Source organism: Nocardioides terrae, from assembly GCF_900112345.1.
GTDB classification, from domain to species: Bacteria; Actinomycetota; Actinomycetes; order Propionibacteriales; family Nocardioidaceae; genus Nocardioides; species Nocardioides terrae.
Genome location: NZ_FOLB01000008.1, coordinates 1 through 115343 on the forward strand (window position 1 = coordinate 1; position 115343 = coordinate 115343).

Consider the following 115343-nt stretch of genomic DNA (forward strand, 5'->3'; position numbering starts at 1 on the left):
AGCGGCTGCTGGCGAACAACGGCCTGATCGGCTCGATGGGCCGCTCCTACGGCGCCGGAGACAACGCCAGCATGGAGAGCTTCTTCAGCCTTCTGCAGAAGAACGTCCTCAACACCAGGCGCTGGGAGAACCGCGAAGACCTCCGGCTCGCGATCGTCACCTGGATCGAGACCAAGTACAACCGACGCCGTCGCCAACGCGCCCTCGGCAAGCTCACCCCGGTCGAGTTTGAGATGATCTACGCCGCCGCAAACGCGGCCTGATTACTGCAAACCCCGAGTGTCAACCAAAGCGGGGGCAGACCCTCGTGAAGCACACCGCGGCGCTGTTGTTCCGGATCTTGTGCGGCTTCACCGCGACCGAGACGCAGAACGTGCCCAAGCACGGGCCAGTTGTCATCGTGCCAAACCACAAGTCCTTCTGGGACCCGTTCTTCGTCGCGATCGCGCTGCGTCGACCCGTGCACTTCATGGGCAAGGCGGAGCACTTCGACGGGCCGCTCGCCAAGGTATTTCTGCGGCTCGGTGCATTCCCTGTCCGTCGCGGCGAGTCCGACGCCGAGGCCCTCGAGACCGCCCGCGCCATCCTGCGACGAGGCGATGCGCTCGCCCTCTTCCCGGAGGGCACCCGCGTCCGAGACGAGGGCCTGGGTACGCCGAAGCGCGGCGCTGCCCGACTCGCGATCGAGGCCGGCGCACCGCTGGTGCCGGCGACGATCACCGGCACCGAGAAGCGCCGTTGGCCGCTCCCGCGCCGCGTCCGCCTGGTGTTCGGCACGCCGGTGTCCGTCGCGGGCCTGTCGGCGACACCGGAGGATGCCGGCACCGCAATCAGGGCAGCCTGGCCGCAGGTCACCGAGGAGTACAACCGCTGGCAGAACCGGCCCACCCTCGTCGCCGCCGGGCTCGCCGCCGTCGGCCTGGGTGCATGGGTAGTCAAGAAGAGGATGAGGAAGTAACGCTTCCTTGACGTCGGAGGAGTCACACTCGACCACGTGTCCCATGTGCGTCCAGATCGGCGCCGGTGCGCCTGAAGGTGCGGATCACGCACCCGCTGGTCTGAGAGTCCGTTCGTCAGCGTGCATGTGTCGCCGCACGGCACGTCAATCGCGCTCCGAAAAGCCGAGACGCTGAGACGCCTTGAGCGCGCGCTCGCGAACTACAAGGAGGCTCTATGCGCGTCCAAACGCTTGATCCCAACGCATACGCCCCCGAACCGATAGGCCGGCTCGGGGGCGCTTCTGTGCGTTTGGCTCAGATGGGGCTCATCGGACCACCCAGTCGTGACCGCACGACTGGCACAGCGCGACCTTCTGGTTCTTGAACCTGGTCTTCTCGGTGCCCTTCGACTTCTTCCAGACCAGGTTCGACATGCCGAAGGTGGAGACAGCTGTCAGGCCACGGGCTGCGTTGTTCGTCTTGCCGCCAAGTCCGGTCCCGTGCCTGGCCGTGCGCCCACCCGCCTCGGACCCGCCTCGACATCCTGCTGAGCCGCACCCTGGAGGACGGCACTGTCCAACGGCTCTTCATCGAGGTGAAGAACGGCGCGACCGCCGGACTCGCACGCACCAACAGATTCCCAACCCTGAACGTCTTCGGCCTGATCGCGCGAGGTGCCAACGCGGTTGAGGCTGGGCTGACGGCCGGGGAGAACTACTTGGTCCCCGGCTTCGTCGTGTGGCTGTAGGGTCCGGCCGTGGCTGACAACCCGCTGATGGTGCCAGTGCGCCAAGTCCTCGACGCGCGAGGCTTCAAGAAGAAGGGGCCGTACGGCATCTATCGCAAGCCGTTGTCGCCCGGCGTTCATGCGTGGGTGGGGATGAACGCGCGTTCAGATCCCGGATCCCTGACGCTCAGCCCGACCGTCGGCGTGCGGCACGAAGAAGTGGAGCGGTGGGTGTCGCTGCTCCGCGATCGCAATCCCAAGGACTCGACCGCGCCGACCGTGTCGACGGGGTTGATGAACCTCCTTCCTGAGGGCCGGGCTTGGCCGCACTGGGTCCTGGCGCGTGGCGAGGACCAGCAGAATGCCCAGACCTGGGAGCTGTTCGGTCAGGACATCGACCAGTACGCGATGCCGTGGATGCAAGAGCGCGACACCGGTGAGCGTCTCGTGGAGCCGTTGCGGCGCAACGAGGGGTTGGACACCTCCCGCCTCGCGCTGCCGGTGCTGTTGTGGATCCTCGGCGACCCGGCCGGAGCACGGGAGGCGGTCGAGCGCGGGCGCTCGGCGAAGATCGTGGGCGGCATGGTGGTGGACTACGGCGCCTACGCGGAGCGCCTGCTGGCCGAGATCGACGCGCACCCTGACGGCCCGGTCGAGTAGGGAGCAGCCTTGGCGAGTGCATCTGCCGGACGGATCGCCGAGCTGCTGTGGCGCTACCGCGAGGATGAGACCGCCTCCTAGGCACAGGGGTCGGAGGCACGGCGGAGGCCGCTCGATTACTACTTCGACGCGGACTCGCAGAGCCGCAGCGACGCAGGTGTCCAGCAATTGAGGCGGCTCCAGCGGCTCACGCCTTGAGATAGGCGTCTCATGTCCGGCCCGTGTCCGAGCGCACGCGTGTTCGCCCAGATCGCGGAATTCCTTTACTTGCCTATAGATCCGTCGCGAAACTTCGAAGGTTCGAATCCTTCACCCGCCACACGGGACCTCCGGGCCCTGGGCGTCAATTACCCCCGGTCAGGGTTCTGTGTCTTTCGTCAGGCGGTTTCGCCTCGCTGGTCGACGAGCCGGAGCCGCATCGCTGTGACCGGGCTCGCAGACCGCGGACCAATAGAGGAAGTTCTATAACTCCGAGTCAGCCCGGCTCGCCGCTCTGCCAGCATGGGCCACGAGTTCAACCACCACCGGCCCCACTCAGCGATGGGGGAAGGCCGCACCCGTCACCAAGCTGAACAATTCGGCTGCACATCACACGTGGTTGTTCTGGTTCATGGGTGCTGCCCCCGGCCGCCGGTCCGGTTCATGACCCAGCGGGCGGACGCGCACGGTCGACTCGGCGCCGATGCGTCGCATCAACACCACCGCCTTCCTCAGGCTCGGTTCCGCCCGACCGATGAGGGGGTGACAGGGGAGGCGCATGTACGGGAGATTCTTCGTCTTCACCTGCGCCTACGCCGTGGCTATCGTCGTCGGACGGATGACCGTTCCGGACGGAGCCACGCTGGCCATCTTCTGGCCCGCGTCGGGTGTCGGCGCGCTGTGGGCGATCACGTGCACGCGGACGGGTGAGCGGCGGGCGGCTGCGGCTGCCATCGCTGGTATCTCAGTCGGGGGGAACAGCGTACTCCACGGCTCGCTTGGGGCGGCGGTACTGCTGGGCGCTGCGAACGTGCTCATCAGCTTCGGCACCGCCCGAGTGCTCGGTGCCGCCGAGGGCGACGGACGGGCGTGGCGGCTGCACGGGCTCAGCGACTTCTACCGCCTGCTCGGCGCCGCGGTGATCGCCTCGCTCGTGAGCCTGGGTCCCGGCATGGCGGCGATCCTGGCGGCAGGTGATGTTCCGGGCTGGGGCGACGCGCTCGCATGGGTCATGCGGCACTCCGCCTCGGTCGTCGTCGTCGTCGGGACGGTGTTCGCCCTCACTCGTCCACCGCGCCACTCACGCCGGAGCTCCGGTGCGGAGATCTTCGCCCTCTTCGGCCTCACTGTGCTCGCCGAATGGGCGGTGTTCGGCCCCGGACACCGACTGCCGCTGTCCTTCGTTCCGTTCGTGTTGCTGTTCTGGAGCGGCGTGCGGACCTCGGTCAGGGTGGCCGTCGGCCACAGTGGGCTCGTCGGCGTGCTCACGCTGGTCCTGGTCTGCGGCTTCCAAGGGGGATCGTTCGCCGCGATCGACGACCCTGCGATGCAGGCCGTCACCCTCCAAGTCTTCGTCTTCCTCACGACGAGCCTCAGCATCGTCCTGGCCATGGCGTGGGAGGAACGCGGTCGGTTGGCGCGCGATCTGGCTGCCTTGGAGGCCGCCGCGCGGCTGCGTGCCGAGGACCTGACGGCGGTCACCCAGACGATCCCGGACGGGCTGTTGGTCGTGGACCGCGACGGACGCATCCTGCTGCACAACGAGGCAGCGAAGGCGCTGTTCGACGACGCGAGCACCGATAGCACCGCCGCAGCCACGGGCGACGCCCCGGTGCCCCGAGTGGAGGTGCTCGCGCGCCACCACCTCGACGGTCGGGAGTTCACCCGTGATGAGCGTCCCTCTGTGCGTGCGCTCGCCGGTGAGCACGTGCGCGGACTGCTGGTCCGCAGCGGCGTCGGCGCCGGCCGCGAGGGGCGGATCTACTCCGTGAGCGCAAGCCCGCTCCACGACGCGACCGACGCGACCGACGCGGCCGACACGACCGACGCGGCCGCCAGTGCCGGTCCCGCGGACCGAGCCGTCCTGTTGTTGCGGGACGTCACCGCAGAGCACGCGCGGAGTGCGGAGCTCGATGTGTCACGGCGTCGGGCGGAGCGACTCTTCTCGGACGCGCCCACCGGCGTCGTCGTCCTCGACCTGAGTGGGACGATCCTCCGGGTGAACTCGGCGGCCGCCGCCCTGCTGCTGCGCGATCCCGCCGACCTCGTCGGGCGGCCGCTCGCCGATCTCGCCACCAGGCCCGAGCAAGTCGCCCGCCACCTGGCCCAGACCGTGGAGCAGCCCGCCCGCCGACACTCGTTCGACTGGACGGTCGCTCCCGGCACCGATGACGCGATGCAGGTGACCGCCTCCACGGGGGTGCTCGCCGGCTCCGAGGACTCGGAGGACGTAGTGCTCGCCCACCTGCTGGACGTCACGGAGCGGCGCACGTACGAGCGCAGGCTGGCGCACCTGGCGGAGCACGACGCTCTGACCGGGCTGCCCAACCGGCGACGCTTCGACCGCCTGCTGTCCGAGCACCTGTCACCCGACGGCGCCGAGCATCCGAGTGGAGCGATGCTGCTGCTGGACCTCGACAACTTCAAGGAGGTCAACGACACCCTCGGCCACGGCGCGGGTGACGAGCTCTTGGTCTCGCTGTCGTCGGAGCTGCGCCACGTGGTGGGCGATGCCGGGGTGGTGGCACGTCTGGGCGGCGACGAGTTCGCTGTGCTGCTGCCAGACGCCGATCACGCCGGTGCGCGGAGCCTCGCCGAGGACCTCGTGGCGGTCGTGCGGCAGCACACCGCAGCGCTCCCGGGCGTCCACCACCGGGTCACGGTCAGCGTGGGAGCCATCACCTTCGCCGCGGCCGCTCAGCACGACGCCGACCCGCTCGCTCTGGCCGACATGCTTCTCTACGACTCGAAGGACTCGGGGCGCGACTGCTTCACGCTCCTTGCAGGCGACGGCTCGCTGGCGCCGCGCTCCGGTGCGCGACTGGCGTGGCGCGCTCGCCTGGAGGCGGCGCTCGACGCCGACGACTTCGAGCTCTACCTGCAGCCCATCATGAACCTCCGCACCGGAGACGTGGACAGCGCAGAGGCGCTGCTGCGTCTCACCGACGTGCCGGGTGAGGCGGTGTCGCCGTATCAGTTCATGGAGATCGCCGAGCAGGCCGGGCTGGCACCGAGGATCGACGCCTGGGTGCTGGGCCGAGCGGCCCGTCTCATCGCAGACCTGCGCCGGCGGGAGCCGGAGTTCCGACTGGAGGTGAACCTGTCAGGCCGCTCGGTCGGGGACCCGGCGATCGAGGCGACCCTCGAGGAAGCGCTCCGCCGTCACCGCGTGGATCCCGGCGCGCTCATCCTGGAGATCACCGAGACGGCCGTCGTCGCTGACCTCCGGTTGGCCCGGCACTTCGCCGAACGGGTCCGGGCCCTGGGTGCGAGGTTCGCGCTCGACGACTTCGGCGCAGGCTACGGGTCGTTCGCCTACCTCAAGCACCTCCCCTTCGACTACATCAAGATCGACGGCGAGTTCGTCGCGCAGGTCGACACGTCGCCGATCGACCGCGCCATCGTCCGGTCGATCGCCGGCATCGCCCGCGAGCTCGGGAAGAAGACGGTCGCCGAGTTCGTCGCGACCGATGACGTCCTCGACGTCGTTCGCGAGGAAGGGATCGACTTCGCGCAGGGCTACGCCGTCGGAAAGCCAGTGCCGGCCCGCGAGTTCGTGGCAACCTGGCTGCAGGACCGGCTTCCCGATGTGGCCATCGACGTCGCGGACGTCCCAGCCCGCTGAACGTCGGTCACCACCAGGCCCGTCGTGGTCGGCAAGACCCTGAAGATCAGTGGGCCGCAGCTCCTGCCGTGGTGCTCATGCATCCACGACGATGGTGATGATCAGAGGGCTCCTGCGGAACTTCTTGTACGTCCAGCGGCCGATCTCGCGAGTGATCATCTGCTCGAGCTGGTGCGGCTCGCCGATGCCCTCCGCCGCTGCCCGGGCCAGGGTCTTCTCCACGACGGGGACGGCCGCCCGGAACGTGTCCGGCTCGTGGACGAAGCCTCGGACCATGAAGTCGGGCGCCTCCGCCAGCTTTCCGGTGTCGGAGTCGACGAGGGCGAGGACGGTGACGACACCCTCCTGGGCGAGCGTCCGCCGGTCCTTGAGCGAGGTCTCGGTCGCGCCGCCCACGGTCTGCGCATCGACGTACACGTTGCCTGCCGGAACCTTGCCGGTGATCTTGGCGCGGCCCTTCACCAGGTCGACGACGACGCCGTCCTCGGCAATGACGACCCGCTCGGGATCGACCCCCGTCCTGATCGCCAGGTCGGCGTTCGCCCGGAGGTGCCGCGCCTCACCGTGCACCGGCATCACGTTGGCCGGGCGGACGATGTTGTAGCAGTAGACGAGCTCCCCGGCGCTGGCGTGACCGGAGACGTGCACCTTCGCGTTGCCCTTGTGCACGACGTTGGCGCCCCACCGGGTGAGCCCGTTGATGACGGACGAGATGGCGTTCTCGTTGCCGGGGATGACCGAGCTGGCCATCAGCACCGTGTCACCTTCGCCGACCCTGATCTGGTGTTCGCGATTGGCCATCCGGGAGAGCGCCGCCATGGGCTCGCCCTGCGATCCCGTGCAGACGATCGCCACCTTCGTCGGAGCCATCCGGTCCAGCTGGTCGAACGGGACGACGAGGTTCTCGGGGTAGCGGAGGTAGCCGAGGTCGCGGGCCACGCCCATGTTGCGCACCATCGACCGGCCGACGAAGGCCACCTTGCGGCCGTGCGCCTGGGCGGCATCGAGGACCTGCTGGATCCGGTGGACGTGGCTGGCGAAGCTGGAGACGATGATGCGTCGGGGCGCTGTCCGGAAGACGGTCTCGATCGCCGGTGCGAGCTCACGCTCCGACATCGTGAATCCCGGGACCTCGGCGTTGGTCGAGTCCGTCATGAACAGGTCGACGCCCTCCTCGCCGAGCCGTGCGAAGCCGCGCAGGTCGGTGATGCGGTCGTCGAGCGGGAACTGGTCCATCTTGAAGTCCCCGGTGTGCAGGACCAGACCGGCCCTCGTGCGGATCGCCACCGCCAGCCCGTCCGGGATCGAGTGGTTGACGGCGAGGAACTCCAGATCGAACGGTCCGAACGTGACTCGGTCGCCCTCCTTGACCCGGTTCAGCTTGGGCTTGATCTGGTGCTCCTTGAGCTTGGCCTCGATCAGCGCGAGCGTGAGGTTGGAGCCGACGACCGGGATGTCCCTGCGTTCCCGCAGCAGGTACGGGACGCCGCCGATGTGGTCCTCGTGCCCGTGGGTCAGGACGACCGCGACGACGGCGTCGAGCCGGTCCCGGATCCAGGTGAAGTCGGGCAGGATCACATCGATCCCCGGCTGGTGCTCCTCGGGGAAGAGCACGCCACAGTCGACGATGAGCAGCTTCCCGCGATGCTCGAACACCGTCATGTTCCGACCGATCTCGCTCAGGCCGCCGAGCCCGACGACGCGCAGGCCGTCTGCTGGGAGCTTCGCAGGAGGCCGGAGTTCGGGATGGGGATGGCTCACGCCCTCACGCTAACCGAGTGGACCTGTGTCGGGGACGGCGGCATCACCCGCATCCCTGGATCACGAGGGATCAGTGGTAGCGCGAGACCTCAGTTCGGCGACAGCTGCCAACCGGTGGATGCGAAGGCGCTGTCAGCGACCGGCTCGCGGTCGACGCGCACGTCGTCGACGTACACCCCACGACCCTGGTAGAGCGAGTCGGAGGCGTAGCGCCAGCGCACCAGCACGCCGTTGCCCGACGGGCCGGCCGTCGGAAGCGCGGCGGTGGCGCGGTGCCAGCGCCGACCGCCGAACCCGGAGATCGTGCCGTCGGTGCGCGTCTCGACGGGCCCCGCCCGCATCGAGAAAGGCACCGGGGACCAGGTCGCGCCGCCGTCGGCGGAGGCTTCGAGGCTCAAGATGTCGGAGCCGCCCTCGGTGTCGTACCACAGGCCGAAGGACAGCGCGCCGCCCGAGGCCGCCGGCATGGACAGGGTGACGGTCCGTGCGTCGCCGACGCCGGAGAACCAGGCCTCGTCGCCCTCGATCGGGTGCACCGCGAGCGCCCGGGCCAGGTCCCGAGCGACCGCGCGCCGCGCCGGGTTGTTGCTGCCCCAGTCGCGGGTCGGGTGCACCCGGTTGGTCAGCAGGATGACGAACGAGTCAGACATCGGGTCGACCACCAGCGAGGTGCCGGTGAAGCCGGTGTGCCCGAAGGTGACCGGGGTGGACAGGCCGTCCATGTACCACCGCTGGTCGAGCTCGAAGCCGAGGCCGTGGGAGTCGCCGGGGAACTGGGCGTTCCGGTTGACCAGCATCTCCCGGACGGTGTCCGCCCGAAGGATCCGGGCGTGGCCGTAGCGGCCGCCGTTGAGCAGGGTCCGGGCCAGGATCGCCAGGTCGTGGGCGGTGGAGAACAGCCCCGCGTGGCCGGCGACGCCGCCGAGGGACCAGGCGTTCTCGTCGTGCACCTCGCCGCGGATCATCGGCCGCCCCGCCCACGGCTCCGCTTCGGTGGCCGCGATCCGGTCCTTCAGCCTCGCCGGCGGGTTGAACATCGTGTCCGTCATCCCGAGGGGACCGGTGATGCCGCCGGCGATCACCGTGTCCAACGCCTGACCGGTGACCTTCTCGATCACCATGCCCAGCGTGATCAGGCTGAGGTCGGAGTAGAGGTAGGCCTCGCCGGGCGCCGCGATCGGCTCGACAGCCAGGACCGCGGCGAGCCGCTGCTCGGGCGTCGGATAGTCGCTGTAGAGCGGCAGCCAGGCCGGCAGGCCGGCGGTATGCGTGAGCAGGTTCGTGATCGTCACGTCGCCCTTGCCGTTCTGGGCGAATGCGGGCAGGTACGTCGCCACCGGGGCATCGAGATCGATCCGGCCGGCCTCTGCCTGCTGCAGCACCGCGATGGTGGTGAACGTCTTGGTCACCGACGCCAGGTCGAACATCGTGTCCGGGCGCACCGGCACCTGCTGGTCGGCGGGTAGCTCGGTGTCGGCGTCGGCGTACCGCAGCGCCTTGCCGGCCGCGTCGTGGACCGGGACCACACCATGGCGTGAGGCCAGCACCACACCGCCGGCGTACTCCGGGTGCGTGGGTGAGGGGACGAGGAAGGAGCGCAGGTCGGTCGACATCTGCTCCAGCGGTCCCGGCAGCAGCTGCGCCCGCGCGGGCGTGCCGGACCGGAGCCGGTGGTGCTGGAAGTGCAGGTTCTCCGCCGTCACCTCGAACGGCCTCGGGACGTCGGTGACCGGCTTGTCCTGCTGTCCGACGGCGGCACCGCTCCGGCTCGGCGCGCTCCCGTCTGGTACGTAGCCGGATTTCGAGTGGGCCGCAGGGCCGGCGGACATGGCGATCATGCCGAGCGCCACCGCCTGCGCCGCGACCAGTGCCCGCCTCACGACCGACGCCGCCCGGGATAGAGCAGGTACCGCTCCCGTACGGCGCGGAACGCGGCCAGCTCCTCCTGCCAGCCGGCGACGACCTCATCCGCGTCCGCGCCGCCGTCGATCGCCCGCCGGACCTGGTCGGAGCCGGTGAGCCGGTCGATCCAGAACGGTGCCGTGGTCTCCCGCCACGCGAAGTCGTCGGGGTAGAGGTCGCGGGCCGTGACGATCATCGTGATCGCGGTCCGGATCGCTTCGAACCGATCCCGGTCGCCCACGTGCAGCTGCACTCCGCCACAGGTCGTGCCGACGTGCTTGGACGACGTCGGTGCGAAGTAGGCCTCGCGGAAGGCCACGCCGGACAGCCCGCGTTCGTTGAGCGCCTCGGCCCAGCGGTAGTCGACGTACGGCGCGCCGATGAGCTCGAACGGCCGCGTCGTGCCCCGGCCCTCGGAGAGGTTGGTGGCCTCGAAGAGGCAGGTGCCCGGGTAGACGACCGCGCTCTCGATCCGCGGCATATTGGGCGAGGGCATCACCCACGGCTGCCCGGTCTCCTCGCCGTACATGGAGCGCTGCCAGCGCTTCACCCGCGAGACGGCCAGGTCGACGGGGCCGTTCGCGTTCGGGTCCTCGGGCAGGAACTCACCGTTGAACAGGCCGGCCAGCTCGCCGACGGTCATGCCGTGCTGCTGGGAGATCGCCTTGAGGCCGACGAAGCTGGCGTACTCCGGGTGCATGACCGGGCCGTACGCCGCCGTAGCACTGATCGGGTTCGGCCGGTCGAGCACGAGGAACCGCACGCCGGCCAGGGAGGCGGCCACCATGCAGTCGTACAAGGTCCAGATGTAGGTGTAGAACCGGGCGCCGACGTCCTGGATGTCGAACATCACCGTCTCGAGGTCCGCCGCGCGGAAGTAGTCGGCGATCTGAGCCGCGGTCTTGCCATAGGTGTCGTAGACCGGGATGCCGGCCCGCGGGTCGACGTAGCTGCCCTCAGAGCCGCCGGCCTGGGCGCTGCCCCGGAACCCGTGCTCGGGCCCGAATGCGGCCACCAGGTCGACGCGGTGGTCGCCGGCCATCACGTCGACCTCGTGCCGCAGGTCCTTGACGATGCCCGTGGGGTTGGAGATCAGTCCCACCCGCTGTCCGGCCACCAACCGGTAGCCGTCGAGGGCGAGGTTGTCGAAGCCGGTGAGCACGCCGCCACCGGCCCGGCGACCGGCCGCGACTGCGGTCTCCCCGGCGGCGAAGGACGGTGGGGCGGTCGCGACGAGAGCACCCGCCCCGGCCGTGGTGAGAGCGGTGCGCAGCAGGCTGCGACGCTGGATCGAGCGGGCCATGCCAGTACCTCCGAGCAGGTCTGGGAGCGGCGGATGTCGTTGATCGACCAATCGGTGCCAACAGCGGCGAGTTTCCTACGACCCCGGTCGAGGGTCAATGGGCGCAGCAGGCGCCGAGTCCGCTCGGACCCTGTACGAGGGCCGCACGAAACAGGCGTAGTCCGCCACCGACCTCGTCGAGCGCCTGTCGCCGGCTCCGTCGCCCGGGCGATGACCCGCGCTCGGCTGTCCCTCAGCGCAACCAGACTGCGGTGTCCGGCGGCAGCAGGTCTTCGGACACCGCACCCGAGGCGATGAGGATCCGCCCACGAGGCAGCCGAACGGGTACGTCGCCGCAGTTGACCACGACCCGGAGCGAGCCTCGCTCGAAGCTGAACACCTCCCCGCCTCCATGTGCCACCCGGATCGCCTCGCCCTCCGGAGTGGCGAATCGGCGGCGCGCCGCCAACGCGGACCGGTAGAACTCGAGCGTCGATCCGGCGACACCGGACTGCGCCTCGACCGTGAGCGATGACCAGTCCGTCGGCTGCGGGATCCACGGGGTGCTTCCGGCCGGGCCGAACCCGAACGGGGGTTCCGCGCCCGACCAGGGGAGCGGCACCCGGGACCCGTCGCGTCCTTGGCGGCCACCGCGCAGCCACGCAGGGTCCTGCCGGTGCTCGGGCGGCACGTCGACCTCCTCCAGCCCGAGCTCCTCGCCCTGGTAGAGGTAGGACGAGCCCGGCAGGGCGAGCATCGCCAGGGTTGCGGCGCGGCCACGCGCAAGCCCCCGGGCGCCGCCGCCGTAGCGCGTGGGGTGACGGACGACGTCGTGGTTGGAGAGCACCCAGGTGGGGGCGGCGCCGACCGGCTGCATGGCGGCGATCGTGCCGTCGACGACGTCCCGGAAGGAGCCGGCCGACCACTCTGCGACCGTCCAGGCGAAGTTGAAGACCTGGTCGAGCTCGTCGCCGCGGACGTACGCCGCGCTCGCCTCCGCGGTCTGGGTCCAGGCCTCGCCCACCGTCATCCGGTCGGGCCCGGCCTTGTCCAGGATCCGGTGCCAGCGCCGGAAGACCTCGTGAACGCCCGGCTGGTCCCACATCGGGGTGTCGGCGACGTCCAGCTCGACCATCGACCTCTCGCCGCGGACGCGCCGAGAGCTCGGCCGGCCGTCGGCGTCGACCAGCTGGTCGCGCAGGTCGGGGTCCTTGACCAGCCCGTGAGCCACGTCGACGCGGAACCCGTCGACACCGCGGTCGAGCCAGAAGCCGAGGATCTCGTCGAACAGCTCGACGACCTCTGGGTCGGCCCAGTTGAGGTCCGGCTGGGTCGGGTCGAAGAGGTGGAGGTACCACTCGCCGTCGGGCACCCGGGTCCAGGCCGGCCCGCCGAACAGGGACTGCCAGTTGTTCGGCGGCTCGGCGCCGTCCGGGCCGCGGCCGGAGCGGAAGTGGTAGCGCTCGCGCTCCGGGGAGCCGGGCTCGGCCCGCAGAGCCGAGCGGAACCACGAGTGCTCGCTCGAGGTGTGGTTGGGCACCAGATCGACGACGACGCGGAGGCCGAGGCCGTGGGCGGTCGCCAGAAGGCGGTCGAAGTCGTCGAGCGTGCCGAACAGCGGGTCGACATCGCAGTAGTCGGCGACGTCGTACCCGTGGTCGTGCTGCGGTGAGGGGTAGAAGGGAGTGAGCCAGACGGCGTCGACGCCGAGGTCGCGCAGGTAAGGGAGCCGGGCGGTGATCCCGGGCAGGTCGCCGACACCGTCACCGTCACCGTCGGCGAAGCTGCGGACGTAGATCTGGTAGACGACGGCGTCGCGCCACCAGTCGGAGGGGTCGGGCACGGGAGCATCCTTCGGTCGGAGGTCGGGTCGAGTCGGTCACCGGGTCGGCCGCAAACAGGCTCTTGCCAGGGTGTGACCGTCGCCATAGTGTATGCGTATGCAACTCACTTCCGACGACAAGAAGCGGATCCGCAGCGGCTCGGTCACCGTGGTCAAGGAGCCCGTCAACGCCGACCAGCTCGACGAGCTTCGCGACCCGGCCGTCGCCGCCAAGGTCTCCGAGATGCTCAGCTCGATCGAGCGCGACGGGATGGACGCCGTCCTCCGCTACGCGCGAGAGCTCGACAACTACACCGGCCACGGCCTGGAGATCCCCGAGGCGGAGCTGGAGAAGTCCGGCGAGCGGATCCCTGCGGCCGTGCGCGAGGCGCTCGAGACGGGCGCCGACCGCACCCGCCGGTTCGCCGCCATGCAGCGCGCCCGACTGCAGGACTTCGAGGAGGAGATCGTCCCCGGCCTGGTGTGTGGCCAGCGCTTCGTGCCGGTGCAGAACGTCGGGGCCTACCTCCCCGCCGGCCGGTTCCCGCTGCTGGCCAGCGCCTTCATGACGGTCGGCGTCGCCGACGTGGCTGGTGTCCCCAACATCGTGAGCTGCACGCCGCCCTCGCTCGACGGCGAGCCCCACCCCGCCGTGCTCTACGCCGCATGGGTCTCCGGCGCGCGCAAGGTCCACCCCCTCGGCGGGGTGCAGGCGCTCGCTGCGATGGCGTTCGGCCTGCTCGACAGCGAGCCGGCCGACATGATCGTCGGCGCCGGCAACGCGTTCGTCGCCGAGGCGAAGCGGCAGCTCTACGGGCGCGTCGGTATCGACGTCCTGGCCGGCCCCTCCGAGGTCGCCGTGCTCGCGGACGACACCGCCGATGCCGAGATGGTGGCCGCGGACCTCCTGGGCCAGGCCGAGCACGGCCCCACGTCGCCCGCCAACCTCACCACCACCTCCGAGCGGCTGGCCCGCGAGGTCCTCACCGAGGTGGACCGGCAGCTGGCGCGACTCTCCACCCGCGACATCGCCGGCGCCGCCTGGCGCGACTACGGCTCGATCTACGTCACAGACTCCCGCGAGACCGCGGTGGAGGTCATGGACACCCTCGCCCCCGAGCACCTGGAGGTGCTGGCCGACGACCTCGACTGGTGGCTGGGCGCACTCCACAACTACGGGTCGCTGTTCCTCGGACCGTGGTCGACGGTCGCGTACGCCGACAAGGGCATGTCGGGCACCAACCACGTGCTCCCCACCGTCAGGGGCGCTCGCTACACCGGTGGCCTGAGCGTCGCCGCGTTCCTCAAGCAGCTCACCTACCAGCGCGCGACGCAGGACGCGACGGAGGCGCAGGCCGTGCCGACCGTCACCGTCTCGGACTTCGAGCGCCTCGACGCCCATCGCGACACAGCCCAGCTCCGCCTGGACCGGATCGCGTCCCGCTGAGACTAAGCGCTGCATACGTATAGCAGTCCGGACTCGGCCGGCATAGACCCCGAGCGGCACGCACCGAGGCGTGTCGTCCGCCGCCGCAACGACAGCACCACTTGGGAGAACACATGAGCCTGTCCCGTTCCCGCGTCTCGGCCCTGGCGGCCGTCGCCGCGAGCCTGACCCTGGTAGCCACCGGGTGTGGCGCTGGGTCCAAGACCTCAGCGGACACCGCCGCAAGCGTCGAGTGCGACTACAAGGCGCCCAGCGGCAAGACGGACGTCAACGTCCTCGCCTACAACTCCTCGTCCGTCGACCCGTACACGAACACGATGGTCAAGAGCTGCACCAAGGGCGACGTCACCGTCAACCACCAGCCGATCGACTTCGCCGGTCAGGTGCAGAAGACGACCGCGACGCTGGCCGGCGACACCGGGACCTACGACATCATCGAGACCTACTCGTTCGTCATCCCCCAGCTCGCCGCCGAGGGCAAGCTCGAGCCCCTCGACGACCTCGTCGACGAGTACGGCGACGAGTACGGCCTGGATGCGATCAACAAGAACATGTCGGGCGCGATGACCTACGACGGCAAGCTCTACGGCCTCCCGATGCAGGCCCAGATGCTGATCATGGCCTACCGCAAGGACATCTTCGACAAGCTCGGCCTGAAGCCGCCGACGACGTTCGCCGAGATGATCGACGACGCCAAGAAGATCCAGGCCGCGGGGGAGGTCAAGTACCCGATCGCGCTGCCGCTGCTGGCCAGCGCCGACATCGTGACGGCGTACGACGCGGCCCTCGGGTCGCTCGGCCAGAACCTCACGGACCCGAAGACGATGACCGCGAACCTCGACTCGCCGCAGTCCAAGCAGGCGCTGGAGGCCCTGCTCTCCCTCAAGCCCTACATGGACCCGCAGGTGACGACCTTCGACCAGCCGGCCGTGCAGCAGCAGATGTACAACGGGTCGGCGGCGATCTCGATCATGTTCTCCGGGCGCATGAACGACCTCACCCTCCCCGCGAACAGCCAGTACGCCGACAAGATGGCGTTCGCGGCGCCGCCGTCGGTCAACGGGGGCGACGTCCTCTACGACACCGTGTCGGTCGACGGCTGGTCCATCCCGGCCAACGCCAAGAACGACAAGGACATGCTGTTCGAGATGCTCTCCTCCTCGGTGAGCGAGAAGGCGTCCAAGGCGTCGCTCCCTGCCGCCTACCCCGCCCGTGACGGGATGGTCACCGATGACAGCATGCCGTTCGCTGCGGCGGCCAACGAGTCGATCGCCAAGGTGCCGCCGTCGGAGCCCTACCCGTGGACGGCCGAGATCAGCAACGCGATCACGCCGATCGTGGCCAACGTGGTGCTCGGCAAGACCTCGGTGCAGGACGGGATGGGCAAGATGCAGTCCGAGGCGAACAAGATCCTCACCGAGTACAAGTGACGCACGACCAGCGGGAGGCACCAGACCATGCGTAGACGTGAGTTCGCGGTTCTGGCGGGGCCGAGCATCCTGGTGATGGTGGGCCTCCTGGTCCTCCCGCTGGTCCGCACCATCGAGTGGAGCTTCCAGAAGGTCGACTACGGGTCACCCGGCTCCTTCGTCGGCCTGGACAACTACCAGGAGGCGTTCAGCGACCCGCGGTTCGGGAAGGCGGTGATCTTCACCGTCATCCTCACCCTGATCGTGACCGCCGTGCTGCTCGTCGCGGGCTACGTCCTCGCCGTCCTGGTGAACGGGCTGCACCGGGCCAAGCCGTACGTGCTCGGACTGCTCCTCGTGCCCTACGTCATCCCGCAGATCGTGGGAGCGACGATGTTCTCGTGGCTGTTCAACCCGAACTACGGGGGAGTGCTCAGCTACCTCATCGAGAAGCTGACCGGCGCCCACATCCTGTGGATGAGCGAGACCTGGCCGAACCGGGTGGTCGTCTCCCTCGACGTCATCTGGGCGATGCTGCCCTTCGCGATGCTCATCATCGTGGCCGGGTTGCAGGGCGTCTCCGACGAGATGATCGAGGCCGCACGGATCGACGGGGCGAGCACGCTCCGGCTCCACCTCAGCGTGATCGTGCCCAGCATCCGCGGCGTGCTCGGCTTCGTCGCCCTCATCTCGATCATGGACGTGGTCCGCACCTTCGACGCCTTGGTGCCGCTCTCGCCCCAGGCGGTCCAGATCGGGAACGAGTCGATCATGCTCTACATCTACAACGTCGCCTTCCAGAACGGCGGTCAGAACCTCGGTCTCGGTAGTGCCATCGACGTCCTGCTGATCCTTCTGATCGTGGTGTTGTTGTTGCCCTTCATCCGAGGCGTTGCGAAGGAGACCCGCGCAGGATGAGCACTCTCACTGGCGCCACCGAGTCCGCAGGCGAGGCCGTCCCCCTGGCCGATGACGTGCTGCAGCCACGCCCCCGTCGCCGGCGCGCTGGAGGCGAGGGCGCTGCCGGTCGCCGGTTCATGGTCGGCGGGCTGCTGCTCCTGGTCTGCTGGGCGATGCTCAGCCCGGTCCTGTGGACCGCCATGGTGGTCACGAAGCCGACCAGCATCGCCTTCATCAACCCGCCGCAGTTCACCTACCACCCGTCGCTCGACGCGTTCGTGAACCTCTGGCAGACGACTGACTTCTACAGCTACCTGAGCAACACCGTGGTCGTCGCGGTGGTCAGCACCCTCTTCGCGCTGCTGCTCGGCGTCCCCGCGGCGTACGCGCTCTCGCGCTTCCCCAGCTGGATCTCGGTGGTGCTGCTCGTCGCGGCCCTCGTCTTCCGTGCGCTGCCGCGCTTCGCGGTGGTGCTGCCGATGTACGACATCTCGCGCAGCCTGGGGATCTACGACACCAAGATCGCGGTGGTCGCGGCGCTGGTGGCGATCAACCAGCCGTTCAGCATCTGGCTGTTGCGCAACTTCTTCGCCGAGATCCCGCAGCAGCTCGACGAGGCGGCGATGCTCGACGGCTGCTCGCGGGTGCAGGTGCTGTGGCGGGTCATGGTCCCGCTGATGGGGCCGGGCATCCTCACGGCGGGGATCTTCATGTTCCTGTTCGCCTTCCAGGAGTACCTGACCGCGCTCATCCTCACCGACGTGCACTCCCCGACGGTTCCGGTCTTCATCGCCACCCAGCTCGGGCAGACCTTGCCGTTGCTGCAGCAGGCCGGTGCCGCGTCGATGCTCCTGACCCTGCCGGTCATCGCCTTCGCCTTCATCGCGCAGCGGTACCTGGTGGCCGGCCTCAGTGCCGGCTCCGTGAAGGGATGACCCCGCCGGACGAGCCGCTGGTCCTGCTGCCCGGGATGGGCTGCTCGTCGCGGATGTGGGACCAGGTGTTGGCGGCACCCGACCTGGACGGCTCGGTCTCCGAGGTACGCCGCCCGGCGCTGCGCGGTCGCTCGCTCGGCGAGTGCGTCGACGCTCTGCTCGACCAGCTGCCGCAACGGTTCGCGCTGGCCGGGCTGAGCCTCGGCGCCATCGTCGCACTGGCGCTCACCCGCCGTGCGCCCGATCGGGTCGTCCGCCTGGCGCTGCTGGCCGTGAACCCGCGGCCGCCGCGGCCGGACCAGCTGGAGGCGTGGGCCGCCCAGCGGCGGGCGTTGGCCGATGGCGCGTCGGCTCGGCAGCTGCAGGAGCAGCTGCTCCCCGTGCTCGTCACCCCGCGCCACCGGGCCGAGCTCGAGCCGCTCGTGCTCCGGATGGCCGACGAGGTCGGCGAGGAGGACCTCGACGACCAGCTGGCCATCCAGCAGACGCGCATCGACGAACGGCCCGCACTCCGGAGGATCGGCGTCCCCACTCTCGTGCTGGCCGGGGCCCAGGACGCCCTCGTCCCGGTGGCGCGTCATGAGGAGGTCCGTGCGTCGGTGCCGGGCGCGCGCCTGGCGGTGCTGCCGCACTCGGGCCATCTCAGCACCTGCGAGGCGCCGGCCGAGGTCGCCGCAGAGCTGCGCCGGTGGTTGCGGGGGTCAGACGCGTAGCTCGCGCAGGAGCGCCATCATCGACAGGGTGAGGTTGTGCACGACCACCCGAGCCCCGTCCGCGAGGGCGGCCCGGGCCGCCTCGGCCGATCCGGCCAGGTCGCAGCGGACGACGTCCGCCGCCGATGCGTGCGTGGTGGCCACGAGCTCGCTCAGCGAGGGATCGTCCCCGGCGCGCGACGCACCGAGGTCGGACGTGCCGATCAGGTATCCGTCGATGCCGGGCACGCCCGTGATCTCCGCTGCCGCACGCACCGCGGCCGGTGACTCGATCATGGCCACGACGAGGACGTCCTCCGCCCGCCTGAGGTGCTCCTCGACGCCGAGCGCGCCGTAACGGCCTGCCCGCGAGTAGGTCGCGTAGCCGCGGTCTCCCCGAGGGGGATAGCGGACCGCCCGGAGCAGGCGCTCGGCATCGTCGGCGCTGTCGACGTGCGGTGCCACGACGCCCTGGACACCGAGGTCCAGGGCGCGGAGCAGGAACGGGGTGTCCCCGGCGCCGTACCTCACCATCACCGGCAGGCCGAACGACTCGGCGGCGGTGACGTGGTGGCGCAACGCGCCGAGGTCGGCCGACCCGTGCTCGCAGTCGACGAGCACGAAGTCGTGACCGGCCACGGCCAGCATCTCGACGATCTCCTCGGACGGCATGCGCACGAGAGCGCCGACGAGGTCGTCCCCGGCTGCCAGCCGGGCGCGCAGGGTGGGCACGTGCCCGCGGCTGCTCACGCGATCATCCCTCCGGAGAAGTCCAGGTCCGTGCCGGTGAGGCCCGGCATCGCCAGGAGCGAGACGAGGGCGTCCGCGACCTCGGCCGGCGTGACCATCCTCCCGAGCGCCGCGCGCTCGACGAACGTCCGCCGGGCCTCGTCCACGCTGGTGCCGGTCCGTTCGGCCTCCAGGCGGAAGTTGCGCTCCATGCGCTCGCTCTCGACGGGCCCGGGGGACAGGGTGTTGACCCGTACGCCGTGCGGGCCGGCCTCGTGCGCCAGCGTCGTGCTCAGGCCGATGACGGCCATCTTCGACGCGCAGTACGGTGTGCGCCGCGCGAGCGGACGCTTGCCCGAGACCGAGGCGACGTTCACCACGTCGCCCGATCCGCGGGCGTACATCGCCGGCAGGAACGCTCGGGACATGAGGAAGGTTCCGCGCACGTTGACCGCGAAGACCTCGTCCCACTCCTCGGGTGAGACGTCCTCCAGCGGTGCGACCGGTCCGGCGATCCCGGCGTTGTTGACCAGCACCGACACCTCCTCACCGCCCAGCCGCGCGGCCAGGTCGGCGACCTGCTCGCAGGACGCGACGTCACACGTCTCGGCCCGGGCGGCGGCGCCGAGGTCGGCGGCCACCGCTCGGACCGCCTCGGGACGACGGCCGACGAGCACGACCTTGAGCCCCTCCTCGACCAGACGCGCCGCCATCACCGCACCCAGGCCGCTGCCTCCGCCGGTGACGACGGCGACGCGCCCCGCGAGTCGGTTCACCGCTTCTCCGACGCGACGACGTCGTCGATCCACGCGAACCGGTCGCCCCCGTGGCGCCACGCCCGCACGTCGCCCGACCTGGCGTGGCCCTCGAAGAGCTCCACCCGTGCGGCACGCCCGCAGACCCGGCCCAGGTCGGCGCTGCTCGCGGGGTCGGTGATCTCCTGGTAGGTGACGGTCTTGAGGTACTTGCCGACCCAGAGGCCACCGGTGTAGCGGGCGCTGCCCAGCGTGGGCAGCACGTGGTTGGTGCCGATCACCTTGTCGCCGTAGGACACGCAGGTGTTCTCACCGAGGAAGAGAGCGCCGTAGTTCCGCATCCGCTCGAGCGCCTGACGTGGGTCGGCGGTCAGCACCTGGACGTGCTCGGAGGCGAACGAGTCACCGACCGCCCACAGCTCGTCCATGTCGTCGACCACGACGACCTGGCCGTGGTCGCGCCACGCCGGCTCGGCGAAGTCCTTGGTCGGCATGCCCGGCAGGATCTCGTCGACCAGCCGGATGACCTCCTCGGCGAGCGCGCGCGAGGTGGTGACGAGCACCGCGGGGGAGTCTGGGCCGTGCTCCGCCTGGGAGAGCAGGTCGACCGCGCACGTGAACGGGTCGGCGTCGTCGTCGGCGAGGACGAGGATCTCGGTCGGTCCGGCGAACAGGTCGATGCCGACCTCGCCGAACAGCTGGCGCTTGGCCTCGGCGACAAAGGCGTTGCCGGGGCCGGCCAGGAAGTCGACGCGGTCGATCGACTCGGTGCCGACGGCCAGGGCGGCGACGGCCTGGACGCCGCCGAGGACGTAGATCTCGTCGGCGCCGGCCCGGCTCATCGCTGCGATCGTGGCGGCCGGGATCTCGCCGCGGATCGGGGGAGTGCACGCCGCCACCCGCTCCACGCCTGCGACCTTGGCGGTCACGACCGTCATGTGCGCGGAGGCCGTGAGCGGGTAGCGGCCGCCGGGCACGTAGGCGCCGGCCGCCGACACGGGGACGTGCCGGTGCCCGAGGCGGACGCCGGGCAGCGTCTCGATCTCGATGTCCCGCATCGAGTCGCGCTGGGCCTGGGCGAACCGGCGTACCTGGCTCTGGACGAAGTCGATGTCCTCGATGACCTGGTCCGGCAGGGAGTCGACCAACCGCTGGACCTCGTCCTGGTCGAGGCGGAAGCTGTCCGGCGTCCACGAGTCGAAGACGCCGGAGTACTCCCGGACCGCCGCGTCACCACGCGTGCGTACGTCGGCGATGATCTGCGCGACGCGCTGGGCGACGTCCTCGCGGGCGCGGTCGGCGAACGTCGTGGTGGGCGCGCTCTTGAGGTACTCGGCCATGGGGACTCCTACGGGGTCAGCGGGTCGCGTTCGGGTGCGACATACGTATGTCTTACATGACACTGGCGCGCCGGCCGGTTTGTCAAGGGTCCTGCGAGTGCAAACGTATAGAGTTATGCTGCCGCCAGGATCGGGCGGAGGACGAAGTGATCACCAGCAAGGACGTGGCGAGGCTCGCCGGCGTGTCCCAGCCCACCGTGTCGCGCGCCCTGAACGACCATCCCAAGGTCTCGGCGGCCACCAAGCAGAAGGTGCGCGAGGCCGCTCGCGCCCTGGGCTACGCGCCGAGCGCCGTCGGGCGGGCGCTCTCGACGGGACGGACCACACGCGTCGGCCTGGTCGTGACCGACCTCGACAACCAGTTCTACTCCTACGTCATCGCGCCGATGCACGACGAGCTCGGCCGGTTGGGTCACGAGCTCGTCCTGGTCACCGAGGCCGACGAGACCGGTCCCATCGCCGAGCGGCTGATCAGCCTCGGCCTGGCCGGCGTCGTGCTCGCGACGACGACGGTCGACTCGATCCTCCCCGCTCGGCTGCAGGACCGTGGGATGCCCTTCGTCTACTTCAACCGGGTCGCCGGCGTGGAGGCGGACGCGGTGGTGGTCGATCCCTCCGCCGGGGTGGAGGCCCTCGCCCGCGCGGTCGCTGACGCGGGACACAAGCGCGCAGCCGCCATCTTCGGTCCGCACAACACCAGCACCGGCGAGGAGCGCGAGCGCGCGATGCGCGCGGCCCTGGAGGAGGTCGGGATCTCGCTGTCACAACGCGACGTGGTGCACGGGCCGTTCGACTTCGAGAGCGGACGTCGTGGTGCGCACGAGCTGTTGGGTCGTGACGGCGCGCCCTCGCTGCTGATCTGTGCCAACGACCTCGTGGCCCTGGGAGCCCTCAACGCCGCGGCGGAGCTCGACATCGACGTGCCGGGCCGGGTGTCGATCATCGGGTTCGACGACCTGCCCCCGTCGCGCTGGGCACTGGTCCAGCTGAGCACCGTGGCCTACGACCTCGAAGCGATGTCGCGTGAGGCGGCCCGGCTGATCGTGAGCCGAGTCCAGGGCGACCGCGGTGCGCCGGCGCGCCGCGTGGCCTTCGGGACCACGTGGGTCCCGCGGGCTACCGTCGGACCGTCCCCGCGCTGACGGCGCCGCACAGGCTCGGTCGGGCAGCGACGGAGCAGGGCGCTTGCGCATCGGTAATGCATACGCATACAGTTGCCTCATGGCTCTAGACCCGATCGCCTACCGCCCCTACGCGGACCCGGACGAGTTCATCCGTGAGGTCACCGACCTCATCTGGGTGCAGCGCGACGTGAACCACATCGTGGAGAACTACGAGCCGGACTCCATCGTCCACGGCGGTCTGGGAACGACGACCGACCGCGCGGGCGTCATCGAGGGCAGCCTCATGCGGATCGCCGAGTCCCCCCACCACGTCGGGCAGGCCGAGGACGTCGTCTGGGAGGCCCGCGGGGACGACGCCTTCCTGTCCTCGCACCTCGTCTTCTCCAGCGACGAGTACCTCGTCGCCGGGCAGATCCGCCGGGTGCGGTCACGGACGATCGCCAACTGCCTCTACCGCCGAGGGCGGATGGTCGAGGAGTGGGTGGTCCGCGACACGCTGGCCCAGGCCCTCCAGCACGGGCTCGACCCGGACGAGGCGGCGCGGAGCATGACGTTCCGCGGCTTCCGGGGCTCCTGGCTCGACCCGGCTCCGAAGGACCCGCTGGCCGAGGGGGACAGCGGCCCGCGGCCCGACGACCACCGGGCGGAGTGCGAGATGGTGCTCGAGATGATCGAGGAGGTCTGGAACGGGCGGCACCTCAACCAGGTGGGACGGTTCTTCCACCGCGACCTGTTCCTCGACACCGTGGGCGACGTCACCATCACCCGTCCGGACGGCTACCAACGCGACCTCCTCACCCTGCTGTCCGCGTTCCCCACCGCGCAGTTCGAGGTCCGCGACATCCAGACGAACCACGCCGAGCGGTACGCCGGCCTCCGGATCGCCGTGCTCTGGAAGCTCGTCGGGGGCTACGACGGTCGAGCCCTCTTCGGCCCCCTCACCGGAAAGCCGGTCGACCTCATGGGCGTCTCGCAGTTCCTGGTCCACGACGGCCGGATCGTGCGGGAGAAACGCATCTACGACGACCTCGCCCTGCGCGCCCAGATCAACAGCACGCGCGGCGACGAGCCCGTCGCCAACACCAACATCTACTGACCCACGCCCGGCCGATGTCTGCCGGGCAGCCGTCTACCGACCGCGGGGCCGTCCGGCTCCGGAGGGGAGTCCGTCATGACCGAAACAGGGAGCGCCACCCCCGTCAGCTCCGACGAGGTCGCCCGCCGCACCATCCTGCGCAAGGACTGGGTCCCGTGCAAGGCGGCGTTCATCGACTGCCGTACACCGGGGTCGGACCGCAAGGACAACTACTCGTTCATCGGGATGGGCGTCTCGCAGAGCTCCGACCAGTTCGTCAATCTGGTGGAGCCGCACGGGTTCAACGTGGGTGCGGCGGGCATGCCGAACGGCACGGTGAACAGCCTGCACATGCACTTCACCGCCGAGGTCTTCATCAACTTCGGCGGCGACTACCAGCTGCGCTGGGGCGCTGACGGCACCCAGGGCGAGTACCGCTCCGTCGACGGTGACGTGATCTCGGTGCCGACCTGGGTCTTCCGTGGCTTCACCAACGTCGGTGCCGACGACGGGATCCTGCTCACGGTTCTCGGGCAGGACGACAACGGCGGCATCATCTGGGGCCCGCAGGTGCTCGAAGAGGCCGCTCGGCACGGGCTCTACCTCACCGCCGACAACCGCCTGGTCGACACGGTCTCCGGTGACACCGTGACCGAGGACGTCGCGCTGATCCGACCCATGCCGCAGGAGGAGATCGACGAGCTCGGTGTCGTCACGCTCGAGCAGTTCCGCCAGCGGGTGATCACCGCCGCCGAGCGCGTGTGGGTGGACAAGCCGTTCCTCTGCTCGGACCTGCCCGGCGGGGGCGCCCAGGCCAGCCTGGTCATCGGCTACGGCATGGTGGAGGACCGTCGTGCGGCCCCGCGCCTCACCAACCCGCACAGCTTCGACCTGGCCTGGCTGCGCGCCACACCAGGGGAGGGCGTGCTCACCCACCGCACCGCGGAGCCAGTGGTGCTCATCGTCAAGGCGGGCCGCTGGGTGGTCCGGGTCGGAGACCCTGCCGACCCGCACGTCGTGGAGCTGGGCCCCCAGGACGTGTTCTCGGTCCCGCCCGGCGCCTGGCGCTCGTTCACGCTGCTCGATCACGAGGGTGGCGTCGCCGGGGCGGCTGGCACGGGCGAGCTCATCGCCGTGACGGGCGGCGACGCCCGGACCCGGTTGGTCTGGGCGCCCGACGTCGTGGGCGCCGCCCGCGAGGCAGGCGTGGTCATCGACCCCGACGGCTATCGCGCCCCCGCCGCGGTCATGGTCACCGCCACCGAGGATGACTGAGTCCGACCGCGTCGTCGTCGCGGTCTGCCAGCTCGACGGCGTCGCGGCCCGCGACGACCGCGAGGTGATCCGTCGCGCCGTGACCGCGGCAGCGGACCGCGGCGCACGACTGATGGTGCTCCCCGAGCTCGCCGCGTGCGGCGGGGTCGTCACGAGCCGCGAGCAGTCCCGAGCGGTCGCCGAACCGCTGGACGGAGCCACCGTGGCGCTGGCCGCCGAGCTCTCGGCCGAGCACGGTTGCGTGGTCGTTCTCGGCCTCGCGGAGGCGGGCACCGGTGGCAAGGTGCACAACACGGCAGTCGTCCTCGACCGCGGAGAGCTCAGGGCGACGTACCGCAAGGTGCACCTCTGGGGTGCCGAGAAGAACGCCTTCGATCCGGGCGACCAGCCGCCGGCGGTCGTCGACACCAGTGCCGGCCGCGTCGGCGTCATGGTCTGCTACGACCTGGAGTTCCCCGAGTGGGTGCGGATGGCCGCCGAAGCGGGCGCCGAGGTGCTCGCCGTTCCGGCCAACTGGCCCGTGCGCCCCGGCGGCGATCCGCAGCGGCCCTTCGAGGTCGTCAAGGCGCGGGCGGCTGCCGTCACCTACCGCGTGAACGTCGCCGTCGCCGACCGGTGCGGCGTCGAGGACAGCGTGGACTGGTACGGCGGCTCGCTCGTGTGCGACGTCAACGGTGAGCTGCTCGCCGGACCCGCCTGTGCCGGGCCTCAGGACGGGCGCGGGGCACAGCCCGCGATCCTCACCGCGCAGGTCGATCTCGGCGCGGCGCGCGACAAGCGGCTCGGCCGCTTCAACGACGCCTTCGCGGACCGGCGACCGGATCTCTACACCCGGTGACCGGCGGCAGACCGGGCGTCGGATGTCCGGCCGGTGAGACTCTGCGCGACGTTCGAAGCTCGAGACGGCCGTCTCATGTCCAAGCGCATGTCCAAGCCCATGTCCGAGCCCATGTCCGAGCGCACCGTCCGTTCGCCTGACGTCGATCGATCTTGCGTGCACGACGCGGGGTCGGCTCTCCGACGAGGTCGAGACTCACCGGCCCCGAGTCCGGGTACCGGTTCCTACGGGAGTTCTCTTCCCGGGAGTCAGGAGGCTCCTGATGGACTCCGACGCTGTTTGGACGGAGGGGCCGGCACTGTCGGCGTGGATCTACGACTCGCCGAGGGGCGCGGCGGCCGGCAAGGTGCGCCTCGAGCGGCTCAGTCAGCGGGGCGCGGTCGTCGTGGTGGACGCCGCGACGGTGACGTGGGTCAAGGGGGCGCATCGCCCCCGCATCGGACGTCCCCATGTCGCCACGATGATGCGTGCGAACCGAACCTCACCGCTCGAGGTGCTCCTCGGTCACCTCGTGTTTCCGAGCGCAGGGAGCCTCGACGGCCCGGCCGGCCTCGACTCTGCGCTCCATGGCACCCAACTCACCGAGGACTTCCTCCTCGCGCTGCGGGCCGGTTTCGCTCCCGATACCTCCACCCTGCTGGTCCTGTCGAGCGACGCTGCTTTCGACGAGGTCCAGGTCGTCATCGAGAGAGGGCGAGCCCGCGGGGATGTCCGCCTTCTCCACACACCTCTGGGTGTCGGCGGGATGGCGGCGCTCGACGCGTTCGCTCACACGAGCGCTCGTCCGGATAGGTGACGCAGCAATCGATCATCGCCGACTCCTATCACCCACAGACTCGCAGGTGTTTCGGTCCCTGACCGAGGGCTCGACCGGTCCAGTGTGCGCCCGGAGTTCCGCGTACAGCTCCAGCTCCGGACGCGGAGTCCGTGTCAGGACAGGGTCAGGCCGGCAGACCAGTAGCCGTTGAGGGTCGTCGCCGTGTCGAGGCCCGCGACCACGTCCGAGCGTACGACGAGGATGGCGCGGGTCTGATCGGTCAGAGGGATGGCCAGGCCGGCGCTCGCGCAGTCAGCGACGTTTCCGATCGCGAGGACGCCGGTGAACGAGGGTGCCAATGTGCACACTGCTCCGGGCACCGGGGTGAAGACGTTGTCCCCGGTCGAGGACGTCCAGACCTGAGCCTGGAGGGCGAGGGTGGAGCCGACCAGTGACATCGCGTTGGTGTTGGTGAAGTAGGCATCGATGCCGGTGAGGGTGTGGGAGCCCGTGATCGGCTGGGCCAGACCGGCGACCGCGCTGTTCGTCGCGTCGATCGCCCCACCGGCGATGGCGACGCCACTGACCGAGCCGGTGCCGTTGATGGGCAACACGGCCACGGTGTTGTTGGCCCCACCAAGGACGGTCGTGGTGGTCGCCACCTGGCCGCTGCTGCTCGACAGCATGGCTCCGGAGCCTGCCGGGCCGGTGGCACCGGTCGGGCCCGAGGCACCCGCGGGGCCCGTCGCGCCGGTCGGGCCCGTGGCACCGGTCGGGCCGGTGGCGCCGGTCGGCCCGGCGGGGCCTGTCGCGCCGGTCGGTCCGATGTCACCGGCCGTGCCCGTCGCGCCGGCCGCACCCGTGGCTCCAGTGGCGCCGGTCGGGCCGGCGGGGCCGGCGGGGCCGATGTCACCGGTTGCGCCCGTCGCCCCAGCGGGACCGGCCGCACCGGGCGTGCCCGTGGGGTGCTTCACGCCGCGGACCCAGTTGATGTGGTCCTCGCGCGGCCGGCACTGCGTGACCTTGCGGACGATGCGGATCTTGCCGGTCTTGACGCTGAAGCAGGCGCGGATGACCCGGACGTCCTGCTTCGACCTGTTGGCAGCATCGGCAGCATCGGCCGCCCCGCCAGTGCCCACGGCGGTGGCTAGGGCCAAAGTGGCGAGGGACAAGGAGGCGAGGGCGCGGGGCCGAGAGGTGGGCACCGGATGACCGTAGTGGACCAGCGGAGGAGCTGTGGCGCATTCGGAGAGATGGAGCCCGCGCAGAGGTCGCCTGCTCGGGTCGTACGACGGCGCCGCGACGCCCGCCATCGAGGGGTTCAGCGCGACGCCGGCGCCGAGAAGCTCCTCGGCCTCGTCGGTCCTGCCGAGGTGCAGGAGGGCGAAGCCGAGACGCATGGGGGTGGCCGGGAGGCACCCCGGTCAGGGTAGGGCGGTGCGCTCGCGCGCGAAGGCGAGGTTCTGTTCCACGCGAGGTCGCTCCTGTGGCGGCAGCTGCGGGTCCGCGAGCACGGCCTGGGCGAGGGCAGCGGACTCGGCGTACCTGCCCACCCAGTAGCTCGAGATCGACAGCTCGTCGCGGGCCCGCCAGCCGTAGCAGTCAGGGGACACGAAGAGGATGTCGTCCGTCGGCGCGAGCTGGACCGCTCTGGTTGCGAAGACGTGGCCGAGTTCGTGTCGTCCGAGCTCGCGGAGATAGCGGGCCAGCTGGACCAGGGTCTCGGCCCGTCCGGGTCGGCGTTCGAACGCCGCCAGGTAGGCTGCCAGCACGTCCCGGTCGCTGTCCGCCAGTCGCTCGCGCAGCAGTGCCACCTGCAGCAGCGAGTACCACACCTCCTCCTCCCAGCCGCCCAGGGAAGCCCGGTGCTCGTAGGCGGACAGGGCCTCCCGCTCCCGGCCGAGGTCGCGCAGCGTCTGGGCTCGGTAGAAGGCATAGCGCGCGTTGTCGGGCTCGACCGTGAGGCCGCCCTCCAACAGCGCGAGATCGCGCTCGAACTTCCCCCGGCGGTTGGCCCCCTCCGCATGGTCGTGGAACCAGACCCCGCCCAGGGTCGGCCGGGCGGCCGAGCCGATGTCGAGATATTCGTGGGTGACGCCCACGTAGCGCGCCGGTGCGTCGACTCTCAAGAGTCTGACGTTGGCGTAGTGGAGTCCGCTGGCCCGCTGGCCGAGGAGGTAGGCGTCAGCGGCCAGCGAGTCCCGGAAGCCGGGGTCGTCGACCACGAGCTCCATGTCGGCGTCGCACAGCAGGAGGTAGTCGACCCCGTAGGCCGCGGCGGAGTCACGCGCCAGGGCCAGGGATTCGTTGCGGGCCTGGGCGAAGTCGTCGAAGCGGCCGTGGGTGACGCGGCCCGGCACACCGCGTCGCTCGAGGAATGACCGGACGATCTCTGCCGTGCCGTCGGACGAGCCGGTGTCGTGGATCGCGTAAGCGTCGATCCAGGGAGCCGCGGCCGCCAGGCAGCGTGCGATGATGGCCGCCTCGTCCCTGACGATCATGGTCAGGCAGAGCCTGGCTCGGGTATCGGCCACGGCCAGGAAGTCTAGGTTGTCGCCTCCGACCAGCCAGGGGGACCGACTTGGTGCAGTGCGACAAGGCACCGAGAGGCGCGATCCGCCTAGCATCGACTTCCATGACAGGTGCGGCGTCCCTCGCGCCGGCGTCGAGCGGGGGGATGCGCCCTCGCGCGAGCCTGGGTCGGGTGCTCGACGACCTCGGGGACACCCTCCTCGAGGTGCTGGTGGGCACCCCCGACCCCGACGTCGTGATCGACGGGATCGTGATCCACGACCCGCTCGACGAGCCGGTGTACCCCTCCGGCGCTCTTGTCCTGGCCGTCGGGCTCACCGGTGACGACCTGATCCCGTTGTTCCGATCGCTCGGGGGCGAGCCGGTAGCCGGGGTCGTCGCGCGCCTTCCGGTCACCGTCACGCCCGAGCTGGTCGAGGCGGCGGATGCGAACGGGATCGCCCTGCTGGGCCTCCGGCGCGGAGCCACCTGGGCGCAGCTGAGTGCCCTCCTCCGCTCTCTGCTCGCCGAGGGGGACGTGGGTGTTGTGCCGCAGGAGTCGCTCGGCGGACTGCCGTCCGGCGACCTCTTCGCCGTCGCCAACGCGGTCGCGGCCCTCCTGGACGCACCCGTGACGATCGAGGACCGCAGCTCGCGCGTGTTGGCGTTCTCGGGACGGCAGGACGAGGGCGACCCATCGCGGGTCGAGGCGATCATCGGGCGCCAGGTCCCCGAGCGGCTGGCCCGCGTCCTCAACGAGCGCGGGATCTTCGGCGAGCTCTACCGAGCCCAACGGCCCGTCGTCATCGAGCCATGGGGCGACGGCGTCTTCAGGCAGCGCGTGGCGATCGCGGTCCGCGCGGGCGACGAGGTGCTGGGCTCGATCTGGGCCGTCATGGACGGGGAGCTGAGCGCCGAGCGTGAGGCGGCGCTCCAGGACGCCGCCAAGCTGACCGCCCTCCACCTCCTCCAGGTGCGTGCCGGCGCCGACGCGCAGCGACGGATCCGGTCCGACCTGGTCGCGACCGCCCTCGAAGGCGGCTCGGACGCCCGCAGTGCCCTCGACCGGCTCGGGTTGACCAACCGCATGGTCGTCGTCCTGGGCGCCGGCCTCCGCGGCCGCCCGGGCGAGGGTGCCGACGAGCAGGCGGCCGCCTCCGACTGGCAGAGGCTGAACGACGCGTTCGCGGTGCACATGTCGACGTCGGTGCCGCGGGCGGCCGTCGCGCACATCGGCGCCGCCGTCTACGCGCTGATGCCGGTCGCGGACGAGGCCGGGGCGGCGCGCGCCGTACGGCTCGCCGAGGAGTTCCGCGACCGGCTCGGAAAGGGGCTGCCGGTCGTCGTCGCGGTGGGGCCCGCCGTACGCGGTATCAACGAGATGGTCGAGGGCCGGGCGGTGGTCGACCGGGTGCTCCGCGTCCTTCGCGACGGCCACGCCACGCGGCGCGTGGCCAGCCTGCCCGACGTCTACACCCAGTCGCTCCTGCTGGAGCTCCGCGACCTCGCCATCGTGCGCGGCGACGGGCCGATCGGGCCGATCGCTGAGCTCCTGGCGTACGACGAGCGACACGACTCCGGCCTCCTGGAGAGCCTGGAGGCATGGCTGGACGCCTTCGGGGACTACACGGTCGCGGCCGCGGCCCTGTTCATCCACCCGAACACCCTCCGCTACCGGATCAGGCGCGTCGCCGAGCTCAGCGGCCTCGACCTCGCCGACCCGGACCAGCGGTTCGCCGCCCTGCTGCAGCTCCGCATCCTCGCGCGCCGATGACGACCACTGGAGATCCCGTGACGCACACCTCGACCGCACGCCTCTTCTGGGAGCAGCACGCCTGCCTGCCGCTCACCCGCCAGGCGGATGTCGGCGACATCCTGCGCTACCGCCGCGACGGCGGAGCGTTCGTGTGCGTCAACGTCGGCTACGCGCCGCACACCCGAGAGGACTCCCTGGGATTCCTGGACGACTTCCGTCGCCAGATCGAGGAGCATCCGGAGCTCGGCCTGGTGGGGGGCGTCGACGAGATCGACGACGCCCACGACGCGGGCCGGATCGTCGTGGCCTTCGACCTCGAGGACTCGCGTCCGCTCGCCGGCGACCTGGACATGGTGGACACGTTCTACGACCTCGGCGTGAGGTCGCTCCTCCCCACCTACAACACGGCGAACGCCGCGGGCTGCGGCTGCCTCGACACCGAGGACACCGGGCTGACCGCCTGGGGTCGCTCGCTGGTCAAGCGGATGAACGAGGTCGGGATGCTCGCCGACGGCTCCCACTGCAGCGTGCGGACCGGGCTCGACATCTCGGAGATGAGCGAGCGGCCGATGATCTACTCCCACTCAGGGATGAAGGGCGTGTGGGACCACGCCCGCAACGTCACCGACGAGCAGGCCCGCGAGTGCGCCGCGACCGGCGGTGTCATCGGGATCCCCGGCATCGGCATCTTCCTCGGGCCCAACGTGGCGACGCTCGACGCCTACATCGCGCACATCGACTACGCCGTCGACCTGGTCGGATGGGAGCACGTGGGCATCGGGAGCGACTTCTCCTTCGACGCCGAGGACGTGCAGGGCGAGCTCGTGGAGAACCCCGACCTCTTCCCCGAGGAGTACAACCGGTGGGGCGTCATCGAGTTCATCGACCCGGAGACGACGGTCAGCGTCGAGGGTGCGCTCGCGGAGCGCGGATATCCCGCGGAGGCGATCGACGGGATCCTGGGCGGGAACTTCCGCCGCGTCGCCGCCCAGGTGTGGCGCTGAGGGCTTTGTAGCGGTCCACCAACCAGCCCTGGGTTTGTTGTCGGTCGCCACGAGGCACGGCGGTCGGCGTGGACCTACGGTGAGCGAAGAGAGCCGTGCCCCACTCGGCCGAAGCCCTTCGCGGAAGGAAGAACCATGTCACTCCTGCTGACCGGTGCGACCGTCATCGACGGCGTCACCGACGACGGCGTCGATGGTCTGGCGATCCTGGTGCGAGACGGCCGCATCGTCGCCATCGGCCGACCTGACGAGCTCGACGTACCGGAGGACACGGAGGTCGTCGACGTCAGTGGGAAGTTCATCATCCCGGGCCTGATGAACGCCAACGTCCACCTCCTCATCAACATCTTCCTCGAGACGCTCGTCCGGTACGACGGCCGCTACGAGGACCTGATCGCCGAGGCCGCCCAGGTCGCCCTGAAGAGCGGCATGACGACCGTGTTCGACACGTGGGGGCCGCGGCGCGCGCTCCAGGCGGTCCGCGACCGGATCGACCGCGGCGAGCTGGTCGGCAGCCGCATCCGTTGCGCCGGCAACATCATCGGGTTCGACGGCCCGTTCTCCCCGGACTTCGACGGGCGGATTCCCGGCGTGGGGACCGGGCACTTCGTCGACCGCGTCAACGCGACGTGGGTCGAGAACACCGGACGGCACCTGATGTGGCTCACCCCCGAGGGAGTCGGCGACGAGGTCCGTGACTATCTCGGGCGCGGCATCGACTTCGTCAAGTACGGGTCCAACGAGCACGGCGGGACCTCCGCCGGTGCCTTCCTCCAGTTCTCGGAGCGCGCGCAGCGCGTCATCGTCGAGGAGGCCCACCGTGCAGGGGTGACCGCCCAGGCGCACACCGGGACCGTGGAGGGCCTGAGGATCGCGGTCGAGGCAGGTTGTGACCTCGTGCAGCACGCCAACATGACCGGTCCGACCGAGATCCCCCAGGAGACGCTCGAGCAGTTCGCGCCGAAGGGCTGCGCCGCCACCGTGTTCCCGCTGACCGACCACGGGCGCGACATCCTGAAGAAGTCCATCACCGACTTCGAGTGGACGATCTGGGCGGCGTCGGACACCAACTGCCGCAACCTCGTCGATGCCGGCGCCAAGATCCTCCTCGCCAACGACGGCGGCATCTTCGCCCGGGAGGTGATGCAAGAGCCGATGATCGCGGCCACCTGGAACGGACTGCCCGAGGACGAGGCCCTCAACCGCCTGGCGACCGGTCACTTCGTCTGGCTCCGGGCCATGGAGGAGAAGGGCATGGCGCCCATCGAGCTCCTGCGCGCCGCGACCCGCAACATCGCCGAGGCCTACCAGGTCGACGACGACCTCGGCACGCTCGAGGCGGGCAAGATCGCCGACATGGTGGTCCTCGACGCGAATCCCCTGCAGGGCGCGAAGAACTACCAGAGCATCCATGCCGTCATCAAGGGCGGCGTGATGGTCGACCTCGACGCGCTCCCGGAGCAGCCCCTGCTCACCGCCGAGCTTCCTGCCGCGCTCGAGGAGGAGGCCCGCTACAAGCGACCCCTCCACCACGGAGAGCGCCTGCCCGGATGCCCGGGACACCACTGAGCTCCGCGACGGATCCGAGACACCCGTGAACTCCGGAGCTCGTGTCGTCATCGTCGGTGGCGGCGCCGTCGGGCTCGCGGCGGCGTACTACCTGCAGCGGGAAGGGGCGGAGGTCGTCGTCCTCGATCGTGGGTACGTCGGCGACGAGGCCTCGCGCGGCAACGCGGGATGGATCACGCCCATGCTGTCGGCGCCCATCCCGGCCCCCGGGGTGCGGCGGTACGCCGTCCAGGCGATCGGCAGACCGGACTCGCCCGTCTTCATCCCGCCCCGCGCGGACCTCGGCCTGGCCCGGTGGCTGTGGCGGTTCTGGAAGGCCTGCAACCCCCGGGACTACCACGCCGGCCTCGCCGCGCTGGCCGCCCTCAACGCGCGGACCATGCCCCTCTTCGACGAGCTGGTCCGGGACGACGTGCAGTTCTCGATGTGGAAGAAGGGCCTGCTGTTCGCCTTCACGAGCGAGAGCAGCGCGCAGCACGAGCTCGAGACCCTGCAGCAGCTGGCCCCGTTCGGCTACGACGTGCCCACCGACCTCCTCGACGCGGCCGGCATGAGCCGGCTCGAGCCGACGCTGTCGTCGCGGGTAGCCGCCGGCTTCCTGCTCGCCGACGAACGGCACGTGGACCCGCAGACGCTCACCCGAGGGCTCGCGGAGCGCCTGCTCGAGGGGAAGGCGACCATCCGTGAGGGCCTGGAGGTCACCGACCTCGAGATCAGGGGTGGCCGGGTCGTCGCCGCCCTCGCGGGCGGAGAGCGGATCGAAGCCGATCAGGTGCTGCTCGCGGCCGGCGCCTGGACGGAGCCGCTGGCGCGGAAGCTGGGCGTGGACGTCCCGGTCCAGGGTGCCAAGGGCTACAGCTTCAGCCTGCGACTGGAGCACCCGCCGAGCCATCCGCTCTACCTCGGCGACTCCAAGATCGGCGTCAGCGCCTTCGACGACGGCCGGACCCGCGTCGCCGGCACGCTCGAGCTCAGCGGGCTGAACACCCGGATCGACCAGCGTCGCGTCGAGTCGATCCACCGGCAGGCCCAGGAGTTCCTCGGCGCCCCGGCCGCCGGCCCGATCGAGGACGTCTGGGCCGGCATGCGGCCGCTGACCTACGACGGCCTGCCCGTCGTCGGCAGGTCGAACCACTACGAGAACGTCTTCGTGTCGACGGGCCACTCGATGCTCGGCATCACGCTGGCGCCGGCCACCGGCGAGGCGGTCGCGGAGCTCATGCTCACCGGCAGGACGCCAGAGGTCCTGCAGCCGTTCTCGCCGGCACGCTTCCAGCGATCTCGAAGGAGCAGGACATGAACGTCGAGCTCATCCGCGTCGGGAACGCCCTGGACTTCAAAGACCTGCCGTTGTCGGCCGCCTGCCGGATGGGCGACGTCGTACACACGGCCGGCATCCTCCCGATCGACCCGGACAGCGGGAAGCTCGTGGGCGGGAGCATCGAGGAGCAGGCCCGGCTCACGCTGACCAACCTCGTCGCCATCCTGGAGCGCGCCGGCTCGTGCCTCGCGCAGGTGGGGATCGTGCGCATCTTCCTGGCCGACATCGCTCGGGACCTCGCCGGGTTCAACACGGTGTACCAGGAGTTCTTCGCCGACCATCACCCCGCGCGCTACGCGCTCGGGGTCCAGCTGGCGTTCCCCGAGCTGAAGGTGGAGATCCAGGTCGTCGCCGGCTGCCCGGTAGGGGAGCGGACCGCATGACCGCACTCGAGTCGTTGCGCGCACCGCTCGCCGACCTCCTCGACCGACAGTCGGAGGCGACCGGCGTCGCCGGAGCCGTGGTCGGGATCTCGGTGGGCCGCGAGCAGCTCGCGCTCGCCCACGGCTGCGCCAACCTCAACACCGGCCAGGCGTTCACGACGGACACCGGCTGGCTGCTGGGCTCGGTGACCAAGGTGCTCACGACCACCGCGTTGCTCCGACTGGTGGAGCGGGGCGCGGTCGACCTGGACGCCCCCGCGCATCACTACATCCCTGACCTCAGGCTCGCGGACACCGCGGCCGCAGACGCCATCACGGTGAGGATGCTCCTCAACCACACCAACGGCATCGACGCGGACGACCTGATGCCCGACGGCGTGCGCGGCCGCGACGCCAGCAGGTCCTACGTCGCGCACCTGCACCAGGTCGGCTGCCTCTTCGAGCCGGGCGCGGGGGTGCACTACTCCAACCCCGGGTTCGTGCTCGCCGCGCGCATCCTCGAGGAGCAGACCGGGCTGCCGTACGAGCTGGCCCTCGAGGCCGAGGTGTTCGGCCCGTGCGGGATGACCGATGCGACAGCGGTCCAGACGCAGGCGTTTCTGCGGCGTACGGCGATCGGCGCCTTCGCGGCCGAGGAGCCCGGGCGGCTGCGGGCCACCGAGCTGTTCACGCTGCCCGAGTCCTGCGCGGGGGCCGGTGCGACGCCGATCGTCACCGTCGCGGACATGATCGCCTTCGGGCGGATGCACCTCTGCGGCGGTCGGGCGGTCGACGGCCGTCGCGTCCTGTCCGAGGAGCTCGTCGCAGCGATGCGGACGCCGACGGTCGACCTGGGCATCCCGCAGGCACCGCCGATCGGGCTCGGCTGGTGGCTGATCCCCATCAGCGGAACGACGGCGGCATGGCACGGCGGCGGCTCCCTCGGCGGCAGCTCGAGCTTCTGCATCATCCCCGAGCTCGACGCCGTCATCGTCAGCTTCGTCGCCGGACCGAACGTGCTGCTCAACGACAGCCTCCACACGACCGTCATCGAGCACCTCACCGGACAGCCGGCGGCGCCGCCGGTCGTCCCCGTACCGACCACACCCGACCCCGGCGTGAGCGGCGAGTACGCCAGCTTCCAGAAGCGGCAGACCGTGACGACGCACGGCGAGAAGCTCCTCGTCGAGACCGCGACGACGTTCGTCGACGACGACCATCGACGCGTGCTGGAGGCCTACGGCGGCTTCGGCACGACGACCCGGGAGTACGTCGGGATAGCGCCCGGTCAGTACATGCTCGACGGGACGGACCCGGAGAAGCTGACCGGCTTCTACGGGCGACTGACCCTCCTCGCCGAGCTGCCCGCGGCGCCTGGTCGCCCGCGCGGTCTGCACACCGCGCTGCGCTTCATGCCCCGGGAGGGATAGGCGGGGAGGCGTCGGTTCTGCCACGATCGGGTCCAGGACCCCGGGACATCCGGCCACCCTGACCGGTTCGCCTGACCGAGGTCCGCGGAAGGAACGCGATGAGCCGGCCGCTGGCAATCACCCATGCGACGGTGGTCACCGGTGACGCGCGAGGCACCCTCCTCGAGGACCGGACGATCACCGTCGACGACAGCGGCCTCATCACCACGGTCGCCCCGACCGCCCAGGTCGAGGTGCCGGTCGGGGCTCGCGTCATCGATGCGACCGGCAGGTTCGTCCAGCCCGGTCTCATCAACGCGCACGCCCACCTCTTCTCCGACGGGAAGCCGCTGAAGCCGGTGCTCGCGGACCCGCGGGTGGGGACGCTCGTCGCCCGCTTCCTCCGCGGCCCGATCGGCCAGCGCTGGCTGCTCGGGAAGACGAGGAACGCCGTCGAGACGCAGCTCAACACCGGGGTCACCACGATCCGCAGCGTGGGCGACCCCGGCTACGAGGTGGTCCAGGTCGACAGGGAGATCCGGGAGGGGCGACTGCTGGGTCCGCGCCTGATCCCGTCCGGTCCGCTGCTGGCCATCCCGGGCGGACACGGGGCGCCACAGATCGCGCTCATCGGTGCCGACGCGGACACGGTGCGCAAGCACGTCCGCAGGAGCCTCAGCAGGGGCGTCAGGGCCATCAAGATCTCCGCCACGGCCGGTGTCACCGACGCCAAGGAGGTCGGGTACGCCGGACGCCCGGAGATGACCGAGGCGAACATGCGCGTCATCTGCGAGGAGGCACACCAGGCAGGCGTCCTGGTCGCCGCCCATGCCCAGGGCGCCGACGGCATCCGTGCCGCCCTGCGGGCCGGCGTGGACACCATCGAGCACGGCGCGAACCTGACCGACGACATCATCGACCTGTTCAAGAACAACCCGAGCTCGCTGCGTGGCTTCTCGGCGCTCATCCCGACGCTGATGGCGTGCCTCCCGCTGGTCAAGCTCGACCGGGCGATCACCGGTGCCAACGAGGTGGCCAAGGTCAACGCGGAGATGATCTTCGAGGAGATGCTCGGAGGCATCCGCATCGCCTTGGAGTGCGACATCCTGCTCGGCATGGGCACCGACTCGGCCCTCACCTTCGTCACCCACTACAACACCTGGCGCGAGCTCGACTTCCTCATCCGGTACGCCGGCCTCACCCCGGCGCAGGCGCTGCACGCCGCCACCCAGGCCAACGCCCGCATCCTCGGTGTGGAGGACGTCACCGGCGCCGTCGAGCCGGGCCGCGCGGCCGACCTCGTCGTCACCTCCGCGAACCCGCTCACCGACATCCGCACCCTCGACCACCCCATCAGCGTGGTCGTCCGCGGGCACGTCATCGACCACCCGAAGGTCGAGCGGTTCGCCGAGCTCGACCAGCTGATCGACCAGTTCTGACGCTCCCACGCGCGCGCGGGGTCAGCTCGGTCGAAGGAGGCGCTCGTCGGGGATGACCGCGACGCCGAGGATCTCGATCATCGCCTCGGGCTGCCACAGGCAGGTGGTGCCGATCCCGGCCATCGCCGGGTAGACCGGGCCGGCGAGCTCGCGCCAGACCCTGCCGATCTCGCGCCCGTGCGCCTGGTAGTCGGGGATGTCGGTCAGGTAGATCGTGATCGAGACCAGGTCCTCGGGGACGCCGCCCGCCTCGCGCAGCGTCGCGAGCACGTTGGAGAAGGCCTGCCGGAACTGCTCGACGATCCCGCCCGGGACGATCCGCATGTCCTTGTCGAGCGCCGTCTGGCCGGCGAGGTGGAGCGTGTTGCCGCTCAGCGTGCCGTGGGAGAAGCCGCTCGGCTCGGCGAGCGTCGCGGGGTTGATCGCCACGGGGGTGAGGTCGGTCGTCATGCGGCAACGGTACGACGCCTATTGACAGTTGCACAACGTTCGTGCAGAAATTGAAATATGCGACTGGCGACCGTCCGAACCGACTCCGGGCCCCGTGCCGCCGTCTGGCGCGAGGACGGCTGGCACGCGCTGCCGGCCCCCGACCTCAGTGCCTACCTGGCCGCCCACACGACCGCCGAGGCCGACGGCCTCGCCGGCGACGCGCTGCCCGGCGCCGTACCGCTGCTGCCGTTGCCGGCGCCCGGCAAGGTGATCTGCTGCGGGCTCAACTACGCCGACCACATCACCGAGATGGGCCGCGAGCTGCCGAGCCACCCCACCCTCTTCGCCAAGTACGCCGACACCCTGGTCGGCCCCGACGCCGAGATCCGGCTGCCCGACGGCCTCGACGTCGACTGGGAGGCCGAGCTGGCCGTGGTCGTCGGCACCGATATCCGCAACGCCGGTCGCGAGCAGGCCGGGGCGGCGATCGCCGGCTACACCGTCGCCAACGACATCTCGATCCGGGACTGGCAGAACCGCACGCTGCAGTGGTTCCAGGGCAAGGCCTGGGACGCGAGCACGCCGCTGGGCCCCGTCGTCGTCACGCCCGACGAGATCGACCCGGTCGCCGGCGTCGAGGTGACCTGCCGGGTCAACGGCGTCGAGCGCCAGCGCGGCAACACCAAGACGCTGGTGTTCGACAGCGCCGCGCTGCTCGCCTACGTGTCCACCTTCACCGTGCTGCGACCCGGGGACGTCGTCCTGACCGGGACGCCGGGCGGCGTCGGGATGGGCATGACGCCCCCGACCTACCTGGCCGACGGTGACCTCGTCGAGGCCGAGGTCACCGGCATCGGCTCGATCGCCGCCACCATCCGCTTCAGCCGCTGACCAACCGCCCGGCTCCGCGCAGCTGAGCCGGCCCGACAGACAGGACACCGCCCATGGATCCCGACCTCAGCAACTACGTGCTCGAGGGCGACCCCTCGTCGTACGCCAACGAGAGCGGGCTGGTCGTCCCGGTCGTCACCCGCGGCGGCCACGAGCCCGACCTGACCGGTCAGAGCGAGGGCGCGACCCGGATCAGCGGCGTCAGCATCCAGCACACCCCGGCGACGAAGCTGTGGTTCGGCAAGGTGCACAACCTGGCCGGATACCGCTCCGTCCCGCATCACCACGGCGAGGCCGAGACCGGCGGCTACGTGCTGTCCGGCCGCGCTCGGATCTACTTCGGCGAGCGGTTCGAGGACTACATCGACATGTCCGAGGGTGACTGGGTGTTCGTGCCGCCGTTCATGCCGCACGTCGAGTGCAACCTCGACCGCAACAACCCGCTCACCTGGATGACCGCCCGCACCCCCGAGAACATCGTCGTCAACCTGCCGCAGGTCGGCGACGAGGACCTGAAGGACTGGGTGAGCCGGCCGTGACCGCCACCTCCGCGATCTTCACCGACGCCATCACGCTCAAACCCGCCGAGGCTGAGGTCTTCGACGTCGCCTTCACGGCGACCACCCAGCCGTGCCCGTGGCCCAAGGCCTACGGCGGCGACATGGTCGCGCAGGCGCTCGTCGCCGCGATGCGGACCGTCGGCGACAAGGAGGTCCACTCGATGCACTCCTACTTCATGCGCCCCGTCGACATCGGCGCCGAGGTCAGCTACGAGGTGGAGGTCCTGCGCGACGGCCGCGGCTACGCGACCCGGCAGGTGCGCGCCTACCAGAACGGCAAGCCGGCCTACGTCAGCCTGGTCGGCTTCGCGGCGGGCGAGCCCGGCGGCAGCTTCTCCGCCGAGATGCCGGCCGGGCTCCCGGACCCGGAGACGCTGCCGACCTCGGCCGACTACCTCGCCGACCGCTCCGGCGCCACGATGACCGAGACGTCCAAGGCCTACTGGTCGGGCGGGCGCAGCTTCGACATGCGCCACGTCCCCGGCCCCGTCTACGTCAGCGTCGACGGCGGCACCGCGCCGCACCAGGCCGTGTGGGTCAAGCCGTACGACGCCCTGCGCGACGTGGACCCGCTGACGACCGCGCAGCGCGACACCGCGGCCCTGGCCTACGTCTGTGACTACACGATCCTCGAGCCGGCGCTGCGGGCGCTCGGCGTGGCCTGGGCCGACCCGGGCCTGGTGACTGCCAGCCTCGACCACGCGATGTGGTTCCACCGCCCGGTCCGGATGGACGACTGGCTGCTCTACGCCCAGGAGGCGATCTCGGTGGAGTCCGGCCGCGGCTCGGCGGTGGGCAGGTTCTTCGCCCGCGACGGCGCCCACGTCGCGACCGTCGTCCAGGAGGGCATGATCCGGACGGGGGCGGCCTCGTGAGCGAGCTGGCCCCCACCGGCTACGTCGACACCTTCGCCCGGGACCACCTGCCGGCACCGGAGCTGTGGCCGACCCTCGAGTTCACCACCGAGCTGCTCGACTACCCCGAGCGCCTCAACGCCGGCGCCGAGCTGATCGACGCCGCCGTGGCGACGTACGGCCCCGACCGGCCGGCGCTGCGCACGCCCGACGGCACCGTGTGGACCTACGGCGAGCTGTGCGCCCGGGCCAACCAGGTCGCGCACGTGCTGGTCGACGACCTCGGCCTGGTCCCCGGCAACCGCGTGCTGCTGCGCTCGCCCAACAACCCGTGGACGGTCGCCGCGTGGCTCGGCGTGCTGAAGGCCGGCGGCATCGTGGTGACCACGATGGCGGCCCTGCGGACCGCCGAGCTCACCCCCATCGTCGCCAAGACGCGACCCGCCGTCGCGCTCGTCGACCACCGGTTCGTCGACGACGTCCTGGCGGTCCGCGACGACAGCGCGCCCGATCTCACGGTGGTGACGTACGGCGGCCCGGCGGCCGACGACCTGGCCCGACGCATCGAGGGGAAGCCGACCGGGTTCGCGGCCGTCGACACCGCCGCCGATGACGTGGCGCTGTTCGGGCCCACCTCGGGCACGACCGGGATCCCGAAGATCACCACGCACTTCCACCGCGACATCCTCTCGATCGACAACACCTTCGGGCGCACGACGCTGCGGCTCGAGCCCGACGACGTGGTGGCGTGCACGGCGCCGTTCGCGTTCACCTTCGGCCTCGGCATGCTGGTGGTCTTCACGCTGCGCGCCGGCGCGTCAGCGCTCCTGACCGAGGCCGCCGCCCCGGCGGAGCTCGCCGACCTCGTCGACGAGCACGGTGTCACGGTCCTGGCGACCGCCCCGACGGCGTACAAGCAGATCCTCAAGGCGGGCAAGGTCGGCCGGCTCGCCGGGCTGCGCGCCGCGGTGACCGCCGGCGAGCACATGCCCCAATCCACCTGGGAGCAGCTGCACAGCGAGCTCGGCATCAAGCCGATCGACGGCATCGGCGCCACCGAGATGCTGCACATCTTCATCTCCGCGGCCGGCGACGACATCAGGCCCGGCGCCACCGGCCGGCCGGTGCCCGGCTACCGCGCCACGATCCTGGACGCCGACGGCAACGAGGTCGGCCCGGGGGTCGAGGGCAGGCTCGCGGTGATCGGCCCGGTCGGGTGCCGCTACCTCGACGACGACCGCCAGCGCGGCTACGTGGTCAACGGCTGGAACGTCACCGGCGACACCTTCCTTCGCGACCCCGACGGCTACTTCTGGTACTGCTCGCGCACCGACGACATGATCGTCTCCTCCGGCTACAACATCGGCGGCGCTGAGGTGGAGGCGGCGCTCGACCTGCACGAGGACGTCGTCGAGTCGGCCGTGGTCGGCGCACCCGACCCCGACCGCGGCGCGATCGTCTGCGCGTTCGTGGTGCTGCGCGACGGCGTCGAGCCGAGCGCGGCCAAGGCCACCGAGCTCCAGGACCACGTCAAGGGCCACCTGGCGCCCTACAAGTACCCCCGCGACGTGCGGTTCGTGTCAGCGCTGCCCCGCAACATCAGCGGGAAGCTGCAGCACTTCAAGCTGCGCCAGATCATCGAGGCGGAGGCCGGAGCATGAGGATCGCGATCGTCGGCGGCGGGCCCGGCGGGCTCTACTTCGCCGCCCTGATGAAGACGCTCGACCCGAGCCACGACATCACCGTGTGGGAGCGCAACGCGCCCGACGACACCTTCGGCTTCGGCGTGGTGTTCTCCGACGAGACCCTCGGCAGCATCGAGGGCGCCGACCCGGTCATCCACCAGCGGATGGAGAGCCGGTTCGCGCGCTGGACCGACATCGACGTGGAGTTCAACGGCACGCCGTTCACCGTCGGCGGCCAGGGCTTCGCCGCGATGAGCCGCAAGGAGCTGCTGCAGATCATGCAGGAGCGGGTCGCCGAGCTCGGCGTCACCGTGCGCTACCGGACGCAGGCGCCCGACCCGGACGAGCTGCGGGCGTCGTACGACCTGGTGCTGGCGGCGGACGGGCTCAACTCCGCGGTGCGGACGAAGTACGCCGACGTGTTCCGGCCGACGCTGGACCGGCGGCACAACAAGTACATCTGGTTCGGCACCGACCTGGTCTTCGAGGCGTTCCAGTTCTTCGTCAAGCAGACGGAGTGGGGCACCATGCAGATCCACGGCTACCCCTACTCCGACCAGGGCTCGACGTTCATCGTCGAGATGCACGAGGACGTGTGGCGTCGCGCGGGTCTGGACCGGACCGAGGGCGAGGTCTTCGCGCCGGGCGTCTCGGACGACTACGCGGTGGAGCGGATCAAGGAGATCTTCGCCGGCGAGCTGCAGGGGCACGAGATCCTCACCAACAACTCCAAGTGGATCAACTTCAACACCGTGCGCAACGAGCGCTGGCACGACGGCAACGTCGTGCTCCTCGGCGACGCCGCCCACACCGCGCACTTCTCGATCGGCTCCGGCACCAAGCTGGCGATGGAGGACGCGCTCGCCCTCGCCGCCTGCCTGCACGAGCACCCTGACGTCGAGACGGCGCTGGCGGCCTACCAGGCCGAGCGCAAGCCGGTGGTCGAGTCGACCCAGCGCGCCGCCCAGGCGTCGCTGGAGTGGTTCGAGAACATCGGGATGTACGCCGACCAGGACCCCGCGCAGTTCGTCTTCAACCTGCTCACCCGCTCGCGGCGCATCACCCAGGAGAACCTGCGCGATCGCGACGCCGAGTTCGCGGCGCTGATGGAGGCCGAGTTCGCGCGCCACCAGGGCTCGGCGGACGAGACCGCGCCGGCGATGTTCCAGCCGGTGCGGATCGGCGAGCTGGAGCTGAAGAACCGCGTCGTGCTTTCGCCGATGGACATGTACGTCGCCACCGACGGCGTGCCCACCGACTTCCACCTCGTGCACCTCGGCTCCAAGGCGCTCGGCGGGGCCGGCCTGGTGATGACCGAGATGACCTGCGTCTCACCCGAGGGCCGGATCACCCTTGGCTGTCCCGGGCTGTGGAACGACGAGCAGCTGGCGGCGTGGAGCCGCGTCACCGCCTTCGTCCACTCGCAGTCGACCGCGAAGATCGGCATGCAGCTGGGCCACTCCGGTCGTAAGGGCTCCACGAAGCTGATGTGGGAGGGCATGGACGAGCCGCTCGAGGAGGGCAACTGGGAGGTCATCGGGCCGTCCGCCCTGCCGTACGGCGCGGACTGCCACGTGCCGCGCGAGGCGACCCGGGCCGACCTCGACGCGGTCGTGGCGGACTTCGTCGCGTCCGCCGAGCGGGCGGTGGCGGCGGGCTTCGACCTGGTCGAGGTGCACGCCGCGCACGGCTACCTGCTCAGCTCGTTCCTCTCGCCCGTGGCCAACCACCGCACCGACGAGTACGGCGGCTCGCTGGAGAACCGGCTGCGCTTCCCGATCAAGGTCTTCGCCGCCGTACGCGCGGCCGTGCCGGCCCGGATCCCGGTCACCGTCCGCATCTCGGCGACGGACTGGCTGCCGGACGGCAACACCGACGAGGACGCCGTCGAGATCGCCCGCGCCTTCGTCGCCGCGGGCGCCGCGGCGATCGACGTCTCGTCGGGGCAGGTCAGCAAGGACGAGAAGCCGGCGTTCGGCCGTTCCTACCAGACGCCGTTCGCCGACAAGATCCGTCACCGCGTCGCCGAGCCGGCCGGGGTGAAGGTCATCGCGGTGGGGGCGATCTCGTCGTACGACGACGTGAACTCGATCCTGCTGGCCGGCCGTGCCGACCTGTGCGCGCTGGGCCGCACCCACCTCTACGACCCGAGCTGGACGCTGCACGCGGCGGCCGAGCAGGACTACCGAGGGCCCGGCGCGCAGTGGCCGGTCCCGTGGGAGGCGGGACGGCGCAGGCCGCCGACCTCGCGCACCGACAAGGTCCCGCCGCGGCTGCAGCTCCTGCGGGACGGAGCGTCCGAGTCGGTCCATCTCCGCTGGGTGCCGTCCGCGGCGCGTGACCGGGTCTGAGACCCTTGCCGACCGTGAGCGTGCCTGAGCCGACGACCGGGGCCACGACCGAGCACGGCCGGCCGCGCGCCGTCCTCCGCACCCGCGTGGAGTGGATCGACACCGACGCCGCCGGCATCTACCACAACAGCACGGTGATGCGGTTCGTCGAGGCCGCCGAGGCCAGCCTCATGCGCGAGCGCGGCCTCGACGGCTACTTCCCGGTCGCGCCCCGCGTCCGCTTCGAGGTGGACTTCGAGGCGCCGCTGTTCTTCGGCCAGGACGTCACCACCGTCGTCGAGCTGGCGCGGCTGGGCACCTCGTCGATGCGTTTCGAGTTCGAGGTGTGGGGCGAGGAGCACGACGGCCGGCCGCGCGGGCGGGCGGCCCGGGGCGCCTACGTCACCGTGCACATCGGCACGAACCACGCAGGCGCCGGGCACCGGGACGGCGCCGGCAGCGTGCCGTGGCCGGTCGAGTGGGTCGCGGCGCTGGGCGGGACTGGCGAGGCCGACGGATCGGCAGAGGCTTCGCGCGCATGAGCGAGGCGCCCGAAGGCGCGGTCCGCGGGCCGCAGCCGCGTACGACGATCGTCACGTTCCTCGGCGCCGTGGTGCGCCCGCTCGGCGGTTGGATGCCGATCGCGGCCGCGGTCGACCTCCTGGGGGAGGTCGGCATCGACGCGCCCAGCGTGCGCACGGCCGTCTTCCGGCTGAAGAAGAACGGCTGGCTCGATCCCGCATCCCGCTCGGGAGCTCGGGGTTACCTCCTGACCGAGGAGGCGGACGCCACGCTCGCCGCCGGCGACGAGGTGATCTGGCACGCCCGCAAGCCCGCCGACCTCTCCGACGGCTGGTGCATCGTCCACTTCGGGGTGCCGGAGTCGATGCGGGCCAAGCGTCACCAGCTGCGCTCCCACCTGACCAGCCTCGGCTTCGGCAACATCGGGACCGCGCTGTGGATCGCGCCGGCGCGGATGCGGCAGGCGGCCGAGCGCGCCATCGAGGACCTCGGGCTGGGCGGCTATGCCGCCATCTTCGTCGGCGACTACTTCGGCCCGCAGGACCTCACCCGGGTGCTGTACGACTCCTGGGACCTCGCGGCGATCGACCGGGGCTACCGCGACTTCATCGACGCCTACCGCTCGCAGTTCCGGCAGCTCTCCGAGCTGGCCGGGGCCGAGGCGTTCGCGGCGTACCTCACGATGCTGGACCGGTGGCGCAAGCTTCCCTTCCGCGATCCCGGCCTCCCGCGCGAGGTGCTCGCCGCCGACTGGCCGGCCGGCGCGGCGGTGGCGCTCTTCGAGGAGCTGGTCGCGGTGCTCGAGGGGCCGGCCCTCGACCACGCCCGGGCCTCCTGGGGCGGCTGATCTCGTCGCGCGGCGGCTGCGCCGAAGGGTCACCCGTGCCTCTTGGATCTCGACGGGTGAGTCCGGCGATATTCCGCAACCACTGGTTGCACATCGACGCCAGCGCGCCTACAGTGATGTGCAACCAATCGTTGCAGGAGGCAGTCATGGAGCTGGGATCCATCGAGCGTGAGCTCTTCATCGAGGCGTCACCGGAGACGGTCTTCCAGGTGGTGAGCGACCCGAGGCACGTGGCGCAGTGGTGGCCCGACGAGGCGCGCTACGAGCCCGTCGCCGGGTCGGTGGGTGAGATCCGGTTCTCGAACGGTGACGCCGGCGACCAGGTCGAGTCGCTCACGGTCGTCGACGTCGAGCCGCCGACGCGCTTCTCCTTCCGCTGGACGCATGCGGCCGGGGAGCCGGCGGCCGAGGGGAACTCGATGCTCGTCACCTTCGAGCTCGTGGCCCGCGACGGTGGCACGCTGGTGCGGTTCCGCGAGACCGGCTTCCGCGAGCGGGGCTGGGAGGCAGCCGCGCTGGAGGCGCACTACCGGGACCACGTCCAGGGTTGGGACCACTTCCTCCCGCGGCTGGCGGCGTACGCCGCGCGGGTGGGTGTCCGGGCATGAGCACGGCCGTCGACGACGAGCTGTGGTCGGCGATCGGTGATCCCACCAGGCGCCAGATGCTCGACCTCCTGCTCGCCCACGGGTCGGGCACCGCGACCACGCTCAGCGACCGGCTCCCGGTGAGCCGTCAGGCGGTCGCCAAGCATCTGACCGTCCTGGACAGGGCCGGCCTGGTGCACGGGGAGGCGGCCGGGCGCGAGCGGCACTATCGGATCGACGACGAGCAGTTCGCTCGTGCGCTCGCGCAGCTCCATGCGGTGACGAGCGCCTGGGACGGGCGGCTCCGCCGGATCAGGCGCCTCGCCGAGACGCTGCAGCAGATCAAGGACAAGGAGACGAACGATGGTTGACATCCTGCACCGCGTCGCGGTCGAGAAGATTCCGCCCGACGCCGTCTACCGAGCGCTGACCACCATCGACGGCCTCGCGGGCTGGTGGACGACCGACACGTCCGGTGACGCCTCGGAGGGAGGCGTCATCGAGTTCCGCTTCCCGCCGGGGGGCTTCGACATGAAGGTCCTGGAGACGACGCCCGGCTCGCACGTGCGGTGGGAGGTCGTGGACGGTCCGGAGGAGTGGGTCGGCACGACCGTCGACTGGCGGTTGAACGCCGTGGATGACTGGACGGTGGTGATGTTCGAGCACCAGGGCTGGGAGCGCCCGGTGGAGTTCATGCACCACTGCAGCACCAAGTGGGCGACGTACCTGATGAGCCTGAAGGGGCTGCTCGAGAGCGGTGCCGGTGCTCCGGCTCCCCACGACGTCCACATCGCATTCCCGGACTGACCCGAGGTGCCCCTCGGCGCGCCATCACATCGCGTCAGCGACCTGCGCGACCTCGGCGCTCCCGACGACCCCGCCTCCGAGGCGGGACGCCGCGAGGAGAGCGGCGCCGAGGGCTTCGGCCCGCGGGCCGAGCTGTGCGCGGACGACGCGGATGTCGTGATTGGCGACCGGCGGCAGCGCGGAGTCGAGGGCGCGGCTCGCGGCGGCGAGGAGCGCATCGCTCGACTCGGGCCGTGCGGTGAGGTCGCCGCCCACGACGACCAGGCGCGGGTCGGTGATGGTGCAGACGCCGGCCAGGGCGGTGCCGAGCACCTGCCCGGCGTCGGTGAGGAGTCGGAGCGCTCCTCGGTCGCCGGCGTCCGCGAAGTCGAGGAGGGACTCGACGGTGGCGGCCGGGCCGAGCGTGTGCGCGAGCGCGGAGACGAGCGCGCGCTTGCTGACGAGGGTCTCGAGGCAACCGCGTGCCCCGCACCGGCAGATCCGGCCGTCGGGGACGACGGAGAGGTGGCCGAGCTCCCCGGCCATGCCGGCGGCCCCGGTGTGCAGCCGGCCGCCGAGGACCAGGCCGGAGCCCACGCCCTCGCCGAGCATGACGTAGACGAGGTCGTCGACCCCGGCGCCCGCTCCGAGCCGCCACTCGGCGAGCGCACCGAGGCTCGCGTCGTTGCCGAGGTGGACCGGGAGGCCGGTGCGCTCGGCCAGGATCCCACCGATGTCCACGCCGCCCCAGTCGAGCAGCATCGGCGGCGAGCCCAGCTGCCGGGACCCGACGACCGGCGCCGAGACGGCCACTCCCACGCCGAGGACGCGTCCGAGGTCGGTGTCCGCGCTCGCGACCAGGTCGGTCGTGCTGCGCGCGACCCGGTCCAGGGACTCGGTCGGCTCGTGGTCGACGTCGAGGACGTGCCGCTGCTCGGCGATCAGCGTCCCGTCCAGCGAGGTGAGCACCACTCGGAGGTCGGCGTGGCCGAGGTGGATCCCGATGAGGGCGCCGGCCCGCGGAGCCAGACCGAGGGAGACGGAGGGCCGGCCACCGCTCGTCGCCGGCCTGGTGCCGAGCTCGACGAGGAGCCCGGCGGCGATCAGGCTGCTCACCAGGGCCGAGACGGCGGACGTCGACAGGCCGGTGGCGCGCGCCACGTCGGCGCGGCTGCAACGGGGGCGGGACCGGACGGCCTCGAGGACCGCGCGTCCGTTCCGGCTCGGCAGCGTCTCGTCGCCTCGCTCGCTCACGCACGGCAGCCTAGCGGCCCGAGTTAGTCCGGAACAGGATAAATCAAGCGGCCACAACGCGAGATTGATCCTTGACCCGGATAAAGGCACGGCCCTACGGTCATGAGACCCAGACCACACGCTGCCTGTTCTCGGGCAGGGCTGGGGGACCTATCGGCGCGCACCCGTTCGGTACGCCTTTCTCTCGGAGCACTCATGGTCAGCAGACAACGCAGGCGTGCCGTCGCCACTCTCGGCACCGCCGTGATCGCCGGCGCCCTCGCCGCAACAACCGTCGGCCACTCGGCCGCCGCCCCCGCCGCACCCGGCGCATCGTCCGCGGCGCGGGCGTCCTCGACTCCGGTCTACCTCGACACGTCGTTCACACCCCAGGAGCGGGCCGCCGACCTGGTCAGCCGGATGACCCTGGCCGAGAAGGCCCAGGAGATGAACAGCAGCCAGGCTCCGGCCATCCCGCGCCTGGGCATCGCGGCGTGGGGCTGGTGGAACGAGTCCAACCACGGCGTCAACGCCTCGACGATCACGCCGACGGGCAACGCCACGACCCTGACCAACACCACGTCGTATCCCTCCGACCTCTCGATGGGCAGCACGTGGGACCCCGACCTCGTCTACCGCGAGGCCTCCCTGATCGGCGACGAGGCGCGCGACACCGCGCCCGACAACCGGCTCAACCTCGACTTCTACGCCCCGACCGTCAACCTCTCGCGCGACCCGCGCTGGGGCCGCAACGACGAGAGCTGGAGCGAGGACCCGACGCTGACCGCGCAGCTCGCCGGCCAGTACGTCGACGGGCTGCAGGGCCAGACGCCCGACGGCGAGCTGCCGGCGTCGGCGAAGGGCTACTACAAGGCCATCGCGACGCTGAAGCACTACGCGGCCAACAACAGCGAGGTCGACCGCCGCACCGGCTCCGCCGACATGGACCAGCGGACCCTGCGCGAGTACTACACCAAGCAGTTCGCCGACATCATCAAGGCGGCCCACCCCGGCTCGATCATGAGCTCCTACAACGCCGTCAACGGCGTCCCGGCCGCTGCGAGCGTCCAGCTGATGAGCGACCTCGCCCGCGACACCTACGGCTTCGGCGGCTACTTCACCTCCGACTGCGACGCCGTGCGGGAGATCCAGAACGGGCACCACTGGCAGCCGCCGACGGCGAGCGCGCCGCTCGACCAGTACGGCCGGTCGGCGTACGCCATCTCGGCGGGCGAGGACCTCGACTGCAACTGGGGCTACCACGACCAGTACAGCTACGGGAACACCGTGCCCACGGCCGTCGACCAGCAGATCAGGACCGAGGTCGACACCTTCAACGTCGGCGACGTCGACACCTCCGTCACGCGGCTGTTCACCGCTCGGATCCAGACCGGTGAGTTCGACAAGGAGAACCAGGTGCCGTGGGTCCGCGCGGCCCGCAAGCGCCTCGGTGGCGCGACCTGGACCAGCTCGCCCGACAACAACGCCGTGACCGAGACTCCCGAGCGGCTCGCCCAGGCGCAGGAGAGCGCCGAGCACGGTCTCGTCCTGCTCAAGAACGACCAGGTCGGCAGCGCCTCCCTCCTCCCGCTCAGCGTCCCGAGGAACAAGGCGTTCAAGGTCGCCGTCGTCGGCTACTTCGCGCACCCGGCGCGGCTCGACACCGGCGGCTACTCCAGCATCCAGGTCAACGCCGGCGCCGCGAACAACATCGACGCCTACACCGGCATCAAGGACGCCGTCGAGGCTCGCAACCCCAACGCCACGGTCGACTTCCTGCCCGGCGTCACCGGCGGGACCACCGCCGGCTCGCTGACCACCGTCGACCAGGCGACCATCGACGCCGTCAAGGGGTACGACGCCGTGGTGGTCGTGGCCGGCACGGACCGCACCACTTCCTCGGAAGACCACGACCGCACCACGACCGCGCTCCCCGGCGCTCAGGCCGCGATGATCAGCCAGGTCGAGGCCGCCAACCCGCGCACCGTCGTCTACCTGCAGACCGTCGGGTCGGTCGACGTGCGCAGCTTCGAGGCGACGAGCCCCGCGATCCTGTGGAGCTCCTACCTCGGTCAGCGACAGGGCCCGGCGATCGCCAACGTGCTGCTCGGCAAGGTCAACCCGAGCGGCCACCTGCCCTTCACGTGGTACTCCGACGACAGCCAGCTGCCGCCGATCACCGACTACGCGATCCGGCCCAGCCAGTCGTCGCCCGGCCGCACGTACATGTACTACACCGGCACGCCGACCTTCCCCTTCGGTCACGGACTGGGCTACAGCAGCTTCCGGTTCTCCGACCTGAAGGTCGCCAACGGCTCCGTCGCCGCCTCCGGGACGATCTCGGCGACGGCGACGGTCACCAACACCGGCGACGTCACCGGAGCGGCGACCCCGCAGCTCTACGTGACCACGCCGTTCGCCTCGGCCGCGGCGGAGCGACCGGCCAAGAGGCTGCTCGCCTTCGACCGGGTCACGGTGAAGCCCGGCCGGTCGGTGCGCGTGCACTTCTCGGCGCCGGCCTCGCAGCTGGCGTTCCTCAACGAGAAGACGCAGACCATGAAGGTGGATCGCGGCACCTACGGGCTCCAGCTGGCCGCCTCGTCCTCCGACGTCCGGGCGCACGCCTCGGTCGCGGTGACGGGCCGGCTCGGGCGGGTGCCCACCACGGTCACGGTCCGCCCGGTGCAGACCGGTGACGCCGCCGCGGACGTCGCCCAGCGGGTCGCCTTCGACGTCGGCACCGCGATCGACCCGCAGGTCACCGTCGCCACCGACGACGAGGCGCTGCACGGCTACGTCGCCAAGGGACGCAGCACACCGCTCCCCGCCGGGATGCGGGTCCGCTACCGGTCGGACCGGCGCGATGTCGTCGCCGTCGAGAAGCGCGGCACCGCGCTGCGGACGGTCGGCTCGGGTGTCGCCACCGTGACGGTGGACGCCACCTACCGCGGCAGGACGGTCAGCACATCGTTCGTGGTGAACGTGGCGCCGCTGCACATCACCTCGGAGCCGACCGCCACCTTCACGGCGGGTACGGCCGGCAGCTTCACGGTGACGACGGCCACCACGCAGTCGCCGACCGCCCAGGAGGTGCCCAGCCTCTCGGTCGCCGGCCGGCTGCCGGCAGGGCTCGCCTTCACCGACAACGGTGACGGCACCGGCACCATCTCCGGCACGCCCACCGCCGCCGGGACGTCCACCGTCCGGGTCCGGGCCAGCAACGAGGTCAGCCCGACGGCCATCCAGGAGGTCACCGTCACGGTCGGCTGACGCTTCACCGGTGCAGACGCGGTCGCGGGCGTTGCCCGCGGCCGCGTCTGCACTCGGCGTCCGGTCGATGTCACCGGCGGTGCATCACCACGTCGCTGACGCTGTATCCATGCGCCTCGGGCGCTGGCACGATGATGAGCATGCCTCCCGCGCGCCGTGGCTTCGTGCGACGGCAGCTCCGGGCGCCGTACGCGGCGGTCGTCGGCGCCCTCGTGGGCTTCTGGCTCTCCCTGACCCCGTCACTGATGCCCCGGGCCGCTGGGGCCCAGGCCCTGATCTCCGCCGTCTGCGCCTGCGCGGGATACGGGCTCGGCGCGCTCGTCGGCTGGCTCGTCCGCCGTTGCGGGGTCCGCCCGGTCGGCCGCGCCCGCCGCGCCGCCTGGTGGGTGCTGGCCGTGGTCGGGGGGATCGGCTGCATCGTCGCGCTGTGGCTGGGGCTGCGCTGGGAGAACGAGGTACGCCGCCTGGTCGGCGTCGACCGAGTCGGACTGCTCCACGTCCTCGTGTCGGTCGCTCTCACCGCCGTCCTGGCCGTGGTCCTGCTGCTGGTCGCGCGCGCCGTCAAGGCCGTCGGACGCGTCGCGGGCCGGCTCATCGCAACGGTGATGCCCGCGGTGGCGGCGACGCTGCTCGGTGGGCTGATCGCCGCCGTGGCGGCGTACGTCCTCGTCGTGGACGTCGGCGGCGGCCGTCTGGTGGGCGCGCTCGATGCGACCTTCCGGACCCTCAACGACGAGTTCCGCACCGACCTGCCCAAGCCCACCTCGCCCGACGTCTCCGCCGGACCCCGCTCGGGGCAGTCCTGGAACGAGCTCGGGCGACAGGGTCGGCTCTTCGTGGTCAACACGCCGACGGCCGAGCAGGTCAGCGCCTTCACCGGCGAGCCCTCGCTCCACCCCGTCCGCGCCTACATCGGGGCCGGCGCGGACGGCGTCGACCTCGAGGCGGAGGCGCGCCGTGCGGTCACGGAGCTCGAGGCCCTCGGCGGCTTCGACCGGGCGGTGCTCAACGTCGCCACCGGCACCGGCCGGGGCTGGGTGAACGAGAACCAGGCCCAGGCGCTGGAGTACATGTGGGGCGGCGACACCGCCACCGTCAGCATGCAGTACTCCTACCTGCCGAGCTGGATGTCGTTCCTCCTGGACGGCGACCGCGCCCAGGACGCGGGTCGGACGCTCTTCGACGCCGTCTACGCCCACTGGCAGGGGCTCCAGCCTGCCCACCGACCGCTCCTCGTGGTCAGCGGGGAGAGCCTCGGCAGCTTCGGTGGGGAGGCCGCCTTCAGCGATGCGCACGACCTCGCGACGCGGACCTCCGGTGCGCTGTTCGTCGGGCCGACCGCCAACAACGTCCTGTGGAGCCGCTTCACCTCGCACCGCGACCCGGGCACGCCGCAGGTCCTGCCGGTGCTCGACCGCGGCGCGACCGTCCGTTTCGCCGACGTCCCCGCCGACTGGGAGCGCCCCGGCCCGTGGACGGGCGTCCGGATCGGATACCTCCAGCACGCCAACGACCCGATCACCTGGTGGTCGTGGGAGCTGGCGGTCAGGCGCCCCGACTGGCTCGAGGAGCCGCCGGGGCGCGGCGTCTCCCCGCACCTGCACTGGATCCCCGGCGTCACGATGCTCCAGCTCGGCGTCGATCAGTTCGCGGCCAACAGCGTCCCGGACGGGGAGGGCCACGAATTCGGTCAGTCGCCGGCGTACGCCTGGGCGAAGATCCTGCCGCCGGCGCGATGGACCGATGCCGACACGGCGGCGCTCGCCGAGCTCCTCAGGAGCAACCCGGCGCCGCGGTAGCTCACGGCGTCCACGCCAGCGGGACGACCACCAGCGCGACGACGAACCACCAGGCCATCACGCAGAGCCCGAGCCTCCAGTAGTCGCCGAAGCGGTAGCCCGCCGGGCTCATGATCATCAGGTTGCCCGGCGTGGCGATCGGGGTGAGGAGGGCGGCTGCGCCGGCCACCGCGACCACCATGAGCATCGGCTTGGCGGACGTGTCGGTGGCCGACGCGGCAGCGAGGGCGATCGGGGCGACGACCAGGACCGTCGCGGTGTTGCTGACCACCTGGCCGAGCCCGGCGGTGAGCAGGAAGAGTGCCGCCATGAGCAGGTAGGGGCGGGAGTCGCCCACCACGTCGACGAGGAGCGAGGCGATCCGGTCGGCGGCGCCGCTGTTCCGGATGGCGGTGGACAGAGGGATGAGCGCACCGATGAGCACCACCGTCTGCCAGGAGACGGCGCGGTAGGCCTGCGCGGGGCTCACGACCCGGGTCAGGACCATGGCAAGGGCGGCGATGAGGCCGGCGATCGCAGGGGGCACCTGGCCGGAGGCGAGCATCACGACGAGGCCGCCGAGCACCAGGACGGCGCGCGTGGCTCCGGGCCCCCACGGCACGGTCTGGCGTCGTACGGCGTCGGGGGAGTCGACCAGGAGCACGTCCCGATCCCGGTGGAGCCGGTCGAGGGCCGACCACCTCCCGTTGAGCAGGATGGCATCGCCGGCGGCGAGCTCCACGGGCCCCTGGCCGAGGTCCTTGCCCACCCGTTGGACGGCCAGGATCACCAGGTCGTGCTGACGGAGCATGCCCGGATAGACGGTCTCGCCGACGAGTCGGGAGCGGGGAGGGACCACGACCTCCGCGACGCCGCCCTCCCGCGAGAGCAGGTCGTCGGCCTGCGTCGATCCAGTCATCGCCACGGCGAGGCCGTGGTCCACCGCGAAGCTGGTCAGCTCCAGCGGTGGTCCGGTCGCCACCAGCACGTCGTCCTCGCCGACGACGTCGGTGACCCGCCGGCCCTCGCGCGACTCGACCGCGACGACCCGCACCGAGGTGTCGGGCAGCGCCGCCAGCTCGGCGACCTCGCGTCCGACCAGCTCGGACCTTCCGCGCACGCGCAGCCGGTAGAAGCCGTCGGTGCGCAGGTAGCTCGACTCGAGGGTCTCGGCGTGGCCGGCGAGGTCGGGCTGGCTGTGCTCCGGCGTCCTGCGAGGGAGCAGCCGCGGGCCCAGCACCAGGCAGATGGTGGTCGTCCCGACGAGCAGGGGGAGCCCGATCAAGGCGAAGGAGAAGAAGGGGAACGTCCCCTCGCCGGCGTGGTCGGCGGCTTCGGACACGATGATGTTGACCGGGCTGCTCATCAGGAGCAGCAGGCCGCCGGCGCTGCCGGCGAAGGCGACCGGCATCAACAGCTGCGACGGCGCCTGCCCGATGCGGTACGCGAGCATGACCGTCAGCGGGAGGAGCGCGGCGACGGCGCCGTTGAGGGTGATCAGCGACGTCAGCACCGCCGACAGCAGGCAGAGGGTGACGAGGACGCGCGAGTGCTGCGTGCCGGCCACCTTGAGGAGCCGTTGGCCCGCCCAGGTCGTCACGCCGGTCGAGTCGATCCCCTCGCTGACCACGAACAGGGTCGCGATGAACGTCACGACCGGGTCACCGAAGCCCCCGACGGCATCCTCGCTGGACACCAGGCCGGTCGCCCACAGCGCCAGCGCGGCCAGGATCGCCACCGCCCCGACCGGCAGCCTGTTCCAGACGAAGAGCGCGATCACCGCGCCCAGCACGAGGAGCGCCGTGGCGGCGTCATCCATCCGCGAATCTCCTCAACGCAGCTAGGGCAGATGGACCGGCGAACCGGGACCCCACGCGACACCGACCAGGTACCACGCCACGAAGAACAGGATCCAGGTCACCAGCACGACGACGGTGTAGGGCAACATCATCGAGATGACCGTGCCCATGCCGGCCTCGGCGCGATAGCGCTGGCACACGAGGATGATGAACGGCAGGTAGACCATCAGCGGAGTGATGACGTTGACCGGCCCGTCGCCGACGCGGTACGCCGCCAGCACGGTCTGCGGAGCGATGCCGAGGTTGTAGAAGAGCGGGATGAAGATGGGGGCGATGATCGCCCACTTCGGGATCACGCCGGGCATGATCACGTCGATCACGAAGACCAGCAGGATGAACCCGATCAGGAGCGGGAGCGCCCCCACGTCGGCGCGGCCGAGGAGGTCGGCGAGGCTCGTGGCGGCGATGCTGGAGATGTTGGAGTAGTTGAAGAACGAGATGAACTGAGCGATCAGCAGCATCAGGAAGATCAGGCCACCGAGGCCGTTGAACGTCTTGACGATGGCGTTGATGACGTTCGTGCTGCCGCTCAGGCTGCCCGAGCCGGTCCCGTAACCCAGTCCGGCGGCCAGGAACAGCATCGAGATGATGAACAGCAGGCTGCTCATGAAGGGTGAGGTCCCGAAGATCTCGCCCGTGTCCGGGTTGCGGAGCGGTGCGTCGGGCAGGAAGGTCAGCAGGCAGACGACGGCGACCGCCCCGAGCAGGTAGACGCCGGCGAACCGGAGGCCCCTCGCCTCGTGGGAGAGCTCGTCGCCGCTCGGCACGTGGTCGACCGGCGCGTCGGCAGGTCGCTCGGAGGGGTCCCACGTCCCCATCCGCGGCTCGAGGTAGCGGTCGGTGATCAGCGTCATCACGGCCGCGGTGAAGAGCGTGGACGCGATCGAGAAGTAGAAGTTGTTGGTGACGTTGAGCTGGTCGGCGTTCGGCGCCACGCCGCCGAGGATCTCGTTGGTGACCTCGGTGATGATCCCGTCGGCGGGGGTGATGAGGACGTTGACGAAGAAGGAGGCGCTGACGCCGGCGTACGCCGCGGCGATGCCCACCAGCGGATTGCGCCCCAGGCTGGCGAAGGCCGCCGCGCCGAGCGGGATCAGCACCAGGTAGCCGGCGTCGGAGGCAACGCTGGATATCCCGCCGAGCAGCACGATGATGAACGTGATCGCTCCCCGGGGCGCGACCTGGACCATCTTGCGGATGAGGGCCGCGATGAGACCCGCCTCCTCGGCGACACCCACGCCGATCATCGCCACGAGGATGACCGCGACGACACCGAAGTCGTTGAAGTTCTGGACGGCGCTCGTGAAGATGTGCCGGATCCCTTCCGCGCTCAACAGGTTGTTGACCTCGATGGTCTCCTTCTCGACGTGGTAGTCGGGGATGGCCTTCTCGGGGTCGTGCTCGAGCGAGGGATAGACGGTGCCGCCCTCGTAGTCCTGGGAGACCGAGGCGTCGTCGGGGACGGCCACCTCCGTGGTCACGCTCGCCCCGGCCCACGACATGATCGCGGACAGCACGATGACGCCGACGATCAGCCCGAGGAAGATCATCGCCGGGTGCGGGACCTTGTTGCCCACCCGCTCGATCCACCCGAGCAAGCCTCCGCCGGACTGGTCCGGCGCCTCGGCCGTGCGGCTCATCGCGTCGATCCGGCGGGGAGCTCGAACCCGGCGGCGAGCTCGAGGAGCAGCTTGGCGCCGAACCCGCTGGCACCCTTGTTGCGCCAGGTCCGCACGGCCGGCTGCTGGGCGGTGCCGGCGATGTCCACGTGCGCCCACGGCACATCGCCGACGAACTCCTCGAGGAAGAGCGCCGCGGTGATGGACCCGGCGTTGACGCCTCCCATGTTGGTCAGGTCGGCGATGGGTGACTCGAGCTGGCTGCGGTAGGGACGGTGCAGAGGGAGCTCCCAGACCGGCTCGTCGGCAGCGGCACCGGCGCTGCGCAGCTGGTCGACCAGGCTCGTGCTGTTGCCCATCACCCCGGCGATCTCGACGCCGAACGTGCGCAGGCAAGCGCCGGTCAGGGTGGCGATGTCGATCAGGGCGTCGACGCCGTCCTCGACCGCCAGGCAGAGGCCGTCCGCCATCACGAGTCGGCCCTCCGCGTCGGTGTTGAGCACCTCGACCGTGGTGCCGTTGCGCATCCGCAGGACGTCGCCCAGCTTCATCGCGGAACCGGAGGGCATGTTGTCGGTGCAGCACAGGTACGCCGTCACGCTGCAGCGGACGTCGAGGGCGCCGAGCGCGGTCATCGCACCGAGGATCGCCGCTGCGCCGGTCATGTCGTTCTTCATCTGGGCGTGCGACTCGTCGCTCGGCTTGAGGCTGATGCCGCCCGAGTCGTACATGATCCCCTTGCCGACCAGTCCCAGGTGGCCCGAGGGGGACTCGGGGCGATAGGACATCTTGATCAGGCGCGGCTCGTCGACGCTGCCGAGGTTCACCCCCAGGATCCCTCCGCAGCCCATGGCGATCAGCTCGTCCTCGCCGAAGACCTCCACCTGCAGCCCCGCCTCGGCGCCCAGCTCGAGGGCGACCTCGCCCATGCGAGCCGCGGTGAGGGTGCTGGCCGGGCAGTTCGACAGGTCCCGGCTGATCGCGGCCGCCCGGGCGACCGCCTCGCCGCGGGCGGCGCCGGCTCGAGCCTCGTCGGCGACCTCGGGAGGCGCGACGAGCGCCAGCGAGGTGAGGGTCGGCTGCTCGTTCCCCGCCCCGACGAAGTACCGCCAGCGAGCGAGCAGCACGCCTTCGACCACGACCTGGGCGAAGAGGGCAGCGGTGATCGCCAGGGCTTCGGACGGAAGCTCAACGGCGAGGCGCTGGTGCTGGGGCACGGCGCGCGCGAACTGGGCGGCGAGGTCACGGACGAGCGTCGCGTCGACCGCGGCGTCCGCGCCGACGCCGAGGGCCACCAGTGCGCGCCCGTCGTCGCCGGCCAGGGTCAACGTCTGTCCGGCCGCTCCGGTGAAGCCCACCACGGCCAGCCGGTCCGCGCCGGTCCCGAGGTCGGCGGGAGGGTCGTGCCCCTCGACCACCGGAACGGCGAGCGCAGCCGCCTGCTCGACCGCCGGCAGCCGGGTGACGACCGATACCTGCACCGGTGACTTCGTCGAGGGGACAGGCTCGAACCGGCCCCTCGCCGGGTGATCCACCATGTCGTGCCCCTCCGTCGTCTCGTCGTCACCTGAAGGCTGGCAAACGACGGACCGGGCCGCACCACCCGAAACCGGTGAGCCGGATCCCGGCCGACGTACCGACCGCCGGCGGCCGGACTAGTCCGCGAACACCTCGCGGAGCGCCGCCTCCTGGTCGTTGCTGAGGTTGGTGAAGATCAGCTCCGCCCGGTCGTTCGCGAACGCATCGCGCACCTTGTCCACCACGGCGTCGGACGACATGAGGAACAGCGCGGACGTCCCCGGGGCCACCTGGTCTCGCACCCGGTTGATGAAGTTGTCGTCGATCCCGACGTCGGTGAGCGATCCGGCCACCGCGCCGGAGGCCGCCCCGATCGCGGCGCCGAGCAGCGGGACGAAGAAGATCAGACCGAAGAGGAAGCCCCAGAAGGCACCGCCGAGGGCGCCGGCACCGGCCATGTTGGTCAGCTGCCGGGTCTTGGGCTTCTTCGCGCCCGCCTCCCAGGTCACGGTCGCGGCGTCGTGCACCGTGATCAACCCCTGCTGGGCGAGCGTCATCAAGGTGGCCTGAGCGGTCTCCGCGCCCTCGGGTGAGGCGAACTTCCAGACTGTCAGCGTGCCCATCAGGTCTCCTAGCTCCGCGTATCCGGTTCGCGACTCCTGCTGGTAGCCGTGCGGTCCGAGCATGGCCGCAGACGACGGAGGGCGGATCACCCGGATCCGGTGATCCTCGGATGGACCGGCAGTCGTTCCCAACCCGTCCGCGGACGGACTAGCCTGAGGTCACGGCACACCGTGGGAGCCGGCGTGCCGGGCCGGCGCGCACCGGCCTCGCCGCTCGAGGGGCGCTGGCCCCGGAGGTGCTCATGGAACGACCGAACGAGTCTCCACCCCCTCCGAGGACAGGGCGGGACGGCTCGTCGGCGGAGGAGACCGGGTACGCCGACGTACCGCTGCTCCCCCGCGTCTACATCCCTCGCCCGACGCTGTGGGACCGCCTCGACGAGGCCTGTCTCGCACCCTTGACGACCCTGATCGCACCCGCCGGCGCGGGCAAGACGCTCGGCGTCGCGGGATGGCTGCGCTCCCGGGCTGGCCCGACACCCGAACCCCCGGGGTGGATCCACGCGGACGCCTCGTGCGATCCCGCCACGATCATGGGGATCCTCGACGCCACGGTCCCCCGCCTCCTCGTGGTGGACGACGCCCACCAGCTTCCCGCTCCGACCTTGCGTGCACTCGAGGCCCGGCTGTCGGACGCGCCGTCGTCGATGAGGGTGCTCCTCGTCAGCCGGTCGACGCTCTCGCTGAGCCTGCTGGTGCCCGAGCTTCTCGGCCAGTCCACCACGCTGCGGGGCGACCTCCTGCGACTGAGCGATGCGGAGGCCGCCATCGTCGCCGAGGCACACGCGCACACCAGCGATCCGACGGTGATCGACGCGATCGTCGACCAGGCGCACGGCTGGTGCGCCGCGCTGGTGCTCACGGCCCGGGCGGTCGGCGCGAGTCCGGACCACCGTACGGCGGTCCAGCGGTACGCCTCGGGCGGGGCGGCGGCTCCAGAGCGCGTCGCCAGCGAGGTGTTCGCCGCGCTGAGCCCACGTCAGCGGCACGTGCTCCTCTGCGCCGGTGCCGAGGCGTCCGGCGTGGTGACCGAGCACGACATCGTCCATCTCTCGCACGACGCCGACGCGGTCGGCGTGCTGGCCGAGCTGGAGGCGACCGGCTTCCTCGTGACCAGGGTGCCGCCGGCCGCGGGCCAGCGGGACACGGCGCGCTACCGCACCCACCCCCTGCTGCGCGACGTCGTCCGTCGTCGCCTGAGCGCCGGCGGCGTGGACGTCGCTCGGGCTCAGGCAACGGTCGCCCGCGCCGTGCACCTCGACGTCTCGCGGGGGATCCTCCGGCAGGCGTTCAGCCGGCTCGTGCACGCCAAGGCGATCGGTGAGGCCGCCGACCTCCTCGCCGTCGACGGTGCCCGCCTGGTGCTGATGGAGGAGGACGGTCCGGCCATCGCCTCGTTCGTCACCGAGCACACCGACGTCATCGAGGGCCGACCGGACAGCTGGTTCGCCATCGCGCTGGAGCGCTGGATCGACGGGGACCTCGAGGCAGCGGGCCACTGGATCGACCGGATCCTGACGCGGGAGTCCGTCGCCGATGGCCCCGAGGCCGGGACCGCGGTGGACGGTCCGTTGCCCTCCGCCGTCGTACGGCTGTGGCATGCCCGGCTGGGCTTGGAGTCGCTCGACGCGGCGGTGCTGAACGGGGAGCGGGCGCTGTCGGCGACGGGGACCGGCCCCGGTTCTCGGGTCGCGCACGGACCAGTGCTGCCGCTGCTGCTGAACGAGCTGGGCATCGCGCAGAACTGGCTCGGCCGGCTCAGCGACGCTGAGGCCCACCTGACGGCCACCATCGGGTCGGCCCAGGCGCAAGGAGTGCCGGCACTGGTCGCTTCCGCCATGTCCCACCTCGCCTTCACCGAGCTGATGCAGGGGCGCGAGCACGCCTCCGCACGGGTCGCGACCGAGGCGCTCACCCTGATGGGCGATGCGAACCGGTGGCGAGCCGGGGCGGCACCATCGCGCGCCACTGCCACGCTCACGATCGCCGCGACGTTCGGGCCGCCTGAGCAGGCCGAGGGGCCGGGCGATGCCGTCATCGGCACGCCTGTCCAGGCCCACGATCCGTGCACCGCCTTCTGGTTGCGCATCCGGGACGCGCGGCAGGCACTGCTGTCGGGGGCGCTCGTCGAAGGTGAGCGGATCCTGTCCACGCCCGCACCGTCGATCGACCCGGCCGGCCTCCCCGTCCACCTACGCGTTGCGGAGCTCATGGAGCAGGGGCTGCTCCGGGTGGTCATGGGAGACGCCGAGGGGCTGGGATCGGTCCGTCGGCAGTTCGAGGACCTCGGAGCGGCAGGGGAGGCGCAGCTCATCGCCGGATGGCTCGCCGACCTGCGGGGGGACCGGCCGGCCGCGCTTTCGGCCCTCGGTGCCGCGGGGGAGGAGCCGGCGCACGACCAGCCGGCGACCCGCGCACTGGCCCTCTGCTCCGAGGCCCAGCTGCTGGCCGCGTCGGGCAGGTCGAGCGCTGCCCTGACCCGGCTCGAGGCCGCGGTCGCCGTCACGGAGGCGCGACGCAATGCCACGCCGTTCCTCGGGTGGGCGCGGCACGGCACCCGGATGCGGACCCTTCTCCGTCGGCTCCACGAGGTGCGGCCCTCCTCCTGGCTGCAGGAGGTCATCGCCTCGACGGAGCATCGCGGCGACATCGTCGCGACCCGTCCGCCCGCGCGCGGGATCGTCGTCAGACCCAGGTCGGCGATGGAGGCCGGCGGCGGAGCCGGGCTGTCGTCGCGAGAGTGGGAGGTCCTGCAGGGGCTCGCCAAGGGTGCCACCTACGCCGACATCGCGGAGGAGCTTTTCGTGTCGGTGAACACCGTCAAGTCCCACGTCTCGGGCCTGTACGCGAAGCTCGGCGCGACGCGCCGGGGTGAGGCGCTGGCGGTCGCCCGCGCCAACGGCTTCCTCTGAGCCCGCCCCGCGCGCTGCGGATCACCGGGTCCGGGTGATCCGTCCAGCCCGGGTCTGAACGATGCTGACCAGTGCGAGGTGCGCCCGCGGCACCATCCACACGGCCAGGAAGCACGGGGTTCGGCATGACAGGACCGGTCTCGCCGTGAACGCCCGGCGGCGCCGGTGGCTCGTCCGCGGGGTGCTCCTCGTGGTGGCCGCCGTGGCCACCGTCGTCGCGGTCCGGCTCATCGGACAGGTCGACTGGGCGGAGGTACGCCGCTCGCTGAACCGCCTGGACTGGTGGCAGGGCCCCGTGCTGATCGGCCTCCTGCTGCTCCGCCAGGTCATCAACGCGCTGCCGCTCTCGCTCTACATCGCCGGGGTCACGCCCTACCAGGCAACGCTCAACGACCAGGTCGCCATCCTGATGTCGACCGTCGCACCACCGCCGAGCGACCTGGCCCTGCGGACCGCGATGTTCAGCTCCTGGGGCGTCTCCGTCGCCCGCGGCATGACGGGCACGCTGATGAACACCGTGACCTACTACATCGTGCGGTTCAGTGCGCCCGGCGTCGGGCTGGTGATCCTCGTGCTGCGCGGCGATGCCATCGGGATCCGCCTCGTCGACCTGGCCAGCCTCGCCGTGGCCGCCGGCATCGTGGCCATCCTCCTGATGGTGATGCACAGCGAGGCGCTCGCCGCGTCGATCGGAACCCGGGCCGGCAGGACCGCGCGACGGTTCCGTGACGTCGACCCTGCGGCGTGGTCGGCGGCCTGCATCAGGTTCCGCGAGGACGTCGCCGCCCGCTTCGGCTACGGCTTCCCGCGCTCGCTCCTCGCGCTGAGCGGCATGTTGCTCGTCGACGTCGGCATGCTGATCCTCTGCCTCCGCTTCGTCGGGGTCGGAGCGACAGAGGCGCCGGCGATCGAGGTGGTCGCGGCCTACCTGATCGCCTACCCGCTCACGCTCTTCCCGTTCTACGGCCTCGGCCTCGTGGACGCCGTCGTCCTGGCCACGGTCACCGCGGTCGGCGGTCACGACGTCGAGGCCACCGCTGTCGCCGGGCTGATCGTGTGGCGAATCTTCATCATCGGTGGGCCGCTGCTGCTCGGCGCCGCATCGCTCGTCCTCTGGCGCCGCGCAGCCGGATCCTCGGATCGGATCGGCGGCTCGGCGGAAGGCTCACCCGACCGGTGAGCCGGCGGACCGGCCGTTCCAGCCGGCGTGCACCGGCGTCATCCAGCTGCGGAGGAGCCGGACCTGCATCATGGCGCCGATCAGCGCCAGGGCGACGTACGCCGTCCACCACCACCACCGGTCCTGCAGCACGCTGCTGGTGGACTCGTCGGCGAGGTCGCCAGGGGTCACTGTTCCCGTGAGGAAGACCAGGCCGGTCAGCGTCACGCTGCTGCCGGTGAAGGCGCTGAGCAGCACCAGCAGGATGATCGGCAGGTCCATCACGAGCGCCCCCAGGCCCAGGACCAGGCCGCTCAGGACCCCGACCAGGGCGACCAGCCACGACCACGACACCCCGAGAGCGACCATGGTGTCGGTCGCGAGGGTGAAGCCGAACGCGGCCATCGCGACCATGATCGCGACCTCGTAGACGGTGTAGGCGACGGTCGCGAAGAGGACGCCGACCACGACGGCGGCCAGGAACGCCACCGCGTCGGCCAGGAACCGCTCACCTGTGACGGCCGCGATGGACCCGGCGCCGACGAAGGCGCCGACGAGGCCGGCCCACAGGGCGATCAGGAGCCGCATCACGACCGCCCCACGCAGGCACAGGACGAGGCCGACCACCAGCGTGGCGAGGCCGATGACGAAGCCGGACCAGGTCATCGGAGCACGAGCGGACCAGGACGGCCAGCGCCCGAGCCGACCCGGATGCGGACGAGTCGCATGTCCCACGTCCCTTCCGGCGCCCGGCCGGCACCCCGCCGTCACCCAACAGGTCACATCATCGGACCACCGCGGCCCGGGCGGGCACACCTGAAACGGGTGATCGGCCGGCTCGAGCGGCCGAGTCGGTCAGGCGCGCAGCAGCTGGGCCAGAGCCTGCCGGCGCAGCCGCCGCCACTCCACGAGGGCGAGGAGCAGAACGCCGACCAGCACGGTCGCGACGACCACGGCGAGGGACCACGGCAGGACGAGCGCAGGTGTGCCGGTCCCACCGGTGATCGACCCGAGCGACATCAGACCGAACATCGCCGACGCGGCGCCGATCCCGAGGGCGAGCCCGGCGAGGACGGCGACGACGGCAGGGATCAGCAGCTCGCCGACCAGGACCTTGCGCAGGTCGCCGCCGGCGAGCCCGAGGGAGCGGAGCCGACCGAGGGACGCACCCCGGGCGGGTCCCTGGGTGGCGGCCGCGAGCGACACCCCCAGGAGCGCGACGAGCATCAGCAGCACGGCGGAGGCGACGGCCAGCCGGACCAGGCCCGAGGACAGCGGCGCGCGCCGCCGCTCCTGGAGGACATCGGTGTAGGTGACGACCGTGCCGGAGGGTCCGGCGTCGGCCTTCACCGCGGCCGCTGCGCCGGGCCCGACCGCCCAGACCGTGTTCGGGTCCGCAACGGCGCCGGCGGCGGCGAACGCCTTCGAGTCCACGACCACCACCGGGCCGACCGACGCGTCGACCCTCGGCGCCTCACCGACCACGACGAGAGGGATCCGCGCCTTCTCCCACTGCACGGCGAGGCTGTCGCGCAGGTCGGCGTCGTCGCCGAGCAGCAACGCCGGCACGCGCGCGTCCTCCCTCGACGCGGCACGGAGGCGCTCGAGGTCGGTGCTGTCCGACGGTGCGAACGTGGCGACGATCCGTGCGTAGGCCGTCGCGTCGACGACGACCAACCGCACCGGCTCCGCGCTGCGCTCCGAGGACGCGGGCACGTCGTCGGCGACTCGAGCGGCCACGGCGGCCTGGACGCCAGGTGCTGCGGCGACCGATCGCGCGGTGTCCGCCACGGCAGGGTCGGGCGGGGCGGTCAGCCGGGCGTCGCCGCCGACGGCCAGCATCGCCCCAGCGGCCTGGCCCTCCCGCTCGCTCGCGGCGAGGACCAGGCCGAAGGTGAGCTGGGCGACGGCCACCGCCACCACGAGCAGCGGCAGCGCACGGGCACCGGCCTCCGCCAGTCGGGCCGCGACGAGGAAGCGGACGTCCCCGCTCGAGCGGCGCGTGGCTCGCAGCGTCAGCCGGATCGCCCGGGGCAGCAGCCGGACGACGACGACCGTGCCCGCCACCGCCCACCACAGCGCAGCACTGGCGGCCGTGAGATCCCCGACGCCACGCTGGCGCAGGGCGACGAACGAGAGCACCGCGGCCCCCAGGACGGCGACCTCGGCCCCGAGTCGCTGCAGGCGTCGCGCACGGATGGCGATGCGGCGCGCCGACCGGTTGGCCGGGACCCGGCGCGCGCTCGTCGCGCGGGCAGCGGCGACGGCGCCCAGGATCGGCGTCGCCGTCGCCGCGACGACGAGCACCGGCACCGACCAGGCCCAGCTCGCGTCACCGACGAGCAGCCAGGTGGTCGCCAGGCCGACCGCGGCGCCGGCCACCGCCACCAGCAGCGCCTCGACGAGGAGCTCGAGCCCGACGCCGAGGAGGGACGCGCCTCGCTCGCGAGCCTGGATCACGGAGCCGCGGCGGCGGTCGACGAGCAGCTGGGCCGCGAGCACGAGCACCAGGAGCGCGGAGGCGAGCAGCCCGACGAGCAGCACCTGCGCCTGTCCCTGCGCCGCCGTGACCTGGGCGCGGCCGTCGTCCAGCACCCGGACGAGGAGGCTGTCCCAGGTGGGGGCGTCCTGGGACGTGCCCCGCGACGACTGCAACGCTCCGATCGCCCGCTGCACCGCCTCGGTGTCGTGCCACCGCAGCTGCGACGGCTCCGGGTCGAAGATCACCCGGTAGCTCAGGTCGTCCGCCGGTACGCCGACGCGCAGGTCCGGCAGCGACGCGACCGACACCAAGGCGGCCGCCGAGGCCGTCGGCACGCCGTCGGCCACGCCCACGGCCGGGTCCAGCAGCTGGGGGGAGGTCTGCCACGCATCAGCTTCCGCATCGGTCGCGGTGTAGACGCCGGTGACGTGGACGGAGAAGCGGCGGTGGTGCTCGTCCTCGGCCGGCACCCGGTCGCCGGCATGAAGGCCGAGCGCCGTGGCCGCGGCCTGCGACAGGGCGACCTGCACCGGCCAGGGCTGGGCGCCGGGCCGGACGGTCAGGGAGGCGCGTGCGCGACCGACGCTCGCCTTCGGTGCACCGCCCGCACCGTAGGTCACCCCCGGCGGGCCGTGAGGCGTGTCGACGTACACCAGCCGCAGGTAGCGTCCGGGCCCGTCGTCGAGCAGCTGCAGGGGCGGCGTGCTGAGGGTGGCGACGCCCGGACGCAGCACGGACTCGAGGACAGGTGGCAGCAGGTACTGCGCATACTCGGCGTCCTGGCGCAGCTTCACGTCGGAGAGCGGGTCTCGCTGGGCGCCCCTCGGGTCGTCGTACCCCGTGGGCGCGGTGGCCACCACCTGGCTGCGCGTGCCGGCGTCGCGCACCGTCGCGGCGATCGCGCGGTCGGCGGTGCGCTCGCCCAGCGGCTCGACCGAGGCGGTCAGTGCGACCGTCACCGCCACCACGAGTCCGGTGAGGACGAGGAGCCCGGGGTCGCTCCGCATGCGTCCGCGGATCGTCGCCCCGTGCAGGTGCGATCGGAACCTCATAGGTCACCCGCCCGGAGGTCGGCAGGGCCGGAGCGACTGACCTGGCGCGCCGTGAGGACGGCGGTCACGACGAGCGCGGCGACCAGCAGCCCGCCTCCGAGCAGGGTCTCCGCCGCCCACGGCAGCGCGACGACCGCGCTGGGGACGGGGGCGGCGCCGACGTCGGACCGGATGAGCTGCGGACCGACCACGACGGCCCCCAGGATCCCGACGAGCGCGCCCACCAGCATCAGCGGCACGATGAAGACGGCGTGCTCGACGAGCAGCACCCGTCGGGCCCCGCGGCGGGTCAGTCCGAGCGCGCGCAGACGGGCGACGTCGGCCGAGCGCCGCTGCGCGTCGGCGCTGAGCACGAGGCCGACGCCCGCCAGGAACATCAGCCCGGCGGCGACCACGAGCACCGCGAGCGCGGTGGGGACCGTGACGCGCAACGGCCCGTGGCTCATCTGCGCGGCGACCTGCTGCCGCGTCGTCACCTCACCCAGGTGGGTGCCACGCAACACGCGCACCAGGTCCGGCGCCGGACGGGCGAACCACCAGGCGTCCACGACCGGGTCGAGCCGGCCCGCGTCGATGAGCGACCGCGTGAGGGTGTCGATGTCGGCGAGCACGGCCACCCGTCCGGGAGCCGACGGCACGTCCGGCACGACCGCGACCACCCGCAGCGGCACGGCCGCGTCGCCGACGGTGGCCGCGAGGGTGCCGCCGACCTTCGTGCCGACGGCGTCGACGAGGTCCTGCGAGACGGCAACCGGCACGTCGGCCGGTGGCGCGAACGCCGTCGCCAGCACGGACGCGCCGGTGAAGGTGAAGTACTCGAGGTCGATCCCGGTCGTCGCGGTCAGTGCGACGCCACCGGTGCGCGACTCCACCGAGACCGTCGCACCGCGCACCGGGCTGTCGCGCTGGAGGCTCAGCAGCCTCCAGGCCGGGTCGGAGCCAGCCGTCGCGCCCGGGATGTCGAGGGTCACCGAGACCTCGCCCGTCGCGACGTTGCCGGCTCCCGAGTCGGGCACGGTGCCGGGGTCGCCGTCCAGGTCGAGGCGTACGGCGACCAGGCGGGCGCCCGCCCCGATCTGACCGCGCCAGTCCACCGGATGCGGGCGGCCGTCCAGCGGTAGCGTGGCGGCCACGACCGAGCTCCGGAACCCGGACGGGTCCTGGACCACGGCGGTCACGGACGCCGTGATCGAGGAGTGGTCCGGTGCCCGGCCGGTGGCCTCGATGCCCGCGCCGGCCTCGGGCAGCGGCAACCCCTCGACCGCAGCGTCAGGTGCCAGGTCGGCCCCGACCGACGCCCAGCTCCGACCGGGCTCGAGACGTCCACGGAGCAGCGCGCCCGCGTGCCTGGTGTCGAGGGCGACGAGCGCAGGTGGCGAGCCGGGATCGCCGAGGAAGCTGCCCAGCGCCAGCGGGGTGTCGACGACCGGGGAGGCGGCCGTGGTCGCCGCACCGCTCGCCGCACCGCTCGCCGCCACCGCCGCCGCCACCGCCATCGCGTCCTGCGGGACGGCCGGGGCGGGCAGGGCGAGCGACAGGTCGGTCCCCACGCGCAGCGCGGTCTGGTCCTCCTGCGAGCGTCCCCACGTCGATCGCAGGGCGAGCCCGAAGACCGCCGTCGCGACGGCGGCCGCGATCAGCACCATCGCGGTCCCGACGTGCGGGCGTCGCGCGGCCTGCTGGGCCGCCAGTGGCACGAGGAGGCCGCGCGACGCGCCGCCCGCCCGAGCCGAGCCGGAGAGCAGCAGGGGTACGAGACGCACCGCCATCACCGTGGCAGCGGCGAGGCAGAGGACCGGCGCCACCGTGAGCGTGACGTCACCGCGGGCGTCCGTCGACGAGGGCTGGGTGTGCAGCTGCCACCAACCGACGACCGCCAGCGCCACCAGCAGCACGCCGCTGCCCGCGCGGACCACCGACCGGCCCCGTGGGTGCCGGTCGGTTGCGGTCTGCGAGTCCTGCACGGTGACCACCAGCGTCAGGGCAAGCACGAGGGCCCCGGCCACGACCGTGAGCACCAGCCCCCCGGTGACCGTCGGTGACTGGGTGAGCCCTGCTGCGCGCAGGCTCGCGAGCCGGCTGAGTCGGGCGTGGACCAGCGAGGCCGCGGGAACGGCCAGCACTGCCGCGACGGCCGCCACCACCACCGCCTCGACCAGGGCGGCCACGATCTGCTGTCGCCGGCTCAGCCCGAAGGAGATCAGCAGCGCGCGCTCCTCGTCGCGGAGCGAGGCCAGCAGCCAACCGGCGAGCAGCGCGGCCGCGAGGGACAGCGTGGTGCTCAGCACGAGCAGCACCAGCACGGTGGACCGCGTGGTCGCCTGCTGCGCGTGGATCCGGTCGAGCGTCTCCGGGAGGTCCGAGGCCACCCGGGTGATGCGGGCCTCCCCGGTGAGCTGGGAGGTCAGCAGGCCGTCGGCGTGGTCGAGCGAGTCCACCGCGGTCCGCAGGGACGGCGCGTCGGCCAGCGACAGCCGGGGGTGGGCGGTGACGCGCATCCCCGTCACCGACGAGTCCGTGCTCGACAACGTCGCGTCGCTGACCAGGAACGGGCCGTAGGCCGGTGCGGTCAACGAACCGTCGCTGTAGGTCGCGTCGAAGCCCTCGCCGGAGAGCGGGTCACCCTGCCAGCCGGCGCGGTCCCGCGGACGGAAGGTGCCGACGACCCTGACGCTCACCGGGCGGTCGGTGCCCCCGAGGCCGACCTCCTGCCCGAGCGTCACCCGGTCGCCCGGTCGCAGGCCGAGGAGGCGTGCCGCGGTGTCGGGCACCACGGCCTCCGGCGGCCCGGTCGGGTCGTCGGTCGGCCAGCGCCCCGACATCAGCTCGGCCGCCCGCGTCAGGGCGTCGCCCGAAGCCAGGTAGGCCAGTCGGTCGCCGTCACCCAGCCGCCGCATCCGTGCGGTCACGGCGCTGGTCACGGTCGGACGCATCGGGGCGAGCAGCCCTGTGACGACGCCGTCGGCCTGTCGGCGGGCATGCGCCACGTCGGGGCCGGCGACGTCGACGACGTACGCCGTCACGTCCACGTCCCGCGGCTGCGAGCGCAGGATCTCGACGTGGAAGGCGCGCTCCTGCGTGACGCTCAGCAGCAGCGTGCAGACGCCGAGCAGGCTCGCGGCCACCGCGACGAGCACGACCGCTGCCGCCAGCACCCGCCACTGGACGAGGGCACGCCGGCAGACCAGGGCTAGCACGCGGGTGCCATCAGAGGTGGACCCGACCGTCCGCGATCCTGAGCACACGGTCGGCGAGCGACATCATCACGGGGTCGTGGGTCGCCACGACGGCGGTGACGCCCTCGGACTCGACGACGGCGCGCAGGAGCGCCATCACCGAGAGCCCGGTCTCGGCGTCGAGCTGCCCCGTCGGCTCGTCGGCCAGCAGCAGCCGCGGCGATCCGGCCAGGGCGCGGGCGATCCCGACCCGCTGCTGCTGGCCGCCGGACAGCTCCGACGGTCGCTGCAGCTCGTGGCCGCGCATCCCGACGAGGTCGAGCAGGAGGGCGACGCGCTGCTCGCGGTCGGCGACCGGCGTACGACGCATGCGCAGCGGCACCCCGACGTTCTCGGCCGCGGTGAGCGCGGGGATCAGCCCGAAGGTCTGGAAGACGTAGGAGATCGAGTCGCGCCGCAGCCGGCTCAGGCCCTCGTCGTCGAGGGCGGTCACCTCGGTGCCGTCCAGGCGCACCGAGCCCTCGTCCGGTCGGTCGAGACCGCCGACCAGGTTGAGCAGCGTGGTCTTGCCCGAGCCCGAGCGGCCCACCACCGCGACCATCTCTCCCGGCGCCACGTCGAAGGAGACCTCGCGCAGAGCGTGCGTCGTCCCCGGGCCGGAGCCGTAGGTGCGCGACAGCCCGCGTACGGCGACCATCGGCTCGACGGGGGCGCTCACTCCTCCTCGTCCCTGTCGGAGCGGATCTCGACATGGTCCTGGGCGAGCGCGATCCGCACCCGACGAGTGAGGTCGAGCGCCTCCCGGAACTCCCGCGGCACCTGCACCCGTCCCGCGCGGTCCATGACGGCGTACTCCTCGGCGGCGCCGGGCGCGCCCTCCGTGTCCGCGCTGCGCAGCACCTCGCTGCTGGTGCGGCCGTCCCGGATGGCGACCGTGCGTGCCACCTGGCCGCTCACCGCGGCGTCGTGGGTCACGACCACGACGGTGGCGCCGAGGTCGCGGTTGGCGGTGCGCAACGCGGCGAACACGTCGGAGGCGGTCTCGCTGTCCAGCTCGCCGGTCGGCTCGTCGGCCAGCAGCACCTTCGGCCGGTTGGCGAGCGCGACGGCGATCGCGACCCGCTGCTGCTCGCCGCCCGACATCTCCTGCGGCCGACGATGGGCGCAGTGGGCGACACCGAGGGTCTCGAGCAGCGTCTCCGTGCGCTCCCGCCGGTCCTTGCGGGCGGTGCCGGCGATCGTCATCGGGAGGTCCACAACCTGGCTCGCCGTCAGGTAGGGGACCAGGTTGCGGGCCGCCTGCTGCCGGACGAAGCCGACGACGTGCCGCCGGAACCGCACCCGGTCCGAACGTGACATGTCCACCAGGTCGTGGCCCGCCACCCGCGCGCGGCCGGCCGTCGGCGCATCCACGCCGGCGAGGACCTGGAGCAGCGTCGACTTGCCCGAGCCCGACGCACCGACGATGGCGACCATCTCGCCGTCATGGATCAGCAGGTCGAGTCCCTGCAGGGCCTGCACCTCGACGCTGTCCGTCTGATAGATGCGGACCAGGTTGTCGCACACGACGAGGGCGTCGTGCCCGAACTCGGGAGCGTGCCGGGGACCGGCCGGAAGGGTCAGTACCGGATCGGTCATCCGCATGTTCTCCGCCCTGGCGAGGTGTGCCTGCCGATGCTAGCCACTCCGGTCGTCGTGCGGATGCCGATTCCGGCGTCCGACGCGCGGGCTTTCGACCCCTGGCCGAGCCGAGTCGACGGCGCGGGCCGAGCAAGCACCCCACGAGCCAGGGCCGCCTCGGGGTGATCGGCGGGCGATCTCCTCGCGCCGCTCGCCCCGGTCCGCGAGGATCACCCCGTGAAGCGAACGTCCAGCAGCGCGATCAGGGAGTCCAACCGGTCGAGCGTCGTCGAGATGCTGCGGCGCCACGGGGCGATGACCCGGGCGGACCTGGCGGCCGCCACGGGCCTGTCGCGGGCCACCATCTCCAGTCTCCTCACACAGCTGAGCACGGCCGGGATGATCACCGAGCACCGTCCCCCGACGGAGGGTGGGACGGGGCGGCCGTCCGCGCTCGTCTCGCTCGATCGGACGGCGGGGCTCGCGATCGCCGTGGACATCGGCGTGCGGCACGTCGCCGTCGCCGTCGGGGACCTGTCCCGCCGGGTGCTGGCCGAGCGGTGGGTGCCGCTCCCGCACGGTCACTCGGCGGACGCCGGGATCGCGACGGTCCTCGACTGCATCGACCAGACGACGGCCGAGGCCGACGCCCGCCGCGACCAGATCATGGGAGCGGCGATCAGCATCGCCGCACCGGTGCCTCGGACGGAGCGACGACTCGCGGTCCCGGGCGTGCTGCCGGGCTGGAACAGTGCGGCCCTGGCGTCCGCGGTGGGGGAGCGGTGGGACGTCCCGGTCGCCGTGGAGAACGATGCGAACGCCGGTGCGCTGGGCGAGTCGACGTTCGGGGTCCTGGCCGGCGCGCCGAGCCTGGTCTACGTCAAGCTCGCCAGTCGGGTGGGGCTCGGGTGCGTGCTCGAGGGGTCGCTCTACCGCGGCGGCGGCGGCTTCGCCGGCGAGCTCGGCCACATCACCGTCGACCTAGACGGGGAGCGGTGCTGGTGCGGCCTCCGCGGCTGCCTCGAGCTGTACGCCGGCGGGGACGGCCTCCTGCGCCGGCTGGACCGCGCCGGCGCCCGGGTCGAGGACATCGCCGACCTGGTCCGACGGGCGCACGACGGGGACGCGGCCGTGCTGAGGGCGGTCGCCGACGGGGCCCGCATGCTGGCGGTCGGCCTGTCCAGCGTGGCGCTGCTCCTGAACCCGTCCGCCATCGTGATCGGCGGCGAGCTGGCCGAGCTGGGCGAGCTGCTGCTCGGGCCCATCCGACAGCAGCTCGCGGAGATTCCCTTCGGCCCTCCGACGGAGGTGGTGCGCTCGACGCTGGGCGACCGGGCGTCGATGGTCGGCGCGCTCGCACTCGTGCTCACGGAGTCCCGTCGCTTCGGCGACCGTTCCGGCTCGGTCGCTCCGTCGGCCTGACCCCGGCCGGCGTACGCGAAGGGCGGCCCGGCCCCACCAGGGGACCGGACCGCCCGTCGTTCGAGCTGCGCCTCAGGTGCTCAGACGCGCCTCGTCCTGCTGGCCGCCGTGGTGACCGGCCCCTGCTTGAGGGTGACGACCACCGTGTGCTTGCCGCGGGGCAGCTTCGACAGCTTCAGCGTGACCTTGTCGTGCTTCAGCCTGCCGTGGGCGACGACCCGCTTGCCGACCCTGACTGTCACGGTCGCCCTCCCGGCCGTCACGCCACCGTGGAGGAGCGCCCGCACCTTGAGCACGGCCGCCCGGCCGTGGCCGTGCCGCTTGACCGACAGGACCGGCGTCTGCCGGCCGACTGCCACCGTGACCGTGCGCGTGACCGCCTTCCCGAACGGGTCGCTCACCGTGTAGGTGAAGCTGTCCGTCCCGACGAACGTCGGCGCGGCGGCGTACCGCAGCGTGGCGCCGCCGCCGGTCACCGTGCCGTGCAGCGGCTGGCTGTGGCTGAAGGTCAGCGGGTCGCCGTCGACGTCGGTCCCGGTGAGCGTCAGGGCGACCGGGTAGCCGACCGTCGTCCGGGTGCTGACGTCGCCGGCGGTCGGGGCGTGGTTGGCGGCGACCGTCCGGTAGCTGACCGTGGTCGCCGTCGTGACCGACCGCGACGCCACCCGAGCGGTGATCGTGCGAGTGGCCGCGTCATAGCTCCACGCGCTCGCCGGCTGCTTGACGCCGTCGACCAGGACGGCCGTCGGCGCAGCGGCGTTGGTGAACTTCACCGTCCAGGCCCGGTCGGTGACCTGGCCCGTGAAGCCGCCCTGCGCCGCGCCGATCCGGAGCGAGGCCTGGCCGCCGTCCTCGGTGTAGTCGAGGGCGGTGGTCGCCGACTTCGTGCTGTCGTCGGTCTTGCCGTCGTCCTCGAAGAGCGAGGACGAGCCGGCCGCGCCACCGGCGACGGTCACCGTCACCTTGTCGAGCGGGTTCTGGACGTCGTTGGTGACGTCGTCCGTCCGCGTCGTCATGATGCCGCCCGAGCGCAGGAACACCGGCATGGTGGCCAGCGTCGTGGAGACCTGAGCGGTCGTGCCGCCGGCGTACGTCTTGCCGGTGAACACGTCGGTCCAGGAGCTGCCCTCGGGGAACCACACCCGCGTCTGGACGGTGTCCATGCCGGCGCTCGTCACCGGGGCGACGAGCACGTCCGGTCCGTAGAGGTACTCGGAGCCGGCGTTGGCGTAGGACTCCTGCGAGTTCGGGTAGGCGAGGTAGAGCGGACGGGTGACCGGGACGCCGGTCGCCGCGGCCTGCTGCGCGAGTGTGTAGGTGTAGGGCACCAGGTTCTCGCGCAGGTTGAGGAACGACTCCGCCGACTCCTTGGCCGCCGTGCCGTACTGCCAGGGCAGCCGGTCGCTGTGGTTGCCGTGCAGGCGCAGGATCGGCTGGAAGGCGCCCAGCTGCACCCAGCGTGCGTAGAGGTCGTCCGGGATCTTCCGCGAGCCCGGCTCCGACCCGGCCGGGTCGGAGGAGGAGTCGTTGAAGCCGCCGATGTCGTGGCTGACCGGGGACAGGCCGGTCGACGCACTCTCACCGGGGGTGTAGCCGACCTCCATGGCCAGCGTGCTCCAGCTCGACGTGCTGTCGCCGGTGAAGTGCACCGTGCTGCGCTTGTCCGCCCACGGGCCGGTCGGCACGGCTTGCTGGCCACCCGCCTGCAGCGAGCCGAACGCACGGGCCAGGTTGAACCCGCGGCCGAGCGTGTCGTCGGTGTACCACTTGTAGTTCTGGTTGATCCACGCGTCCGGGGTGACGCCGGCCGACGACGAGACGGACTGCTCGCAGCACCAGTCGAGCCACCAGACGTCGTTGCCCTGCTGCTTCATCTGGTCGTGCAGGTCGAAGTACGCCTTGAGCTGGTTGGGGTCGCTCCAGTCGAAGACGTAGCAGTTGGCGGTGTGCGCGACGTCGCTGTAGCAGCCGGCGTTGTTCTGCGTCAGCGTGTTGCCGGCCGTCGCCTGCGCGGCGGCGTACTGCGGGTCGGAGTCCAGCACGCTCGGGTGGATGTTGAGCGAGGTGTGGATGCCCTGCGCGTGCGCCCAGTCGAAGTAGGCCGTCGGGTCGGGGAACTTGTCGGTGTCGACCTGCCAGCCGTCCCACACGTCCGGCGCCTTGAAGTCGGTGTCGGTGACGAGCGCGTCCAGCGGCACGCCCTCGGAGCGGAACTTCGGCACGATGACGTCCTGGTAGTCGGACGCGGTGCGGTTGTAGTACTCCGAGTACCAGACCCCGTAGGCCCAGCGGGGCAGCAGCTCCGAGGGGCCGGTGAGGGTGGCGAGGTCACCCAGCGCGCGGTCGTAGTCGGTGCCGTAGGCGAAGACGTAGCCGTCCTGGTAGGTCCCGGACTGCTGGGGACGGGCGGTGACCGTCTTGGCGGAGCTGTCGAAGATCGACGAGGCGGTGTCGTTCAGCAGGTACCAGCCGTCGGCGTACAGCAGGCCGGGCACGGTCGGAGCCGCGCCGTTGACGCCGTCGACACCACGGCGGTAGCCGCCGAGCGGCGCGTGCGCCGCGAGCAGCGGCGCGTCGGGCGCGGTGATGGCGACGGTGTCGACGTTGATGCCACAGCTCGCGGCGTTCGGGCACTGGAGGGCGACGTCGTTGTCACCGGCCGAAAGGGTCACGGGGTACGACGCGGTCCGCCAGCTGTCCCACGTGCTCGTCGAGCCGAGCGAGACGGTGGTCGGCTGCTGTGTGCCGACCCGGATCGACACCGGTCGGTCGCCCTGGCCCGCGGCGCTGGCGAAGCGCAGCTGCAGCGCGTACGTGCCGTCAGCCGGTACGCCGGTCACGTGGACCGTGTCGGAGGCCAGCGTGCCGAGCCCCGCGACGAAGGAGGTGCCGGAGTAGCCGTTGTGGTCGGTCGCCGGGAAGGCGCCGCCGCCGAGCGTGCCCGACTCCGCCTCGCAGACCTCGCCGAACGCGCACGTCGACGCGGCCGGCGGCGCAGCGGTCGGGAACTCCGCGCCCGTCTCCAGGACGGCGACGCTGTCCATGTTGATGTCGGCGGTGTCCGACGGTCCGTGGGAGAGGGTGACGACGTGCTTGCCGGCCGGCAGCGTGATCGCCGTCCGGGCCAGGCCCCAGGTGTCCCAGTTCGCCGTGACCGGCAGGCTGAGGGTCTGTGCGGCGCCGCCGTCGACCGAGACGCTCAGGGTGCGGGTCGTCCCGTCCTTGGCGTTGGCGTAGCGCGCGGCGAAGTCGTAGGTCCCGGCGGTGGCGGCGTCGACGGTCATCGAGGCCGACGAGCCGCCGCCCTCGAAGCCGGCCGCGAAGCCGGAGCCGGTGTAGCCGCTGTGGTCCTTCGCAGTGCCGAGACCGGAGAGCAGCATGCTCTCCGCCTCGCACAGGGCGCCGATGTCACACGTGGGCGGCGTCTGTCCGGCCCAGGGCGACGCGGTCACCTTCTGCTGACCCGCCTGCTCGGTCAGGATGAGGTTGGAGCCGGTGAACTCCCCGGAGCCCACCTTGTACTTCAACGTGGCCTTCGGGGTGGTGATGACGAACCAGCCCTCGTCCTCCTCGCCGGTCGAGGTGGTCGACCCGAAGGAGTCCCGGCCGATCGCGTTGAACGTCGGCGCGTCGGTGAACGACCCGTCCGCGGAGTACTCCGTGCGGATCAGGGTCGAGGACAGCACCTCGAACCGGGCATGGCCCGACGTGTAGACGTTCGACCCCGGGGTGTCGGCCCGGGCTGGGCTGCCGCTCGTGCTGAGGACCGAGGTGACGACAGCGGCGGCGCTGACGGCAGCGACCCCCGCCCGCGTCCATCGTGCTCTTGTACTCACTCATGCTCCTATCCGAGGAATCGAGGTGATCGGCCTCACACTGGCGGGCCGGGCAACTTCTGTCAATACTTCGACAAAAGGCCTGACTTCTGATGAGGAACGGCTCGTGGAGGCTTGCGGCCGGGCCGGGCCGGCCCGCCTGCCCGAGGTCCGGCGTCGCACCGGTAGGTTGGTGCCCTCCGGCTCCGGAGGGATGGACGGTCAGAACCATGGACGACAACACCGACAAGGCACTGGACGCCATCGGTCGCTTGGCCGAGTCGCTCAGTCCGGGCGACCTGGACAGGACGATCGCGTCCCTGACGACGGCGGCGGTCGAGATCCTGCCGGGCGTGGACCACGCCAGCATCACCATCCGCCACAGTGACGGCGCGATCCGGTCCTATGCGATGACGGACCCCGTCCTCCGGGAGCTCGACGACTACCAGTTCTCCATGAAGGAGGGCCCCTGCTACGACGGGGTCACGAGCGACGCGTTCACCGTCTGCGGGGACCTGCTCGCCGACTCCCGCTACCCCGGCTACGGACGACTGGCATGGGATGCCGGGATCAAGTCGCAGGCCGGCCTCCGTCTCTTCGAGTCGCCGACGTCCATCGGCGGCCTGAACCTCTACTCGACCTCGGTGGGCGCGCTCGCGGACATCACCTTCCTCGCCGGGCTGTTCGCCAGCCACGCGCGCACGGCGCTCACCTACGCCGCGCAGATCGACCAGCTGGGCGAAGCCATGCTGTCCCGCCAGAAGATCGGTCAGGCCGTCGGCGTCATCATGGAGCGCTACCAGCTCCCCGAGGAGCGGGCGTTCGGCTACCTCAGCCGCCTCTCCCAGGACCGCAACATCAAGGTCCGCGAGATCGCCGAGGAGATCATCGGCGGGACCGACCCGGTCCGGTCGATGCAGTAGGGCCGGCCGGCCCCACCGCACCGCGGCGCTCGATCACCCCGACAGCGTCCGCCTCCCGGTGCTCAGGGGCGCGGTGCTCATGATGGTGGCCGGCGGGACCGGAGCCCTTGCCGGCAGGAGCGTGTCGTAGTGGGCGAGCCGGCAGACCTGGATGTACCGGTCGGACGCGGCGACGACCTCGACGTACCCGTCGTCGGCCATGAGCCGTCGCTGGATGCCTCGGAGGAGGCCGAGGCCGTAGGCGTCGACGAAGGTGACGCCGGTGAGGTCGGCCCGGATGCGTGAGGCCCCACAGATCTGGAGTGACTCGAAGGCGGCCGCGACGGCGTCACCGCTGCTGAAGTCGAGGTCGCCGTCGATGCGGATGTCGCCGTAGGGCAACGCGAACGTGAGTTGGAACTGAGGTCGCAAGGCGGGCCCCTGTCACCGAGGACGGCTGCACCCCGGTTCTAGAGGCGCCGTCATCGAGAACGGTACCCCACGCCCGACTCGGCGACCTCGGGCGCGAAGCCCGCACCACGGTCACAGACAGACGAGCACCAGGCACAGCAGCAGCACGGCGCCGCCCTGGAGGGTGGCGCGCAGCGTGATGATCGACTCCCACCGGTCCTGCAGCGCCCGTGCGTCCGCCGGCACCTCGTCGGCCAGCGCGGCAGCGCTCAACCGCACGTTGACCGGCTTGGCGATGCGCATGAAGAGCACCAGCCACACCACGAGCAGCAGCAGGGCGCCGCTCGCGGAGCTGCCGGCGGCCGGCATCGCTCCGATGAACGCGAGGACGGCCGCGAGCCCCGTGCAGGCGACACCGGCGATGCCCGCGACCGGGAGCCGGCGGTCTCCGAAGTGGTGGCCGCGGCCGACGGACTGGACGAGCGTGCGCTCGTCGACGCCCGCGTACGCCGGCCGCAGGACGACGGCGGCGAGGACGTCGGCGCCGAAGATCACGGCGACTCCGAGGATGGCGACGATGGTGCTGATCGCGATGACGACGTCCATCAGGCTCCGACTCTCTGCGCGGGATGCGGCGGGTCCGATCTGTGAAGATGATTCACAGATCCCGACGTTATAGTGAACGTCATGCACAGTCAACCGGACCGCGCGCTCCGGCAGCTCTGGGGCCTCGACGCCCCGGCCGTCCGCGGTCCGAAGGCGCGCTGGAGTCCCGAGCAGCTCGCCGCCGCCGCCGTCGAGCTGGCCGACCGGCACGGCCTCGAGGGCATCTCGCTCGCCAAGGTGGCCGAGCGTGTCGGCATGACCACGACGGCCGTCTACCGGTACGTCGACTCGAAGGCCGCGCTCGTCGAGCTGATGGTCGACGGCGCGATCGGCGATCCGCCGCGCATCACCGGCAGGGACTGGCGACAGCGCTGCCGGTCCTGGGCCTCGCTGCTCGCCGACCGGTATGCGGAGCATCCGTGGCTCTGCCACGTCACGCCGAGGAGGATGCCGACCCAGCCGCGGGCGTACGCCTGGATCGACGCCCTCGTGGGTGCGATCGCGGACCAGGCGGGCGTGGACGCCCTGCGGGTGGCGCTGCTGCTCGACAGCCTGGTGCGCACGTACGCCGCCCTCGAGGTGGGTCTGCGTGACGCGATCCCCGCGCCCTGGCTCGACCAGGCCGTCGCCGAGCGCTATCCGCGGCTCGCGGCGACGGCCGGGCAGGACGTCTCGGACGCCCGGGGGGAGCTGACGTTCGCCGTCGACACCGTGCTGCGCGGACTGGGCTGACCGGCCATCTGAGCCCCCCGGGGGGTCAGGCTTCGCGCGCGTCTCCCGGCGGTCGTGGCGCCTGGACGTCGAAGCGGACGCCGATGAGGCGGATGACGAAGCAGACGACGGCGCCGACCGTCGCGGAGGGCAGGTCCCCGAGGCCGGCCCGGTCGCCGGCCACCAGGAGGAGAGCGCCCACCAGCGCCGGGATCGCGTAGAGGCCGCTGGTCAGCACGGAGGGGACCTCCCGGATGAGAACGTCGCGCAGCGTCCCGCCGCCGACGGCCGTGATCGCCCCCAGGATGACGGCCTGCCCGAACCCGACGCCGAGGTCGAGCCCCTTGAGGGCACCGCTGACCGCGAACAGGCTCAGTCCTGCGGCGTCGAGCACGAGGATCGGCCGGGCGAGCCGGTCCAGGCTGAGGCCGGCCACGAAGGCGACCAGGCCGCCGGCGGCCGCGACGGTCAGGTAGCGCCAGTCCCGGAAGGTCGTCGGCGGAAGCGCGTCGAGCAGGATGTCGCGGACCATGCCGCCGCCCAGGGCGGTGAGCATGCCGAGCGTCACCACGCCGACGATGTCGAGGCGCGCGACGCGGATCGCCGTGAGCGCGCCGTTGAGGGCGAACGCGAAGACGCCCAGGAGGTCCAGCGCCACGAAGGTCGGCGACGTCGTGTCCACGCGCCTTGTCTACCCCACCGCGCGTGCCCCGCGTCAGCCGCCGGCAGGCTCGAGCGGGAGCCGTACGGCGACCGTGGTCCCCGTCGGCCGGGGCTCGATCGTGATCGTCCCGCCGTGGCGCTCCACCACGATGCGGCGGGCGATGTCGAGGCCGAGCCCCGTGCCCTTGCCGACCTCCTTGGTGGTGAAGAACGGCTCGAACGCGTGCGCCGCGACCTCGGCGGGCATCCCCGGCCCGGTGTCGGAGATCTCGACGAGCACGTCGGACTCGTCGCCGTCGAGGCGCACGGTGAGCACGCCGCGGCCCTCCATCGCGTCGACGGCGTTGTCGATGAGGTTGGTCCACACCTGGTTGAGCTCGCCGGGGAACGCGTCGAGCAGTCGCGGGTCGCCGTACTCCCGGACGACGGTCACGTCGGTGAGCTTGTGGCCGAGGATCGTCAGGGTGCTCTCCAGACCGTCCCGCGGGTCGATCCGCTGCCGGGAGGCCCGGTCGAGCTGGGAGTAGGAGCGCACCGCACCGACCAGGTCGGAGATCCGCCGGGTGGACTCGCCCACCTCGGCCAGCAGCGTGCGGGCGTCGTACGTCGCCGCGACCCAGGTCAGACCCGGTTCCAGACCCGGCCCGCCGAGGGCATCGGCGGCCCGCTCGCACCAGGCGGCGTCGACCCCTGCCGGTGCCAGGGAGGCCGCCAGCCGCCACGGCTCGCCGACCCCGTGTCGCTGCAGCCAGGATGCCACCGCATCCTCGCGGTCGGCTCGGGTCATCGCGTCCTCGTGCGGGTCGGGCGCGGCGACGCCGCGGCGGAGGGCGTCGAGCTCGGCGAACTGGCCGGCGGTGATGTCGTCCCCGGCGAGCCTGGTGAGGGCGCCGAGCAGTGTGTCGCAGGCGACGGTGAGCTCCTGCTGGGCCCTGATGGCTGCGGCCGCCGGGTTGTTGAGCTCGTGCGCCAGGCCGGCCGCGAGGGTGCCGAGCGTGACCAGCGCGTCCCGCTGCCGTGCGGTCGACTCGATGGACCGGGCGGTCCGGTGCAACCCGCCGATGATGTGGCCGGCCAGCGGGAACCAGTGGCCGACCAGCTCGCGCAGGCGCGGCGCGGGCAGCCGCAGCAGCCGTCCTTCGGTCACGCCGCGCCCGGTCGCCAGGTAGACGCCGTCGACGTCCCAGGCACGGAAGCCGCCCGCCCACTGGCCCGGCGTGGCCATCCGCGCGACCTCGACGTCCTCCCGGTCGATGCGACGGACCAGCCCGATCACGCCCTCGAGCAGGACCCACCAGTCGTCGGCGTACCCGCCCTCGGCGAAGACGACCTCGCCGGGCGCGAAGCGCGTCTCGGTGGCCCCGGCGGCAAGCTCGGCGAGCTGCTCGTCGCCCAGGCCGGCGAACAGCTCGATCCTGCTCAGCTCGGTGGTGTCCATGCGGGCCTCAGGTCATCGCCAGGTAGCGGTGGGTGAGGTAGATCGACATCGCCCCGTCGCCGACCGCCGACGCCACCCGCTTCATCGACTCGAGCCGGACGTCGCCCGCCGCGAAGACGCCCGGCATGCTCGTCTCGAGCGGCAGCGGGGGCCGCGCGAGCGGCCACATCGGTGGGTCCGAGAGGCCGGCGAGGTCCGGCCCGGTCAGCACGAACCCTCGCTCGTCGCAGGCGATCCCGGCGTCCAGCCAGCCGGTGCGCGGCGTGGCGCCGATGAAGATGAACAGCCAGGACGCGGGCACCTCCTCCGCCTCGTCCGTGACGCGGTTGCGGATCGTCAGCGTCTCCAGGTGGCCGTCGCCGGCCGCCTCGAGGACCTCGCTGTCGCAGCGCACCGTGACGTTGTCGGCGGCGGTGATCCGGTTGACCAGATAGCTCGACATCGTCGCGGCCAGCGCGGGCCCGCGGACGACGAGCACCACCTGCTTGGCGAAGCGGGCGAGGTTGAGGGCGGCCTGGCCGGCCGAGTTGGCACCGCCGACGACGTAGACGACATCGTCGCTGCACTGCGCGGCGTCGCTGGCGTTGGCGCCGTAGTAGACGCCGCGCCCCTGCAGCCGGTCGATGCCGTCGACGTCCAGCCGCCGGTAGGACACTCCCGTCGCGAGCACCACCGAGCGGGCCTCGATGGCGTCGGCGCCGTCGAGCAGCAGGGCGCGCGCGGGCCCGCGCTGCTCCAGGCCGCTGACGTCGCGGGCGAGCACGAGCTCGGCGCCGAACCGCGAGACCTGGGCCAGCGCGCGCTGGGCCAGGTCTGATCCGCTCAACCCGCGGGGGAAGCCCAGGTAGTTCTCGATCGCCGCGCTCTGGCCGGCCTGCCCGCCGGGCGCCTCGCGCTCCACGATCACGGTGCGGAGGCCCTCCGAGGCGGCATAGACGCCGGCGGCGAGACCGGCAGGGCCGGCCCCCACGATGCACACATCGTAGAGGGCGTGGCGCGCGTCGGTGTGCAGGTGCAGCGCGGCCGCCAGCTCGCGTACCGCGGGGGAGCGGAGCGGCTCGGCGTCGGGCGGCAGCACCAGCGGCAGGTCCTCCGCACTGCTCCCGGCCAGGTCGTAGAGCCGGCGGCCCTCGTCGTCGCGCTCGACGTCATACCACTGGTAGGGCACGTGGTTGCGGGCGAGGAACGTCTTGAGCTCGTGGGCGCGGTCGGACCAGCGGTCGCCGACGATCCGCAGGTCGCTGGTCACCTCCGGATGCGCGCGCTGCCAGTCGCCGAGCAGGTCGTCGACGACCGGGAACAGTCGCTCCTGCGGCGGGTCCCACGGCTTGAGCAGGTAGTAGTCGAGGCCGATCTCATTGATCGCGACGATCGCGACGTCGGTGTCGGCGTAAGCGGTGAGCAGCAGCGCCTTGGCATCCGGTGCGTCCTCGCGAGCCTTGGCGAGCAGCTCGACGCCGGTCATCTGAGGCATCCGCTGGTCGGTGACGATGAGCGCCACCGGCTCTCCGCGCAGCGCGAGCGAGCCCAGCAGTGACAGGGCCTCGGCGCCGGACGTCGCCGCCATGACGCGGTACTGGCCGCCGTACTGGCGCTTGAGGTCCCGCGACAGCGCAGCGGAGACCTGCTCGTCGTCGTCGACGGTGAGAATGGTCGGTCGGCTCACGGGCGTCGCCTTCGCATGAGGATGTCCAGCGCCCACCGTGCCGAGAATGGGAGGCGCTCGCAGTATAGGGCGGCCGCTGGGTACCGGCGGGTCGTGAAGCTGATGCGAATGGCCGTCCTGCTCGGTGCGGCGAAGAAGGCGTACGACGTGGCGAGCCGGCCCGAGAACCAGAAGCGCATCAAGGACGCCGTGGCCGGCCTGCAGGCGCGCCGGGCCCGGCGAGCGGGGAGTCGCGGCCGATGAGCCAGGTCAACTGGACGACCGATCCCGTCGAGCTGCCGGGCGTCGAGCCGGCTGACCCGCCGACCGAGCTGGTGCGTCACCGCCTGTGGCACGGCGGCTGCCCCGTGGACTTCGCGTGGGTGCGAGGCGCCGGCATCGACGTGGTGCTCGACGTGGCCGACGCGGACAGCTATCCACCGGCGCCCGAGATCGAGGGACTGATCTACCTCAAGTCGCCGCTGGTCGACCACGGCACGCTGCCCGACGAGGGGCTGACCCTCCGGCTGGCGCAGCTGGTCGCGGGGCTGGTCGACGACGGTCACCGGGCCCTGGTGCACTGCACGTTCGGGCGCAACCGCTCGGGACTCATGGCGACCTTGATCGTGCGAGAGCTGCTGGGGGTCAGCGGCACGGAGGCGCTCGCGCACGTGCGATCGCTGCGCGACGGCGCGGCGAACAACGAGGTGTTCAGCGACTGGCTGGAGACCCTGCCGCCGCCGAGCCCGCCGGGGAGAGGCGCGACGCCGGACCGCGTGACGCTCTAGACGGGCCGGCGCCAGCGGTCCAGCGCGGCCGGCAGCCAGTCCAGGTCGCGCCCGTGGTGGCGGCAGTCCCAGATGCGGAACGCCACGCCCCCGAGCTCCGCGATCCGGTCGAGCAGCTCGAGACCGGCCCAGCCGCTCACGTCGTGTCCGTAGGCACGGCAGAAGTCGGCGTACGTCGACCGGTCGATCTCACCGGCGCGGAACCGCCGCGCCACCGGCGCCAGGTCGAGCTCCCGCGGGCCGGTGACCGACCAGTCGAGGTCGATGAGCCGGGCACCCGACTCGTCGGCCATCGCGTTCTCCAGCGACACGTCGCCGTGCACCGCGCCCCAGCCGAGCTCCGACCAGGTCTCCGCGGCCGCTGCGACCAATCGATCGCGGGCGCCCAGCAGCACCGCGGCGTCGACGTCCGGCAGACCGCTGACCTGGGAGGCGATCCGGGTGAGCGGCTGCCAGACGGGCAGCGGGGCGGCGGCGTGCTCGGCGTGGAACCGCGCGAGCACCCGCCCGACGTCGGCCCATCCCGGAGCGCTGGTGGGAGTGAGCCACCTGCTCACGGTGACGACGCCGTGCTCGGTCTGCACCGGGTCGGTGACCGGCAGATGGGCCGTCGCCGACCCGGCAAGACCGGCGGCGACGCTGGCTACGTGCGCCAGGTCGGTGCCGGGCGGGTACACCTTGACGGCCCAGGGCCCGACCCGGAGCACCACGGTGGTGAGAGCACTGACCCGGACCACGTCGTGGTCGACCGCCAAAGCGGCCAGCACGTCGGCCGGCAAGGAGGGGAGTGCGGCGCGCCAGGCCGCCTCGGCCTGCGCCAGGCCCCAGCCGTGGGCCGGCAGTGGCAGCGGCTCGGCGATGACCGCTGGTGCGGGGTCCGCTGAGCGGACGGGCATCGACGTCATGGATCCTCGGGTCGGGAAGGTGGACTCCCGGCCAGCCCGCGGAGCGCTGCGAAATCATGCACCAACGGCGAGGACTTCACCGCCTTTCCGCAGGTGGGACCGACCTCTCGACGTGGGTCCTGGCCGACCTTGCGGAATCCCGCCACCCGGGCGGTCCGACGCCCCTAGGATCCTGGCCCATGCGCCGAACCTCCCGTGTCCTCGTCACCGCCTTCGCCGGCCTCGCCCTGACAGCACCTGCGGCTGCGGCCCACGCGGCCCAGGCGAACCCCTGGTCGGCGTACTTCCCGGCCAAGGGCGTCACGTGCACCATGACGAGCACGCACGGCGACGGCACGACCGAGACCAAGCGGGAGACCGTGCTGGTGAAGTCGGCCAAGAAGGTGGTGACCCGGGTCTCGGGCGGGGGCCGCTCGACCTCGATGCTCCTTCCGGGCGGGAAGCTGAGCTCGACTTTCGCGTTCACGGAACGTAGCTCCGACATCAGCATGCGCGTCGTCGTCGCCTCGACCTATCCGTCGCCCACCAAGCTGGAGCACCATCGACCCGGTAGCGGGAAGGTCACCATGACGGCGACGCTGCCTGCCAAGTACGCGAAGGTGGCGGTCAAGCACGGCAGGACCCTCACGATGACGGGCACCTACCGCATCACCGGCGTCGGCTCGCGGACCGTCACGCTCGGCGACCCGGCGGCCACCCGGGTCGACGCCATCGGCATCCGGACGAAGCTGCGGTCCTTCACGATGACGAACGCCACCTCGATCTTCGCCAAGGTCATCAGGGGTGAGATGCGAGGCCTCTTCGCGTCGCTCGGTGACACCGAGTGGGTCGCCCGCGGTCGTGGCACCGTCCAGGTCCAGTCGACCGAGGCCGACGGCACGCCGACGACCGCGACGCAGGTGGGCTGCAGCTGAGACTGCCTGACGTCAGACGATGACGCCGCCGGAGTCGCTGGCCGGGTGCCGGGCGAAGGTCCGCAGGCTCGGGTAGGTGTGCATCATGCAGACGACGTCGCCGGGCGCCTGACGGACGTCGCTCGGCTCGCCTTCCCAGTCGCCGCAGTGGCCGGTGAACATCGGGGCGTCCGGTACGCCGCCCGTCGGTCGGCGTCGGGCGAAGGTCGGGCGAGGGGGTTGACGTGACCGCGCTCACGTGACAACATCCTGTAATCCATTACTGTAAACGATTACAGACGGAGTCGATGTGCCCCACGACCGCCCCACCGTCGCCCAGGTCGCGCGCCATGCCGGCGTGTCGGTCGCTTCGGTCTCACGTGTCCTCAACGACCTGCCGGCGACCGAGCAGACCCGGGCCAAGGTGCTGGCAGCCGTCGATGAGCTGGGTTACCGGCCGAACGCGCACGCGCGCTCGCTGAAGGTGCGCCGCTCCCAGCAGCTCGCCTTCGCCGTCGCCGACGTCGGCAACCCTGTCTACGTCGAGATGATGCGCGCGGTCGAGGACGAGGCTCGTGCCCGCGGCTACCGGCTCCTCGTGTCGTCGACGGCGCACCCGGACGACATGCTGGGCCTGCTCGACAGCCTCGAGCACGGCTACGCCGACGGCCTGGTCATCAGCCCGGTCCGGGTGAACGCCGAGCTGGTCGACGCGTTGCGACGGGTGAGCTACCCGGTCGTCGTGGTCGGCTCCGTCCCCGACGACCTGGACGTCGACAACGTCCGGACGAACTCGGCGGCCGGCGTACGGCTCGCTCTCGAGCACCTGGCCGGGCAGGGGTGTCGCAGGGTCGGGTTCGTGAACGGTCCGCGGGACACCGTTCCGGGTGCCACTCGCGCCGAGGCGTTCGAGGAGCTCGCCGGGTCGCTCGGTCTCGACCTCGACCCCGACCTCCGCGTCGAGGCCGAGGACTTCACGCTCGCCCAGGGCCGCAAGGCCGCGAGCACGCTGTTGGACCGCACGGTCCCCGACGCCGTCCTGGGCGCGAACGACCTCCTTGCCATCGCCACCATGCACCTGCTCACCGAGCGCGGGCTGCGCGTCCCCCAGGACGTCGCCGTGGTCGGCATGGACGACACCGAGCTCGCCGACGTCACCTCTCCATCACTGACCAGCGTCGATCTGGCCGCCCACGACCGTGGCGGCGCCGCCGCACGCCTGCTGCTCGACCGGCTCGAGGGCCCCGAGCGTCCGGCCCAGCGCGTGACGATCCAGCCGCGCCTCAGCGTGCGGGGCTCGTCCGACCTCGGAGGTGGCCGCCGATGAAGACCGGCAACGTCGCCACGATCGCGCCGACGCCGGACAACCCGACCACCTCCCGCTCGCGTCGCTCGCACCGCCCCGGGAGAAGTGGGCGCGACGCCTGGTTCCTGCTGCTGCCCGCGCTCCTCCCCATCCTCGTCTTCAACGTCTACCCCTTGCTGCGCGGCATCTACCTGGGCTTCACCGACGCCCGCGCCGGCCTCAACCAGGACATCCACTTCACGGGACTGGAGAACTACTCCGACCTGCTCAGCAACGACCTCTTCTGGAGCTCGTTCCGGATCGGCCTGATCTGGGCGTTCGGCGTCACGTTCCTCCAGTTCGTCGCCGCGCTCGGGCTCGCACTCCTGCTCAACGAGAACCTGCGTCTGCGCTGGCTCGCCCGGACCCTCTCGCTGGTGCCGTGGGCGATGCCGCCGGTGGTGGTCGCGATCGTCTGGCGCCTCGTCTACGACCCGAACTCAGGGCCGATCAGCGGCCTGTCCCAGACGCTCGGGTTCGGTCAGCTCAACCTGCTCGGCGACTTCAGCACGGCGCTGCCGGCCGTGATCGTCGTCGGCGTCTGGGTGGGCATGCCGCAGACCACCATCACGCTGCTCGCCGGTCTACAGGGCGTCGACGGCACCCTGCACGAGGCGGCCGCCGTCGACGGCGCCGGTTCGTGGCGTCGCTTCCTCCACATCACGCTGCCCGAGCTGCGCACCGTCATCGTCGCGATCACGTCGCTGAACTTCATCTGGAACATGAACTCGTTCGACCTGATCTATGTCCTGACCAACGGCGGGCCGGGTGGTCGCACGATGCTGCCGACGCTCTTCGCCTACAACGAGGGCTTCCGCTACGGCCACTTCGGCGTCGCCGCGGCCATGGGCAACGTCCTGGTCGTCATCATCTGCGGGATCCTGCTGTTCTATCTGCGCTCCCGGCTGAAGGGAGCGGACAAGTGAGCCTGCAACGTCCCAGCACCGCCGTCCGGACCGGGCAGTACGTCGCCCTCCTCGGCTACGTCGTGTTCCTCGGCTTCCCGCTCATCTGGCTGCTGTCCACCGCGCTGAAGAGCACCAAGGAGATCGCCCTCGGCTCGATCAGGCTCATCCCCGACGCGCCGACCCTCGACAACTTCTCCGCTGCCGTGGCCAAGGCGAACCTGTGGCAGGCCGGCTTCAACAGCCTCGTCGTGGCGGTGGCGACCACGGTGCTGACCGTCGTCATCGCCCTGCCGGCGGCGTACGGCCTGGCTCGCTATCGCACGATCCTGCGGCCGATCACGCTCGGCTGGGTCCTGGTCAGCCAGATGTTCCCGACCATCCTCGTGATCATCCCGCTGTTCATGATCCTGAAGACCCTGCACCTGCTCGACCAGCTGCCCGGCCTCGTCGTGGTCTACGTCGTCTACGTGCTGCCGTTCTGCCTCTGGATGCTCTTCGGCTTCGTGCAGACGGTGCCGCCCGACATCGAGGAGGCGGCCGCGATCGACGGGGCCGGCCGGATCCGCACCCTGGTCAGCATCGTCCTGCCGCTGCTGCGTCCGGGCATCGTGGCGACGGCGCTGTTCGCGTTCATCTCCTCCTGGAACGAGTTCATGTTCGCCCTGGTCCTCATCCAGACGCCGGACAAGGTGACCCTGCCACTCACGCTGTCGCGGTTCGTCGGAGCGGAGGGCCAGGTGCAGCTCGGCCCGCTCGCCGCCGCCGCCCTGCTCGCCACGATCCCGAGCCTCGTCTTCTTCGCCCTCATCCAGCGTCGCCTCTCCGGCGGCCTCCTCTCCGGTGCCGTCAAGGGCTGACCGGTCTCACGAAAAGGAATCCCTCGCATGAAGATCACGCGCATCGCCGCCGTCACCGCGAGCGTCGCCGTCGCCCTGGCACTGACGGGCTGCGGCGCCGGATCCGACGACAGCGGGGACAAGGGTGGCAAGGTCACCCTCAAGTTCCAGAGCCTCGCCTTCCAGGACACGACCGTGAAGGCCACCAAGGACATCGTCGCGGCCTGGAACCAGGCCCACCCGGACGTCCACGTGGACTACGTCCAGGGCAGCTGGGACTCGGTCCAGGACCAGCTGACCACGCAGTTCCAGGGCGGCACCGCGCCCGACATCATCCAGTACGAGTCGGCCGGGATCACCGGCTTCGCCCAGCAGGGCTACCTGGCCGACCTCGGCGACAAGCTCGGCGACGTCAAGTCCGACGTCCCGGACCCGATCTGGAAGACCGTCACCGTCGACGACAAGATCGTCGCCGCTCCGACCCTGCTCCAGAGCTACATCGTCTTCGCCAACACCGACCTCCTGAAGAAGGCCGGCGTCACCGTGCCGACCGGTGACACCTGGTCGTGGGACGACCTGCGCGCCGCGGCCAAGGCGGCCACCAAGGACGGCACCTACGGCCTCGGGTTCGGCCTGTCCCAGCCCACCGCGTCGATGCTCAGCTTCGGCCTCAACTTCGGCGGCACCTACTTCACCGGCAGCGGCGACGACGCCGACGTGAAGGTCGGCGACGCCGAGCTCGCCGTCCCCGAGCGCATCCACCAGATGGCCTACGACGACAAGTCGCTCGACCCCGTCACCCTCACCCAGTCGGGCTCCGACGTGATGACGGCGTTCCTCAAGGGCAAGTACGCGCTCACGGTCCAGGGCAGCTACGCCGCCCAGACCCTCGCCGAGAGCGCCCCGGCCGACTTCCACTGGGCCGCGCTCCCGGTCCTCGCCGGCGACTCCGCCGACCAGTCCGCGAACCCGCAGACCATGTCGGTGGCCGCCGAGAGCAAGCACGTCGACGACGCGGCCGACTTCATCGACTTCTACATGAAGGCCGAGAACCTCGCCAAGGTCGCCGAGGGCGACTGGCTGATCCCGGCCTCCACGTCCGCCGCCGAGCAGGTCAAGACCGACACGAAGGACGCCAACGGCTGGCCGACCATCCTCGCCAGCCTCGACCACCTGGTCGCGGCGCCGTTCCAGAGCGTGACGAACTACCCGCAGTGGAAGGACCAGATCGCCACCCCGGCCTTCCAGAAGTACCTCGGCAACGACATCAGCGCCGACGAGCTCGCCAAGGAGCTCGAGGACGGCTGGAAGTCGGTCAACGGCGGCTGACCCGTCGTCGTACGCGACGCACGGCCGGCCGCGCGGACGGCACCCGTCCCAGCACTCGGCAAGACCTGAGCACGACCCTCAGCAAGACAAGGAGAGCAGCGTGGAGCTGCGCGACAAGGCCATCGGGACCCTGGTCGGATCGGCCGTCGGTGACGCCCTCGGGGGCGCCACCGAGGGCTGGACGCCCGAGCAGATCCGGGAGCGGTACGACGGCTACGTGACCGGCATCGTGCCGCCGTTCAACGCGGACTGGCGCCACGCGCGTCCGATCGCGCCGTACCACAAGGGCGACGGGCACATCACCGACGACACCCTCATGACGCACGCGCTGGTCGACGTCTATGCCAAGCACCGTGACCACCTCGATGCCTACGCGGTCGCCGACCACCTCGTCCCGCTGCTGATCGGCGAGCGTCGCTGGGTGCCGGAGCTGGAGGCTGAGGCGCTGCTGCTGCAGCGCATCTTCCTCGCCGAGAAGTGGCTGGTCGCGCGCCTGCACTACGGGCACGTCGACCCGCGTGAGGCCGGTGTGGGCAACATCGTGAACTGCGGTGCGGCGATGTACATGGCGCCCGTCGGGGTCGTGAACGCCGGCGACCCGGTAGCCGCGTACGCCGAGGGGATCGAGGTCGCCTCGGCCCACCAGTCCAGCTACGGCAAGGAGGCGGCCGGGGTGTTCGCGGCGGCTGTCGCTGCCGCCTTCGTGCCGGGGGCGACACCGGCGTCGGTCGTCGAGGCCGCGCTCGGCGTCGCCCGGGACGGCACCCGCGCGGCCGTCGCCGCGGTCGCCGACGCCGCCGCCGGGGTGACCGACTGGCGGGCGGCCATCCCGGTCCTCCGCGAGGCGATCACGCCGTTCGACACCGTCGGCGAGGAGTACCGGCAACCGGCGATGGACGCCCGTCGTCCGAGCCGCACCAAGGCGATCGAGGAGCTGCCCGTCGCCCTCGGCTTCGTGCTGGCGACCGGCGGCGCCTACGAGGAGGCCGTGCTCGGGGCGGTGAACTACGGTCGCGACGCGGACTCGATCGCCAGCATGGCCGGCGCGATCTGCGGTGCGCTCGGTGGCGCTCGGGTCGTGCCGGACACCTGGGCGGAGCCGATCGCCGAGGCGAGCCGGACGCCACTGGTGCCTGCGGGGGAGACCATCGCCGAGGTGGCCGTCGAGGTCTTCGCGCTCGACAGCGAGCGGGCCCGCCAGCGCGAGCAGCGTCGGGCGGACCTGCTCGGCGGGGCGGTCCGATGAGCCGGTTGAGCTGGGTGCAGTCGCCCGACCTGCTCAGCCACGAGCTCGTCGCGAGCGCGCACGAGGGCAAGCCGACCGAGGACGTCCGAGCCCGCTGGGAGGCGGCCGGCGGCCTGCTCGAGGCGCCCGTCAGCGGGCTCGCCCAGGAGGGTGACGAGGAGCTGCGCCGGCTCGCCGAGGAGCTCCTCGACGAGCTGGAGAGCCGCCCGGTCGGCGCGGAGATCGCCGCCGCCGAGCCGGACGACCTCGCCGCCATCGAGGTGGTGGCACCGGGGCTGCCCGCCTCCCGGGGCGGCCGGGACCCGGAGGACCTGGCCGACCGGGTGCTCGGTGCCTGGACCGGGCGCGCCGCCGGCTGCCTGCTGGGCAAGCCGGTCGAGAAGATCCCGCGGGAGGGGATCGAGGAGATCCTGCGGAGCCAGGACCGCTGGCCGCTCGACGGCTGGTTCACCGAGGTCGGCCTCACCGACGACATCGCCCTCCGGTGGCCGTGGAACCGGCGCAGCCGGCCGACCAGCCTGGCCGAGAACATCGACGGCATGCCGGAGGACGACGACCTCAACTTCCCGATGCTGGGGCTCGCCCTCCTCGAGCAGCACGGCCGCGACTTCACCACCGAGGACGTCGCCGACCTCTGGCTGGCCAACCTCCCGGGAGGTCGGGTCTTCACCGCCGAGCGGGTCGCCTACCGCAACCTGCTGCTCGGCGACTCCGCTCCCCGCACCGCGACGCGGCGCAACCCCTACCGCGAGTGGATCGGCGCGCTCATCCGGGCCGACGTCTACGGCTGGGCCTGCCCCGGCGACCCGGTGGCCGCGGCCCGGCTCGCCTGGACCGACGCCCGGCTCAGCCATGTCCGCAACGGCGTCTACGGCGCCATGTCCGCCGCCGCGATGTGCGCCCAGGCGCTCGTCGCCGGCGATGTCGAGGAGGTGCTCGGGGCCGGGCTCGCGGTGGTGCCGCCCGAGAGCAGGTACGCCGAGGCGCTGGCCTTCGGAGCCGAGGTCGGCCGGTCGGGCGACGCGCTCGAGGTCGCCCTCGACCGGCTCCACGAGCGCTACGGGGACCTGCACTGGGTCCACGTCCTCAACAACGCCGCCATCACGGCGTACGCCCTGACCAGCAGCGAGGGCGACTTCTCCTCCGCCATCTGCGCCGCCGTCATGGGCGGCTGGGACACCGACTCGGTCGGCGCGACCGTCGGCTCGATCGCCGGAGCGCTCGCCGGAGCCCGGGCGCTCCCGAAGCGCTGGGTCGCGCCGATGCGCAACCGGGTCGCGAGCAGCATGCCCGGCTTCGACGGCATCGGCTTCGACGAGCTCACCCGGCGGACGCTGGCGGTGATCGGCCGATGACGGAGGGCACCGGCGACGCCGTCGAGGTCGTCGTGCTCGGCAGCGCCAACCTGGACGTCTTCGCCGCCGTCCCGGTGATCCCGCCGGCCGGCCAGACCGTGCTCGCCGACGGCCCCGAGCAGCGACCGGGCGGCAAGGGGCTCAACCAGGCCGTCGCCTCGGCGCGGGCCGGTGCGGCCACCCGGCTGCTCGCCGCGGTCGGCCACGACGACGCCGCCGCGATCCTGCTCGCCGCCGCCGCCGACGCGGGCGTCGACACGGCGCTGGTGCGGCGGGTGGACACCACCAGCGGCACCGCCTGGATCACGGTCCAGCCCGACGGTGAGAACGCCATCGTCGTGCTCGGCGCCGCCAACCGGACCCTCACCTCGATCGAGCCCGCCGAGCGGGACGCGATCGCCGCGTCGCGAGTGCTCGTCACCCAGCTCGAGACGCCGCTGAGCGCCGTCCGCGAGGCCGCCGCCGTCGCCCGCGCGGCCGGCACCACGGTGCTGCTCAACGCCTCACCGCTGACCTCGCTCGACGCCGACGACCGGGAGGCCGTCCTCGGTCTGGCGGACATCCTCGTCGTCAACCAGCACGAGGCGGCCCAGCTCGCCGGAGCCGGCGGCGACCGCGCCGGCACTACCGAGATCGCCCGGGCCCTCGCGTCGTCGGTGCCCACCGTCGTCGTCACCCTCGGCGGTGACGGAGCCCTGCTGGCCGACCGGACCGGGTTGCGGCAGGTGCCCGGGGTCCCCGCCGAGGTCGTCGACACCACCGGCGCCGGCGACACCTTCGCCGGCGTCCTGGCCGCCGCGCTCGCGGCCGGCGACGACATCGACGCCGCCGCCCAGAGCGCGGTGATCGCCGGTGCGCTCGCGGTCGAGCGCTCGGGCGCCGTCACCTCCATCCCCAGCCGCGACCAGATCGAGCGGCGCCGCGCGCAGCTCGCCGAAGGAGCCGCCCGATGATCCCCGCCGACCCGAGCCGGGACCCCTTCGCACCGCGACCGATCGACCTGCCGGCGCAGGTGCCCCTCGAGCCCGACGCGGACCTGTCGGTCCTCGACGAGGCGAAGATCCTCGCCGCGCCCGCAGACCCGGCGGACCGCGACGCCTGGCGGGCCGCGCTGCACCGGTGGCGGGCCGAGGCGCGCGCCCGGACGGCGTACGACGACGCCTCCTACCGCGACGCCACGACCGGGTGGGCCACCACGGCGTGGAACGTGGCGATGGTGTGGATCTGGGACGAGGTCGTCCGCGACTGGAACGCCGAGCGCTTCGACGCCGACCGGCTGCTGGCGGCGTACGACGGCTTCGGCGGCCTCGACGCGGTGGTGCTCTGGCACGCCTACCCGGTCATCGGCGTCGACCCCCGCAACCAGTTCGACTGGTACGACGTCCCGGGTATCGAGGACCTCGTGCGCGACCTGCACGCCCGCGGCGTCCGGGTCTTCCTCGACTACAACCCCTGGGACGTCGGCACCCGACGGACCGAGCACAGCGACGCCGCCCGCGTCGTCGAGGTCGTCACCCGGCTCGGCGCCGACGGCGTCTTCCTCGACACCCTCAAGGAGGGTGACCCCGAGCTCCTCGGCGCCCTCGGCGGCCTCGAGCCGCGTCCGGTGCTGGAGGGCGAGTCGCGGGTCCCGCTCGTCCGGATCGCCGACCACCAGGCGTCCTGGGCGCAGTGGTTCGCCGACAGCCCGACCCCCGGCGTGCTGCGGGCCCGCTGGTTCGAGCAGCGTCACATGATGCACCACACCCGCCGCTGGAACCGCGACCACTCCGAGGAGCTGCGCAGCGCCTGGGTCAACGGCGCCGGCGTGCTGCTCTGGGACGTCGTCTTCGGCGTCCGGGTGGACTGGACCGAGCGCGACCGCGCCACCCTGCGCGCGATGCGGGCGACCTACCGCGAGCACGAGGCGGTCTTCACGGACGGCGATTGGGAGCCGCTCACCCCGCTCGCCGCAGAGGCGACGAGCGCGGGCATCGCCGGCTCGCGGTGGAGCCTCGACGGGCGCGAGGTGCTCACGCTCGTCAACCCGACCGAGCAGGACTACGGCGGCCCACTGCTCCCGGGCGTGGACGCCGAGGTCGCCGCCGGTGGCCTCGTGGGCGTGCTGCGCGGGAGCGACGGGGCCGTCACCGTGCTGCCGATCTCGGCCCCCGCCGGCGAGGCAGGACCGCCTCCCGTGCCGGCGCGGCAGCCGGTCGCGCCGGCGTACGGAATCCCCGCCGCGGAGGCCGTGCGGCCGACCCCGGGGGAGCGGACGCTCATGACCCGGTGGCGCCAGCGCGAGACCGGGCTCTACGAGGCCGCGCCCTACGTCGACGACTGGAAGCCGCTCCCTCCGCGCCTGCACCAGCTGCGCGAGGAGGAGCGGGCCGTCCGCATCCGACCCGTCGCCGTCGACCGCTCGCCGGTCACCAACGGCGACTTCGCGGCCTTCGTGGGGGCCACCGGCTACCGGCCGGCGACCACCTCGCGCCTGCTCACGCACTGGTCGGACGGCCGGCCGGTCCCGGGCACCGAGTCCGAGGCGGTCCGCCACGTCGACCTCGCCGACGCCCGCGCGTACGCCGCCTGGCGCGGCGCCCGCCTCCCCACCGAGGACGAGTGGCAGGCCGCTGCCGGCGAGGCCGGATGGACCCGCGGCGACCCGCTGGTGTGGGAGTGGACCGAGAGCGAGCACCGCGACGGCCGCACCCGCTGGGTCGTCCTCAAGGGCGGCTCGTGGTTCGCCGCCGAGGGGTCCGAGTGGTACGTCGACGGCGGGCCGCAGCCGCCGGAGTGGTCGGTGCGCTACCTGCTGACCCAGGCCGGCACCTCCCGCTCGGAATGCATCGGCTTCCGGTGCGCGGTCGACCTCCCCGAGGTCACGCCCATGAGCGCGCCCATGAGCGCGCCCACGACGGCGCCGTCGACCGCGTCGTCGACCGGGACGGCCGGGACGGCGGCCGACGTGGTCGCCGTGGCCCCGTCCGGAGCGCTCGGCGAGACGATCACCTACCGGCTGCACCGGACCTCCGGCCCCGACGGCCCGCGCGCGACCCTCTACCTGCTGCACGGCCGCGGCGCCGACCTCCACGAGCCGACACCACTGCTCGAGGCGATCGACACGCTGGTCGAGGCCGGTGCCGTGCCGCCGCTGCTGGTGGTCGTCCCCGACGCACCCTGGTCCGATCGCGCGAGCTTCTACGTCGACTCGGCGTTCAGCGGCACCCCCGTGGGCCGGCCGGTCGAGACGGCGCTCACCCGCGATCTGGTCGAGCACGTGGACGCGACGTACGCGGCCCTCGCCGACCGCGACCACCGGTTCGTCGGCGGCTATTCCATGGGCGGCGCCGGCGCGGTGCGCTACGTGCTGGGCCGGCCGGACCTCTTCTCCGGCTGCGTCGCGCTCAGCCCCGCCGTCTTCGACCCGCTCCCGTGGAAGGAAAGCTCGACGCGTGAGTTCGGCGCGTTCGGCCGGGGTGTGGAGGCGTTCGTGCCCGAGGTCTACGAGGCGCTCGGCTACGCGCGCCAGCTGGCCGCCTTCGACGCGGCCCGGCCGGTCCGGCTCTTCGTCGCCGCCGGTGACCGCGAGGACCTCGCGCTCGAGGCGGCGCGGCTGCACGACCGGGCCCGCCGGGTCGACGGCATCGAGTCGCAGCTGCGCATCCTCGGCGGCGACCACGACCTCGACCTGTGGACCCGAGCCCTCCTCGAGGGGATGGCCTTCGTGGCAGGGGCGGGCCGATGACCGGGCCGATGAGCGGGCCGATGAGCGGGCCGACGACCGGCCCGCTGGCCGGACTGCGGGTCGTCGACGCGGCCACGCTGTTCGCCGGTCCGCTCGCCGCCACCTACCTCGGCGACTTCGGAGCCGACGTGGTGAAGGTCGAGCACCCCCGCCGACCCGACGCGGCCCGGACCCACGGGCAGGCCAAGGACGGCGTCGGGCTCTGGTGGAAGACGCTCGGCCGCAACAAGCGGACCGTCACGATCGACCTCAAGCACCCCGACGGCGCGGCCACCATGCGCCGTCTCCTCGCCGACACCGACGTGCTCGTGGAGAACTTCCGGCCGGGCACGCTCGAACGCTGGGGCCTCGGCCCGGAGGTGCTGCTCGAGGAGAACCCGCGGCTCGTCATCGCCCGGGTGACCGCCTTCGGCCAGGACGGCCCCTACGCCGGCCGACCCGGCTTCGGGTCGCTGGCCGAAGCGATGAGCGGCTTCGCCGCGGTGACGGGTGAGCCCGACGGGCCGCCGACGCTGCCGCCCTTCGGACTGGCCGACGGGATCGCGGGCCTCGCGACGGCGTACGCCGTCATGGCCGCGCTCCGGCACCGCGACGCCACCGGCCGCGGCCAGGTCGTCGACCTGGCCATCATCGAGCCGATCCTGATGATGCTCGGCGCGCCGCTGACCTGGTACGACCAGCTCGGCTACGTCCAGCCGCGCACCGGGAACCGCTCGGTCAACAACGCGCCGCGCAACGTCTACCGCACGAAGGACGACGGGTGGGTGGCGGTCTCGACCAGCTCGCAAAGCATCGCCGAGCGCGTCCTGCGCCTGGTCGGTCGCGGCGACCTGGTCGAGCAGCCCTGGTTCGGTACGGGACGCGAGCGCGCCGAGCACGCCGACGAGCTGGACGCCGCCGTCGGCGGCTGGATCGCGGAGCGGAGCCAGGACGAGGTGGTCACGGCGTTCGAGGCCGCGGAGGCCGCGGTCAGTGCGGTGTACGACGTGCGCGGGGTCCTCTCCGACCCGCAGTACCAGGCCCGCGGCACCGCGGTGACCGTCCCGGACGACGAGCTCGGCCCGATGGTGATGCAGAACGTCCTGTTCCGCCTGTCGGAGACGCCTGGGGAGATCCGCTGGACGGGACGTCGCCCCGGCGCGGACACCGACGATGTGCTGGCCGAGCTCGGCATCACCGCCGAGGAGATCGCTCGGCTCCGGGAGGAGGGGGCGGTGTGATCGTCGCGCTGTATGTCCCGGGCTCCCGCCCGGACCGCTTCGACAAGGCGGCCGCGACCGGTGCGACGGTGATCCTCGACCTCGAGGACTCCGTCGCTGCCGACGACAAGGCCCAGGCTCGCGAGCACGTCGCCGCGTGGCTGCGCGACGCCGGCCGAGGAGTCCCCGTACAGGTGCGGGTCAATGCCCCCCGCACTCCGGAGCTGGCCGCCGACCTGGCGGCGCTCCCGCCTGGTGTCGAGCTGCGGATCCCGAAGGTCGAGGACCCCGAGGACCTCGTCGCGTTCGGTGGGCGCCCGGTGCACGTGCTGGTCGAGACCGCGCGCGGTGTCGAGCGGCTGCTCGCCATCGCCACCGCCGAGGGCGTCCGTTCGATCGGCCTCGGTGAGGCCGACCTGGCCGCCGAGCTCGGTCTCGAGGGAGAGGACGCCCTCGGCTGGATCCGCTCCCGGACCGTGGTCGCCGCCAAGGCGGCGCAGCTGCCGCCGCCCATGATGGCCGCGTACCCCGCGATCGCCGACCTCGACGGGCTCGCCGAGTCGTGTGCGAGCGGGCGCCGCCTGGGGATGCGTGGTCGCACCGCGATCCACCCGCGCCAGCTGCCGGTGATCCGGTCGACGTTCGCGCCCCGCGACGACGAGCTGGCCTGGGCCGAGGAGGTGCTCGCCGTGCTGGGGGAGAGCGGCGTCGGCGTCCTCGCCGACGGATCGATGGTCGACGCCGCGATGGCACGCCGCGCCCGCGCGATCCTCGGGCGGTGACGTCGGGGCCATCTCGCGGAGTCCCGCCACTCGGCCCGGCCGCGGGTCTCGTTCTCGAGCGACCCGCGGAAGGGGAAGTCGTCGGTCAGCAGGGTGTCGACGGCCGCGTTGTCCCACCTGTTCCACAGGTCGGCGTAGAAGGCAGCCACCAGGTCGGCTGTCGTCATGGCCGGCTAGCGGCATGCCGCACGACCCCTGCTCGGGTTCACCCTGCTCACCAGCCCCACTAGGGGCCGCTTGTCGTCCACAGGCGCGCCTTCGATCTGCGTTGTCCACAGACCTACGAGCTGTGTGCTCCGGGGGTCCGGGACTGTCGGTGGTGGGCGGGATCATCGGCGGTATCGGATCTTCTCTCGGGAGTGCTGATGAGTGCAGCGGACATGGAGCCACCACGCCGGCCGGGACTTGCGCGTGCGCATCAGGTGCATCGGTTCCTGGGCCGGTTGCATGAGGTGCTGGACACGGTGGACTCCGACCGGGTGTGGTCGTTGTCGGCGGTGGAGTTGGGTGAGTGTCTGCGGGAGGCGTACGCCGCCCAGGCCCGGCTGTCCGAGCTGACCCTGGCCCTGCTCGCGCAGGCCGGGTCGTCGGGTCTGGCCGCCCACGACGGAGCCGTGTCCCTACCCGCGTGGTTGCGGGAGCAGGTGCGTCTCGCTCCGGGGGTGGCGAAGCGGGAGGTCACGCTCGCCGGCGGCCTGGCCGAGCGGCGGCTGGTCCGCGAGGGCCTGGCCGCGGGCGCGTTCCCGCCCGCGTCGGCAGCGGTGGTCGTCTCCGCATTGGATGCCCTCCCGCCCGAGGTGGACGCGGAGGTGGTGGTGCGCGCGGAGCAGCACCTGGTCGGGGAGGCGCATGCTCACGACACTGGTGTGCTGCGTCGGGTCGCTGACCATCTCGACGAGGTGCTCGACCCCGACGGCGCCGACCGCCGGTTGGCGGTCCAGCTGGCCAGGGCTGAAGCCCGGGCGGCGCGGCGGGCGTTCTGCCGGCTGCGGCACGACGAGACCACGCAGACCACCGACGGGATGTTTCGGGTCCCGCTGGTGCAGGGGGTGCGGTTGCAGCGGATGTTGGAGGCACTGCTCAACCCCGGCCGACCCGACCCGATCGACCCGATCGACCCCGGCACCGGTCTCAGGCTCAGTGGTGAGGAGCTGCGGGGGCGGGCGCTGGCCGAGCTGGTCGACCGGATCCCGAAGGGCACGCTGCCCCGGACGGGTGGGTGTGACCCGGTCGTGGTGGTGACCATGGACTTGGCGACCCTGCTCGGCGGGCTCCAGGCCGCCCACTTGGATACCGGGGACGCGGTCAGTCCCGGCACGGCCCGCCGCCTCGCCGCCCGCTGCGGGATCATCCCCGCGGTCCTGGGTTCGAGCAGCGAGGTCCTCGACCTGGGCCGTAGAGCCAGGTTCTTCACCGTCAAGCAGCGTCTGGCGATGACCGTGCAGCAGGGTGGGGTGTGTGCGGTCGAGGGCTGCGGACGCCCCGCCGCCTCGGCGGACGCCCACCACCTCCACCAGTGGCGGCACGGCGGGCGGACCGACCTCAAGGACGGCGTGCTGGTCTGCCGGCCCCACCACACCTACGCCGACCACCCCGACTACCGGGTCGAACGCCTACGCCCCGGCCACATCCGCCTCCACCGACGCCAATAGGCAGTCGTGCATGCCGCCGAGCCGGCCGGTTCTGCGTCGCGAGCCGACGCTCGAGGCAACGCCTTTCGGCCGCCTCCTTGACGGAAAAATCCGCCCTCTCTTCCATGAACTCGGAAGTGCGACCCGGCCATCGCGGCGATCCTCCCCGCTGCCCGGCGCAGGTTCTCGGACGGAAGGAAAGGCGTGACCATGCGACGAGCACGGTGGGCGGCAGCGGTCTCCGCAGCTGCGATCCTGGCGGCGGGCCTCGTGCCCATGACCGAAGGGGATGCCGACGAGGCGACCCCACGGACCGCCACGACGGCGACGTACAGCAATCCGGTGACGGCGGGCGTGGTCGACACGTTCCCGGACCCGTCGATGATCCGCGGCAAGGACGGTGCGTGGTACGCCTACGGCACCACCAACCCGATCCTCAACAGCTCCGGCGAGACGGGCGAGCACCTCCTGCCGATACTGCGCTCCGCGGACATGGTGCACTGGTCCTACGTGGGTGACGCCGTGTCCGCCGACGCGATCCCGGCGTCGTGGACTCCCTCGTCCCGCGCGTGGGCGCCGGACATCCGGTACGTCGACGGCGAGTACCACCTCACCTACTCACTCTCGACCGGCGGCGTGGTGCTGGCCACCGCCCCCACGCCGACCGGGCCCTGGACCGACCACGGCCTGATCGTCCCGCGCCAGGCGGTGGCGGGCTGCCCGACCGGCAACATCGACCAGGCGATGTTCACCGACTCCGACGGTGCGCACTACCTGTACTGGGGGAGCTACGACGTCATCTGCGTCTCGCGGATGACCGCCGACGCCACCGCCCTGACCGGCCCCGTGACCCAGGTCGCCCAGGGACGGCGCATGGAGGGCGGGTTCGTGGTCAAGCGGAACGGCCTCTACTACCTCATGTACTCCGACGCCGGCTGCTGCGACGGCGCGTTCAGCGGTTACACGGTCAAGGTCGGCCGCAGCCACAGCCCCTTCGGACCGTTCGTCGACGACGCGGGCGTCGACCTGATGAGCCTGTCGAGCAAGGGCGGCTTCGTCCTCGCGCCGAACGGGAACGGGTTCACCGGCCTGGGGCACAACGCGGTCCAGACGGACCTCTCCGGCCAGGACTGGCTCGTCTACCACGGGATCGACGACGCCGACCCCGACTTCCCGCCCGTCCAGACGCGGGCAGGTCGGCTGCAGCTGTCCAAGCGCCCGATGATGATCGACCGGCTCGACTGGATCGACGGTTGGCCAGTGGTCAACGCCGGCGCCGGCGCGACCGTCTCGGGTGGAACGGCTCCGGTGACCACCGGCCCGGTGGACGACGACTTCGCCGCCGGTCTCGGGTCCTGGACGACCCACGGCCGGGTGGCGCTGGGGAACGAGACCGACGCCAAGGCGTTCGCGCACCTGAGCGACGGGGCGACGCTCACCAGCCACGACCGGGTCACCGGCGACCTTCGTGCCCAGGCGGACGTGCGGGTCACGAGCGGTGGTGGCGCTGTCGGACTCCGGGCCGGCGTCCGCGGGATCAACGGGGCCGTCGCGTGGCTGGACACCACGTCGCACGAGCTGCGCGTCGAGGTGAGGCACGGCTCGACGACGGCCGACTCCTCGTCACCACTGCCGGCTGACTTCGACGCCCGGACCTGGAAGGTCCTCGCCCTCGACTGGCGGGGCGACCAGGTGGCGGCCACCGTGTCGAGCGACAACCTGATCGACCCGCTCGCCACGACGACGGTGACCGCACCGAGGAACGCCGCCCCCGACGGCACGGTCGGCGTGGTCGCCCGCGGTGGCGGCGACGCCGACAACGTCAGCGAGGTGCCGGCGTCCCGGCCCGTGACGCAGCGGGTCGCCGACCCGCAGCCGGGCGCGCTGCTCGACGACTACTCCGACGAGTTCGACGGGACGGGCATGCCGGGCACCGGCGACGCCGGGGACACCGCAGGCACAGGGTGGTCGTGGGTACGCCGGCCGGCGAGCGGCCCCCGCCTCGAGGGCGGTGGGCTGACGTGGCCGACCCAGGCCGCCGAGCTGTTCGGCAGCAACAACACCGCCTCCGTGCTGCTGCGGGAAGCCCCCCGCAACGACTTCCTCGTCGAGACCAAGCTGACCTTCGACGGCAGCAGGGCCTCGCAGCAGGCGGGCCTGGTCCTCTACGAGAACGACGACCGGTACCTCAAGCTCGCCCACTCCGTCCTGCCGCTGAACCGGAAGGCCGGTCAGTTCCTGCACCAGACGGAGTTCGGCAAGGAGGCCGAGCGGCCGACCACGACGCCGCCGACAGCTGTCGCGGACGGCCCGATGTTCGGCGCCGCCCCGGCCGCGACCACGTGGCTGCGGCTCTACGCCCAGCTCGACGAGGAGCACGACGAGTACGACGTCCGGATGGCGTCCAGCACCGACGGCGAGCGCTGGCAGTGGGGCGGCACGTGGTCCCTGTCGATGCGTGGCGACCTGCGGATCGGCCTCGTCTCGATGAACGCCACCGGGGCCACCGCCCGGTTCGACTACCTGCGGACCTACGACATGGGCGGGGAGTCGGCTCGGTTCCCCCGCAGCTGGCCGGCCGCGACGCCGTACGGAACGGCCGACGGTCGTGACGAGCTGGCGATGACGCCCGAGAACTCGCAGGTCCTCGACCTGCAGCTGCGTCCTCAGGACGAGGCGCTCGGACGGGTGTGGATGCGCGACACCTACGTCAACCGCTTCGAGGTCGCGGGGAAGTCCCTCTACGTCGCCACGGGCACGACCCGCGTCCCGGGGCTCGACGCGGCGGCTCCGTGGAACGACGGCATCTACGTGTGGACCGCGCCGTCGCTGAACGGCCCCTGGACGCTGACCGACACGACGGGCATCCGGCCCGGCCAGCCGCGCGGCAAGGTGTGGTCGCCGGAGTTCGTCGGCGAGAACACGGCGACACGCACGGTGGTGGCTCCCTGGCAGGAGTACTGGTACGACAGCCAGTTCGGCAAGCGCGGTGAGGTCTGGGCGCCGGAGGTCCACTACTTCGGCGGCAAGTGGTACATCGTGGCCTGCATGGGGGACCACTCCCGGAAGGTCGGCTCCTTCATGCTGGTCAGCGACGGCGGGGTCGAGGGCCCCTACCGGCTCATCAAGGGCAACGAGGACAAGCCGTTCGGCGAGCCGATCGCCGGCGGGCCGGCAGTCGTCGCGCCCGGCGCCTACTTCCACATCGACGGCGGCCTCTACACCGAGGGCGACGACGCGTGGCTGGTGCTGCACAACAACCTGTTCGCGAAGTTCCGGGACGACATGGAGGACCTCGAGACGCCCGTCGACCTGCCGGCGTTCACGCAGCGGAAGTACTCGCCCGAGCCCTACCTCGAGGGCGCCTCCGTGACGAAGGTCGGCAGCAAGTACTACCTGATGCAGTCGGCGTGGGCGAACAAGACCGGCACCCAGGCGCAGCCGACGTGGTCCTACCTCGCCGGCACCGGGCCCAAGGACCAGTACGACGCGGTCGTCGCGGTCGCCGACCGGCTCGAGGGCCCGTACTCCGCGCGATGGACCCTCGGCGTCGGAGCCGGCCACAACAACATGTTCGTCGACGACAACGGCGATCTCTGGGCGACGTTCTTCCGCAACCCCGCGCACGGCTACTGGGCGTCGCCCGAGCGGGTCGACGACACGGCGGTCCCGGGGATCGTCCGGCTCGAACGGGCCGGGCCGAGCGGAGCGATGCTCTACGTCCAGCGGCCCGCGTCGGCCGGCGCCGGCGGATGAGCGGGGGCAGCTGAGCGCGCGAAGGGTCGCACGAAGGGGGACACCGTCCGGTGTCCCCCTTCGTGCTTCCGTGGTGGAGAGCCGTTTCTGTCGCCTCTGAGACGGAAAACACAATCTTTTCTGTCGGAGCGTTGCCGGAATAATCTGCCCTTCTTACGCTCCTCGGGTGTCCACGACGACCCACACCCCGCTCGGGGCTCGCACCCTGCACGAGCAGCGCGTCCTTGCGGCGCTCCGCGCCGGTGGAGCGATGAGCCGAGGGGAGCTCGCCCGCAGGGTCGGGCTGTCCCGCACCACGCTGTCGGAGATCACGACGAGCCTCCTGGAGCGACGTGCGATCGTCGTGGCCGACACCGACGCCGCCACGCGGGTGGGCTCGGGCCGCCCGGCCGAGCGACTGACGCTCGACCCGGCGTCGGGCCAGTTCCTCGGGGTCGACTTCGGCCACCGGCGCGTGCACGTCGCCGTGGCCGACGCCTCCCACGAGATCATCGCCGCGGGCGTCGAGCGCTACACCGCGACCACCCCGTGGACGGAGCGGCTCGACCTCGCGTTCGCCCTCATCGACCGCGTGTGCGGGACGTCCGGGGCCCACTTCGGTGCGCTGCAGGGGATCGGGATCGGCGTACCCGGCCCCTACTCCGGTGTCCGCGCCGGCGCCGCGCAGGTCCCGTGGACGCGTCACCCGGCCGCCGCGGGTGTCGACGAGGCGTTCGCCGAGCGGTTCGGTGCGCCCGTCGTCGTCGACAACAACATGAGGCTCGCCGCGCTCGCCGAGGCGATCTCGGGCCCGGGCAACCCGGACAACCTGATCTACGTCCGCCTCGCCGACGGGGTGGGCGGTGGCCTGGTCGTCGCCGGCCGGCTCGTGACCGGCTCGGGCGGGTTCGCCGGCGAGCTGGGGCACGTGACCGTCGACCCCTCCGGCCGGACCTGCCAGTGCGGCAAGCGTGGGTGCCTCGAGACGATCGCCTCCGTGCCGGCCGTCCTGCAGGCATGCCGGGACGCCGGATCCTCCCTGGAGACGCTCGAGGACCTCGCCATGGCGGTCGAGCGACGCGACCCCGCGGTGGACGTCGTCCTCCGTGACGTCGGGACGACGCTCGGGCGGGTGCTGGGCGCCGCGGCGATGGCGCTGGATCCCGACGAGGTCGTCATCGGGGGCGAGCTGGTGCACGTCGCCCCGGTGATCGTCGAGCAGGCGGCCGCGACCCTCCGCTACGAGCTCTACCCCCTCCCGGCGTCGGCGCCCCTCGCGGTGCGAGCAGGCGTGCTGAGGGACGGCGACGGAGCGATCGGCGCCATCGCCGCGCTCTTCCACCAGTCACCGCTCCTCGCCGAGTACCCGACGCCCACGGGCGCCGGCGAGCAGGACTTCTGAAGTGAAGGAGAACGACGTGACAGCACCTCTCACCAACGAGGTCGACACCGGTCCCGAAGCGGCCGGCGCCGCGACCCCGGGCGACGTGCCCGGCGCCTCCGCGGGATCCACGGTGGCTCCGGCGACCACCACGTCCCCCCGGGGCGCGAACGCCCGTCGGGGTGGCCGCTCCGACCGACGCTCCCGCAACCGGACCCGGGTCCTGAACCTCGTCGCGATCGCCGGTGGGGTCGGCATCTGGTGGGCGCTGGCGGCCGCGGGCTTCGAGTTCCCCACACCGCCGGCGGTCGTGCGGAAGGCCGGTGAGCTGTGGTCCGACGGCATCCTGCAGGACGACATCCTGGCGAGCCTCACCCGGGTGCTGATCGGCTTCCTGCTGGGTTCGGCGGTAGCGATCCCGGTCGGGTTCCTCATGGGTTGGTACGCCGTGGCGCGCGGCCTCCTCGAGCCGTGGATCCAGTTCTTCCGGACGATCCCGCCCCTCGCCCTCCTCCCGCTCGTCCTGGTCATGCTCGGCATCGGGGAGGTGCCGAAGATCTTCGTGATCTTCCTCGCCGCGTTCCTCGCCTGTGTGATCTCGACCTACCAGGGCGTGGTCACCGTCGACCGGACGCTGATCAACGCCGCCCGGGTGCTCGGCGCCAAGGACGGCACGATCTTCCTCCGGGTCGTGGTGCCCGCCTCCACACCGTTCATCCTCGTCGGCATGCGCACGGGCCTCGGCTCGGCGTGGGCGACCCTCGTCGCCGCCGAGCTGCTGGCCGCGCAGGCCGGACTCGGCTACCGCATGCAGCAGGCCCAGCTCTACTACGACCTGCCGACGATCTTCGTCGGCATCGCCACCATCGGCATCCTCGGTCTCGTCATGGATCGGATGCTGCTGATGGCCGAGACCAGGCTCACCAGATGGCAGGAGCGCCGATGACCACGACGGCAACCAGCAAGATCTCCGTGCAGGCGGTGCACAAGGTCTTCCCGCTCAAGAACGACGACTTCGTCGCCCTCGACCGGGTCTCCCTCGACATCGCCGACAACGAGTTCGTGACCGTCGTCGGCCCGTCCGGCTGCGGCAAGTCCACGCTGATGAACATCCTGGCCGGCCTGGAGACCCCGACAGATGGGGTCGCGCTGGTCGACGGCATCCGCGTGGACGGCCCGGGCCCGGAGCGCGGCGTCATCTTCCAGCAGTACGCGCTCTTCCCCTGGCTGACGGTGCGCAAGAACATCGAGTTCGGTCTCAAGCTCGCCGGCCTCGGCCGGGAGGAGCGGCGGGAGCGCGCCGAGTACTTCATCCGGATCGTCGGGCTCGAGCAGTTCGCCGACGCGCTGCCCAAGATGCTCTCGGGCGGGATGAAGCAGCGCTGCGCGATCGCCCGGGCGTACGCCGTCAACCCCTCGATCCTGCTCATGGACGAGCCCTTCGGGGCGCTCGACGCGCTCACCCGGGTGACGCTGCAGGAGCAGCTGCTGGAGACCTGGAGCCGCGAGAAGCGCACGGTCATGTTCATCACGCACGACGTCGACGAGGCCGTGTTCCTCGCCAACCGCGTCGTCGTGATGGCCGCCCGACCGGGCCGCGTCTACGACGTCATCGACGTCGACCTGCCCTATCCGCGCACCGAGGAGGTGCGCCTGAGCCCGGAGTTCGGCGAGCTGCGCAATCGCGTGTGGCACGCCGTCTACCACCAGACCGCCGGCACCCACGCCGGGCCGCCGTCGCACTGACGGCCACGACCACAGAAGAGGACACGTAATGCGCAGACTCACCAGGTTCGCCGGCGCGGTCGCGGCCGCCGTAGCTCTGACCCTCGCAGTCGCGGGCTGCTCCAGCGACGACGGCGCCAGCAGCGGCAAGGACACGATCCACGTCAACTTCGGCTACATCGCCGACTTCAACGGCACCAGCCTCCTGGCCATCGCCAAGGACCAGGGGCTGTGGGAGAAGCACGGGGTGGACGTCAGCGCGAAGCCGTTCACCAACGGCCCGCTGCAGATCCAGGCCCTGAGCACCGGGGACCTCGACTTCGGCTACATCGGCCCCGGAGCCTTCTGGCTGCCCGCGTCCGGGCAGGCCAAGCTCGTTGCGATGAACACGCTCGGACGGGCCGACCGCGTCGTCGCCCAGCCGGGGATCGACTCCATGCAGGAGCTGAAGGGGAAGACCGTCGCCGTGCCGGAGGGCACGTCCGGGGACATGATCCTCACGCTCGCCCTCCAGAAGGCCGGGATGACCAAGGACGACATCAAGGTCGTGCCGATGGACCCGGCGGCGATGGTGGCCGCCCTCGCATCGAAGAAGGTCGACGGCGCCGGGTTCTGGTATCCCGCGCTGGCGACGGTGAAGCAGCAGGTGCCCGACCTGGTCGAGCTCGCCAAGAACACCGACTTCGAGGACACCGTGGCCTTCCCGACGGCGTTCGTGGCCGGCAACGACGTCGTCGCGAAGAAGAAGGACGAGCTCCAGCGGGTGCTCGCCGCGCTCCGCGACGCCATCGCCTACCGCGCCGCCCACACCGACGAGGCGATCAAGCTGACCGCCGAGTTCAACAAGCTCGACCCCGAGATGGTCAAGGCCGATGCCGCGAACGTGGAGGTCCTGAGCCTCGAGCAGATCGACCAGATGACCAAGGACGGCACCGTCAACAAGTGGCTGTCCGGGATGAACGACTACTTCGTGCAGGCCGGCAAGCTCGATGCGCCGGTCGACCCCACCGAGTACTACACCGGCGACCAGTTCCTCGCCGCTGCCGACGCGACCGCGGGGGAGAGCGCGGGTGAGTGACGCAGCCCCACGCACCAACATCCTGTTCCTCATGACCGACCAGCACCGGGCGGACACGCTCGGTTCGTACGGCAGCGACCTGGCCTCCACGCCGGTGCTGGACGCGCTGGCGGCGAGCGGCACCCGCTTCGACCGGTGGTACACCCCGACGGCGATCTGTACGCCGGCGCGGGCGAGCCTCCTCACCGGACAGGCGCCGTTCCGGCACCGCGTGCTCGCCAACCACGAGCGCAACGTCGGCTACCTGGAGGACCTGGCGGACGGGACGTTCACCTTCGTCGAGGCCCTGCGCGAGCACGGCTACAACACCGGCCTGGTCGGGAAGTGGCACGCCGGCACCGACAAGAACGCCAAGTACTTCGGGTTCGACGGTCCGGACCTGCCCGGGTGGCACAACCCGGTCGACCACGAGGACTACCAGGCCTACCTCGCCGAGCGTGACCTGCCGCCGTACGAGATCAGCGACCGGATCCGCGGCACGCTGCCCAACGGGGGTCCCGGGAACCTCCTCGCCGCTCGCCTCCACCAGCCGGTGGAGGCGACGTTCGAGGCCTACCTCGCCACCCGCACCATCGAGCTGCTGGAGCGGTACGCGAAGGAGCTGCGGGAGGGCAGCAGGCCGTTCTTCCTGCAGCTCAACTTCTTCGGGCCGCACCTGCCCTACGTGATCCCGAACGAGTACTTCGACATGTTCGACCCGTCGGAGGTGGAGCTGCCGCGGTCGGTGGCGGAGACGTTCGAGGGCAAGCCGCCGGTCCAGCGCAACTACAGCGCGCACTGGACCTTCGACACGATGCCCATCGAGACCACCCGCAAGCTCATCGCGGTCTACCGCGGCTACGTCGCCATGATCGACGAGCAGATCGGCCGCGTCATGGAGGCGCTGCAGAGGCTCGGCCTGGTGGACGACACGGCTGTCTTCTTCACCTGCGACCACGGCGAGTTCACCGGGTCCCACCGCCTCCACGACAAGGGACCGGCGATGTACGAGGACATCTACCGCACGCCCGGGCTGGTGCGGGTGCCTGGTGGACCGGCCGGGCAGGTGCGGAACGAGTTCGTGTCGCTGCTCGACTGCACCGCGACGATCCTGGACCTGGCGGGCATCGACCCGGCGCCGGCGGTGGACTCGCGCAGCCTGCTGCCGCTCGCCACCGGTGCGGAGCCCGAGTGGCAGGAGGACATCGTCTGCGAGTTCCACGGCCACCACTTCCCGTATCCCCAGCGCATGCTGCGGGAGGACCGTTACAAGCTCGTCGTCAATCCGGACTCCACCAACGAGCTGTACGACTTCGTCACCGACCCCGACGAGCTGCTCAACGTCTACAACCACCCGGAGATGGAGCCGGTCAAGAAGCGGATGATGCAGCGTCTCTACCGACTCCTGCGCGAGCGCGGCGACAACTTCTACCACTGGATGACGACGATGTACGACGTCGGCGAGGTCGACCACGACCCGACCCAGTCGGGCCTCGACGAGACGACGTACGTCTCGGGGGAGGACGTGGCTTGAGACGACCCAATGTCGTCATGATCCTCACCGACGACCACGCCTCGCACGCGATCGGCGCCTACGGCTCCGTCGTGAACACGACGCCGTGGATCGATGAGATCGCACGGACCGGCGTGAGGTTCGACAACTGCTTCGCGACGAACGCGCTGTGCTCGCCCAGCCGGGCAAGCATCCTCACCGGCACCTACAGCCACGTCAACGGCGTCTCGACGCTGGTGACGCCGATCGACGCGAGCCAGCCGACCTTCGTCTCCCAGCTCAAGGCGGCCGGCTATCGGACCGCGATGATCGGCAAGTGGCACATGGGGGACGGGCCCGGGCACGACCCGCACGGCTTCGACTACTGGGACGTCCTCATCGAGCAGGGGGAGTACGTCGACCCGCGGTTCCTCTCCGAGGACGGGCTGCGCACGGTCCCGGGTTACGCCACCGACGTCATCACGGACCTGGCGCTGGAGTGGGTCGAGAGCCTCGACGACTCGGCTCCGTGGTGCGTGCTGATCTACCACAAGGCGCCGCACCGCCCGTGGATCCCGGACGCGGCTCACGCCGAGCTCTACTCCGACCCGGTCCCCGTACCGGCGACGTTCGACGACGACTACGCGACCCGGACGTCGTCCGCGCGCCGGGCGGCGATGCGCATCGCCGAGCACCTCAACGCCGAGGACCTCAAGGTCGACCCGCCCGCCGGGCTGACCTACGATCAGGAGGCGCTCTGGAAGTACCAGCGGTTCATGGAGGACTACCTGCGCTGCGTGGCGTCGGTGGACGACAACGTCGGCCGGGTGATCAACTTCCTGCGCGCGCGGGGCGAGATCGACGACACCCTCCTGATGTACGCCTCCGACCAGGGGTTCTTCCTCGGCGACCACGGCTGGTTCGACAAGCGGTTCATGTACGAGGAGTCGCTGCGCATGCCGTTGGTGCTCAGCTATCCGCGGTGCATCCCGGCGGGTGACGAGCACACCGGCATCGTGACCAACGTGGACCTGGCGCAGACGATCCTCGACGCGGCCGGCGTCGACCACCACCCGCGCATGCAGGGCCGGAGCTTCTGGGGCGACATCGCCACCGGGGCCGAGCCGGTTCCGCCGGCCGAGGGCATGTACTACCGGTACTGGGAGCACGACGACGTGTTCCACAAGGCGCCCGCGCACTACGGCTACCGGACGGACCGCTACAAGATCATCTACTTCTACAACGACGGGCTCGGCCTGCCGGGCACCGGAGGGTTCACCTACCCCGGCGAGTGGGAGCTCTACGACCTGGTCGAGGACCCGGAGGAGCTGCGCAACGTCTACCAGGACCCGCTCTACAAGGACGTGCGTGAGGAAATGACGCGGCGGATGTGGCTCGCCCAGGCCGAGCTCGGCGACTCCCCGCACCCCAGCCAGCCCCGACCGGCGGGCGTGTGACCATGCGGCGGTTCCCCAACCAGGTCTACGCGAAGGGTGATGAGCCCGACCCGCGCTTCAGCCTCGCGAACGAGCGCACCTTCCTCGCCTGGGTGCGGACGGCCCTCGCGCTCTTCGCGGCGGGCGTGGCGCTCGAGGCCCTCGATCTCCCGGCCCATGCCGGGCTGAGGGCCGCGGCGGCGCTGACGTTCGTGGTGGTCGGCTTCGTCGCGACGATGCAGGCCTGGATCGGGTGGAGCCGCACCGAGCGGGCGCTCCGGCTGTCCCGTCCGCTGCCGGGGCCGACCGCCGGGATCGTCGTCGTGGGCGGTGCGTGCGCGGCCATGGTCGTGCTCGCCGTCGGGTTCGCGCTGTGAGCGGCGACGGGACCTCGGACCGGACGGCGGCCGATCAGGGCCTGCAGCCGGAGCGAACGGCGCTGGCGTGGTACCGCACCTGCCTGTCTCTGGCCGCCGGCGCAGCGGTCGCGGCTCGGTACGGAGGCAGCATCGGCGTCGGCTGGGCCGTCGTCCTGGGGGTGACCGGTCCGGTCCTCGCCCTGGCTGCAGCTCTCGCCGCCCGGCAGAGGTACGCGTCCGCACGCCGGTCGTTGGCCTCGGGGCTGCTGGCCACCGACGGAGTCCTTCCGGCCCTCGCGGCCGCGACGCTGGGTGTCGTCGGACTCGGCTGCGCGACGTACGTCGTCGGTACGGTGGTGTCGTGATGAAGGCGGTCGAGCCCGGGCTCGTCGAGATCGAGGGCGGCACGTTCCGCATGGGATCCGACGACTTCTACCCGGAGGAAGGGCCCGTCGTCGAGGTCCATGTCGACTCCTTCCGGCTGGCCCGCCACGCGGTGACCAACGAGCAGTTCGCGGCCTTCGTCGCGGACGCGGGATACATCACCACGGCCGAGCGCCCGCTGGACCCGGCCAGCTTTCCGGACGGGACGCTGGAGAGTCTCGAGCCGGGGTCCCTCGTCTTCACTCCGACGACCGCCCCCGTCGACCTGCGTGACTGGCGGCAGTGGTGGCGTTGGGTGCCGGGGGCGTCCTGGCGGCACCCGTTCGGCCCGGACAGCAGCATCGAGGGGCGCGACGGCCACCCCGTCGTCCAGGTCTCGTTCGAGGACGCGAACGCCTACGCCGAGTGGGCGGGGCTGCGCCTGCCGACCGAGGCGGAGTGGGAGTACGCCGCCAGGGGAGGGCTGGACGGGGCGACGTACGTCTGGGGCGAGGAGCCGAACGACGGCACCCGCGCGAACACCTGGCAGGGCCGGTTCCCCTATCTCAACGAGGGTGCACAGGGGTGGGTCGGCACCGCGCCGACCGGGTCGTTCCCGCCCAACGGCTTCGGCCTCCACGAGATGACCGGGAACACCTGGGAGTGGACCTCGGACGTCTGGACCGACCGGCACCAGCCACGCCCGGCGACGGCGTTGCCCCTGGCCTCGTCCTGCGGTTGCGGTCCCGCGGCGCCGGAGGGCGGCGGGGACGCGTCCGTCCGCGTCCTCAAGGGGGGCTCGCACCTCTGCTCGCCGGAGTACTGCCTCCGTTACCGGCCCGCGGCCCGGTCCCCGCAGTCCACGGACTCCGCGACGACGCACATCGGTTTCCGCTGCGCCGGGTGAGGTAGGGCTGGTCCGCGGGCTTTGTCGAAGTCTGCGGACCTCGCGGGGACTTGGCGTACCCCTGAGGACAAGGAGGAGGCGTTCAAGGCGACCATCTCCGAGAACCACGTCACGATCGTCATTCCCGATGATGACTCGGACAGCGAGTCGCTCTACCGGGACGGCACCTTCCCCTACGAGGCGGGCGACAAGACGATCGTGTCGGCTGCGGACAGGGGGCAGCTGGACGCCTCTCTGCTCGGGTCTGAGGACAGCGAGAAGACCCTCACCCTCGACGGGGACCGGATCAAGTTCGACTTCAGCATGATGGGCACGACGCTTCACGTAACGCTCGAGAAGAGCTGAACCGGCGCTCGCCGGGATTCGATCCTCAGCGCGCCGAACACGTGGTTCCGGATGCGGACACAAGCGTGACTGATCGCGCCGATCGCGATCGTCCGCCTGCCCCTCCGCTGACGAGGGCGTTCCGCGGCTCGGTTATCCACAGAGCGTCGCTCGGGCCCGTTCGGCCGCCCAGAAATGTCGGTGGTGGGCGGGATCATCCTGGGTATCGGATCTTCTCTCGGGAGTGCTGATGAGTGCAGCGGACATGGAGCCACCACGCCGGCCGGCGCTGTCGCGTGCGCATCAGGTGCACCGGTTCCTGGGCCGGTTGCATGAGGTGCTGGACACGGTGGACTCCGACCGGGTGTGGTCGTTGTCGTCGGTGGAGTTGGGTGAGTGTCTGCGGGAGGCGTACGCCGCCCAGGCCCGCCTCGCCGAGCTCACCCTGGCCTTGCTCGCCCAGGCGGGGTCGTCCGGTTTGGCCGCCCATGACGGAGTGGTGTCGATGCCCGCCTGGCTGCGCGACCAGGTGCGTCTCGCGCCGGGGGCGGCGAAGCGGGAGGTCACGCTCGCCGACGCGCTGGCCGAGCGGCGGCTGGTCCGCGAGGGCCTGGCCGCGGGCGCGTTCCCGGCCGCCTCCGCCGCGGTGGTCGTGGACGCGCTCGACGCCCTCCCGCCCGAGGTGGACGCCGACGTGGCGGTGCGCGCCGAGCAGCACCTGGTCGGGGAGGCCCATGCTCACGACACCGGTGTGCTGCGTCGGGATCGCTGACCATCTCGACGAGGTCCTCGACCCCCACGGCGCCGACCGGCGCCTGGCCGTCCAGCTGGCCCGCGCCGAAGCAACCGCGGCCCGGCGGGCGTTCCCCCGGCTGCGGCACGACGAGACCACGCAGACCACCGACGGGGTCTTTCGGATCCCGCTGGTGCAGGGGGTGCGGTTGCAGCGGATGTTGGAGGCGCTGCTCAACCCCGGCCGCCCCGACCCCATCGACCCGATCGACCCCGACACCGGCCTCAGACTCACGGCCGAGGAGCTGCGCGGGCGGGCGCTGGCCGAGCTGGTCGACCGCATCCCGAAGGCCAAGCTCCCCCGGACAGGTGGGTGTGACCCGGTCGTGGTCGTCACCCTGGACCTGGCGACCCTCCTCGGCGGCCTCAAGGCCGCCCCCCTCGACACCGGGGACGCGATCAGCCCCGGCACCGCCCGCCGCCTCGCCGCCCGCTACGGGATCATCCCCGCCGTCCTCGGCTCCAGCAGCGAGGTCCTCGACCTGGGCCGCAAGGCCAGGCTCTACACCGGCAAGCAGCGTCTGGCCATGAACGTGCAGCAGGGCGGCGTGTGCGCGGTCGAGGGCTGCGCACGACCCGCCGCCTGGGCGGACGCCCACCACCTCCACCAGTGGCAGCACGGCGGGCGGACCGACCTGAAGGACGGGGTGCTGGTCTGCCGACCCCACCACACCTACGCCGACCACCCCGACTACCAGGTCGAACGCCTACGCCCCGGCCGCATCCGCCTCCACCGACGCCACTAGACCAGCTGAGGACCGCGGCCCGCGCGGACTCAGGGCAGCACCTTGCCCGGATTCATCAGCGCCCCGGGGTCGAGCGCCCGCTTGACCGCGCGCATCAGGTCCAGCTCCACCTCGGACTTGTACGTCGCCGCGGCACCGCGCTTGAGCACGCCGAGCCCGTGCTCCGCGCTGATGCTGCCGCCGCGCTCGGCGACCGCGTCGTAGATCAGGCCGGTCAGCTCGCCGGCGGCCGCTCGCAGCGCCGCCTCGTCACCGACAGGCGCGCTCAGGTTGTAGTGCAGGTTGCCGTCGCCGACGTGGCCGTAGGTGACCAGGCGGAGCCCGGGAAGGAGTGCGCGCAGGCGGGGACCCACCTCGGCGACGAAGCCGGCCAACGACGAGATCGGCACCGTGATGTCGTGCTTCACGGACAGACCGTCGAGCTTCTGCGCCTCCGCGAGGCCTTCCCGCAGCGTCCACAGCGACGTGCGCTGCGCGGGGTTGCCGGCGATCACGGCGTCGAGCAGGAGCCCCTGAGCTGCGGCGGCATGCAGCGCGGCCTCCAGTCGCTCGCCGACGTCGTCCGACCCGGCGGCCAGCTCCACGAGTCCGTACCACTCGTGTGTCGAGTCGAACGGGTCCCTCGCGCCGGGCACGTGCGTGAGCACCAGCTCCATGGCCTGCCGGCCGAGCAGCTCCCAGGTGGTCAGCGTCCCGCCGCACTCCTGTCGGAGCAGCGGCAGCAGCTCCGTCGCTGCGTCGGCCGAGGCCAGCGCGACGAGCGCGGTCGCCCGCCGCGGCGTCGCGGGGAACAGCCGGAGCACCGCCGCGGTGACGATCCCGAGCGTGCCCTCGGCGCCGATGAAGAGCTGCTTGAGGTCGTAGCCGGTGTTGTCCTTGCGTAGCGCCCGCAGGCCGTCCCACACCCGCCCGTCGGGCAGGACGACCTCCAACCCGAGGACCAGTTCGCGCATCATCCCGTAACGCAGCACCGCCGTTCCGCCGGCGTTGGTCGAGACGGTGCCGCCGACCGTGCAGGACCCCTCCGACCCGAGCGACAGTGGGAAGAGCCGCCCGGCGGCCTCGGCGCGCTCCTGCACCGCTCGCAGCACGACGCCCGCCTCCACGGTGAT

General features: G+C 71.7%; 94 protein-coding genes (1 of these 94 running past the window's edge). 65 read left to right on the forward strand and 29 right to left on the reverse strand.

The annotated features are described in order from the left end of the window. The 4 genes from BM236_RS11595 to BM236_RS11610 all read left to right on the forward strand — a co-directional run. A partial coding sequence (locus tag BM236_RS11595) for an integrase core domain-containing protein (RefSeq protein WP_139230088.1) occupies positions 1–263 on the forward strand: 263 nt, incomplete at its 5' end. 44 nt (positions 264–307) lie between these two features. Beyond that, the gene (locus tag BM236_RS11600; RefSeq protein ID WP_175507658.1) at positions 308–958 is read left to right on the forward strand and encodes a lysophospholipid acyltransferase family protein; all 651 of its coding nucleotides are present in this window, start codon (positions 308–310) and stop codon (positions 956–958) included. A gap of 737 nt (positions 959–1695) precedes the next feature. Continuing rightward, positions 1696–2325, forward strand: a complete 630-nt coding sequence (locus BM236_RS11605; RefSeq protein WP_139230089.1) for a hypothetical protein — start codon at positions 1696–1698, stop codon at positions 2323–2325. 757 nt (positions 2326–3082) lie between these two features. Beyond that, positions 3083–6148, forward strand: coding sequence for a bifunctional diguanylate cyclase/phosphodiesterase (locus BM236_RS11610; protein WP_091123890.1), 3066 nt, complete (start codon positions 3083–3085; stop codon positions 6146–6148). Positions 6149–6223: 75 nt separating this feature from the next. Here the strand turns inward: BM236_RS11610 and BM236_RS11615 are convergent, their stop codons facing one another. From BM236_RS11615 to BM236_RS11630, 4 genes are all read right to left on the reverse strand, one after another. After that, on the reverse strand, positions 6224–7909 hold the full coding sequence (locus BM236_RS11615; RefSeq protein WP_091123892.1) for a ribonuclease J: 1686 nt from the start codon (positions 7907–7909) through the stop codon (positions 6224–6226). 89 nt (positions 7910–7998) lie between these two features. Beyond that, entirely contained in the window at positions 7999–9789 is a 1791-nt protein-coding gene (locus BM236_RS11620; RefSeq protein WP_217645306.1) for a serine hydrolase domain-containing protein, read from the reverse strand. After that, entirely contained in the window at positions 9786–11114 is a 1329-nt protein-coding gene (locus tag BM236_RS11625) for an exo-beta-N-acetylmuramidase NamZ family protein (RefSeq protein WP_091123895.1), read from the reverse strand. The genes BM236_RS11620 and BM236_RS11625 overlap by 4 nt, the downstream gene beginning before the upstream one ends. A 232-nt stretch (positions 11115–11346) precedes the next feature. Further along, on the reverse strand, positions 11347–12936 hold the full coding sequence (locus BM236_RS11630) for a glycoside hydrolase family 13 protein (protein WP_091123896.1): 1590 nt from the start codon (positions 12934–12936) through the stop codon (positions 11347–11349). 97 nt (positions 12937–13033) lie between these two features. On the opposite strand from BM236_RS11630, the gene hisD (BM236_RS11635) reads away from it, so the two are divergent. From hisD (BM236_RS11635) to BM236_RS11655, 5 genes are all read left to right on the forward strand, one after another. Then, entirely contained in the window at positions 13034–14362 is a 1329-nt protein-coding gene (hisD, locus tag BM236_RS11635) for a histidinol dehydrogenase (RefSeq protein ID WP_091123899.1), read from the forward strand. 113 nt (positions 14363–14475) lie between these two features. Continuing rightward, positions 14476–15792, forward strand: coding sequence for an ABC transporter substrate-binding protein (locus BM236_RS11640; protein WP_091123901.1), 1317 nt, complete (start codon positions 14476–14478; stop codon positions 15790–15792). A gap of 27 nt (positions 15793–15819) precedes the next feature. Then, positions 15820–16689, forward strand: a complete 870-nt coding sequence (locus tag BM236_RS11645; protein WP_091123903.1) for a carbohydrate ABC transporter permease — start codon at positions 15820–15822, stop codon at positions 16687–16689. Then, positions 16686–17606 carry a carbohydrate ABC transporter permease gene (locus tag BM236_RS11650; protein WP_091123906.1) on the forward strand — a complete coding sequence of 307 codons (921 nt, stop codon included), beginning with the start codon at positions 16686–16688 and terminating at the stop codon, positions 17604–17606. The genes BM236_RS11645 and BM236_RS11650 overlap by 4 nt, the downstream gene beginning before the upstream one ends. Then, positions 17603–18319: an alpha/beta fold hydrolase gene (locus BM236_RS11655; protein WP_091123908.1), complete on the forward strand. Its 717-nt coding sequence runs from the start codon at positions 17603–17605 to the stop codon at positions 18317–18319. The genes BM236_RS11650 and BM236_RS11655 overlap by 4 nt, the downstream gene beginning before the upstream one ends. Here BM236_RS11655 and BM236_RS11660 read toward each other — a convergent pair. Genes BM236_RS11660 through hisD (BM236_RS11670) form a run of 3 tightly spaced genes read right to left on the reverse strand, consistent with a single transcriptional unit; the run spans position 18308 to position 21122 of the window. Further along, positions 18308–19048, reverse strand: coding sequence for an HpcH/HpaI aldolase family protein (locus BM236_RS11660; RefSeq protein ID WP_217645307.1), 741 nt, complete (start codon positions 19046–19048; stop codon positions 18308–18310). The two genes, BM236_RS11655 and BM236_RS11660, sit on opposite strands and share 12 nt — an antisense overlap. Continuing rightward, the gene (locus BM236_RS11665) at positions 19045–19803 is read right to left on the reverse strand and encodes an SDR family NAD(P)-dependent oxidoreductase (RefSeq protein WP_091123910.1); all 759 of its coding nucleotides are present in this window, start codon (positions 19801–19803) and stop codon (positions 19045–19047) included. The genes BM236_RS11660 and BM236_RS11665 overlap by 4 nt, the downstream gene beginning before the upstream one ends. Next, positions 19800–21122 carry a histidinol dehydrogenase gene (hisD, locus tag BM236_RS11670; protein WP_091123913.1) on the reverse strand — a complete coding sequence of 441 codons (1323 nt, stop codon included), beginning with the start codon at positions 21120–21122 and terminating at the stop codon, positions 19800–19802. The genes BM236_RS11665 and hisD (BM236_RS11670) overlap by 4 nt, the downstream gene beginning before the upstream one ends. Positions 21123–21268: 146 nt before the next feature. Between hisD (BM236_RS11670) and BM236_RS11675 the strand changes: the two genes are divergently transcribed. The 5 genes from BM236_RS11675 to BM236_RS11695 all read left to right on the forward strand — a co-directional run bounded on the left by BM236_RS11675 (position 21269) and on the right by BM236_RS11695 (position 26230). Next, a complete protein-coding gene (locus tag BM236_RS11675; protein WP_217645308.1) occupies positions 21269–22264 on the forward strand; it encodes a LacI family DNA-binding transcriptional regulator in 996 nt (331 codons plus the stop codon). Positions 22265–22343: 79 nt separating this feature from the next. Next, complete coding sequence (locus BM236_RS11680) at positions 22344–23342, forward strand: nuclear transport factor 2 family protein (protein WP_091123918.1); 999 nt, start codon at positions 22344–22346, stop codon at positions 23340–23342. A 75-nt stretch (positions 23343–23417) separates the two neighbouring features. After that, a complete protein-coding gene (locus BM236_RS11685) occupies positions 23418–24596 on the forward strand; it encodes a cupin domain-containing protein (RefSeq protein ID WP_091123920.1) in 1179 nt (392 codons plus the stop codon). Next, a complete protein-coding gene (locus BM236_RS11690; protein WP_091123923.1) occupies positions 24589–25434 on the forward strand; it encodes a nitrilase-related carbon-nitrogen hydrolase in 846 nt (281 codons plus the stop codon). The genes BM236_RS11685 and BM236_RS11690 overlap by 8 nt, the downstream gene beginning before the upstream one ends. Before the next feature lie 262 nt (positions 25435–25696). After that, on the forward strand, positions 25697–26230 hold the full coding sequence (locus BM236_RS11695; protein ID WP_091123925.1) for a hypothetical protein: 534 nt from the start codon (positions 25697–25699) through the stop codon (positions 26228–26230). A 134-nt stretch (positions 26231–26364) separates the two neighbouring features. Here the strand turns inward: BM236_RS11695 and BM236_RS11700 are convergent, their stop codons facing one another. Both BM236_RS11700 and BM236_RS11705 read right to left on the reverse strand, forming a co-directional pair. Continuing rightward, complete coding sequence (locus tag BM236_RS11700; protein ID WP_091123927.1) at positions 26365–27591, reverse strand: hypothetical protein; 1227 nt, start codon at positions 27589–27591, stop codon at positions 26365–26367. A 24-nt stretch (positions 27592–27615) separates the two neighbouring features. Further along, complete coding sequence (locus tag BM236_RS11705) at positions 27616–28725, reverse strand: glycosyltransferase family protein (protein ID WP_139230090.1); 1110 nt, start codon at positions 28723–28725, stop codon at positions 27616–27618. 170 nt (positions 28726–28895) lie between these two features. Here BM236_RS11705 and BM236_RS11710 point away from each other — a divergent pair, with 170 nt between their 5' ends. The 7 genes from BM236_RS11710 (at position 28896) to BM236_RS11740 (ending at position 37562) form a co-directional block, all read left to right on the forward strand. Continuing rightward, entirely contained in the window at positions 28896–30476 is a 1581-nt protein-coding gene (locus BM236_RS11710; protein ID WP_245750294.1) for a PucR family transcriptional regulator, read from the forward strand. Next, positions 30473–31462 carry a dipeptidase gene (locus BM236_RS11715; RefSeq protein ID WP_091123936.1) on the forward strand — a complete coding sequence of 330 codons (990 nt, stop codon included), beginning with the start codon at positions 30473–30475 and terminating at the stop codon, positions 31460–31462. The genes BM236_RS11710 and BM236_RS11715 overlap by 4 nt, the downstream gene beginning before the upstream one ends. Before the next feature lie 135 nt (positions 31463–31597). Beyond that, the gene (locus tag BM236_RS11720; protein ID WP_091123938.1) at positions 31598–33031 is read left to right on the forward strand and encodes an amidohydrolase family protein; all 1434 of its coding nucleotides are present in this window, start codon (positions 31598–31600) and stop codon (positions 33029–33031) included. A 25-nt stretch (positions 33032–33056) separates the two neighbouring features. Further along, the gene (locus tag BM236_RS11725; RefSeq protein ID WP_175507659.1) at positions 33057–34331 is read left to right on the forward strand and encodes an NAD(P)/FAD-dependent oxidoreductase; all 1275 of its coding nucleotides are present in this window, start codon (positions 33057–33059) and stop codon (positions 34329–34331) included. Then, positions 34328–34735: a RidA family protein gene (locus BM236_RS11730; RefSeq protein ID WP_091123943.1), complete on the forward strand. Its 408-nt coding sequence runs from the start codon at positions 34328–34330 to the stop codon at positions 34733–34735. The genes BM236_RS11725 and BM236_RS11730 overlap by 4 nt, the downstream gene beginning before the upstream one ends. After that, positions 34732–36144: a serine hydrolase domain-containing protein gene (locus tag BM236_RS11735; RefSeq protein WP_091123945.1), complete on the forward strand. Its 1413-nt coding sequence runs from the start codon at positions 34732–34734 to the stop codon at positions 36142–36144. Before BM236_RS11730 ends, BM236_RS11735 begins: the two co-directional genes overlap by 4 nt. Positions 36145–36242: 98 nt before the next feature. Next, positions 36243–37562, forward strand: coding sequence for an amidohydrolase family protein (locus tag BM236_RS11740; protein WP_091123948.1), 1320 nt, complete (start codon positions 36243–36245; stop codon positions 37560–37562). Positions 37563–37583: 21 nt separating this feature from the next. Here the strand turns inward: BM236_RS11740 and BM236_RS11745 are convergent, their stop codons facing one another. Further along, complete coding sequence (locus BM236_RS11745) at positions 37584–38012, reverse strand: RidA family protein (RefSeq protein ID WP_091123950.1); 429 nt, start codon at positions 38010–38012, stop codon at positions 37584–37586. Positions 38013–38069: 57 nt separating this feature from the next. On the opposite strand from BM236_RS11745, the gene BM236_RS11750 reads away from it, so the two are divergent. The 10 genes from BM236_RS11750 to BM236_RS11795 all read left to right on the forward strand — a co-directional run bounded on the left by BM236_RS11750 (position 38070) and on the right by BM236_RS11795 (position 47077). Then, positions 38070–38885, forward strand: a complete 816-nt coding sequence (locus tag BM236_RS11750; RefSeq protein WP_091123952.1) for a fumarylacetoacetate hydrolase family protein — start codon at positions 38070–38072, stop codon at positions 38883–38885. A 53-nt stretch (positions 38886–38938) separates the two neighbouring features. Next, positions 38939–39424 (forward strand): cupin domain-containing protein, encoded by a 486-nt coding sequence (locus BM236_RS11755; RefSeq protein ID WP_091123954.1) that lies wholly within the window; start codon positions 38939–38941, stop codon positions 39422–39424. Next, positions 39421–40320, forward strand: a complete 900-nt coding sequence (locus BM236_RS11760) for an acyl-CoA thioesterase (RefSeq protein WP_091123956.1) — start codon at positions 39421–39423, stop codon at positions 40318–40320. Before BM236_RS11755 ends, BM236_RS11760 begins: the two co-directional genes overlap by 4 nt. Then, entirely contained in the window at positions 40317–41960 is a 1644-nt protein-coding gene (locus BM236_RS11765) for an AMP-binding protein (RefSeq protein ID WP_091123958.1), read from the forward strand. The genes BM236_RS11760 and BM236_RS11765 overlap by 4 nt, the downstream gene beginning before the upstream one ends. Further along, complete coding sequence (locus tag BM236_RS11770) at positions 41957–44335, forward strand: bifunctional salicylyl-CoA 5-hydroxylase/oxidoreductase (RefSeq protein WP_091123960.1); 2379 nt, start codon at positions 41957–41959, stop codon at positions 44333–44335. The genes BM236_RS11765 and BM236_RS11770 overlap by 4 nt, the downstream gene beginning before the upstream one ends. Before the next feature lie 14 nt (positions 44336–44349). Next, positions 44350–44856: an acyl-CoA thioesterase gene (locus tag BM236_RS11775; protein ID WP_217645309.1), complete on the forward strand. Its 507-nt coding sequence runs from the start codon at positions 44350–44352 to the stop codon at positions 44854–44856. Further along, positions 44853–45683, forward strand: coding sequence for a PaaX family transcriptional regulator (locus BM236_RS11780; RefSeq protein ID WP_091123962.1), 831 nt, complete (start codon positions 44853–44855; stop codon positions 45681–45683). Before BM236_RS11775 ends, BM236_RS11780 begins: the two co-directional genes overlap by 4 nt. Positions 45684–45829: 146 nt before the next feature. Then, a complete protein-coding gene (locus BM236_RS11785; protein ID WP_091123965.1) occupies positions 45830–46291 on the forward strand; it encodes an SRPBCC domain-containing protein in 462 nt (153 codons plus the stop codon). Next, entirely contained in the window at positions 46288–46641 is a 354-nt protein-coding gene (locus tag BM236_RS11790; RefSeq protein ID WP_091123970.1) for an ArsR/SmtB family transcription factor, read from the forward strand. Before BM236_RS11785 ends, BM236_RS11790 begins: the two co-directional genes overlap by 4 nt. Next, a complete protein-coding gene (locus BM236_RS11795) occupies positions 46634–47077 on the forward strand; it encodes an SRPBCC family protein (RefSeq protein WP_091123973.1) in 444 nt (147 codons plus the stop codon). The genes BM236_RS11790 and BM236_RS11795 overlap by 8 nt, the downstream gene beginning before the upstream one ends. Positions 47078–47101: 24 nt before the next feature. Here BM236_RS11795 and BM236_RS11800 read toward each other — a convergent pair whose 3' ends face one another. Beyond that, positions 47102–48310, reverse strand: coding sequence for an ROK family transcriptional regulator (locus BM236_RS11800; RefSeq protein WP_175507660.1), 1209 nt, complete (start codon positions 48308–48310; stop codon positions 47102–47104). A 195-nt stretch (positions 48311–48505) separates the two neighbouring features. Between BM236_RS11800 and BM236_RS11805 the strand changes: the two genes are divergently transcribed. Next, positions 48506–51559 carry a glycoside hydrolase family 3 C-terminal domain-containing protein gene (locus tag BM236_RS11805; protein WP_091123977.1) on the forward strand — a complete coding sequence of 1018 codons (3054 nt, stop codon included), beginning with the start codon at positions 48506–48508 and terminating at the stop codon, positions 51557–51559. Between the two features lie 140 nt (positions 51560–51699). Further along, entirely contained in the window at positions 51700–53358 is a 1659-nt protein-coding gene (locus BM236_RS11810; protein ID WP_175507661.1) for an alpha/beta hydrolase, read from the forward strand. Position 53359: 1 nt separating this feature from the next. Here BM236_RS11810 and BM236_RS11815 read toward each other — a convergent pair whose 3' ends face one another. From BM236_RS11815 to BM236_RS11830, 4 genes are all read right to left on the reverse strand, one after another. After that, complete coding sequence (locus BM236_RS11815; RefSeq protein ID WP_091123981.1) at positions 53360–55156, reverse strand: SLC13 family permease; 1797 nt, start codon at positions 55154–55156, stop codon at positions 53360–53362. Between the two features lie 21 nt (positions 55157–55177). After that, entirely contained in the window at positions 55178–56836 is a 1659-nt protein-coding gene (locus tag BM236_RS11820; protein WP_091123983.1) for an AbgT family transporter, read from the reverse strand. Further along, entirely contained in the window at positions 56833–58296 is a 1464-nt protein-coding gene (locus BM236_RS11825; RefSeq protein ID WP_217645310.1) for a leucyl aminopeptidase family protein, read from the reverse strand. Before BM236_RS11825 ends, BM236_RS11820 begins: the two co-directional genes overlap by 4 nt. A gap of 174 nt (positions 58297–58470) precedes the next feature. After that, positions 58471–58956, reverse strand: a complete 486-nt coding sequence (locus BM236_RS11830; RefSeq protein WP_091123988.1) for a DUF1269 domain-containing protein — start codon at positions 58954–58956, stop codon at positions 58471–58473. A gap of 242 nt (positions 58957–59198) precedes the next feature. Here BM236_RS11830 and BM236_RS19515 point away from each other — a divergent pair, with 242 nt between their 5' ends. Beyond that, the gene (locus tag BM236_RS19515; protein ID WP_139230091.1) at positions 59199–61868 is read left to right on the forward strand and encodes a helix-turn-helix transcriptional regulator; all 2670 of its coding nucleotides are present in this window, start codon (positions 59199–59201) and stop codon (positions 61866–61868) included. Positions 61869–62013: 145 nt separating this feature from the next. Next, a complete protein-coding gene (locus BM236_RS11840) occupies positions 62014–63048 on the forward strand; it encodes a lysylphosphatidylglycerol synthase transmembrane domain-containing protein (RefSeq protein ID WP_245750295.1) in 1035 nt (344 codons plus the stop codon). Here the strand turns inward: BM236_RS11840 and BM236_RS11845 are convergent. The 5 genes from BM236_RS11845 to BM236_RS11865 all read right to left on the reverse strand — a co-directional run bounded on the left by BM236_RS11845 (position 63034) and on the right by BM236_RS11865 (position 71375). Then, entirely contained in the window at positions 63034–63693 is a 660-nt protein-coding gene (locus BM236_RS11845) for a TM7S3/TM198-like domain-containing protein (protein WP_091123992.1), read from the reverse strand. The genes BM236_RS11840 and BM236_RS11845 overlap by 15 nt on opposite strands. A 189-nt stretch (positions 63694–63882) precedes the next feature. Continuing rightward, the gene (locus BM236_RS11850; RefSeq protein WP_139230093.1) at positions 63883–66516 is read right to left on the reverse strand and encodes an FtsX-like permease family protein; all 2634 of its coding nucleotides are present in this window, start codon (positions 66514–66516) and stop codon (positions 63883–63885) included. Positions 66517–66557: 41 nt separating this feature from the next. After that, positions 66558–69758, reverse strand: coding sequence for an ABC transporter permease (locus tag BM236_RS11855; protein ID WP_091123997.1), 3201 nt, complete (start codon positions 69756–69758; stop codon positions 66558–66560). 10 nt (positions 69759–69768) lie between these two features. Continuing rightward, positions 69769–70455 (reverse strand): ABC transporter ATP-binding protein, encoded by a 687-nt coding sequence (locus BM236_RS11860; protein ID WP_217645311.1) that lies wholly within the window; start codon positions 70453–70455, stop codon positions 69769–69771. Further along, entirely contained in the window at positions 70452–71375 is a 924-nt protein-coding gene (locus BM236_RS11865) for an ATP-binding cassette domain-containing protein (RefSeq protein WP_091124266.1), read from the reverse strand. The genes BM236_RS11860 and BM236_RS11865 overlap by 4 nt, the downstream gene beginning before the upstream one ends. Positions 71376–71594: 219 nt before the next feature. On the opposite strand from BM236_RS11865, the gene BM236_RS11870 reads away from it, so the two are divergent. Beyond that, the gene (locus BM236_RS11870) at positions 71595–72779 is read left to right on the forward strand and encodes an ROK family transcriptional regulator (RefSeq protein ID WP_091123999.1); all 1185 of its coding nucleotides are present in this window, start codon (positions 71595–71597) and stop codon (positions 72777–72779) included. An 80-nt stretch (positions 72780–72859) separates the two neighbouring features. Here the strand turns inward: BM236_RS11870 and BM236_RS11875 are convergent, their stop codons facing one another. Further along, the gene (locus BM236_RS11875) at positions 72860–76615 is read right to left on the reverse strand and encodes a TIM-barrel domain-containing protein (RefSeq protein ID WP_091124001.1); all 3756 of its coding nucleotides are present in this window, start codon (positions 76613–76615) and stop codon (positions 72860–72862) included. A gap of 209 nt (positions 76616–76824) precedes the next feature. On the opposite strand from BM236_RS11875, the gene BM236_RS11880 reads away from it, so the two are divergent. Next, positions 76825–77517: an ANTAR domain-containing protein gene (locus BM236_RS11880; RefSeq protein WP_175507662.1), complete on the forward strand. Its 693-nt coding sequence runs from the start codon at positions 76825–76827 to the stop codon at positions 77515–77517. Positions 77518–77550: 33 nt separating this feature from the next. Here BM236_RS11880 and BM236_RS11885 read toward each other — a convergent pair whose 3' ends face one another. Further along, positions 77551–77928: an STAS domain-containing protein gene (locus BM236_RS11885; RefSeq protein ID WP_139230094.1), complete on the reverse strand. Its 378-nt coding sequence runs from the start codon at positions 77926–77928 to the stop codon at positions 77551–77553. A gap of 111 nt (positions 77929–78039) precedes the next feature. Beyond that, on the reverse strand, positions 78040–78513 hold the full coding sequence (locus tag BM236_RS11890) for a DUF1772 domain-containing protein (RefSeq protein WP_091124013.1): 474 nt from the start codon (positions 78511–78513) through the stop codon (positions 78040–78042). An 81-nt stretch (positions 78514–78594) separates the two neighbouring features. Here BM236_RS11890 and BM236_RS11895 point away from each other — a divergent pair, with 81 nt between their 5' ends. Then, entirely contained in the window at positions 78595–79245 is a 651-nt protein-coding gene (locus BM236_RS11895; RefSeq protein ID WP_139230095.1) for a TetR/AcrR family transcriptional regulator, read from the forward strand. Positions 79246–79270: 25 nt separating this feature from the next. Here BM236_RS11895 and BM236_RS11900 read toward each other — a convergent pair whose 3' ends face one another. Genes BM236_RS11900 through BM236_RS11910 form a run of 3 tightly spaced genes read right to left on the reverse strand, consistent with a single transcriptional unit; the run spans position 79271 to position 82991 of the window. Further along, positions 79271–79906 (reverse strand): trimeric intracellular cation channel family protein, encoded by a 636-nt coding sequence (locus tag BM236_RS11900; protein WP_091124017.1) that lies wholly within the window; start codon positions 79904–79906, stop codon positions 79271–79273. Between the two features lie 33 nt (positions 79907–79939). Further along, on the reverse strand, positions 79940–81325 hold the full coding sequence (locus BM236_RS11905; RefSeq protein ID WP_091124019.1) for a sensor histidine kinase: 1386 nt from the start codon (positions 81323–81325) through the stop codon (positions 79940–79942). 7 nt (positions 81326–81332) lie between these two features. After that, the gene (locus BM236_RS11910; protein WP_091124021.1) at positions 81333–82991 is read right to left on the reverse strand and encodes an NAD(P)/FAD-dependent oxidoreductase; all 1659 of its coding nucleotides are present in this window, start codon (positions 82989–82991) and stop codon (positions 81333–81335) included. 93 nt (positions 82992–83084) lie between these two features. Between BM236_RS11910 and BM236_RS19000 the strand changes: the two genes are divergently transcribed. Further along, positions 83085–83234, forward strand: a complete 150-nt coding sequence (locus tag BM236_RS19000) for a hypothetical protein (protein ID WP_175507663.1) — start codon at positions 83085–83087, stop codon at positions 83232–83234. Beyond that, positions 83231–83758: a protein-tyrosine phosphatase family protein gene (locus BM236_RS11915; protein ID WP_091124024.1), complete on the forward strand. Its 528-nt coding sequence runs from the start codon at positions 83231–83233 to the stop codon at positions 83756–83758. Before BM236_RS19000 ends, BM236_RS11915 begins: the two co-directional genes overlap by 4 nt. Here the strand turns inward: BM236_RS11915 and BM236_RS11920 are convergent. After that, entirely contained in the window at positions 83755–84663 is a 909-nt protein-coding gene (locus tag BM236_RS11920; RefSeq protein WP_091124025.1) for an aminoglycoside phosphotransferase/kinase family protein, read from the reverse strand. The genes BM236_RS11915 and BM236_RS11920 overlap by 4 nt on opposite strands. 179 nt (positions 84664–84842) lie before the next feature. Between BM236_RS11920 and BM236_RS11925 the strand changes: the two genes are divergently transcribed. Further along, a complete protein-coding gene (locus tag BM236_RS11925; protein ID WP_091124028.1) occupies positions 84843–85577 on the forward strand; it encodes a hypothetical protein in 735 nt (244 codons plus the stop codon). A 12-nt stretch (positions 85578–85589) separates the two neighbouring features. Here the strand turns inward: BM236_RS11925 and BM236_RS19005 are convergent, their stop codons facing one another. Continuing rightward, on the reverse strand, positions 85590–85739 hold the full coding sequence (locus BM236_RS19005; protein WP_175507664.1) for a hypothetical protein: 150 nt from the start codon (positions 85737–85739) through the stop codon (positions 85590–85592). Positions 85740–85866: 127 nt separating this feature from the next. Between BM236_RS19005 and BM236_RS11930 the strand changes: the two genes are divergently transcribed. The 24 genes from BM236_RS11930 to BM236_RS12045 all read left to right on the forward strand — a co-directional run bounded on the left by BM236_RS11930 (position 85867) and on the right by BM236_RS12045 (position 114231). Beyond that, positions 85867–86883: a LacI family DNA-binding transcriptional regulator gene (locus BM236_RS11930; protein ID WP_091124029.1), complete on the forward strand. Its 1017-nt coding sequence runs from the start codon at positions 85867–85869 to the stop codon at positions 86881–86883. Beyond that, complete coding sequence (locus BM236_RS11935; protein ID WP_091124032.1) at positions 86880–87827, forward strand: carbohydrate ABC transporter permease; 948 nt, start codon at positions 86880–86882, stop codon at positions 87825–87827. Before BM236_RS11930 ends, BM236_RS11935 begins: the two co-directional genes overlap by 4 nt. Next, positions 87824–88666, forward strand: coding sequence for a carbohydrate ABC transporter permease (locus tag BM236_RS11940; RefSeq protein WP_091124035.1), 843 nt, complete (start codon positions 87824–87826; stop codon positions 88664–88666). The genes BM236_RS11935 and BM236_RS11940 overlap by 4 nt, the downstream gene beginning before the upstream one ends. A gap of 27 nt (positions 88667–88693) precedes the next feature. Beyond that, the gene (locus tag BM236_RS11945) at positions 88694–89974 is read left to right on the forward strand and encodes an ABC transporter substrate-binding protein (protein WP_091124036.1); all 1281 of its coding nucleotides are present in this window, start codon (positions 88694–88696) and stop codon (positions 89972–89974) included. Between the two features lie 100 nt (positions 89975–90074). Continuing rightward, positions 90075–91220, forward strand: a complete 1146-nt coding sequence (locus BM236_RS11950; protein WP_091124039.1) for an ADP-ribosylglycohydrolase family protein — start codon at positions 90075–90077, stop codon at positions 91218–91220. After that, positions 91217–92575 (forward strand): ADP-ribosylglycohydrolase family protein, encoded by a 1359-nt coding sequence (locus BM236_RS11955; RefSeq protein WP_091124040.1) that lies wholly within the window; start codon positions 91217–91219, stop codon positions 92573–92575. Before BM236_RS11950 ends, BM236_RS11955 begins: the two co-directional genes overlap by 4 nt. Next, positions 92572–93528 carry a PfkB family carbohydrate kinase gene (locus tag BM236_RS11960; RefSeq protein WP_091124043.1) on the forward strand — a complete coding sequence of 319 codons (957 nt, stop codon included), beginning with the start codon at positions 92572–92574 and terminating at the stop codon, positions 93526–93528. Before BM236_RS11955 ends, BM236_RS11960 begins: the two co-directional genes overlap by 4 nt. Continuing rightward, positions 93525–96302, forward strand: coding sequence for an SUMF1/EgtB/PvdO family nonheme iron enzyme (locus BM236_RS11965; RefSeq protein ID WP_091124047.1), 2778 nt, complete (start codon positions 93525–93527; stop codon positions 96300–96302). Before BM236_RS11960 ends, BM236_RS11965 begins: the two co-directional genes overlap by 4 nt. A gap of 20 nt (positions 96303–96322) precedes the next feature. Then, the gene (locus tag BM236_RS11970) at positions 96323–97522 is read left to right on the forward strand and encodes a CaiB/BaiF CoA transferase family protein (protein WP_091124271.1); all 1200 of its coding nucleotides are present in this window, start codon (positions 96323–96325) and stop codon (positions 97520–97522) included. Then, positions 97519–98283, forward strand: a complete 765-nt coding sequence (locus tag BM236_RS11975; protein WP_091124049.1) for an HpcH/HpaI aldolase/citrate lyase family protein — start codon at positions 97519–97521, stop codon at positions 98281–98283. The genes BM236_RS11970 and BM236_RS11975 overlap by 4 nt, the downstream gene beginning before the upstream one ends. Before the next feature lie 452 nt (positions 98284–98735). After that, positions 98736–99935, forward strand: a complete 1200-nt coding sequence (locus BM236_RS11980) for an HNH endonuclease signature motif containing protein (protein WP_175507665.1) — start codon at positions 98736–98738, stop codon at positions 99933–99935. 189 nt (positions 99936–100124) lie between these two features. Then, positions 100125–103670 carry a family 43 glycosylhydrolase gene (locus BM236_RS11985; RefSeq protein WP_217645313.1) on the forward strand — a complete coding sequence of 1182 codons (3546 nt, stop codon included), beginning with the start codon at positions 100125–100127 and terminating at the stop codon, positions 103668–103670. A 166-nt stretch (positions 103671–103836) separates the two neighbouring features. After that, positions 103837–105051 carry an ROK family transcriptional regulator gene (locus BM236_RS11990; protein ID WP_245750296.1) on the forward strand — a complete coding sequence of 405 codons (1215 nt, stop codon included), beginning with the start codon at positions 103837–103839 and terminating at the stop codon, positions 105049–105051. 16 nt (positions 105052–105067) lie between these two features. Beyond that, positions 105068–105976, forward strand: coding sequence for an ABC transporter permease (locus BM236_RS11995; protein ID WP_245750297.1), 909 nt, complete (start codon positions 105068–105070; stop codon positions 105974–105976). Then, positions 105973–106776, forward strand: coding sequence for an ABC transporter ATP-binding protein (locus BM236_RS12000; protein ID WP_091124053.1), 804 nt, complete (start codon positions 105973–105975; stop codon positions 106774–106776). The genes BM236_RS11995 and BM236_RS12000 overlap by 4 nt, the downstream gene beginning before the upstream one ends. 28 nt (positions 106777–106804) lie before the next feature. Continuing rightward, positions 106805–107833 (forward strand): aliphatic sulfonate ABC transporter substrate-binding protein, encoded by a 1029-nt coding sequence (locus BM236_RS12005; RefSeq protein ID WP_091124056.1) that lies wholly within the window; start codon positions 106805–106807, stop codon positions 107831–107833. Beyond that, positions 107826–109346, forward strand: coding sequence for a sulfatase family protein (locus BM236_RS12010; RefSeq protein ID WP_245750298.1), 1521 nt, complete (start codon positions 107826–107828; stop codon positions 109344–109346). Before BM236_RS12005 ends, BM236_RS12010 begins: the two co-directional genes overlap by 8 nt. Further along, entirely contained in the window at positions 109343–110761 is a 1419-nt protein-coding gene (locus BM236_RS12015; RefSeq protein WP_245750299.1) for a sulfatase family protein, read from the forward strand. Before BM236_RS12010 ends, BM236_RS12015 begins: the two co-directional genes overlap by 4 nt. 2 nt (positions 110762–110763) lie before the next feature. Then, entirely contained in the window at positions 110764–111117 is a 354-nt protein-coding gene (locus BM236_RS12020) for a YidH family protein (RefSeq protein WP_091124060.1), read from the forward strand. Next, the gene (locus BM236_RS12025; protein WP_091124062.1) at positions 111114–111464 is read left to right on the forward strand and encodes a DUF202 domain-containing protein; all 351 of its coding nucleotides are present in this window, start codon (positions 111114–111116) and stop codon (positions 111462–111464) included. The genes BM236_RS12020 and BM236_RS12025 overlap by 4 nt, the downstream gene beginning before the upstream one ends. Further along, positions 111464–112369 (forward strand): formylglycine-generating enzyme family protein, encoded by a 906-nt coding sequence (locus tag BM236_RS12030; RefSeq protein ID WP_091124065.1) that lies wholly within the window; start codon positions 111464–111466, stop codon positions 112367–112369. The genes BM236_RS12025 and BM236_RS12030 overlap by 1 nt, the downstream gene beginning before the upstream one ends. Before the next feature lie 21 nt (positions 112370–112390). Further along, the gene (locus BM236_RS12035; protein ID WP_091124067.1) at positions 112391–112714 is read left to right on the forward strand and encodes a hypothetical protein; all 324 of its coding nucleotides are present in this window, start codon (positions 112391–112393) and stop codon (positions 112712–112714) included. A 229-nt stretch (positions 112715–112943) separates the two neighbouring features. After that, positions 112944–113465 carry a DUF222 domain-containing protein gene (locus tag BM236_RS12040; protein ID WP_139230098.1) on the forward strand — a complete coding sequence of 174 codons (522 nt, stop codon included), beginning with the start codon at positions 112944–112946 and terminating at the stop codon, positions 113463–113465. Continuing rightward, the gene (locus BM236_RS12045) at positions 113428–114231 is read left to right on the forward strand and encodes an HNH endonuclease signature motif containing protein (RefSeq protein WP_139230099.1); all 804 of its coding nucleotides are present in this window, start codon (positions 113428–113430) and stop codon (positions 114229–114231) included. Before BM236_RS12040 ends, BM236_RS12045 begins: the two co-directional genes overlap by 38 nt. Positions 114232–114260: 29 nt before the next feature. On the opposite strand, the gene BM236_RS12050 is transcribed toward BM236_RS12045, so the two are convergent. Then, a protein-coding gene (locus tag BM236_RS12050; protein WP_091124074.1) for an FAD-binding oxidoreductase crosses the window boundary here: on the reverse strand, positions 114261–115343 show its 3' portion. 318 nt of this gene lie beyond the right edge of the window; 1083 of the gene's 1401 nt are visible here — the last part of the coding sequence; the start codon falls outside the window, past its right edge — the gene reads right to left on this strand; it ends in the stop codon at positions 114261–114263.

What these genes read in the sequence shown, in the direction of transcription:
- BM236_RS11850 (WP_139230093.1), bottom strand. Translation starts at nt 66,516, where the DNA reads ATGCGGAGCGACCCCGGGCTCCTCGTCCTCACCGGACTCGTGGTGGCG.
- BM236_RS11790 (WP_091123970.1), top strand. Translation starts at nt 46,288, where the DNA reads ATGAGCACGGCCGTCGACGACGAGCTGTGGTCGGCGATCGGTGATCCC.
- BM236_RS12000 (WP_091124053.1), top strand. Translation starts at nt 105,973, where the DNA reads ATGACCACGACGGCAACCAGCAAGATCTCCGTGCAGGCGGTGCACAAG.
- BM236_RS11685 (WP_091123920.1), top strand. Translation starts at nt 23,418, where the DNA reads ATGACCGAAACAGGGAGCGCCACCCCCGTCAGCTCCGACGAGGTCGCC.
- BM236_RS11680 (WP_091123918.1), top strand. Translation starts at nt 22,344, where the DNA reads ATGGCTCTAGACCCGATCGCCTACCGCCCCTACGCGGACCCGGACGAG.
- BM236_RS11865 (WP_091124266.1), bottom strand. Translation starts at nt 71,375, where the DNA reads ATGACCGATCCGGTACTGACCCTTCCGGCCGGTCCCCGGCACGCTCCC.
- BM236_RS11890 (WP_091124013.1), bottom strand. Translation starts at nt 78,513, where the DNA reads ATGGACGTCGTCATCGCGATCAGCACCATCGTCGCCATCCTCGGAGTC.
- BM236_RS11805 (WP_091123977.1), top strand. Translation starts at nt 48,506, where the DNA reads ATGGTCAGCAGACAACGCAGGCGTGCCGTCGCCACTCTCGGCACCGCC.
- BM236_RS11810 (WP_175507661.1), top strand. Translation starts at nt 51,700, where the DNA reads ATGCCTCCCGCGCGCCGTGGCTTCGTGCGACGGCAGCTCCGGGCGCCG.
- BM236_RS11750 (WP_091123952.1), top strand. Translation starts at nt 38,070, where the DNA reads ATGCGACTGGCGACCGTCCGAACCGACTCCGGGCCCCGTGCCGCCGTC.
- BM236_RS11700 (WP_091123927.1), bottom strand. Translation starts at nt 27,591, where the DNA reads ATGCGTCTCGGCTTCGCCCTCCTGCACCTCGGCAGGACCGACGAGGCC.
- hisD (WP_091123913.1), bottom strand. Translation starts at nt 21,122, where the DNA reads ATGGCCGAGTACCTCAAGAGCGCGCCCACCACGACGTTCGCCGACCGC.
- BM236_RS11695 (WP_091123925.1), top strand. Translation starts at nt 25,697, where the DNA reads ATGGACTCCGACGCTGTTTGGACGGAGGGGCCGGCACTGTCGGCGTGG.
- BM236_RS11920 (WP_091124025.1), bottom strand. Translation starts at nt 84,663, where the DNA reads ATGACGTCGATGCCCGTCCGCTCAGCGGACCCCGCACCAGCGGTCATC.
- BM236_RS11970 (WP_091124271.1), top strand. Translation starts at nt 96,323, where the DNA reads ATGAGCGGGCCGACGACCGGCCCGCTGGCCGGACTGCGGGTCGTCGAC.
- BM236_RS12040 (WP_139230098.1), top strand. Translation starts at nt 112,944, where the DNA reads ATGAGTGCAGCGGACATGGAGCCACCACGCCGGCCGGCGCTGTCGCGT.
- BM236_RS11690 (WP_091123923.1), top strand. Translation starts at nt 24,589, where the DNA reads ATGACTGAGTCCGACCGCGTCGTCGTCGCGGTCTGCCAGCTCGACGGC.
- BM236_RS11785 (WP_091123965.1), top strand. Translation starts at nt 45,830, where the DNA reads ATGGAGCTGGGATCCATCGAGCGTGAGCTCTTCATCGAGGCGTCACCG.
- BM236_RS11915 (WP_091124024.1), top strand. Translation starts at nt 83,231, where the DNA reads ATGAGCCAGGTCAACTGGACGACCGATCCCGTCGAGCTGCCGGGCGTC.
- BM236_RS19005 (WP_175507664.1), bottom strand. Translation starts at nt 85,739, where the DNA reads ATGTTCACCGGCCACTGCGGCGACTGGGAAGGCGAGCCGAGCGACGTC.
- BM236_RS11945 (WP_091124036.1), top strand. Translation starts at nt 88,694, where the DNA reads ATGAAGATCACGCGCATCGCCGCCGTCACCGCGAGCGTCGCCGTCGCC.
- BM236_RS11770 (WP_091123960.1), top strand. Translation starts at nt 41,957, where the DNA reads ATGAGGATCGCGATCGTCGGCGGCGGGCCCGGCGGGCTCTACTTCGCC.
- BM236_RS11755 (WP_091123954.1), top strand. Translation starts at nt 38,939, where the DNA reads ATGGATCCCGACCTCAGCAACTACGTGCTCGAGGGCGACCCCTCGTCG.
- BM236_RS11655 (WP_091123908.1), top strand. Translation starts at nt 17,603, where the DNA reads ATGACCCCGCCGGACGAGCCGCTGGTCCTGCTGCCCGGGATGGGCTGC.
- BM236_RS11820 (WP_091123983.1), bottom strand. Translation starts at nt 56,836, where the DNA reads ATGAGCCGCACGGCCGAGGCGCCGGACCAGTCCGGCGGAGGCTTGCTC.
- BM236_RS11740 (WP_091123948.1), top strand. Translation starts at nt 36,243, where the DNA reads ATGAGCCGGCCGCTGGCAATCACCCATGCGACGGTGGTCACCGGTGAC.
- BM236_RS11935 (WP_091124032.1), top strand. Translation starts at nt 86,880, where the DNA reads ATGAAGACCGGCAACGTCGCCACGATCGCGCCGACGCCGGACAACCCG.
- BM236_RS11610 (WP_091123890.1), top strand. Translation starts at nt 3,083, where the DNA reads ATGTACGGGAGATTCTTCGTCTTCACCTGCGCCTACGCCGTGGCTATC.
- BM236_RS11985 (WP_217645313.1), top strand. Translation starts at nt 100,125, where the DNA reads ATGCGACGAGCACGGTGGGCGGCAGCGGTCTCCGCAGCTGCGATCCTG.
- BM236_RS11895 (WP_139230095.1), top strand. Translation starts at nt 78,595, where the DNA reads ATGCACAGTCAACCGGACCGCGCGCTCCGGCAGCTCTGGGGCCTCGAC.
- BM236_RS11715 (WP_091123936.1), top strand. Translation starts at nt 30,473, where the DNA reads ATGACGACCACTGGAGATCCCGTGACGCACACCTCGACCGCACGCCTC.
- BM236_RS11815 (WP_091123981.1), bottom strand. Translation starts at nt 55,156, where the DNA reads ATGGATGACGCCGCCACGGCGCTCCTCGTGCTGGGCGCGGTGATCGCG.
- BM236_RS11650 (WP_091123906.1), top strand. Translation starts at nt 16,686, where the DNA reads ATGAGCACTCTCACTGGCGCCACCGAGTCCGCAGGCGAGGCCGTCCCC.
- BM236_RS11780 (WP_091123962.1), top strand. Translation starts at nt 44,853, where the DNA reads ATGAGCGAGGCGCCCGAAGGCGCGGTCCGCGGGCCGCAGCCGCGTACG.
- BM236_RS11905 (WP_091124019.1), bottom strand. Translation starts at nt 81,325, where the DNA reads ATGGACACCACCGAGCTGAGCAGGATCGAGCTGTTCGCCGGCCTGGGC.
- BM236_RS11925 (WP_091124028.1), top strand. Translation starts at nt 84,843, where the DNA reads ATGCGCCGAACCTCCCGTGTCCTCGTCACCGCCTTCGCCGGCCTCGCC.
- BM236_RS11735 (WP_091123945.1), top strand. Translation starts at nt 34,732, where the DNA reads ATGACCGCACTCGAGTCGTTGCGCGCACCGCTCGCCGACCTCCTCGAC.
- BM236_RS11965 (WP_091124047.1), top strand. Translation starts at nt 93,525, where the DNA reads ATGATCCCCGCCGACCCGAGCCGGGACCCCTTCGCACCGCGACCGATC.
- BM236_RS11845 (WP_091123992.1), bottom strand. Translation starts at nt 63,693, where the DNA reads ATGACCTGGTCCGGCTTCGTCATCGGCCTCGCCACGCTGGTGGTCGGC.
- BM236_RS11640 (WP_091123901.1), top strand. Translation starts at nt 14,476, where the DNA reads ATGAGCCTGTCCCGTTCCCGCGTCTCGGCCCTGGCGGCCGTCGCCGCG.
- BM236_RS11730 (WP_091123943.1), top strand. Translation starts at nt 34,328, where the DNA reads ATGAACGTCGAGCTCATCCGCGTCGGGAACGCCCTGGACTTCAAAGAC.
- BM236_RS12020 (WP_091124060.1), top strand. Translation starts at nt 110,764, where the DNA reads ATGCGGCGGTTCCCCAACCAGGTCTACGCGAAGGGTGATGAGCCCGAC.
- BM236_RS11795 (WP_091123973.1), top strand. Translation starts at nt 46,634, where the DNA reads ATGGTTGACATCCTGCACCGCGTCGCGGTCGAGAAGATTCCGCCCGAC.
- hisD (WP_091123899.1), top strand. Translation starts at nt 13,034, where the DNA reads ATGCAACTCACTTCCGACGACAAGAAGCGGATCCGCAGCGGCTCGGTC.
- BM236_RS19515 (WP_139230091.1), top strand. Translation starts at nt 59,199, where the DNA reads ATGGAACGACCGAACGAGTCTCCACCCCCTCCGAGGACAGGGCGGGAC.
- BM236_RS11645 (WP_091123903.1), top strand. Translation starts at nt 15,820, where the DNA reads ATGCGTAGACGTGAGTTCGCGGTTCTGGCGGGGCCGAGCATCCTGGTG.
- BM236_RS12030 (WP_091124065.1), top strand. Translation starts at nt 111,464, where the DNA reads ATGAAGGCGGTCGAGCCCGGGCTCGTCGAGATCGAGGGCGGCACGTTC.
- BM236_RS11745 (WP_091123950.1), bottom strand. Translation starts at nt 38,012, where the DNA reads ATGACGACCGACCTCACCCCCGTGGCGATCAACCCCGCGACGCTCGCC.
- BM236_RS11830 (WP_091123988.1), bottom strand. Translation starts at nt 58,956, where the DNA reads ATGGGCACGCTGACAGTCTGGAAGTTCGCCTCACCCGAGGGCGCGGAG.
- BM236_RS12045 (WP_139230099.1), top strand. Translation starts at nt 113,428, where the DNA reads ATGCTCACGACACCGGTGTGCTGCGTCGGGATCGCTGACCATCTCGAC.
- BM236_RS11625 (WP_091123895.1), bottom strand. Translation starts at nt 11,114, where the DNA reads ATGGCCCGCTCGATCCAGCGTCGCAGCCTGCTGCGCACCGCTCTCACC.
- BM236_RS11720 (WP_091123938.1), top strand. Translation starts at nt 31,598, where the DNA reads ATGTCACTCCTGCTGACCGGTGCGACCGTCATCGACGGCGTCACCGAC.
- BM236_RS11955 (WP_091124040.1), top strand. Translation starts at nt 91,217, where the DNA reads ATGAGCCGGTTGAGCTGGGTGCAGTCGCCCGACCTGCTCAGCCACGAG.
- BM236_RS12005 (WP_091124056.1), top strand. Translation starts at nt 106,805, where the DNA reads ATGCGCAGACTCACCAGGTTCGCCGGCGCGGTCGCGGCCGCCGTAGCT.
- BM236_RS11880 (WP_175507662.1), top strand. Translation starts at nt 76,825, where the DNA reads ATGGACGACAACACCGACAAGGCACTGGACGCCATCGGTCGCTTGGCC.
- BM236_RS11960 (WP_091124043.1), top strand. Translation starts at nt 92,572, where the DNA reads ATGACGGAGGGCACCGGCGACGCCGTCGAGGTCGTCGTGCTCGGCAGC.